The sequence below is a fragment of the Sphingomonas echinoides ATCC 14820 genome (genome assembly GCF_000241465.1).
Taxonomy (GTDB): domain Bacteria; phylum Pseudomonadota; class Alphaproteobacteria; order Sphingomonadales; family Sphingomonadaceae; genus Sphingomonas; species Sphingomonas echinoides.
The window spans coordinates 356,305-468,586 of sequence record NZ_JH584235.1 but is presented as its reverse complement, the minus strand read 5'-3'; the positions used below and the strand labels follow the sequence as shown (position 1 = coordinate 468,586).

General features: G+C 64.8%; 113 protein-coding genes and 4 tRNA genes (1 of these 117 cut by a window edge). 57 read left to right on the top strand and 60 right to left on the bottom strand.

The features are described 5' to 3' along the window. Both argJ and ON00_RS02005 read right to left on the bottom strand, forming a co-directional pair. Positions 1–839, bottom strand: partial view of a bifunctional glutamate N-acetyltransferase/amino-acid acetyltransferase ArgJ gene (gene argJ, locus ON00_RS02010; protein WP_010402845.1) — the 5' portion only. 382 nt of this gene lie to the left of the window's left edge; only the first 839 of its 1,221 coding nucleotides appear in the window; it begins with the start codon at positions 837–839; its stop codon lies beyond the left edge, outside the window. A gap of 43 nt (positions 840–882) precedes the next feature. After that, on the bottom strand, positions 883–1,974 hold the full coding sequence (locus ON00_RS02005) for an extracellular catalytic domain type 1 short-chain-length polyhydroxyalkanoate depolymerase (RefSeq protein ID WP_010402844.1): 1,092 nt from the start codon (positions 1,972–1,974) through the stop codon (positions 883–885). Positions 1,975–2,170: 196 nt separating this feature from the next. On the opposite strand from ON00_RS02005, the gene ON00_RS02000 reads away from it, so the two are divergent. Then, entirely contained in the window at positions 2,171–2,425 is a 255-nt protein-coding gene (locus ON00_RS02000) for a hypothetical protein (protein ID WP_010402843.1), read from the top strand. Positions 2,426–2,527: 102 nt separating this feature from the next. Next, positions 2,528–5,263 carry a preprotein translocase subunit SecA gene (secA, locus tag ON00_RS01995; RefSeq protein WP_010402841.1) on the top strand — a complete coding sequence of 912 codons (2,736 nt, stop codon included), beginning with the start codon at positions 2,528–2,530 and terminating at the stop codon, positions 5,261–5,263. An 81-nt stretch (positions 5,264–5,344) separates the two neighbouring features. On the opposite strand, the gene ON00_RS01990 is transcribed toward secA, so the two are convergent. Then, positions 5,345–5,929: a CC0125/CC1285 family lipoprotein gene (locus ON00_RS01990; protein ID WP_029622346.1), complete on the bottom strand. Its 585-nt coding sequence runs from the start codon at positions 5,927–5,929 to the stop codon at positions 5,345–5,347. 371 nt (positions 5,930–6,300) lie between these two features. Between ON00_RS01990 and ON00_RS01985 the strand changes: the two genes are divergently transcribed. Beyond that, entirely contained in the window at positions 6,301–6,828 is a 528-nt protein-coding gene (locus ON00_RS01985; protein WP_010402839.1) for a DUF2141 domain-containing protein, read from the top strand. 62 nt (positions 6,829–6,890) lie between these two features. Continuing rightward, positions 6,891–6,965, top strand: a tRNA-Asn gene (locus ON00_RS01980). A 91-nt stretch (positions 6,966–7,056) separates the two neighbouring features. Here ON00_RS01980 and ON00_RS01975 read toward each other — a convergent pair. The 3 genes from ON00_RS01975 to moaA form a co-directional block, all read right to left on the bottom strand. After that, complete coding sequence (locus ON00_RS01975) at positions 7,057–7,743, bottom strand: hypothetical protein (protein WP_154651259.1); 687 nt, start codon at positions 7,741–7,743, stop codon at positions 7,057–7,059. A gap of 222 nt (positions 7,744–7,965) precedes the next feature. Beyond that, positions 7,966–8,745, bottom strand: coding sequence for an NAD kinase (locus tag ON00_RS01970; protein ID WP_010402837.1), 780 nt, complete (start codon positions 8,743–8,745; stop codon positions 7,966–7,968). After that, complete coding sequence (gene moaA / locus ON00_RS01965; protein WP_010402836.1) at positions 8,742–9,749, bottom strand: GTP 3',8-cyclase MoaA; 1,008 nt, start codon at positions 9,747–9,749, stop codon at positions 8,742–8,744. Before moaA ends, ON00_RS01970 begins: the two co-directional genes overlap by 4 nt. Before the next feature lie 99 nt (positions 9,750–9,848). Between moaA and ON00_RS01960 the strand changes: the two genes are divergently transcribed. Further along, positions 9,849–11,831, top strand: a complete 1,983-nt coding sequence (locus ON00_RS01960; RefSeq protein ID WP_010402835.1) for a putative bifunctional diguanylate cyclase/phosphodiesterase — start codon at positions 9,849–9,851, stop codon at positions 11,829–11,831. Between the two features lie 12 nt (positions 11,832–11,843). Next, positions 11,844–12,299 (top strand): YybH family protein, encoded by a 456-nt coding sequence (locus tag ON00_RS01955; protein ID WP_010402834.1) that lies wholly within the window; start codon positions 11,844–11,846, stop codon positions 12,297–12,299. Between the two features lie 172 nt (positions 12,300–12,471). Here the strand turns inward: ON00_RS01955 and mfd are convergent, their stop codons facing one another. Together mfd and ON00_RS01945 are read right to left on the bottom strand one after the other, a co-directional pair. Then, positions 12,472–16,044, bottom strand: coding sequence for a transcription-repair coupling factor (gene mfd / locus ON00_RS01950; RefSeq protein ID WP_010402833.1), 3,573 nt, complete (start codon positions 16,042–16,044; stop codon positions 12,472–12,474). Between the two features lie 139 nt (positions 16,045–16,183). Next, positions 16,184–16,450: an FAD assembly factor SdhE gene (locus tag ON00_RS01945; protein WP_010402831.1), complete on the bottom strand. Its 267-nt coding sequence runs from the start codon at positions 16,448–16,450 to the stop codon at positions 16,184–16,186. Between the two features lie 87 nt (positions 16,451–16,537). Between ON00_RS01945 and recG the strand changes: the two genes are divergently transcribed. Then, positions 16,538–18,598 (top strand): ATP-dependent DNA helicase RecG, encoded by a 2,061-nt coding sequence (gene recG, locus ON00_RS01940; protein WP_010402829.1) that lies wholly within the window; start codon positions 16,538–16,540, stop codon positions 18,596–18,598. Between the two features lie 15 nt (positions 18,599–18,613). On the opposite strand, the gene ON00_RS01935 is transcribed toward recG, so the two are convergent. The 5 genes from ON00_RS01935 to serS form a co-directional block, all read right to left on the bottom strand. Further along, entirely contained in the window at positions 18,614–18,946 is a 333-nt protein-coding gene (locus tag ON00_RS01935) for a PilZ domain-containing protein (RefSeq protein WP_010402828.1), read from the bottom strand. Positions 18,947–19,059: 113 nt separating this feature from the next. Next, positions 19,060–20,286, bottom strand: coding sequence for a tyrosine--tRNA ligase (gene tyrS, locus ON00_RS01930; RefSeq protein WP_010402827.1), 1,227 nt, complete (start codon positions 20,284–20,286; stop codon positions 19,060–19,062). Positions 20,287–20,315: 29 nt separating this feature from the next. Then, a complete protein-coding gene (locus ON00_RS01925) occupies positions 20,316–21,440 on the bottom strand; it encodes a M23 family metallopeptidase (protein WP_010402826.1) in 1,125 nt (374 codons plus the stop codon). An 11-nt stretch (positions 21,441–21,451) separates the two neighbouring features. Continuing rightward, complete coding sequence (gene surE / locus ON00_RS01920; RefSeq protein WP_010402825.1) at positions 21,452–22,216, bottom strand: 5'/3'-nucleotidase SurE; 765 nt, start codon at positions 22,214–22,216, stop codon at positions 21,452–21,454. A 126-nt stretch (positions 22,217–22,342) separates the two neighbouring features. Next, entirely contained in the window at positions 22,343–23,623 is a 1,281-nt protein-coding gene (gene serS / locus ON00_RS01915; RefSeq protein ID WP_010402824.1) for a serine--tRNA ligase, read from the bottom strand. 44 nt (positions 23,624–23,667) lie between these two features. Here serS and ON00_RS20470 point away from each other — a divergent pair, with 44 nt between their 5' ends. The 4 genes from ON00_RS20470 (at position 23,668) to ON00_RS01895 (ending at position 26,285) form a co-directional block, all read left to right on the top strand. Beyond that, positions 23,668–23,940, top strand: coding sequence for a hypothetical protein (locus ON00_RS20470; protein WP_040601569.1), 273 nt, complete (start codon positions 23,668–23,670; stop codon positions 23,938–23,940). Between the two features lie 39 nt (positions 23,941–23,979). Then, positions 23,980–24,621 (top strand): hypothetical protein, encoded by a 642-nt coding sequence (locus ON00_RS01905; protein WP_010402822.1) that lies wholly within the window; start codon positions 23,980–23,982, stop codon positions 24,619–24,621. A 737-nt stretch (positions 24,622–25,358) separates the two neighbouring features. Further along, complete coding sequence (gene dksA / locus ON00_RS01900) at positions 25,359–25,823, top strand: RNA polymerase-binding protein DksA (RefSeq protein ID WP_010402820.1); 465 nt, start codon at positions 25,359–25,361, stop codon at positions 25,821–25,823. 81 nt (positions 25,824–25,904) lie between these two features. After that, a complete protein-coding gene (locus tag ON00_RS01895) occupies positions 25,905–26,285 on the top strand; it encodes a PilZ domain-containing protein (RefSeq protein ID WP_010402818.1) in 381 nt (126 codons plus the stop codon). 56 nt (positions 26,286–26,341) lie between these two features. On the opposite strand, the gene ON00_RS20040 is transcribed toward ON00_RS01895, so the two are convergent. Then, positions 26,342–26,497 (bottom strand): YdcH family protein, encoded by a 156-nt coding sequence (locus ON00_RS20040; protein WP_010402817.1) that lies wholly within the window; start codon positions 26,495–26,497, stop codon positions 26,342–26,344. 175 nt (positions 26,498–26,672) lie between these two features. Between ON00_RS20040 and ON00_RS01890 the strand changes: the two genes are divergently transcribed. Next, positions 26,673–26,870: a YdcH family protein gene (locus ON00_RS01890; RefSeq protein WP_010402816.1), complete on the top strand. Its 198-nt coding sequence runs from the start codon at positions 26,673–26,675 to the stop codon at positions 26,868–26,870. Positions 26,871–26,961: 91 nt separating this feature from the next. Beyond that, a complete protein-coding gene (locus tag ON00_RS01885) occupies positions 26,962–27,426 on the top strand; it encodes a DUF1465 family protein (protein WP_010402815.1) in 465 nt (154 codons plus the stop codon). 34 nt (positions 27,427–27,460) lie between these two features. Here ON00_RS01885 and ON00_RS01880 read toward each other — a convergent pair whose 3' ends face one another. After that, entirely contained in the window at positions 27,461–28,420 is a 960-nt protein-coding gene (locus ON00_RS01880; protein WP_010402814.1) for an NAD(P)H-dependent flavin oxidoreductase, read from the bottom strand. Between the two features lie 106 nt (positions 28,421–28,526). Between ON00_RS01880 and ON00_RS01875 the strand changes: the two genes are divergently transcribed. After that, on the top strand, positions 28,527–31,133 hold the full coding sequence (locus ON00_RS01875) for a M1 family metallopeptidase (RefSeq protein ID WP_010402813.1): 2,607 nt from the start codon (positions 28,527–28,529) through the stop codon (positions 31,131–31,133). Here ON00_RS01875 and ON00_RS01870 read toward each other — a convergent pair. Continuing rightward, a complete protein-coding gene (locus tag ON00_RS01870; protein ID WP_010402812.1) occupies positions 31,130–31,654 on the bottom strand; it encodes a gamma carbonic anhydrase family protein in 525 nt (174 codons plus the stop codon). The genes ON00_RS01875 and ON00_RS01870 overlap by 4 nt on opposite strands. 90 nt (positions 31,655–31,744) lie before the next feature. Between ON00_RS01870 and ON00_RS01865 the strand changes: the two genes are divergently transcribed. Further along, positions 31,745–32,194: a YaiI/YqxD family protein gene (locus ON00_RS01865; protein ID WP_010402811.1), complete on the top strand. Its 450-nt coding sequence runs from the start codon at positions 31,745–31,747 to the stop codon at positions 32,192–32,194. Here the strand turns inward: ON00_RS01865 and ON00_RS01860 are convergent. Continuing rightward, entirely contained in the window at positions 32,191–33,042 is an 852-nt protein-coding gene (locus ON00_RS01860; protein ID WP_010402810.1) for a class I SAM-dependent methyltransferase, read from the bottom strand. The genes ON00_RS01865 and ON00_RS01860 overlap by 4 nt on opposite strands. Positions 33,043–33,084: 42 nt before the next feature. Between ON00_RS01860 and ON00_RS01855 the strand changes: the two genes are divergently transcribed. The 5 genes from ON00_RS01855 to ON00_RS01835 all read left to right on the top strand — a co-directional run bounded on the left by ON00_RS01855 (position 33,085) and on the right by ON00_RS01835 (position 35,505). Next, complete coding sequence (locus tag ON00_RS01855; RefSeq protein WP_010402808.1) at positions 33,085–33,810, top strand: ComF family protein; 726 nt, start codon at positions 33,085–33,087, stop codon at positions 33,808–33,810. 46 nt (positions 33,811–33,856) lie between these two features. Beyond that, positions 33,857–34,114: a glutaredoxin 3 gene (grxC, locus tag ON00_RS01850; RefSeq protein ID WP_010402807.1), complete on the top strand. Its 258-nt coding sequence runs from the start codon at positions 33,857–33,859 to the stop codon at positions 34,112–34,114. Next, entirely contained in the window at positions 34,111–34,932 is an 822-nt protein-coding gene (locus ON00_RS01845; RefSeq protein ID WP_010402805.1) for a carbon-nitrogen hydrolase family protein, read from the top strand. The genes grxC and ON00_RS01845 overlap by 4 nt, the downstream gene beginning before the upstream one ends. After that, positions 34,929–35,393: a DUF1178 family protein gene (locus ON00_RS01840; RefSeq protein ID WP_010402804.1), complete on the top strand. Its 465-nt coding sequence runs from the start codon at positions 34,929–34,931 to the stop codon at positions 35,391–35,393. The genes ON00_RS01845 and ON00_RS01840 overlap by 4 nt, the downstream gene beginning before the upstream one ends. A 35-nt stretch (positions 35,394–35,428) precedes the next feature. Continuing rightward, positions 35,429–35,505: transfer RNA gene (locus tag ON00_RS01835), tRNA-Arg, on the top strand. 11 nt (positions 35,506–35,516) lie between these two features. Here the strand turns inward: ON00_RS01835 and ON00_RS01830 are convergent. The 7 genes from ON00_RS01830 to ON00_RS01800 form a co-directional block, all read right to left on the bottom strand. Next, complete coding sequence (locus tag ON00_RS01830) at positions 35,517–36,320, bottom strand: TrmH family RNA methyltransferase (protein WP_010402803.1); 804 nt, start codon at positions 36,318–36,320, stop codon at positions 35,517–35,519. Positions 36,321–36,428: 108 nt separating this feature from the next. Further along, a complete protein-coding gene (locus ON00_RS01825; protein WP_010402802.1) occupies positions 36,429–36,701 on the bottom strand; it encodes an HPr family phosphocarrier protein in 273 nt (90 codons plus the stop codon). Then, positions 36,701–37,108: a PTS sugar transporter subunit IIA gene (locus ON00_RS01820; protein WP_010402800.1), complete on the bottom strand. Its 408-nt coding sequence runs from the start codon at positions 37,106–37,108 to the stop codon at positions 36,701–36,703. Before ON00_RS01820 ends, ON00_RS01825 begins: the two co-directional genes overlap by 1 nt. Before the next feature lie 13 nt (positions 37,109–37,121). Then, complete coding sequence (gene rapZ / locus ON00_RS01815) at positions 37,122–38,060, bottom strand: RNase adapter RapZ (protein ID WP_010402799.1); 939 nt, start codon at positions 38,058–38,060, stop codon at positions 37,122–37,124. Then, positions 38,060–38,485 carry an HPr kinase/phosphorylase gene (locus tag ON00_RS01810; RefSeq protein ID WP_010402798.1) on the bottom strand — a complete coding sequence of 142 codons (426 nt, stop codon included), beginning with the start codon at positions 38,483–38,485 and terminating at the stop codon, positions 38,060–38,062. The genes rapZ and ON00_RS01810 overlap by 1 nt, the downstream gene beginning before the upstream one ends. Then, positions 38,482–40,086: a sensor histidine kinase gene (locus tag ON00_RS01805; protein WP_010402797.1), complete on the bottom strand. Its 1,605-nt coding sequence runs from the start codon at positions 40,084–40,086 to the stop codon at positions 38,482–38,484. The genes ON00_RS01810 and ON00_RS01805 overlap by 4 nt, the downstream gene beginning before the upstream one ends. Next, on the bottom strand, positions 40,055–40,762 hold the full coding sequence (locus ON00_RS01800; protein ID WP_010402796.1) for a response regulator transcription factor: 708 nt from the start codon (positions 40,760–40,762) through the stop codon (positions 40,055–40,057). The genes ON00_RS01805 and ON00_RS01800 overlap by 32 nt, the downstream gene beginning before the upstream one ends. Positions 40,763–40,941: 179 nt before the next feature. On the opposite strand from ON00_RS01800, the gene ON00_RS01795 reads away from it, so the two are divergent. From ON00_RS01795 to ON00_RS01785, 3 genes are read left to right on the top strand one after another with little or no spacing between them, the layout of a single operon-like run. Further along, the gene (locus ON00_RS01795; protein ID WP_010402795.1) at positions 40,942–42,549 is read left to right on the top strand and encodes a phosphoenolpyruvate carboxykinase; all 1,608 of its coding nucleotides are present in this window, start codon (positions 40,942–40,944) and stop codon (positions 42,547–42,549) included. Positions 42,550–42,597: 48 nt separating this feature from the next. After that, positions 42,598–43,053 carry a hypothetical protein gene (locus ON00_RS01790; RefSeq protein ID WP_010402793.1) on the top strand — a complete coding sequence of 152 codons (456 nt, stop codon included), beginning with the start codon at positions 42,598–42,600 and terminating at the stop codon, positions 43,051–43,053. 38 nt (positions 43,054–43,091) lie between these two features. Further along, positions 43,092–43,421 (top strand): hypothetical protein, encoded by a 330-nt coding sequence (locus ON00_RS01785; protein WP_010402791.1) that lies wholly within the window; start codon positions 43,092–43,094, stop codon positions 43,419–43,421. Positions 43,422–43,435: 14 nt separating this feature from the next. Here the strand turns inward: ON00_RS01785 and ON00_RS01780 are convergent, their stop codons facing one another. Both ON00_RS01780 and ON00_RS01775 read right to left on the bottom strand, forming a co-directional pair. Then, positions 43,436–43,885 (bottom strand): NfeD family protein, encoded by a 450-nt coding sequence (locus ON00_RS01780; RefSeq protein WP_010402790.1) that lies wholly within the window; start codon positions 43,883–43,885, stop codon positions 43,436–43,438. Then, complete coding sequence (locus tag ON00_RS01775) at positions 43,882–44,856, bottom strand: SPFH domain-containing protein (RefSeq protein WP_010402789.1); 975 nt, start codon at positions 44,854–44,856, stop codon at positions 43,882–43,884. The genes ON00_RS01780 and ON00_RS01775 overlap by 4 nt, the downstream gene beginning before the upstream one ends. Before the next feature lie 154 nt (positions 44,857–45,010). Between ON00_RS01775 and ON00_RS01770 the strand changes: the two genes are divergently transcribed. Further along, positions 45,011–45,907, top strand: coding sequence for an HpcH/HpaI aldolase/citrate lyase family protein (locus tag ON00_RS01770; RefSeq protein ID WP_010402788.1), 897 nt, complete (start codon positions 45,011–45,013; stop codon positions 45,905–45,907). 69 nt (positions 45,908–45,976) lie between these two features. Here the strand turns inward: ON00_RS01770 and ON00_RS01765 are convergent, their stop codons facing one another. The 5 genes from ON00_RS01765 to ON00_RS20465 all read right to left on the bottom strand — a co-directional run bounded on the left by ON00_RS01765 (position 45,977) and on the right by ON00_RS20465 (position 50,819). Next, positions 45,977–47,167 carry an acetyl-CoA C-acyltransferase gene (locus ON00_RS01765; protein ID WP_010402787.1) on the bottom strand — a complete coding sequence of 397 codons (1,191 nt, stop codon included), beginning with the start codon at positions 47,165–47,167 and terminating at the stop codon, positions 45,977–45,979. Positions 47,168–47,431: 264 nt separating this feature from the next. Further along, positions 47,432–48,685: an ATP-grasp domain-containing protein gene (locus tag ON00_RS01760; protein WP_050810890.1), complete on the bottom strand. Its 1,254-nt coding sequence runs from the start codon at positions 48,683–48,685 to the stop codon at positions 47,432–47,434. Between the two features lie 10 nt (positions 48,686–48,695). After that, positions 48,696–50,219, bottom strand: a complete 1,524-nt coding sequence (locus tag ON00_RS01755) for a pyridoxal phosphate-dependent decarboxylase family protein (RefSeq protein WP_083834046.1) — start codon at positions 50,217–50,219, stop codon at positions 48,696–48,698. Between the two features lie 167 nt (positions 50,220–50,386). Further along, entirely contained in the window at positions 50,387–50,668 is a 282-nt protein-coding gene (locus ON00_RS01750) for a hypothetical protein (RefSeq protein WP_154651258.1), read from the bottom strand. Next, positions 50,643–50,819: a hypothetical protein gene (locus tag ON00_RS20465; RefSeq protein WP_211207099.1), complete on the bottom strand. Its 177-nt coding sequence runs from the start codon at positions 50,817–50,819 to the stop codon at positions 50,643–50,645. Before ON00_RS20465 ends, ON00_RS01750 begins: the two co-directional genes overlap by 26 nt. 257 nt (positions 50,820–51,076) lie before the next feature. Here ON00_RS20465 and ON00_RS01745 point away from each other — a divergent pair, with 257 nt between their 5' ends. Beyond that, complete coding sequence (locus ON00_RS01745; RefSeq protein WP_010402781.1) at positions 51,077–51,958, top strand: protein-L-isoaspartate(D-aspartate) O-methyltransferase; 882 nt, start codon at positions 51,077–51,079, stop codon at positions 51,956–51,958. 171 nt (positions 51,959–52,129) lie between these two features. On the opposite strand, the gene ON00_RS01740 is transcribed toward ON00_RS01745, so the two are convergent. Further along, positions 52,130–52,219 (bottom strand) — tRNA-Ser (locus ON00_RS01740). A gap of 190 nt (positions 52,220–52,409) precedes the next feature. Here ON00_RS01740 and ON00_RS01735 point away from each other — a divergent pair. From ON00_RS01735 to mazG, 10 genes are all read left to right on the top strand, one after another. Beyond that, entirely contained in the window at positions 52,410–53,420 is a 1,011-nt protein-coding gene (locus tag ON00_RS01735; protein WP_010402779.1) for a lytic murein transglycosylase, read from the top strand. Position 53,421: 1 nt separating this feature from the next. Next, complete coding sequence (locus tag ON00_RS01730) at positions 53,422–54,303, top strand: SPOR domain-containing protein (protein WP_010402778.1); 882 nt, start codon at positions 53,422–53,424, stop codon at positions 54,301–54,303. Between the two features lie 18 nt (positions 54,304–54,321). Further along, entirely contained in the window at positions 54,322–55,494 is a 1,173-nt protein-coding gene (locus ON00_RS01725; RefSeq protein ID WP_010402776.1) for a D-alanyl-D-alanine carboxypeptidase family protein, read from the top strand. Between the two features lie 4 nt (positions 55,495–55,498). Further along, positions 55,499–56,131, top strand: coding sequence for a dTMP kinase (gene tmk / locus ON00_RS01720; RefSeq protein WP_010402774.1), 633 nt, complete (start codon positions 55,499–55,501; stop codon positions 56,129–56,131). Next, positions 56,128–57,105, top strand: a complete 978-nt coding sequence (locus tag ON00_RS01715) for a DNA polymerase III subunit delta' (RefSeq protein WP_010402772.1) — start codon at positions 56,128–56,130, stop codon at positions 57,103–57,105. The genes tmk and ON00_RS01715 overlap by 4 nt, the downstream gene beginning before the upstream one ends. A 50-nt stretch (positions 57,106–57,155) precedes the next feature. Then, positions 57,156–58,694, top strand: a complete 1,539-nt coding sequence (gene metG, locus ON00_RS01710; protein ID WP_010402771.1) for a methionine--tRNA ligase — start codon at positions 57,156–57,158, stop codon at positions 58,692–58,694. Beyond that, the gene (locus tag ON00_RS01705) at positions 58,694–59,470 is read left to right on the top strand and encodes a TatD family hydrolase (protein ID WP_010402770.1); all 777 of its coding nucleotides are present in this window, start codon (positions 58,694–58,696) and stop codon (positions 59,468–59,470) included. Before metG ends, ON00_RS01705 begins: the two co-directional genes overlap by 1 nt. Beyond that, positions 59,467–60,231, top strand: a complete 765-nt coding sequence (locus ON00_RS01700; RefSeq protein WP_010402769.1) for an MBL fold metallo-hydrolase — start codon at positions 59,467–59,469, stop codon at positions 60,229–60,231. The genes ON00_RS01705 and ON00_RS01700 overlap by 4 nt, the downstream gene beginning before the upstream one ends. Beyond that, positions 60,228–60,431, top strand: coding sequence for a hypothetical protein (locus ON00_RS01695; RefSeq protein ID WP_010402768.1), 204 nt, complete (start codon positions 60,228–60,230; stop codon positions 60,429–60,431). Before ON00_RS01700 ends, ON00_RS01695 begins: the two co-directional genes overlap by 4 nt. Positions 60,432–60,522: 91 nt before the next feature. Next, positions 60,523–61,281 (top strand): nucleoside triphosphate pyrophosphohydrolase, encoded by a 759-nt coding sequence (gene mazG / locus ON00_RS01690; RefSeq protein ID WP_010402767.1) that lies wholly within the window; start codon positions 60,523–60,525, stop codon positions 61,279–61,281. On the opposite strand, the gene ON00_RS01685 is transcribed toward mazG, so the two are convergent. From ON00_RS01685 to dusB, 8 genes are all read right to left on the bottom strand, one after another. Continuing rightward, positions 61,259–61,918 carry a GNAT family N-acetyltransferase gene (locus ON00_RS01685; protein ID WP_010402766.1) on the bottom strand — a complete coding sequence of 220 codons (660 nt, stop codon included), beginning with the start codon at positions 61,916–61,918 and terminating at the stop codon, positions 61,259–61,261. The two genes, mazG and ON00_RS01685, sit on opposite strands and share 23 nt — an antisense overlap. After that, positions 61,896–63,182 (bottom strand): GTPase HflX, encoded by a 1,287-nt coding sequence (gene hflX / locus ON00_RS01680; RefSeq protein WP_010402765.1) that lies wholly within the window; start codon positions 63,180–63,182, stop codon positions 61,896–61,898. Before hflX ends, ON00_RS01685 begins: the two co-directional genes overlap by 23 nt. Then, the gene (gene hfq, locus ON00_RS01675) at positions 63,179–63,760 is read right to left on the bottom strand and encodes an RNA chaperone Hfq (RefSeq protein ID WP_281048001.1); all 582 of its coding nucleotides are present in this window, start codon (positions 63,758–63,760) and stop codon (positions 63,179–63,181) included. The genes hflX and hfq overlap by 4 nt, the downstream gene beginning before the upstream one ends. 31 nt (positions 63,761–63,791) lie before the next feature. Next, positions 63,792–65,165: a nitrogen assimilation response regulator NtrX gene (gene ntrX, locus ON00_RS01670; protein ID WP_010402761.1), complete on the bottom strand. Its 1,374-nt coding sequence runs from the start codon at positions 65,163–65,165 to the stop codon at positions 63,792–63,794. A gap of 4 nt (positions 65,166–65,169) precedes the next feature. Beyond that, positions 65,170–67,347 carry a sensor histidine kinase gene (locus tag ON00_RS01665; protein WP_010402760.1) on the bottom strand — a complete coding sequence of 726 codons (2,178 nt, stop codon included), beginning with the start codon at positions 67,345–67,347 and terminating at the stop codon, positions 65,170–65,172. A 132-nt stretch (positions 67,348–67,479) separates the two neighbouring features. Next, positions 67,480–68,898: a nitrogen regulation protein NR(I) gene (gene ntrC / locus ON00_RS01660; protein ID WP_010402758.1), complete on the bottom strand. Its 1,419-nt coding sequence runs from the start codon at positions 68,896–68,898 to the stop codon at positions 67,480–67,482. Further along, a complete protein-coding gene (locus ON00_RS01655) occupies positions 68,895–69,977 on the bottom strand; it encodes a two-component system sensor histidine kinase NtrB (protein WP_040601568.1) in 1,083 nt (360 codons plus the stop codon). Before ON00_RS01655 ends, ntrC begins: the two co-directional genes overlap by 4 nt. Continuing rightward, positions 69,953–70,957: a tRNA dihydrouridine synthase DusB gene (gene dusB / locus ON00_RS01650; RefSeq protein ID WP_040601567.1), complete on the bottom strand. Its 1,005-nt coding sequence runs from the start codon at positions 70,955–70,957 to the stop codon at positions 69,953–69,955. The genes ON00_RS01655 and dusB overlap by 25 nt, the downstream gene beginning before the upstream one ends. Before the next feature lie 100 nt (positions 70,958–71,057). Between dusB and ispF the strand changes: the two genes are divergently transcribed. Together ispF and ON00_RS01640 are read left to right on the top strand one after the other, a co-directional pair. Further along, positions 71,058–72,311, top strand: coding sequence for a 2-C-methyl-D-erythritol 2,4-cyclodiphosphate synthase (gene ispF / locus ON00_RS01645; protein WP_010402753.1), 1,254 nt, complete (start codon positions 71,058–71,060; stop codon positions 72,309–72,311). Positions 72,312–72,313: 2 nt separating this feature from the next. Further along, the gene (locus tag ON00_RS01640; RefSeq protein WP_010402752.1) at positions 72,314–72,853 is read left to right on the top strand and encodes a CinA family protein; all 540 of its coding nucleotides are present in this window, start codon (positions 72,314–72,316) and stop codon (positions 72,851–72,853) included. Here ON00_RS01640 and ON00_RS01635 read toward each other — a convergent pair. Next, entirely contained in the window at positions 72,775–73,272 is a 498-nt protein-coding gene (locus tag ON00_RS01635; protein WP_029622336.1) for a type II toxin-antitoxin system RatA family toxin, read from the bottom strand. The genes ON00_RS01640 and ON00_RS01635 overlap by 79 nt on opposite strands. Beyond that, a complete protein-coding gene (lipA, locus tag ON00_RS01630) occupies positions 73,272–74,189 on the bottom strand; it encodes a lipoyl synthase (RefSeq protein ID WP_010402750.1) in 918 nt (305 codons plus the stop codon). The genes ON00_RS01635 and lipA overlap by 1 nt, the downstream gene beginning before the upstream one ends. 66 nt (positions 74,190–74,255) lie before the next feature. Here lipA and ON00_RS01625 point away from each other — a divergent pair, with 66 nt between their 5' ends. Then, positions 74,256–74,885, top strand: coding sequence for a carbonic anhydrase (locus tag ON00_RS01625; RefSeq protein WP_010402749.1), 630 nt, complete (start codon positions 74,256–74,258; stop codon positions 74,883–74,885). Positions 74,886–74,974: 89 nt separating this feature from the next. Then, positions 74,975–75,430: a hypothetical protein gene (locus ON00_RS01620; protein ID WP_010402748.1), complete on the top strand. Its 456-nt coding sequence runs from the start codon at positions 74,975–74,977 to the stop codon at positions 75,428–75,430. A 7-nt stretch (positions 75,431–75,437) separates the two neighbouring features. On the opposite strand, the gene ON00_RS01615 is transcribed toward ON00_RS01620, so the two are convergent. The 3 genes from ON00_RS01615 to aspS are packed head-to-tail and all read right to left on the bottom strand — an operon-like array spanning position 75,438 to position 79,080. Continuing rightward, entirely contained in the window at positions 75,438–76,229 is a 792-nt protein-coding gene (locus tag ON00_RS01615) for a polyphosphate kinase 2 family protein (RefSeq protein ID WP_010402747.1), read from the bottom strand. Next, the gene (locus ON00_RS01610; RefSeq protein WP_010402745.1) at positions 76,226–77,275 is read right to left on the bottom strand and encodes an SMP-30/gluconolactonase/LRE family protein; all 1,050 of its coding nucleotides are present in this window, start codon (positions 77,273–77,275) and stop codon (positions 76,226–76,228) included. The genes ON00_RS01615 and ON00_RS01610 overlap by 4 nt, the downstream gene beginning before the upstream one ends. Positions 77,276–77,277: 2 nt before the next feature. Next, positions 77,278–79,080 carry an aspartate--tRNA ligase gene (gene aspS, locus ON00_RS01605; protein WP_010402744.1) on the bottom strand — a complete coding sequence of 601 codons (1,803 nt, stop codon included), beginning with the start codon at positions 79,078–79,080 and terminating at the stop codon, positions 77,278–77,280. A gap of 174 nt (positions 79,081–79,254) precedes the next feature. On the opposite strand from aspS, the gene rnd reads away from it, so the two are divergent. Both rnd and ON00_RS01595 read left to right on the top strand, forming a co-directional pair. Then, a complete protein-coding gene (rnd, locus tag ON00_RS01600; RefSeq protein ID WP_010402743.1) occupies positions 79,255–80,442 on the top strand; it encodes a ribonuclease D in 1,188 nt (395 codons plus the stop codon). Between the two features lie 108 nt (positions 80,443–80,550). Then, complete coding sequence (locus tag ON00_RS01595; protein ID WP_010402742.1) at positions 80,551–80,889, top strand: RebB family R body protein; 339 nt, start codon at positions 80,551–80,553, stop codon at positions 80,887–80,889. Between the two features lie 21 nt (positions 80,890–80,910). Here the strand turns inward: ON00_RS01595 and ON00_RS01590 are convergent, their stop codons facing one another. Genes ON00_RS01590 through ON00_RS01575 form a run of 4 tightly spaced genes read right to left on the bottom strand, consistent with a single transcriptional unit; the run spans position 80,911 to position 86,497 of the window. Then, positions 80,911–82,410 (bottom strand): Ppx/GppA family phosphatase, encoded by a 1,500-nt coding sequence (locus tag ON00_RS01590; protein ID WP_010402741.1) that lies wholly within the window; start codon positions 82,408–82,410, stop codon positions 80,911–80,913. A 7-nt stretch (positions 82,411–82,417) separates the two neighbouring features. Further along, positions 82,418–84,595 (bottom strand): RNA degradosome polyphosphate kinase, encoded by a 2,178-nt coding sequence (locus tag ON00_RS01585; RefSeq protein WP_010402740.1) that lies wholly within the window; start codon positions 84,593–84,595, stop codon positions 82,418–82,420. Beyond that, positions 84,592–85,215 (bottom strand): HdaA/DnaA family protein, encoded by a 624-nt coding sequence (locus tag ON00_RS01580; RefSeq protein WP_010402739.1) that lies wholly within the window; start codon positions 85,213–85,215, stop codon positions 84,592–84,594. The genes ON00_RS01585 and ON00_RS01580 overlap by 4 nt, the downstream gene beginning before the upstream one ends. 19 nt (positions 85,216–85,234) lie before the next feature. Next, positions 85,235–86,497, bottom strand: a complete 1,263-nt coding sequence (locus ON00_RS01575; protein WP_010402738.1) for a hypothetical protein — start codon at positions 86,495–86,497, stop codon at positions 85,235–85,237. A 62-nt stretch (positions 86,498–86,559) separates the two neighbouring features. Here ON00_RS01575 and purM point away from each other — a divergent pair, with 62 nt between their 5' ends. From purM to ON00_RS01560, 3 genes are read left to right on the top strand one after another with little or no spacing between them, the layout of a single operon-like run. Continuing rightward, entirely contained in the window at positions 86,560–87,669 is a 1,110-nt protein-coding gene (purM, locus tag ON00_RS01570) for a phosphoribosylformylglycinamidine cyclo-ligase (RefSeq protein WP_010402736.1), read from the top strand. Positions 87,670–87,708: 39 nt separating this feature from the next. Next, positions 87,709–88,263, top strand: coding sequence for a phosphoribosylglycinamide formyltransferase (gene purN, locus ON00_RS01565; protein WP_010402735.1), 555 nt, complete (start codon positions 87,709–87,711; stop codon positions 88,261–88,263). Between the two features lie 8 nt (positions 88,264–88,271). Further along, positions 88,272–88,922 carry a hypothetical protein gene (locus ON00_RS01560; protein WP_154651386.1) on the top strand — a complete coding sequence of 217 codons (651 nt, stop codon included), beginning with the start codon at positions 88,272–88,274 and terminating at the stop codon, positions 88,920–88,922. Here ON00_RS01560 and ON00_RS01555 read toward each other — a convergent pair. The 4 genes from ON00_RS01555 to ON00_RS01540 form a co-directional block, all read right to left on the bottom strand. After that, complete coding sequence (locus ON00_RS01555; RefSeq protein WP_245535517.1) at positions 88,900–89,415, bottom strand: GNAT family N-acetyltransferase; 516 nt, start codon at positions 89,413–89,415, stop codon at positions 88,900–88,902. The genes ON00_RS01560 and ON00_RS01555 overlap by 23 nt on opposite strands. A gap of 34 nt (positions 89,416–89,449) precedes the next feature. Next, complete coding sequence (gene ndk / locus ON00_RS01550; RefSeq protein ID WP_010402730.1) at positions 89,450–89,872, bottom strand: nucleoside-diphosphate kinase; 423 nt, start codon at positions 89,870–89,872, stop codon at positions 89,450–89,452. A gap of 78 nt (positions 89,873–89,950) precedes the next feature. After that, positions 89,951–90,391 carry a DNA polymerase III subunit chi gene (locus ON00_RS01545; RefSeq protein ID WP_010402729.1) on the bottom strand — a complete coding sequence of 147 codons (441 nt, stop codon included), beginning with the start codon at positions 90,389–90,391 and terminating at the stop codon, positions 89,951–89,953. Between the two features lie 115 nt (positions 90,392–90,506). After that, a complete protein-coding gene (locus ON00_RS01540) occupies positions 90,507–91,982 on the bottom strand; it encodes a leucyl aminopeptidase (RefSeq protein ID WP_010402728.1) in 1,476 nt (491 codons plus the stop codon). Between the two features lie 196 nt (positions 91,983–92,178). Between ON00_RS01540 and ON00_RS01535 the strand changes: the two genes are divergently transcribed. From ON00_RS01535 to rsmA, 4 genes are all read left to right on the top strand, one after another. Then, entirely contained in the window at positions 92,179–94,416 is a 2,238-nt protein-coding gene (locus ON00_RS01535) for an LPS-assembly protein LptD (protein ID WP_010402727.1), read from the top strand. A gap of 92 nt (positions 94,417–94,508) precedes the next feature. Next, positions 94,509–95,912 carry a peptidylprolyl isomerase gene (locus ON00_RS01530; protein WP_010402726.1) on the top strand — a complete coding sequence of 468 codons (1,404 nt, stop codon included), beginning with the start codon at positions 94,509–94,511 and terminating at the stop codon, positions 95,910–95,912. Positions 95,913–95,928: 16 nt separating this feature from the next. After that, on the top strand, positions 95,929–96,924 hold the full coding sequence (gene pdxA, locus ON00_RS01525; protein ID WP_010402725.1) for a 4-hydroxythreonine-4-phosphate dehydrogenase PdxA: 996 nt from the start codon (positions 95,929–95,931) through the stop codon (positions 96,922–96,924). Beyond that, entirely contained in the window at positions 96,921–97,763 is an 843-nt protein-coding gene (gene rsmA, locus ON00_RS01520; protein ID WP_010402724.1) for a 16S rRNA (adenine(1518)-N(6)/adenine(1519)-N(6))-dimethyltransferase RsmA, read from the top strand. The genes pdxA and rsmA overlap by 4 nt, the downstream gene beginning before the upstream one ends. A 150-nt stretch (positions 97,764–97,913) precedes the next feature. Here rsmA and ON00_RS01515 read toward each other — a convergent pair whose 3' ends face one another. The 3 genes from ON00_RS01515 to guaB all read right to left on the bottom strand — a co-directional run bounded on the left by ON00_RS01515 (position 97,914) and on the right by guaB (position 101,219). Then, on the bottom strand, positions 97,914–98,420 hold the full coding sequence (locus ON00_RS01515) for a tetratricopeptide repeat protein (RefSeq protein WP_010402723.1): 507 nt from the start codon (positions 98,418–98,420) through the stop codon (positions 97,914–97,916). 34 nt (positions 98,421–98,454) lie between these two features. Beyond that, positions 98,455–99,627, bottom strand: a complete 1,173-nt coding sequence (locus ON00_RS01510; protein ID WP_010402721.1) for an RsmB/NOP family class I SAM-dependent RNA methyltransferase — start codon at positions 99,625–99,627, stop codon at positions 98,455–98,457. A 134-nt stretch (positions 99,628–99,761) separates the two neighbouring features. After that, positions 99,762–101,219 (bottom strand): IMP dehydrogenase, encoded by a 1,458-nt coding sequence (guaB, locus tag ON00_RS01505; RefSeq protein ID WP_010402719.1) that lies wholly within the window; start codon positions 101,217–101,219, stop codon positions 99,762–99,764. Between the two features lie 284 nt (positions 101,220–101,503). Here guaB and ON00_RS01500 point away from each other — a divergent pair, with 284 nt between their 5' ends. Continuing rightward, on the top strand, positions 101,504–102,487 hold the full coding sequence (locus ON00_RS01500) for a zinc-dependent alcohol dehydrogenase family protein (protein ID WP_010402717.1): 984 nt from the start codon (positions 101,504–101,506) through the stop codon (positions 102,485–102,487). A gap of 27 nt (positions 102,488–102,514) precedes the next feature. Here the strand turns inward: ON00_RS01500 and ON00_RS01495 are convergent. Next, a tRNA-Ala gene (locus ON00_RS01495) sits at positions 102,515–102,590 on the bottom strand. Positions 102,591–102,717: 127 nt separating this feature from the next. Further along, positions 102,718–103,035, bottom strand: coding sequence for a TIGR02300 family protein (locus ON00_RS01490; protein WP_010402715.1), 318 nt, complete (start codon positions 103,033–103,035; stop codon positions 102,718–102,720). Between the two features lie 108 nt (positions 103,036–103,143). On the opposite strand from ON00_RS01490, the gene aroA reads away from it, so the two are divergent. From aroA to cmk, 3 genes are read left to right on the top strand one after another with little or no spacing between them, the layout of a single operon-like run. Then, the gene (aroA, locus tag ON00_RS01485) at positions 103,144–104,493 is read left to right on the top strand and encodes a 3-phosphoshikimate 1-carboxyvinyltransferase (RefSeq protein WP_010402713.1); all 1,350 of its coding nucleotides are present in this window, start codon (positions 103,144–103,146) and stop codon (positions 104,491–104,493) included. Then, on the top strand, positions 104,490–104,738 hold the full coding sequence (locus tag ON00_RS01480) for a CBU_0592 family membrane protein (protein WP_010402712.1): 249 nt from the start codon (positions 104,490–104,492) through the stop codon (positions 104,736–104,738). The genes aroA and ON00_RS01480 overlap by 4 nt, the downstream gene beginning before the upstream one ends. Next, positions 104,735–105,358, top strand: coding sequence for a (d)CMP kinase (gene cmk, locus ON00_RS01475; protein WP_010402711.1), 624 nt, complete (start codon positions 104,735–104,737; stop codon positions 105,356–105,358). The genes ON00_RS01480 and cmk overlap by 4 nt, the downstream gene beginning before the upstream one ends. 31 nt (positions 105,359–105,389) lie before the next feature. Here the strand turns inward: cmk and ON00_RS01470 are convergent, their stop codons facing one another. Beyond that, positions 105,390–105,980: an MBL fold metallo-hydrolase gene (locus ON00_RS01470; protein ID WP_050810889.1), complete on the bottom strand. Its 591-nt coding sequence runs from the start codon at positions 105,978–105,980 to the stop codon at positions 105,390–105,392. A 328-nt stretch (positions 105,981–106,308) separates the two neighbouring features. Here ON00_RS01470 and rpsA point away from each other — a divergent pair, with 328 nt between their 5' ends. The 5 genes from rpsA (at position 106,309) to ON00_RS20460 (ending at position 111,435) form a co-directional block, all read left to right on the top strand. Further along, positions 106,309–108,036, top strand: coding sequence for a 30S ribosomal protein S1 (rpsA, locus tag ON00_RS01465; RefSeq protein ID WP_010402708.1), 1,728 nt, complete (start codon positions 106,309–106,311; stop codon positions 108,034–108,036). 162 nt (positions 108,037–108,198) lie between these two features. Continuing rightward, on the top strand, positions 108,199–108,477 hold the full coding sequence (locus ON00_RS01460) for an integration host factor subunit beta (protein WP_010402707.1): 279 nt from the start codon (positions 108,199–108,201) through the stop codon (positions 108,475–108,477). Positions 108,478–108,663: 186 nt separating this feature from the next. After that, positions 108,664–109,884, top strand: a complete 1,221-nt coding sequence (locus ON00_RS01455) for a tyrosine-type recombinase/integrase (protein ID WP_010402705.1) — start codon at positions 108,664–108,666, stop codon at positions 109,882–109,884. Between the two features lie 559 nt (positions 109,885–110,443). After that, on the top strand, positions 110,444–111,292 hold the full coding sequence (locus ON00_RS01450) for a hypothetical protein (RefSeq protein WP_154651255.1): 849 nt from the start codon (positions 110,444–110,446) through the stop codon (positions 111,290–111,292). Beyond that, positions 111,289–111,435, top strand: coding sequence for a hypothetical protein (locus tag ON00_RS20460; RefSeq protein WP_154651254.1), 147 nt, complete (start codon positions 111,289–111,291; stop codon positions 111,433–111,435). The genes ON00_RS01450 and ON00_RS20460 overlap by 4 nt, the downstream gene beginning before the upstream one ends. Before the next feature lie 217 nt (positions 111,436–111,652). Here the strand turns inward: ON00_RS20460 and ON00_RS01445 are convergent. After that, positions 111,653–112,282 (bottom strand): Ros/MucR family transcriptional regulator (locus ON00_RS01445; protein ID WP_245535516.1); only part of this gene is annotated, 630 nt, incomplete at its 5' end.

Here is a 112,282-nt window from a genome sequence, read left to right as displayed (position 1 = left end):
GCGCCTTCGCCGTCACGCACCACGAGATGCGCGAGTTGCAGGCAGAGATCGGCGAGCGCGGCGCGGAAGGCGTCGGCCCCGGCGTCTTCGTCGCTGGTCAGCGGCGCATTGCCCGCCGTGCCGGTCGCAAAGGCGAGCACGCTGTCGCTGGTCGAGGTGTCGCTGTCGACGGTGATGCACGAGAAGCTGGCGCGGTTGGCGTCGCTGAGCGCGCGTTGCAGGAAAGCGGGGGAGACGGCGGCATCGGTGAACAGGAAGCCGAGCATCGTCGCCATGTCGGGCGCGATCATGCCCGAACCCTTGATGATGCCGACCAGCGTGACGGTGCGGCCATCGACCACGGCGGTGGTGACGGCCCCTTTGGCGAAGGTATCGGTGGTGCCGATGGTGTTGGCGGCGTCTGCCCAAGTGCAGGGGGCGGCGGCAAAGGCGGCGTCTAGCCCGGCCTCGGCCTTGTCGATCGGCAGCGGCACGCCGATCACCCCGGTCGAGGCGACGAAGATATCGGAGGGTTGGCAACCGAGATGCCCGGCGGCGCGGGCGGCGATCGCCTCGACGGCGGCGCGGCCGCGCTGGCCGGTAAAGGCGTTGGCGTTGCCGGCATTGACCACCACCGCGCGCGCCTGGCCGAGCTGGAGCGCGGCGCGGCACCATTCGACTTCGGGCGAGGGGCATTTGCTCTGGGTCAGCACGCCCGCGACCACGGTGCCGGGATCGAGCGTGATGAAGGTCAGGTCGCAGCGATCCCACGTCTTATAGTGCGCGCGGGCGACGTGCGACGTGACCCCGGCAATCGACGGCAGGTTGGGGAACGGGCGAGCGAGCGGGGAGCGGGTCATGCCGCCGTCATACCCCGCAGCACGGGCGACACAAGCTGCCGAATCAGCGCATCAGACCGGCCGCGCGCAAGGCGTCGCTGATCACTTTCGCGACACCACCCTGCGCGACCGGGCGGGCGGTTGCGCGCGGTGGCGGGGGCGGCGCGGCCCGGCGCGGGCCGGCTTTGGCGCGGGCGGTGTCGGCTATACCCCAGGATCCCGCGATGTGGCGGGTGGAACAGATTTCCGCCGGAAGCATGAACGGCATCGCCGTGCCGCAGGCTCCGTCGCCGACCGGATCGATCGGCGTGCCATGGCCGAGCCCGGCGATGCTATAGGCTTCGATCTGCACCGTTCCGCGCGGCCCGATCCAGCGCCGACGCGCCTGCTGATCCACCCGGTCGTGTTGGGCGGCCTCGACGGAGAGGCCCTGAAGCGCCGCCCATTGCGCGATGATCGCTTCCATATTGTCGGGCGCGACGGTCTGGTCGCTGGTGCCATGCCATACCGAAAGACGCGGCCAGCGCAGCGGGGTCGGGGCGGCGTCGCGCACCAGTTCGGCGAGGGCGGGGGCGTCGGGCAGGCCGCTGCCGCGCATCCGCTGCAACGCCGCACCAACCGAAGTGGCCGTACCATAAGGGAGGCCAGCGATGACCGCGCCACCGGCAAACAGCTCGGGATAGGTGGCCAGCATGACCATCGTCATCGCGCCACCGGCCGACAGCCCGTTCACGAACACCCGCGTTGGATCGATATGATAGTCGGAAATCATGTGCGCGATCATTTGACGGATCGACAGCGCCTCGCCCTGGTCACGCGTGATATCGTCGGCGGCGAACCAGTTGAAACAGCGGTTGGGGTTATTGGCCGGGCGCTGTTCGGGATAGAGCAAGGCAAAGCCGTGGCGGTCAGCCAGCGCCGACCAGCCCGAGCCGTGATCGTAACCCGCCGCATTCTGCGTGCAGCCGTGCAACACCACCACCAGCGGTGCCACGGCCTTGAATCCGGCCGGAATATAATGGCGTGCGCGCAAATTGCCGGGGTCGCTGCCGAAGCTCGCAATGTCCGCCAACCGGTCCGAGTCCGGGATCGGCATTTGGGTGGCGTTGGCGCGCGCGGCGGCGAGCCGGGACAGCGTTTCGGATAAACCAGGCATGCGACGTCTCTATCCGGTCCATGACGCGGGACGCGGTTTCTTTCATGAGGGAGTGTACCGCAGTTTATGCTGCGATGCACAATGAAATGGGGGCTCGCCGCTGTATTGCAACCGTTCGGCTTTTGGCGCGCGGTGCTGGACGCCCGGCGGAAATGGCCTTAAGCGGCTGCGTTCCACCGACGGGTGACGTGCGACCTTGGAACTGCTGCTGATCCTCTCCGCTTTGCTCAGCGCCCTGACCGGGGCGACGGGGACGCGCGTGCCTGGGGTGCAACTGCATCAGGCGGCGGCGGTGGTGCAGGCAGCGGTGCGAGTCGCGCCGACGCGCTCCAGCGTCTTGCGTCCGGCCAATGTGATGACGGCGCTGGTGGCGCTGTGTCGTGCGCCCGATCTGGCGGGGTTTGCGCTGGCACCTGCAAGCCCGCTCTACGCAACGCGGCGTCGCGAATAGCGTTCGGACGCGGTCCGCCGCGTGTGCGGAACCGATTTTTCCATCGACCTTCAGCGTCGCCGCGCACCCTGCGGCAGATGCGTTTCTTATCAGGAATTCTCCATGCTCGGCGGCCTTGCCAAATCCCTGTTCGGATCGTCCAACGACCGGTACGTCAAATCGCTCGGCGCGATCGTCGCCAAGATCAACGGCTTCGAACCCGCTATCTCCGCCATGTCGGACGAACAATTGTCGGGCCAGACCGCCAAATTCCGCGAACGCCTCGCGGCGGGCGAGAAGCTCGACGATTTGCTGCCCGAGGCCTTCGCCACCGTGCGTGAAGCGGCCAAGCGCGCGCTCGGCCAGCGCCATTATGATGTGCAGATGATCGGCGGCATCGTGCTCCACCGTGGCGAAATCGCCGAGATGCGCACGGGCGAGGGCAAGACGCTCGTCGCGACGCTCGCCACCTATCTCAACGCGCTGCCCGGCAAGGGCGTGCATGTCATCACCGTCAACGATTATCTGGCGGCGCGCGACGCCGGCTGGATGGCACAGGTCTATAATTTCCTCGGCATGACGGTGGGCGTAATCGTGCCGAACTTGTCCGATGAACAACGCCGCCAGGCCTATGCCGCCGACATCACCTACGGCACCAATAACGAGTTCGGCTTCGACTATCTGCGCGACAATATGAAGTATGATCGCGAATCGATGGTGCAGCGCCCATTCGCGATGGCGATCGTTGACGAAGTCGATTCGGTGCTGATCGACGAAGCGCGTACCCCGCTGATCATCTCCGGCCCGACCGACGACAAGTCTGACCTGTATCGCTCGGTCGATCTGGTCGTGAAGCAGCTCGCGCCCGAGGATTATGAGAAAGACGAAAAGCAGAAGTCGATCATCCTGACCGAGGACGGCACCGAGAAGGTCGAGCGCATGCTCGAGGATGCCGGGTTGCTCGAGGGCGCGAACCTCTATGATTTCGAGAACACGCAGGTGGTGCACCACACCAACCAGGCGCTGCGCGCGAACATGATGTTCAAGGCCGACACCGATTATATCGTCAAGGACGGCAAGGTCGTCATCATCGACGAATTCACCGGCCGTATGATGGATGGCCGCCGCTGGTCGGACGGTCTGCATCAGGCGATCGAGGCCAAGGAAGGCGTCGAGATCGAGCCCGAGAACCAGACGATGGCGTCGATCACCTTCCAGAACTATTTCCGCATGTACCCCAAGCTCGCCGGTATGACCGGCACGGCAGCGACCGAGGCGGCGGAATTCTACGACATTTACAAGATGAACGTCGTCACCATCCCGACCAACGTGCCGGTCAAGCGGATCGACGAGGAAGACGAATTCTACAAGGACACCGCCGACAAGTTCCGCGCAATTGCCAAGAAGATCAAGCATCACGCCGATCTCGGCCAGCCGGTGCTGGTTGGCACGGTGTCGATCGAAAAGTCGGAATTGCTGAGCGACTTTCTGGTCCAGGAAGGCGTCGCGCATAAGGTGCTCAACGCGCGCTTCCATGAGCAGGAAGCGCATATCGTCGCGCAGGCCGGCCGCAAGAGCGCGGTCACCATCGCGACCAACATGGCCGGGCGCGGCACCGACATTCAGCTGGGCGGCAATCTCGAATTCCGCATCAATGACGAGCTGACAGATCTAGAGGAAGGCCCCGAGCGCGATGCCGCGATCGAGCGGATCAAGGCCGAGATCGAGAATGAAAAGGCCAATGTGCTGGCGGCGGGCGGGCTGTTCGTGCTCGGCACCGAGCGGCATGAGAGCCGCCGTATCGATAACCAGCTGCGTGGTCGCTCGGGCCGCCAGGGTGACCCCGGCCTCAGCCGCTTCTATTTGAGCCTCGACGACGATCTGCTGCGCATCTTCGGGCCGGACACGCTGTTCGCGAAGATGATGCGCTCCAACATCGGCGATGGCGAAGCGATCGGCAGCAAATGGCTGTCCAAGGCGATCGAAACCGCGCAGAAGAAGGTCGAGGCGCGCAACTACGACATCCGCAAGCAAGTCGTCGAATATGACGACGTGATGAACGATCAGCGCAAGGTGATTTACGAGCAGCGCGCCGATATCATGGATGCCGACACGGTGGGCGACGTGGTCGCGGATATGCGCGCCGAAACGGTCAACACGATCGTTGGCGGTGCCTGCCCTCCGGGCACCTATCCCGAGCAGTGGGATATTGTCGGCATGAAGGCCGCCCTGGCCGAGACGCTCAACCTCGAACCGCAGATCGAGGCGTGGCTGGAAGAGGAAGCGATCGACCCCGAGATCATCGAAAGCCGCGTGCAGACGATGGCCGACGAGGCGATTGCGGAGAAAGCCGCCTCGCTCGATCCGGAAACCTGGGTGCGGGTCGAGAAGTCGATCCTGCTGCAGAATCTCGACCATCACTGGAAGGAGCATCTGTCGACGCTGGATGCGTTGCGGCAGGTCGTCCACTTGCGCGCTTATGCGCAGAAGACGCCGATCAACGAATATAAGCAGGAGGCCTTCTCGCTGTTCGAGCGGATGCTCGCCAACATTCGCGAGGATGTGACGCGCACGATCGCCTTTGCGCAATTCCAGATCCAGGAAGCGCCGCAATTGCCGACGCTGCCCGATTTCATCACCTCGCATTTCGACCCGTTCACGGGCGAGGACGACACGATGGACCAGGATGGCGGCACCAGCGGCCACATCACCACCCGCCTGGCACCGCTCTCGATCCCACTGCCCGATGGCAGCGATTTTGGGCAGGATCCCTCGGAATGGGAAGGCAAGGTCAGCCGCAATGCCCCGTGCCCGTGCGGTTCGGGCCGGAAGTACAAGCATTGCCACGGCGCGGTGTGATGTGACCGCCGCACGGCGCTGATCCCAGGCACAAAAAAAGGCCCCCTTCCGCGACCGGAAGGGGGCCTTTTTCGTGGGCGCTTATTTGGGGGTGACGATGCTCGGCCCGAGGTTGTGGATCACGTCGCGGGCATCGAACGCCTTGATGTTGTCGCGCGGCTTGGGGCCCTTGCCGACGATGATTTCGGCATTGGCCTCATATTTGTCGATCGTATCGATATCGACGCCACGATCGAAGAAGGGGTCACCAAAGAACGGGTCCCAGGTGCGCCAGCCAAAGCCGCGACCCCGGTAGCGCCAGCTCGGGCCCCAATAGCCGCCAAAGCCATAACCACCGCCGACGCTGGGCGTGGAATAGACGCGCGAGCGATGATCGACATCGCGATCGGCAAAGATGAAATAGTCATAGCCGCGCTGCACCGTCAGTTCTGCGGCGCGGTACAGCAGATACTTCTCGACGGTGTCACGCGAGGTATAGCTGTTGCCCGAGAAGCTCACCTGGAAGCGGTTATCCTCGATCTGACGGTCGCTATAGCCCGAGCGTTCAAAGCCATGGCCGGTCGCGGGGCGATAGGTCGATTCGGTCGCGCACGCCGACGTCAACAGGGTAACGGCACCGAGCGCTACCGCGAGGGTTTTGCGTAAGGCAGAAGAAGGTAGCGGCATGTCGATCTCCAAAAACGCGACGGCGACCGGCTGATATGCCGACCCTGCCGCGAAGCCAAGGCCATGAAGCGCAGAACGATCCACCCGTGGCAAGGCTCCGGACAATCGCACTGGTCGCGAATCGCATAAACCGTTGTAGCTGAACGGAGACTGACGCACGACGAAAGGAGCGCGTTTCCGTTCGACCTCATAACGGAACGTTCCGTCGCACTGGCCAAGGCGGCTGAGGTGGTTTCCGCCGGTGGACGGCGTCGTTCGAATGATACGACCGTTTTAACCATGCCGCACCAGGCTCGATTCGCCGCAGGTCATGGGTTCGGTGGTGTCGTTTCGTAACGGGCCCGCGTGGCCGAGCGATTTCAGGACCGATCATGAAAGTGATGTTATCGGCATTCTCTCTAACGCTGGTCGCGCTGGCAGCGTGCCCCGGCGCGGCTCTCGCGGGCGGCGTGATGGGGGCGGACGCCAGCCACTGCGCTTCGGGACGCGGACCCGCCATTCAAGTCAACGTTTCGGACTTGAAAGACCGCACTGGCCTGCTCCGGCTGGAGCTCTATCCCGCCAACGACAAGGATTTCATGCGCCCCGACATGGATCTGCTGGCTGAGGGCAAGACGTTCCGGCGCGTGACGATCGATGCGCCGAGTGCAGGGCCGGTGTCGTTGTGCATCCGCGTGCCGCACCCTGGCCGCTACGCAGTGCTGTTCCTGCATTCGCGGCGCGCGCAGGACAAATTCGATTTCTGGAAAGACGGTGTCGGGTTGCGCAGCAACGCCCGGATCGGTCGCGCGCGCCCGCGTGTGGAGGATGCCGCGATCGATGTCGGTAGTGGTGTCGCCGTGGTCGATATCAAGACCCAATATCTCCGTGGCCTCGGTGGTTTTGGCCCATCGCGATAAAAGCTGAAAACGGGCCTTGCGCGTCTGCGAATCTCGCTGCTATAGGCCCGCCTCCGCAGTGTTCCCTGATAGCTCAGCGGTAGAGCTCTCGACTGTTAATCGAGCGGCCGTAGGTTCGAATCCTACTCAGGGAGCCATTTTTTGCGGTATCCGGCAGGAAGTGCACCAAGCGCCACTGAGCCGATTAAGCTGCACCTGGTTATGCCGCCCGCAGGTCGGGCTAGAATATCAGGTTGCGCTAACAGCACCCCGCACGGGTACCATATGCGAGCCTGCTATCGCGGCCTCGATCGCCAGGACTGCGAAGTCTGCAAGTGAGCCAAGCTCTCGGTGGTCGGCCGCGCGAAGGAGCGCGACCCGGGCGGCGTTGGTCAGAATATCTCCAAACTGACCGGGCACTAATCCGCCGCTTCGGAGATACGCCACTACAGCGTCGGCGTTAGCCATCACATCGACGATCGTCGGCCAGCCGAAGCGATCTAAGGGAGGGCTTGGCCGACCATAGTCTTCGCCGCCAACCGTAGCTGCGGATTTTCCGAACCAGGTCGAAAGACGCTGCTCATCGGCGACGAGCTTTCCGTGGAGAGCCATCCAGTCGATGAAACCTGGCTTGTCTCCCTTTCGGAGAAGCGCTGCTGCGACAGAATTGCCAAAGACATAGGTGCGCCCGGCAGACGACGTTACGGGAACGACATCCGGCGCTTGGTGTGCGAGCCCCTGAGCAATCCGTTCCGCCAGTGCAACTTGCTGCATGGCGTGCCCGGCAATCACTGACACGCAATATAGCGCCAAGGGCATCGATTCCGGCGATCCAAGATCGCCCACGGCGGTGCGAAAGATTCCGGCCATCACCGTTTGGGTATGTCGGTCCTCTTCTTGTCGACGATGATTGCCAAAAAACTTTGAGAGCACCATAAATTACTCATCGGCCACGATACTTGTAAGTCCGCCGCTAAACCAATCGCCTTAATAAAGGGCTGCTTACGGGAAAACAAAAACGGAGCTTACCGGGGGTCCCCCTCGAACACTCTGGCCTGGACGCTTTGACGCGCTTGGTGCCTTTGCTACCAAACACGGCATTTCTCGACGCTGTTTGTCGAACGCAATGCTGCTGCCTGGTGGTGGGTCCGCCCCGCTTCAGGAGAGGAACTGTTCCATCGTGATGCGATCGTCGAGGGCGTGTTCGGGATCGAACAGCAATGTCAGTTCGCGCGTGCGATCGATCATGATCTCCACCACCGCGACATCGCGAATCTCGCGCTGGTCGGCGACAGCGCTGACCGGGCGCTTGGCGGGCTCGAGCACGCGCAAGGTGATTCGCGTCTTGTCGGGCAGGATCGCGCCGCGCCAACGCCGCGGCCGGAACGGGCTGATCGGGGTCAGCGCCAGCATGTTGGAACCAAGCGGCAGGATCGGGCCCTGTGCCGAGAGGTTATAGGCCGTCGATCCGGCCGGGGTGGCGACCAAGATGCCGTCACAGGCCAGCTCGGGCATCACGACACGATCGTTGACCGTCACCTCCAGCTTCGCGGTCTGGCGCGTCTCACGCAGCAACGACACTTCGTTGATTGCGGGCAGCGCGTGCGTTTCGCCATCGATGGTGGTCGCGTTCATGGCGAGCGGTACGACCTTGAACGCCTTGGTCCGGTCCAACCGCGTGTCCAGCCCGTGCGGACGCCATTCGTTCATCAGAAAGCCGACCGTGCCAAGGTTCATGCCGAATACCGGCACGACGGGCTTGCGGCGCTCCAGCATTGCATGGAGCGTTTGCAGCATGAAGCCGTCGCCGCCGAGCGCGACGATCAGCTCGGCCTCCTCGGGCGGCACCCAATCGTGCGCGTCGGCAAGGACGGCCGCCGCCTCTTGCGCCTGTGGGGTCGGCGAGGCGACCAGTGCGCGGCGCTGCAGCGAGGTCATCCGCCGGTGACGCTCATATGCCGCGCGACGGCGGGGGAGGCCGCAGCGATATCGAAATCGTGCCGCGCGGGTTTGCTGGCAAGCGCGGCATCGAGCGCGGCGTCGAGGCCATTGATCCCGTCCTGGCGCAGGATGGTCTTGAGATCGACATGATCATCATGGCCGAGGCAGGTGTACAGCACGCCCTCAGTGGTCAGCCGCACGCGGTTGCAGGTATCGCAGAAATTGGCGGTCAGCGGCGAGATCAGCCCGAGCCGCGTGGCCGTATCGCCGACGCGCCAATAGCGCGCGGGGCCACCGCTGCGATGCGGATCGCGCTGGAGCGGGAAGTGCGCGGCGAGATCGTCGAACACGGCGGTTAGCGGTACGAAGCGGTCGGCGCGATCTTCATCGATCTGGCCGAGCGGCATCGTCTCGATCAGGGTCAAGTCCAGCCGTTCGGCGATACACCAGTCGAGCATTGGCGCGATCTGGTCGTCGTTCAGGCCCTTCAGTGCGACCATGTTGACCTTGACCGCAAGCCCGGCGTCGCGCGCGGCGAGGATGCCCGAAATCACGCGTGCAACATCGCCATGGCGGGTGATGTAGCGGAAGGTCTCGGGGTCGAGGCTGTCGAGGCTGACATTGATCCGACGGATGCCAGCCGCAACCATCGTGGCCGCGTGCTGCGCGAGCGCGTTGCCATTAGTGGTCATGGTCAGTTCGTCGAGCCCCGCGCCGATCTGGCGGCCCAGCCGCGTCACCAACTGGCCGACATCGCGGCGCACCAAAGGCTCGCCCCCGGTCAGGCGGATCTTGGTGATGCCACGCGCGATGAAACGCTCGGCAATGACCGCGATTTCCTCGAGGCTGAGGATCGCCGATTTGGGCAGGAAGGTCATTTGCTCCGCCATGCAATAGCGGCATCGCAAATCGCAGCGATCGGTCACCGAAATCCGCAAATAGCTGATCGTGCGACCGTGGCGGTCGACCAGTCGGGGCGCGGGGGCGAGTGCTGCATCCATCTGCTGTGGAGCTAAGCCTTCGCGGGCGCGCGAACAAGGGCATTGCGCGGGGTAAAGGTCGCTCTTCTTTATTCCGCAGCGCTTCACTAGGATCAATGCATGATTGCTGCGTATCAAGCTCCGCTGTTCGTCCTGTCGTTTCGCCAGCGCGATGAGCTTGCTTCCCTGGCGGCGGGGGCGGGATGGCAAGTGGTTGCGGCGCGACGAGCCGGGGGCGCGGAGCGCCGGTTCCTGTCCAGCGGTGCCGCCGTCGCGGTTATCGATGCGCGCGGCGCGACCGAGGACGGCCTCAGCGCCGTTGCCATGCTCAGCGGTGCGATCGAAGCCAATGGCGGGGCCTTGCTGGCGCTGGTCTCGCGCGGTGAGGTCGGGACCATTGCTGCGCTGTTCGAGGCGGGGGCGACGCATTTTCTGGCAAGCCCGTTCAGTGAAGCCGAGTTTCTCCAGGCGCTGCGCTTCGCCGCCCGGCATGCGGAGCGGCTGGCGCGAGAATGGGCGGCGGGCCCGGTATTTGCCACGTTGGGCTGGCGGTATGACTTGGCGGGCAAGGCGCTGGTCTTGACCCCTGGCCTCATGGAATTGCTGGGGCTGGAGCGCGCGGTTGGCGTGCGCGCGCTGCTGCGTCGGCTGGATAAAGGCGATCGGGCGGCGGCGGTCGCTGCGCTGCGGCGCATGTCTCCTGCGCGTCCGGCAACCGCCTTTGCCCACGATGCCGACGGGATCGGCCGAATGGTGCAGCATTTGCAGTGGGACCAAACGACCCAGCGCATCGAGGCTGTGGTCGAGCCGCTTGGTAGTGTGCCCGAGCCGGCCGCCGAAATGCGAGAAGCATTGGCTGGCAACCGCGATGCCAGCAATGCGCGGCGCTGGCTGACGCGGCAGCTGGAGAACTCCCGCGAGGAGCCGCTGCATATGATGCTGGTGGCGCTCAATCGCTTCGAGATGGTCAATACCGCTTATGGCCGTTCCGCCGGAGACGCGCTGTTGCGCAGCGCGCAGAAGCGGATCGACGATGTCGCGCGCGAAATGCTTGGGCGCGATGCGCTGGTCTCGCGCATGGGGGGCGCGACCTTCGCTGTCGCGGCGCGCGCGCCGCGTTTGCGGATCGATCTGGCGGTGGCGCGAATCGCGGCAGAATTGGCACGACCGTTTGTCACCGGGGAGTCGATCGCGGTGCTCGGTTGCCGCATCGGCCTGGCCGAGGCGCGCGAGGAGGATTCCGCCGCGAGCCTGCTGCGCCGGGCGAGCGAAGCGCTGGCCGAAGCGCGCGAGTCCGACAGTGCGACGATGCGGGTCGCCGATGCCGATACCGATGGCGAGCCGATCGACCGGCTCGCGGTCGAGCTGAACCATGCGATGGACCGCGGCGAGATTAGCGTGTTGTTCCAGCCGCAAGTGTCTGTCTCAACCGGCGCGATCGTTGGGGTCGAGGCGCTCGCGCGGTGGGAGCATGGCGTGCTGGGCACCATCGGTGCCGAGACGCTGTTCGCCGCCGCCGCGCGGGCTGATCTCGATATCGGGCTGTCGGACCATATACAGAAGCTGGTGCTGGCCCAGGCGGCGGCCTGGCCGACGTCGCTTGCGGGATTGCGACTGTCGCTCAACCTGACGGCAGGGGACATTGCCCGCCCGGGCTTTGCCGATCTGTTCCTCGACCGGGTCGACAGCAGCGGCTTCCCGCGCTCCCGCCTGACCTTGGAGATTACCGAGAGCGGCTTGATCGAGGATCTGGGGATCGCGTCGAACCTGTTATCGGTGTTGCGCGGGGCGGGTTGCCGAATCGCGATCGATGATTTCGGAACCGGCTATTCGAGCCTCGCTTATTTGAAGGCGTTGCCGCTCGATTATCTCAAGATCGATAAGAAGCTGGCGCAGGACATTACTGGCTCCCCGCGCGACCGGATCGTGGTGCGCGGCGTGATCGATATGGCGCGCTCGCTCGGCCTCACCGTGATCGCGGAGGGGGTGGAGAATGAGGCGCAGCTGGAGGCGCTCGCCAAAGAAGGCTGCCAGATCTACCAGGGCTTCCTGTGTTCGGAGCCGATTACCTTGGCGGCGCTCGTCGCCTTGATGGCACGATAAAGGAGGGCGGTTATGATGCGGTTTGCCTTTGGTTTGCTCCTGATCGCCACGCCGCTTGCGGTTCAGGCGAGGGCACCCGTCCCCGTGACGCAGCCATCGCCGCAAGCCGGCGTGGAGGCCGCGATGGCCGACAGCGCAGCGGGTTGGAATGCGGGCGATCTGGCGCGCTTCATGGCGGTCTATTCGGACGACTCCGACACCAGCTTCGTCACCAAGACCGGGGTGTTGCGCGGCAAGGCGGTGATGGCCGAGCGCTATCGCACCAAATATGATTTCGCCAATGCCGCGAAGCGTGGCGCGCTCAGCTTCGAGACGCTCGACTTCCGGCTGCTCGACCCCGCCCACGCGCTGTATATCGGTCGCTTCACGCTGCGTGGCGGCGATGGCAGCGTGCAATCGGGCATGACCTCGCTGGTGTTCCGCAAGGAACGGGGCGGGTGGCGGATTATTGCCGACCATAGTTCCTAAGCGGAGGCGCTCACCCAAGATTGCGCTGAATCTCGGCTGTTTTTGCCCTTCCCCGGCGAAGGCCGGGGCCCAGGAGTGCCGTCCATGCCAAGCGGACGCAGCGTTGATGCTGCTCTGCTGCGCTTCTGGGCCCCGGCCTTCGCCGGGGAAGGGAACAGGGAGGGCGCGCTCCTTACCCTGCCGCCTTGGCCAGGCCCTTGGACAATTGCAGCGCGCCGTGCAGCCGCGCCTTGGGATCGGCCCAGACGCGGTTGACCACCAATTTGCTGTCGGGGCGTAGCCGCGCCACGCCATCGAGCTTGCCGACCCAGGCGAGCAGGCCGGGCACATTGGGCGGGGTATCGTCAAAGAAGGTAACGAGCGCACCCTTCGGCCCCACGTCCATCTTGGCGACGGCGGCCTTCTTGGCGTTGAGTTTGATCTCGATGATTCGGATCAAATTCTCGGTCGGATCGGGCAATTTGCCGAAACGGTCGATCAGTTCGGCGGCGAAGGCCTCGACCTGGTTCTGGTCCTCGAGATCGTTGAGGCGGCGGTACAGCCCCATGCGCAGATCGAGATCGGGCACATAATCCTCCGGGATGAGGATCGGCGCATCGATGGTGATTTGCGGGCTGAAGTCCTTGGGGCGCAGGCGTTGGCCACCGGCCTTGGCGTCCATGATCGCCTCTTCCAGCATCGACTGGTAGAGTTCGTAGCCGACTTCCTTGATATGGCCCGATTGTTCGTCGCCGAGCAGATTGCCCGCGCCGCGCTGATCGAGATCGTGGCTGGCGAGCTGGAAGCCCGCGCCCAAAGTATCGAGATCGCTCAGCACCTTGAGCCGCTTTTCGGCGGTTTCGCTCAAGATACGGTTTTCGGGGGTGGTGAGATAGGCATAAGCGCGGGTCTTGGCGCGCCCGACGCGCCCGCGCAGCTGATAGAGCTGGGCGAGGCCGAAGCGATCGGCGCGGTGGATGATCATCGTGTTGGCGCTCGGAATATCGAGCCCGCTTTCGACGATGGTGGTCGAGATCAGCACCTCGAATTTCTTGTCGTAAAACGCCGACATCCGCTCTTCGACTTCGGTCGGTGCCATCTGGCCGTGCGCGACGACGTAGCGGACCTCGGGCACGTGATCTCGCATGAACGCTTCGATATCGGGCAGATCGGCGATGCGGGGGGTGACGAAGAAGCTCTGGCCGCCGCGATAATGCTCGCGCAGCAACGCCTCGCGCAGCACCACCGGGTCCCACGGCATGACATAGGTGCGCACCGCGAGGCGATCGACCGGCGGGGTCTGGATCACCGACAGTTCGCGCAGGCCCGACATCGCCATTTGCAGCGTGCGCGGGATCGGCGTGGCGGTGAGGGTGAGGACATGGACGTCGTTCTTGAGGGCCTTCAGCCGTTCCTTGTGGGTGACGCCGAAGCGCTGCTCCTCATCGACCACGACCAGGCCGAGGCGCTTGAACTCGATGCCCTTGGCGAGGATCGCGTGCGTGCCGACGACCACGTCGATCGTGCCGTTGGCGAGGCCTTCCTTGGTTGCCTTGGCCTCGGCGCCGGGCACGAGGCGGCTGAGGCGGCCGACGTTCAAGGGGAAACCCTCGAAACGCGCGGTGAAGTTGTTGAAATGCTGGCGCGCGAGCAGGGTGGTGGGGCACACCACCGCGACCTGCAGCCCGGCCATCGCGGCGGCGAAGGCACCGCGCAGCGCGACTTCGGTCTTGCCGAAACCGACATCGCCGACGACGAGCCGGTCCATCGGCGTGCCCTTGCCGAGATCGCCCATCACATCCTCGATCGCGCGATCCTGATCGTCGGTTTCTTCATAAGGGAAGCGGTCTACAAAGGCGGCGTAGCTGCTGTCGCGATCGATCGTTTCGGCGGGGCGCAGCGCGCGTTCGGCGGCGGTGGCGATGAGTTCGCCCGCGATTTCGCGGATGCGCTCCTTCATCCGGGATTTGCGGCGCTGCCACGCCTCGCCGCCGAGTTTATCGAGGCTCGCGCCTTCGCTGTCCGAGCCGTAGCGGCTCAGCACTTCGAGATTTTCGACGGGCACGAACAATTTGTCGCCGCCGGCATAGGTCAGTGCAACGCAATCGTGCGGGGCCTGACCGACGGGGATCGAGGTCAGCCCCTCATAGCGACCGATGCCGTGATCGGCATGGACGACGAGATCGCCGGGTGTGAGCATCGCCAGTTCGGCGAGGAAGGCATCGGCCGATTTCTTGCGCTTGTTGCGCCGCACGAGGCGGTCGCCGAGCATGTCCTGCTCGGTGAGCAGCGCGACCTGCGGGCTGCTGAAACCGTGGTCGAGGGGGAGGATGAGGAGGGCGACGGTCGCGCCTTGGCCTCCCCTCCCTGACAGGGAGGGGCTGGGGGTGGGTTGGCCCGTAGGGGAGGTGGTGCCCGTTTCAGAGCGACCCACCCCCGACCCCTCCCTTCCAGGGAGGGGAGAAGCAGGAGCAGACGCCCCCAGCGCTTCCTGCCAGGTATCGACCAGCTTGAGGTTGGTCGCGCCATGGTCCCTCAGCAGCCCGGCAAGACGCTCGCGCGCGCCGGTCGAATAGCTTGCCAGCACCGCCTTGCGCCCGTCGCGTGCCAGCCCGCGCAAATGGTGGACGACGGCTTCATAGACGTTCGCGCCATTGGCGCGCTCGGCACCGAAATCGCGCGGGCCGTCCACGCCGAAATCGATCACGGTGGCGGTTTCCGGTTCGTGGAAGGCGGTGATGCGGTGGGCGGGGGCCTGGTCGAGCCGCTCGGCAAAGTCCTTGGCGGTGAGATACAGGCTGTCGACGGGGAGCGGGCGATAGCTGCCGGGATCGCTCGACTGCGCCTTCACGCGATTGGCGTGATAATCGGTGATCGCTTCGAAGCGTTGTTCTGCGGCTGCGACCGATCCGGCATCGCGCAGGATCACCGCACCGTCGCCCAGATGATCGAACAGCGTGGCGAGTTTGTCCTCAAACAGCGGCAGCCAATGCTCCATCCCCGCCAGGCGCCGCCCGTCGCTGATCGCCTGATAGAGCGGGTCGCCGGTCGCGGTCGCGCCGAAACGCTCGCGATAGCGCGCGCGGAAGCGCTTGACGCTGTCCTCGTCGATCAGCGTTTCGGAGGCGGGGAGCAGCACGAAGCCGTCGACGCGCCCGGTGGTGCGCTGGTCAGTAGGGTCGAAGGTGCGGACGCTTTCGATTTCGTCGCCGAAGAAATCGAGCCGCAGTGCGTGTTCCTCGCCGCTCGGGAACAGATCGACCAGGCCGCCGCGCACGGCGAATTCACCCGCATCGGCAACGGTTTCGACGCGGACATAGCCATTGGCTTGCAAGAGCGCGGCAAGCCGGTCGCGGCCGATCCGCTCCTTGGGCGCAAGCCGCGCGACCAATTGGCGGATGCGGAACGGCGTCAGCGTGCGCTGCGCCACCGCATTGACGGTGGTGAGCAGCAATTGCGGCCCCTTGGGCGGCTGTTGCAGGCGGTAGAGCGTCGCCATGCGCTCGGCCATGACGCGCAAGGTCGGTGAGGCGCGGTCATAGGGCAGGCAGTCCCACGCCGGGAAGGTGAGCACTTCGAGATCGGGCGCGAAGGTGGGGGCGGTTGCCGCGATCGCGCGCATCGCCGCTTCGTCCGGCGCGACGAACACCGCGCGCGTCTTGGCGGCGCGGGCGAGATCGGCGAGCAGCCACGGCTCGAACCCGGTGGGCACGCCCGCGAGCGTGAGCGGGGTCTTGGCGGTGAGGATGTGCGACAGGTTGGGCATTCTTGTTTCCCTCTCCCCGCTTGCGGGGAGAGGGCAAGCGAGCGAAGCGAAGCGCGGGAGAGGGGCAGTCATGGAAGGGCGTGCGCGTTACTGCCCCTCTCCCCGGCCCTCTCCCCGCGAGCGGGGAGAGGGAGATTTTTTATTCCGCGATCGGCACGTAGTTCAGCGCTTTCAGCGCATCGACGATCGAGCCTTGATAGCGCGGCGGGCAGGCTTCGGTTCCGATCGCCCAGGCCATGATGTCGACATCCTGTTCCTCCAGCAATTCCTCGAACAGCGTGATCTCCGCGTCGTTCCATCCGTCCGAGCGCGCGTCGAAAAAGCCGCCGATCAGCAGGTCGGCTTCCTTGGTGCCACGGTGCCAGCTGCGGAAGCGCAGGCGTTTGAGGCGGGTTTCGCGGTCCATGGGCGTCCAACGCAGATTGCCCGACGCACGCCGACAGCATGTGCTGGCGGTGGTGGCCGGGTGGGGGTAAGAGCACCCCAGATAGTCATGCGGCCCGATATCCTCAATCCATTGTTCGCCGAAGTCACGGCGCTGAAGGGCATTGGCCCTGGTCTGGCCAAGCCGCTCGACCGGCTGGGGCTGTCGCGTGTGGTGGATGTCGCCTTTCATTTGCCGACCGGTTGGGTCGATCGGCTGGCGCGCGACGAGCTCGACATGGCCGATGCCGGGCGCACGATCGCAATCACACTGACCGCGCAATCCTATCGCTCCAGCGCCGGACGCGGGCCGACGCGAGTGCAGGCGACCGATGCGCGCGGCAATTATGTCAGCCTCGTCTATTTTGGCGGGCATTCGGGCTGGGCCAAGAAGCTCGCACCGATCGGCGAGCCGCGCCGCGTGTCGGGGCGGCTGGAGCAGTACGGCCAGGAATTGCAGATCGTGCATCCCGACTATGTACTGCCGCTGGAGGAAGCCGAGGACACGCCCGAGCGCGAGGCGATCTATCCGCTGTCGGAGGGGATCACGTCCAAGCGGATGGGGCATTTGGCGGCGCAAGCGATCGAGCGCGCGCCCGATTTGGCGGAATGGATCGAACCGGGCTTGCTGGCCAAGCACGATTGGCCCGGCTGGCGTGCGGCGTTGGCGCGCCTTCATGCCGACCCGTCCGACACCGTTGCGCGCACACGGCTGGCCTATGACGAGGTGTTCGCCAACCAGCTTGCGCTGATGCTGGTGCGGCAATCGTCGCGGGCCAGGCGTGGGCGGGCGCTGGTCGGGACGGGCAAGCTGCGCGAGGCGCTGCGCTTGCCCTATGCGCTGACCGGCGCGCAGGCGCGCACGGTGCGCGAGATTGAGGGGGATCTGGCGCAGGCGCAGCCGATGCTGCGGCTGCTGCAAGGCGATGTCGGCGCGGGCAAGACGCTGGTGGCGACGCTGGCGATGCTGACCGCGGTGGAAGCGAGCGCGCAGGCGGCGCTGCTCGCGCCGACCGAGATCCTCGCGCGGCAGCATTATGAGTCGCTGCGGCGGATGCTGGCGGGCTTGCCGGTCGAGGTTGCGGTGCTGACCGGGCGCGACAAGGGGCGCGTGCGCGAAGCGACACTGATGGGGCTGGCGGCGGGCACGATCGACATTCTGATCGGCACGCATGCGATCTTCCAGGAAGCGGTGTCCTATAAGGATCTCGGGCTGGTGGTGGTCGATGAGCAGCACCGCTTTGGCGTTGCGCAGCGGATGATGTTGCAGGCCAAGGCCAAGGCCGCGCCGCATTTGCTGGCGATGACGGCGACGCCGATCCCGCGCACGCTGACGCTGGCCCATTATGGCGAGATGGACGTGAGCCAGCTCGACGAAATGCCGCCGGGGCGCCAGCCGATCGAAACGCGCGTGATTTCCGAAGACCGGCTGAGCGATGTCGTCGATGCGCTCGGGCGGCACCTGTCCGATGACGGCCAGGCCTATTGGGTGTGCCCGTTGGTCGAGGAGAGCGAAAAGAGCGATCTCGCGGCGGCCGAGGCCCGCGCGGAGACGCTGCGCGCGCGCTTTGGCGACCGCGTCGGGCTGGTCCATGGCAAGATGAAGCCTGCCGAAAAGGATGCGGTGATGGCGGCCTTTGCCAGCGGGCACTTGGGCGTGCTGGTGGCGACGACGGTGATAGAGGTCGGGGTCGACGTGCCCAATGCAACGCTGATCGTGATCGAACATGCCGACCGCTTTGGCCTTGCGCAATTGCACCAGTTGCGCGGGCGCGTCGGGCGGGGGTCGGGCAAATCGAACTGCCTGTTGATCCGTGGCGGAGCGCTGAGCGAAACGTCGCGCGCGCGCCTCGCGTTGATGCGCGAGACCAATGACGGGTTCCGTATCGCCGAGGAAGATCTGCGGTTGCGGGGCGCAGGCGAATTGCTCGGCACCAAGCAATCGGGCGAGGCGGGTTTCCGCCTCGCGACGCCCGACATGCTGACCACCTTGCTGCCGATCGCCACCGATGATGCCCGCCTGCTGATCGACCGCGACGGTGGGCTGGACGGCGCACGCGGCCAGGCGGCGCGAACCGCGCTCTATCTGTTCGAGCGCGAAGCGGGCGTTGCCTTGCTGCGATCTGGGTGATGTCGAACGGGAGCCTTATGGGCCCCCGCGATTACCCCGCACCATCACCGCCAGCACCTCATAATAATCCGCAAGGTCGATCGGTTGATCCAGCTCGCATCCGATCCGCCCGCCCAGCGACCAGCGGATTTCCGCGACCACGACGCCGACCACCGGCAACGTCACGCGTAACCGCTCCCCTTCGCCATAGGGAATCTCGGCGCGCGCCATCAGGCCGAGCGCCGACAGATTCACGATCAGCAACGACACCTGTTGTGCGTCCGGACCATAAGCCCGGGCGCGATAATGTACTTCGTCGCGGGCCAGGGCGCGCTTGTCCGCGACCTGTCCTGCCAGTGCCTTCGCCATTGCCAAACCCCTCTAATGGGCTCGGCAAAAATACGACAAAGGATGTAAAACAGGTCGCAACGAAGCCGCTTAACGTCCGCTAACCGTTATATTTTTTGAGGTTCTATCGAGATTTACGCACGGACCAACAGGCCGTGATGCTTCTTACCCGCGGCAATCCGCACCGGCTCGTCGCCCACCTCGATCATCAGCGCCTCATCGCTGACCTTGTCCGCGCCCACGCGCGCGCCGCCGCCTTTGATCAGCCGCTTCGCCTCGCCCTTCGATGCCGCGAAGCCTAAGCCGATCAACGCATCGACAATGCCGATCGGGCCGACGACGGCGAAGGTCGGCAGCGCCCCGCCCGCGCCCCCTTCTTCAAAGGTGCGCCGCGCAGTTTCGGCGGCTTCGGCTGCGGCGGCTTCGCCACGGCACATGGCGGTGGCGGCATTGGCGAGCACGATCTTGGCAGCGTTGATCTCGGCGCCTTCCAGGGCTTCGAGCCGCGCAATCTCCTCCAGCGGCAGATCGGTGAACAGCCGCAGGAAGCGGCCGACATCGCGGTCATCGGTGTTGCGCCAGAATTGCCAGTAATCGTAATGCGGCAACTGGTCCTCGTGCAGCCACACCGCGCCCGACATGGTCTTGCCCATCTTTCCGCCATCGGCGGTGGTGATGAGCGGCGTGGTGATGCCGTAGACCTCGGTCCCGTCCATGCGGCGCGACAATTCGATGCCGTTGACGATATTGCCCCATTGATCCGACCCGCCCATTTGCAGGCGGCACCCGGCGCGGCGCGACAGTTCCAGAAAGTCATAAGCCTGGAGAATCATATAGTTGAATTCGAGGAAGGACAGCGACTGTTCGCGGTCGAGCCGCAGCTTGACCGAATCGAAGCTGAGCATCCGATTGACCGAAAAATGCTGGCCGACATCGCGCAGGAACGGGATGTATTCGAGCTTGTCGAGCCACTCGGCATTGTCGAGCATGATGGCGTCGGTCGGGCCGTCGCCGAACACCAGAAAGCGTTCAAAGATGCGCCGGATCGAGGCGACATTGGTGGCGATGCCATCATGGTCGAGCAGCTTGCGGGCTTCGTCCTTGAAGCTCGGATCGCCGATCTTGCCGGTGCCGCCGCCCATCAGCACGATCGGCTTGTGCCCGCTCTGCTGGAGGCGGCGCAGCAGCATGATCTGCACCAGGCTGCCGACGTGGAGCGACGGCGCGGTCGGATCGAAACCGATATAGCCCGGCACCGTCTGCTTGGCGGCGAGCGCATCGAGCGCGGCGGCATCGGTCGTCTGGTGGATATAGCCACGCTCGGACAGCAGGCGGAGGAGGGCGGAGGTGTGCTCGGTCATTCCGGGCGAATAGCGGATTTTTCTCCGAATTAAATCCCCGGCAATTGCCGCTGCGGATCGACCGGGGTGCGGCCCTTGCGCATCTCGAAATGGAGTTCGGGGCGATCGGCCAACCCCGAATCCCCCGACAGCGCGATCGTTTGCCCGCGCCGCACCGACTGGCCGCGCTGGACGAGCAGCTGGCTGGCATGGCCGTACACCGTCGTCCAGCTATCGCCGTGCTTCACGATGACAAGGCCGCCCAGCGTCGGGATGCCGCTGCCGGCATAGGCCACCACACCATCGGCGGCGGCGAGAATCGGGGTGCCGATCGGCACCGCGATCTTGATGCCGTTATATTTTTCGCCCGACGCGCCGGGGCCGAAATGGGCGACGATGCGCCCCCGCACCGGCCAGGCGAAGCCACCGCTCAGTCGGGTCGGTTCGGCAACCGCTTGCGTGGGTGCCAGCACCCGCCGCGACGAAGGCGACGGGCGGACCGGTCGCTCGTTTGCCGCCAGAGCGGGCTCGCTGCCGGTGACGATATCATCGATGTCGAGCCGGAAGGCGGCGGCGCGTTCGGCCGCGGTGCTCCCGCTTGCCGTGCCGGGGATGAGAATGCGCATCCCGACCCGCAGCGTATAGGGCTCGTTCAACTCGTTCGCGCTGACGATGCGCGACCAATCCACGCCGTAAGCGCGCGCGATCGCAATCCCAGTCTGCCCGGCGCGGACCTGATGATAGCGCCCGCCGGGGATGTCGAGCCGCTGTCCTGGCCGGATGACGAAGGGGGCGGCCAGGCCATTCGCCCGCGCGATCGCCTCGGAACCGGCACCTGTGCGGTCCCCAACGGCGCGCAACGTGTCCCCGGGGCGGACGATATAGCTTGTCGCCGAAACGGTCTCGGCATCCGCGGTTACCGGTCGCGCCTGCCAGGCGGGCGGGGGCGCGGGGAGGGCCGAAACGCCCGCATCGATCCGTTGCGGTTCGTAGCGATCCTGCTCGCGGTCGGGACGATCCCCGCCTTGCGGTTCGTAAGGCCGTTGGTCGTCGCGCGGCTGATAGGGGGGCGGGGCGTCATAACCGCGCTGTGGCCGGTCTGGATTGGGAATGCAGGCGGTGAGCGGTGCCAGGACCAGGATCGCGATACCAAAGGTCTTGCCGCGATGCCCCATTCTCTACCCCCCTAAGCGTACAATGCGCCCAGCATAGCGAGCGAGGGGCGGTGTGTCAGGTCGAGATGCAGCGGCGTCACGGCAATGTACCCATCTTGCACAGCTTCCAGATCGGTGGCGTGGGCCGGTGTTTCCTCGGTCGGGCCGAGCGCGAACCAGTGATAGTCGTATCCGCGCGGATCCCGGTTGGTGACGATCTGCAGGCGTCCGTAATCGCGCAGGCCCTGCTGGACGATCTTGATCCCCTTCACGCGGTCAGCCGGTCCAGCGGGGAAGTTGATGTTGACCAGGCTGCGCGGTTCCAGCGGGGCGTCGATCAACGGGCGCAATACGCGCTCACCCCAGGCGGCGGCGGCTTCGAACGGCACCGCGTCGCCCAGGCCCTCGCGGTCATAGACCTGGCTCAACGCGATCGACCGCACCCCCGCCAGCGCGCCCTCCATCGCGGCGGAAACCGTGCCGGAATAGGTCACGTCCTCGGCCAGATTGGCCCCGCGATTGACGCCTGAAAGGATCAGGTCGGGCTTGGCGTCCCGCATGATCCGGGCGAGCGCCATCATCACCGCATCGGTCGGCGTGCCGGCCACGGCAAAGCGCTTTTCGGCGTGTTGGCGCACGCGGATCGGGCGCGTCAGAGTCAGCGAATGGCCCGCGCCCGATTGTTCGTCGGCGGGCGCAACGATCCAGACATCGTCGGAAAATTTCGCGGCAATCGCTTCCAGGATCTTGAGCCCGGGCGCGTGATAGCCATCGTCATTGGTCAGCAGAATCCGCATCGTGTCGTCCTTTATGCATGACGCGCTTTTCCGTTCGTGCTGAGCCTGTCGAAGCACCGCTCTCCCTTGCGAGCAAGGCGCGGGAGGAGGGCCGCCCTTCGACAGGCTCAGAGCGAACGGGAAAGGTCAGCGTGCCGGTTCCAGGCGGTTGAGGCCCTTGAGATAGGGCTGGAGCACGTCCGGAATCGCCACCGCGCCATCTTCCTGCTGATAGTTTTCCAGAACCGCCACCAACGTCCGTCCGACCGCGAGGCCCGAGCCATTGAGCGTGTGAACGAAGCGAGTCGCTTTTTCGCCCTCGGGCCGGTAGCGCGCATTCATGCGCCGCGCCTGGAAATCGGTGCAGGTCGAGCAACTCGAAATCTCGCGATACTGCCCTTGTCCCGGCAGCCACACTTCGAGATCGTAGGTGCGCGCGGCGGTGAAGCCCATGTCGCCGGTGCACAATTTCATCCGGCGGAACGGCAGGCCAAGCGCGTTGAGCAAGCCTTCCGCGCAGGCCGTCATCCGCTCATGCTCGGCTTCCGAAGCATCGGGCGTCACGATCGACACCATCTCGACCTTTTCGAACTGATGCTGGCGGATGAAACCGCGCGTATCGCGCCCCGCCGCGCCCGCTTCCGAACGGAAGCACGGGGTGAGGGCGGTGAAGCGCAGCGGCAGTTCGGCCTCGCTCAAAATCTGTTCGCGCACGATATTGGTCAGGCTGACTTCGGCGGTCGGGATCAGCCAGCGGCCATCGGTCGTCTTGAACAGATCCTCGGCGAATTTGGGGAGCTGCCCGGTGCCGAACACCGCTTCGTCGCGCACCAGCAGCGGCGGCACCACTTGCTCATAGCCGTGCGTGCCTGACAGCGTATCGAGCATGAATTGGCCAAGCGCGCGGTGCAGCCGCGCCGCCGCACCGCGCAACAGGGTAAAGCGCGCGCCCGACATTGCCGCGCCGGTTTCGAAATCGAGTCCCAGCGCAGGGCCGATCGCGTCATGCTCGCGCGGGGTGAAGGCGAAGGTGCCGGGGGTGCCGTGGCTGGCGACCAGCACATTTCCGGCCTCGTCGGCACCCTCGGGCACGTCAGCAAGCGGCAGATTGGGGATCGCCGCGAGTTGGGCGTTCAACGATTCGCCAAGCGCCTTTTCTTCGGCTTCGATCGCGGGCAGCCGTTCTTTCAGCGTCGCAACCTCGGCCATCAACGTGGCAGCGGTCGCCTCGTCCTTGGCCGCTTTCGCGGCACCAATCGCTTTCGAGGCTTCGTTGCGCCGCGCCTGCGCCACTTGCGCCTCGGTCATCAGCGCGCGTCGCCGTTCATCGAGCGCGACCAGTTCAGAGGCAACGGGGGCAAAGCCACGCCGGGCGAGGCTTGCGTCGAAGGCGGCGGGATCATCCCGGATCAGGCGGATATCGTGCATGACCGGGCTATGGCGTCGCCCCGTGCCCTACGCAACCCGTTCGCGTGGTGAAGCCGCCCGGCGGCCGCTTTTCGTCCGATCAGGCCAGGTTTGCGCTCGGTTTGGCGAAGCGCTTGCGCGCCACCAGCGCGGCTGCGGCCGCCCCGAACAGCAGGACCATGGGCGGTGCCGGGACGGGGGCCGGTGGGCCGCCGCTGGAACCCGTGCTGCCGCTGCTGGCACTGCTTGATGCGCTGCTTCCGCTGCTTCCGTTGCTGCCGCTGCCCGAGGATCCCCATCCGCCATTGGAGCTCCAGCCATGGCTGCTCGAGCCGTAGCTGCTTGAGCTTGCCGACGAACTGCTGCTGCTCGAACCGTTGGACGAGCTGGCCGAGGATACGTTGCCACTGGAGGACGAAGAGCCGCTCGAGGCCGAAGAGACGTTCCCGCTCGAGGCCGACGACACGTTACCGCTGGAGGACGAGGAGACGTTGCCACTCGATGCCGAAGACGAGGAAACGTTCCCGCTCGAACCGCCCGATGCGGACGACACATTCCCACTCGAGCCACCCGAGGCCGACGAGACATTGCCGCTGGAACCGCCCGATGCCGAGGAGACATTCCCGCTCGACGACGATCCGCCGGTTGACGACGTGCTCGACACCGTTGCGCCGCCCGTGCTCGTGGACGAGGATGATCCGCCCGAACCGCCGGACGAGGAGGTGCTGCTGACCGAACCGCTGGACGACGTGCTCGAAACGCTGCCGCTCGACGTCGACGATCCGCCGGTGGACGATCCCCCGGTCGAGGTCGAGCCGCCGCTGGTGGAGGAACTGGTCGAAGATCCGCCGCTCGATGTCGAGCCGCCGGTCGAAGTCGACGAGATGACGATGCTACCGCCGCCGCTGCTGCTCCCGCCCCCGAAGAAGCCGCCTGCGAAAAAGCCGCCGCCGCCGAAACCACCGCTGCCGCCGATCACGGTCAGCCCGCCGCCACCGCCACCGCCAGAGCCCGAATAAGGCGGGTCCACAGGAACGGGGGCACCCTGTGCCGTCAGATACACCACTTGCGGCTGCGTCGTGGTGGTCTGGGTCACCACCTTGCGAACGCGCGCGCCAGCGTGTCCGACCCGCATTTTGCTGGCGGCGACCGTGGTCGTGCGGCGCACGATTCGTTTGGTGACCTTGTGCGTATAGGCGCTGCGTGCCCGCGCGCCGTCGGCTACATGCACGGCTCCACCGCCGACAATAGCCCCCCCACAGGCACATGCACACAGTTTCGCCAAAGCCATCCGGACGGACATGATGCTATTCTCTCACTAACGGCGCACGTATCGCCTGGACGATACATTTCGCTCAGACTTGCATTTGATATTCCCCAAAGTGCCGAACAAAGCGTTAAGTGCAATTGCGTTAACCAACTTTTTCGTGATCATTTGGCAACAAATCGTGACTAAGCAGTGCGCAGCATGGTTAACGTTTCATTATGGATCGCCTTCCACGTTAACATTTGTTTTGCACGCGACCGTCAAGACGTTTTGCCGAGTCTGCGTGTCTGGTCTCCGCGCGTCCGAACGGCGCAGGAATAAGCCTCTGGCAGGATCAATTTTGTCCGATCCCATTTTCCCGTGTCGCGCGGCATCAGGATTGCTTGTGGTGCTTCAATGGCATGGCTATAGGCCCGCATCAGGTGGGTTGACCTTGGCTCGGTCCAGAGGTGCGCAAAGCATCGGGTGATCGTGAGGGGAGAGAGTGGGATGGCGACTGTCTTGAATAGATTGGACGATTCCGAAAAATTCGCGGTACCGCAGGTCGGTAGCGACGACGGCTACAGGCCAAGCGCGGACGAGGAGTTCATGAACCCCCGTCAGCAAGCGTATTTTCGCGCAAAACTGCAGGGCTGGAAGGACTCGATCCTGCGGGAGGCGGCGGGCACGCTTTCACAGCTTCAGGTCGATACCTTGCGCGAGGCGGATCTTACCGACCGAGCGTCCAGCGAAACCGATTGGTCGATCGAACTGCGCACCCGCGACCGGCAGCGCAAGCTTATCTCCAAGATCGAGGCAGCGATGCGCCGGATCGACGAAGGCGAGTACGGCTATTGCGAAGTGACCGGCGAGCCGATCTCGCTCGCACGCCTGGAGGCGCGGCCGATCGCGACGATGACGGTCGAAGCCCAGGAACGTCATGAACGGCATGAAAAGATTTCGCGCGAGGATTGATCGAACGGTCGGTGCTTTAAGGTATTGGATACCATTGCGCGGGTAATCTCGACGGGAACCAAGATCGGCATTTCCCACGCAATGGACCACTTCTCGCAAGATCCGCTCAACCCCTCGATTGAGGACGGGGCGCACAACCGTCAGGACACGCGTGACAGCCTGTTCCTGATGGCGGATTTTCGTGTGGCCGGGCAGTCGGCTACCCAACCAGTGCGGGTGCGCAATCTCTCGGCCGGCGGGCTGATGGCGGAGTTTTCGGACGGGCTCGCGCAGGGGCTGCGAGTCGAGTTCGACGTCAGGGGCGTCGGCTGGGTGCCGGGGCAGGTCGCCTGGTCGGCAGCGGGGCGGATCGGAGTCGCGTTCGACCGCCATATCGACCCGATGCTTGCCCGAAAGCCAGTCGGCCAGGGCGGACAAACCCCGGTTTTCGTAAAGCCGATCTTCCCCCGACAACACCGCTAGCATTGCGAGATTATCAGGGTAGCCCGAGCGCGGTCTGCGCCCGGGCCCGTCTCGCGTCAGATTTGCGCGAGTTCCTGCTTGATTCGAAGCTTTTGTTTCTTTAGCGCAGCCAATGTCGCAGCGTCCGGCAAGGGCCGCTGCGTCTCGGCGGCGATCTGGCGATCGAGGACTGCATGCTTGGCTGAAAGAGCCGATTGATGCGCGGTCTGCATGGGATGCGTACCTCCTTCATGGACTGTTGGGGAAAGCCAATAGAACACGCTACGCAGCGCTTGTCTCTACCCCTTTATGACGATGTACGACGCGCGCACCGTTTCATGCGACCGGTCGATTTTATCCGTGCTGCGCGCCTCTGATTTGCTAAGGCGAGGCATCGAAGGGGGCACGATGGACGAGAGCCTGATCGCAAAGCGGCTGGAGGTATTACGAGTCGAACATCGCGATCTCGATTCGGCGATCGGGGCCTTGATCGGCGCTGGCTCGCTTGATCAATTGCAATTGGCGCGCTTCAAGAAGCGCAAGCTGCGGTTGCGCGATGAGATCGCCTTGCTCGAAGACCAGCTCGTTCCCGATATTATCGCGTGATTCCCTAGCGTTCCCAATGTGGGACAGCTTGCGTGCGGTGCGCGCTGCATGCGGCGCTACCGTTAAGGTTTTGTTTATGTAAGGTGGTTGCATGGGATCCCCAGCCTATGATTCGCGCATGCAGCGCCGCGTTATCGATACGCTGTACATCGATGCCATGGTTTTGGCCGATGAAGCGCGCAGCTATTTTGACGAAGGCGGGCGCGCGGATCGGGAAGCGCTGGATCCGCTTGCGCGCGTATCGTTCAGTTGCGAATCGCTGAAGGTCACGACTCGGCTGATGCACGTCATCGCCTGGTTGCTCACGCAACGCGCGGTCGATGCCGGGGAGATGGCGTTGCGCGAGGCGCTCGACGAATCGCGCCGGTTGGGCACCGCTCCGACCACTGAGGGCGCAGTGATCCACTCGATGCCTGCGGTCGCACAAACTTTGATCTGGGCGAGCATCGACCTCCACCGCCGGGTCGCGCGGCTCGACCAAATTCAGGCGGATGAGATCGAATCCTTCGAAAGCCCGGTGCGCACGATGCAGGATCGCCTGGCGCTCGCCTTCTGACGCTGCCGTCGCGCGAGCGCCTGTCAGGCCGAGCTCAGAGCTTCAAACGTTCGCGCGCGGCATGATATTGGCGCTCCAGCCGGTCCACCATATCGGCGACGGGTTCGACCCGGTCGATCACCCCAATGCCTTGGCCGGATCCCCAAATTTCCTTCCACGCCTTGGGCTTCGCACCGTTACCGGTGCCGAAATCCATGGTCTTAAGGTCGCCCTCGGGAAGATGATCGGGGTCCATCCCCGCGGCGACGATCGACGCGCGCAGGTAATTGCCATGCACGCCGGTAAACAGATTTGAATAGACGATGTCGGCGGCCTTGCCCTCGACGATGCCCTGTTTGTAGGCGGCTTCGGCATTCGCCTCGACGCTCGCGATGAAGGGCGAGCCGATATAGGCGAAGTCCGCCCCCATCGCTTGCGCGGCGAGCACCGCGTCGCCCGTCGCGATCGAGCCCGACAGCGCCAGCGGGCCATCGAACCACTGGCGGATCTCCTGGATGATCGCAAAGGGCGACAAGCGACCGGCATGGCCGCCGGCACCCGCCGCAACCGCGATCAGGCCGTCCGCACCCTTTTCAACCGCTTTGCGCGCGAAGCGATCGTCGATCACGTCGTGCAGCGTGATCCCGCCCCAACCGTGGACGGCGGTGTTCAGATCCTCGCGCGCGCCAAGCGAAGTGATGATGATCGGCACCTGCCACTTGGCGCAGGTCGCCAGATCGGCCTCCAGCCGCTCATTGGAGCGGTGGACGATCTGGTTGACCGCGAAGGGCGCGGCGGGGCGTTCGGGATGCGCGCGATTATGTGCGGCGAGCTCTTCGGTGATGCGATGCAGCCACTCGTCCAGCACCCCCTGCGGGCGGGCGTTGAGCGCCGGGAAGGACCCGACGATCCCCGCCTTGCACTGCGCGATGACCAGCTCCGGCCCGGAAATGATGAACAGCGGCGAACCGATCACGGGAAGCCGCAGCGATGCGAACAAGGGGGGAATGCTCATGTCCGTTTCATAGCGCAACCGAAACGCCTGTCCAGCGGCGTTGATTTGCCACGTCGCGCGAAAGGGGTATGGATCGAAATTCTGCGTTTGTTTCCGGAGCAACCAAGTGAAGCTGTCCCTTGCCGCCGCCTTGTTGATTGGAGTCGCCTCGCCCGCCTTTGCGGTCGGTCAATTGCCGGAGGGCGTTGCCCCGGTTTCGTACGACATCACCATCCGCCCGGACGCCAAGGCGATGAGTTTCTCGGGCGAGGAGACCGTTACGGTCGACGTGGCGCGCGCGACCAAGGCGATCGTGCTCAATGCGGCGGACCTCAAAATTACGACCGCGACCCTCGACGGAGCGGCGATCCCGTTCACGCTCGATCCGGTGAAACAGCAAGTGACACTCACGCTGCCGACACTGGCTGCGATCGGCCAGCACAAGCTGCATTTCGCCTGGACGGGCACGGTCAACAGCTCAGCGTCCGGGTTTTTCGCGATCGACTATACCAATCCGGATGGATCGGCGGCGCGGATGCTGGCCACGCAGTTCGAAGCTCCCGATGCACGCCGCTTCGCGCCGATGTGGGATGAGCCGCAGTATAAGGCGACCTTCACGCTCTCAACCGTCGCCCCCGGGGCGCAGACGGCCTTTTCCAACATGCCAGCGATGAGTGTCACTCCGCAGCAGGATGGAACCAAGCTCTATCGCTTCGCGGAAACGCCGAAAATGTCGAGCTATCTGCTGTTCCTCGGCATGGGCGATGTCGAACGCAAGACGGTGATGGCGGGCAAGACCGAAATCGGCATCATCACCCGGCGCGGGGTGGTGGATCAGGGGGACTATGCGCTCGCCCAGGCCAAGCGCTTGCTGACCTATTATAATGACTATTTCGGGCAGCCTTATCCCTTGCCCAAGCTCGACATGATTGCGGGCCCTGGCTCCAGCCAATTTTTCGGCGCGATGGAAAATTGGGGCGCGATTTTCTATTTCGAACCCGAGTTGCTCTACGACCAGAAGCGCGCGACGCAGAGCGGCAAGCAGCGCATCTTCACCGTCGTCGCGCATGAAATGGCGCACCAGTGGTTCGGCGATCTGGTCACCATGAAATGGTGGGATGATTTGTGGCTCAACGAGGGTTTCGCCTCGTGGATGGAGAACAAGTCGAGCATCGATCTCAACCCCGATTGGAATGCGGCGGCAACCGCAGTGGCGCAGGACCGCGAAAGCGCGCTGCAGGTCGATTCGACATCGGGTACGCACCCGATCATCCGCCATGTCGAAACCGTCGACCAGATTGGCGAGGGCTTTGACGGCATCACCTATGCCAAGGGCCAGGCCGTCATCGGCATGATGGAATCGACGCTGGGTGCGGACACGTTCCGCGACGGTATCCGGCGCTACATGGCGAAATACAAATATTCGAACACCGCGACCGATCAATTGTGGAGCGAATTGTCGGCCGCCGCCGGCACGCCGGTGGCCGATATCGCGCACGATTTCACGCTGCAGCCGGGCGTGCCGCTCGTCACCATGACCAGCGCGCGCTGTGTTGGCACCGAAACCAAGGTCACCATGACGCAGGGTCGCTTCGCTTATGATGGCAGCGCCAAGCAACTGCTGACCTGGCGCGTTCCGCTGACGCTGGGCGTGGTCGGCCAACCGGTGACGCGCGCGATCGTGCGCGGGGCAAAGCCGACCACGGTCACCGTGCAGGGGTGTGGCACCGTCGTGCTCAACCGCGACAAGGGCGGCTATGCGCGAGTGGCCTATGATGCGCCTGCCCATGCTGCGATCGTCCGCGATTTCGCCAGCCTTGCGCTGACCGATCAACTCGGCACGCTGGGCGATGATTTCGCGCTGGCCAAGGGGGGCAATCAGCGGCTCGACCGGTATTTCGCCGATGTCGGCGCGATCGGAGCGGACGCCAATCCCCTCCTGTGGGAAACGCTGGCGGGGCAGCTGTCCGACCTGGGCGGCCGCTTGCCCAAGGGGGCTGCCAAGACCGCGATGCGTGCGCGCATCGTCGCGACGCTGGCACCGGCGCTGGAACGCGTCGGCTTACAGGCCAAGCAGGATGAATCGCCGCTGATCTCCACGCTGCGCGAAACGCTGATTGCGGTGCAGGGCGACAATGGTGACCCGGTCGTGGCGGAGACGGCGCGGCGCTATGTCGCAGCGCTGGCGACCGACACCAACGCCATCCCGGCGGCGATCCGGCAGCCGATCCTTGGCACCTACGCCAATAATGCGACCCCGGCCGAGTGGGACGCGCTGCTGAAGCTGACGCTCGCCGAAAAGAACCCGGTGGTGAAAAACGGCTATGTGCGCTTGCTGGGCTATAGCGATGACGACGCGCTGGCACGGCGCGCGCTCGGCCTGCTGTCGACCGGCGATCTGACCACACCGCAAAAGGCCAGCCTGTTGCAAACGGTCGCCAGCAACCATCCGGACATGGCGTTCGACTTTGCCGTCAGCAACCTCGCGCTGGTCAACACGCTGGTGGAAACCAGCAACCGTGCGGGCTTTGTGGCGGGCCTGGGGGCGGGGTCGGATGATCCCGCGATGCCTGCCAAGATCACAGGCTTCGCGACCGCGAATCTGCCGGTCGCCGCGCGAGGAGCGGCGAAGGCCAAGGTGGCGGCGATGGCAGCGCGCCGCCTGGTCAATGCGCGCATTCGCGGCGACATCGCCGCTTGGGCGACGGGGGGAACCGCCAAAAGCGGGTCTTAATCGACCCGCTTCAATCCGGCGGCATATTTCCGGCCGTTGGCGACATAATGTTCGGCGGAGACGCGCAGCATCGCCTGTGCGTCTTCGTCGAGTGCGCGCACCGCACGGGCGGGGCTGCCGACGATCAGGCTGCCGGGCGGGAACACCTTGCCTTCCGTGACCAGTGCGCCTGCGCCGACAATCGAGCCCGCGCCAATCTCCGCGCGGTTGAGGACGACCGCGCCCATTCCGATCAGCACGCCGTCACCGACGGTGCAGCCGTGCAGGATGGCGTGATGGCCGATCGTGCAATCCTCGCCGATCGTCAGCGGCGCGCCGGGATCGGAATGGCACATTGCGCCTTCCTGGATGTTGCTGCGCGCGCCGACCACAATCGGGGTGTTGTCGCCGCGAATCACCGCGCCGAACCAGATGCTGACATCGGGGCCGAGCTGGACGTCGCCGATCAAATCGGCGCTGGGCGCGACCCAGGCATTGTAGCCAAGCGTGGGGCGAAACCCGTCAATTTCATAGAGCGGCATGTGTTCGGTCTCCTGCGCGCGGTTTCTCCGTCGATGCCAGCGCGACGGGTTCCTGTCGATCCGGCGCGGCTTTTGGCCTAGGCGCGCACCATGAGCCTGCACATCTATGTCGACGCCGATGCCTGTCCGGTGAAGGATGAAATCTACAAGGTCGCGCTGCGCCGGTCGGTGGCGGTGACGATCGTCAGCAACAGCCCGATCCGCATTCCCGCCCATCCGCTGCTATCGCGCATCGTCGTCGGCGACCGCTTCGACGAAGCCGATGACTGGATCGCCGAACGCGCCGATCGCGCGAGCGTGGTGATTACCAACGACATCCTGCTCGCCGACCGGTGCCTGAAAGCAGGCGCGAGCGTGCTGGCCCCCAATGGCAAGCCGTTCACCACGGCCTCGATCGGCAATGCGATCGCGGTGCGCGCGATCATGGCCGATTTGCGCGCGGGCGGCGATGTCGTGGGCGGGCCCGCGCCCTTTGCCAAGGCCGACCGCTCGCGCTTCCTGTCGGCGCTCGATGAAATGCTGGTGCGGCTCTCGCGTTAGGCGTCGCTGCGCGGCGGAAAGCGCCGCAGCGCGCCCTCGAGCGAGGCGGTCGCGCTGCCACGGCGCGCCGGTTTCGGTTGCGTCGGGGCCGGGGACCAGCCGGTCAGATAGATAATGTCGAATCGCTCGGGCGTCTTGCCGTCGGGATCGGCCCGCTCGGCAAACAGGTCGGCCGCGCGCGCGAGCGTATCGCGGCGCAGCGGCGTGCGCTCGCGCAGGATGTTGGTGGCCCCCATGCCACGCAGATCGCGCAGCAATCCGCCAATCCCGCGATAGCGGACGGTCAGCGGCTCGATATCGGCAACGGGTAGCGTGAAGCCTGCGCGCATCAGCAAATCGCCCGCCGAGCGCACATCGACTTGCGGATGGATGCGCGCCGCCGGGCGATCGCGCTCGGCCTCGCGCAGGACGCTGCGCAAGCTCGATAACGTCCCGGCACCGCAGAAGGCGGCGAGGAACAGGCCATCGGGCCGAAGTGCGCGCCGCGCGAGCGTCAGTGCGCCGGGTAGATCATTGACGCTGTCGAGCACACCCGCCGAAACCACCAGATCGAACGATTCGGCGGGGAAGGGCAGGCGGTCCTCATCGGCCTGCACGCCACCGGAGTGCGCGGCAAACCGCGCGCCTGCGTCGCACCGCGTGACGTTCGCGCCCGCTGGGGCGGGCAGGGCCCCGTCGAAGCAGCCCAGGTCGAGCATGTCGGTGAAGCGATGCGTCACGCTGGCGAGGCGCTCCGCAATGCCGTCGAGCATCGCCGCGCGCAGGAAATCGAACTCGGCGAAGGTCGGTGCGGCGCGGTCGCGGTGGAGGCGGCGCGCGGCGCGGTCGAAGATGTCGGGGACGCTCATCGCCCGGCTTGTGCCGCTCTAGGGGGCGGGCGACAAGGGGGCGTGTCGCCCTGGCTTGCCCCCTCGCGCTTGATCGCCGATTTCGCGCTGCCGCCGCGCTGCCCCGGGTGCGGTGCGGTGACGGGGGAGGATCATCGCTTCTGCGCCACCTGTTGGGGCGCGCTGCGCTTTCTCGCGCCGCCGTGGTGCGCAACCTGTCACACCCCATTCGCCTATGATCGCGGGGCAGAGGCGCAGTGCGCGGCCTGTATCGCCGATCCGCCGCGCCACGCCGGGGTGCGGGCGGCGGTGGCCTATGGCGATGTCGCGCGCACGGTGGCGCTTCGCCTGAAATATGGCGGGCGCACCGCCTTTGCCGAGACCGTCGGGCGGCAAATGGCGCGGCTGCTGCCGGAGGATGCCGATATGCTGGTGCCGGTGCCGCTCCACCGCTGGCGTCTGTGGTCGCGCGGCTTCAACCAGGCTGCGCTGATCGCCAATGCGCTTACGCGCGTTAGCGGCATCGCGCACGATCCGCTGCCGTTGCGCCGCGTGAAGGCCACGCCACCCCTGCGCGCGATGGGGGCAAAGGCGCGCGCGCGCACCGTCGCCGGGGTGTTCCGCGTGGTCGATCCGAAGGCGCAGCTGCGCGGCAAGGCGGTGGTGCTGATCGACGACATTTACACCAGCGGAGCGACCACCGATGCGTGCACCGCCGCCTTGCTGCGGGCAGGCGCGGCAAAGGTGACGATCCTGTGCTGGGCGCGGGTCATCGATTCGAAGGATTGATGCGCGCGACATTGACAACCACCCACGCACCCCACATTTCTCCCCGATGCCTAAGATCGAAATCTACACCAAAGCCTTCTGCCCGTATTGCTCGCGCGCGCTGAAGCTGCTCGCCTCCAAGGGCGTCACGCCTGAGGAATATGACATCACCATGGGCGGCCCCAAGCGCGCCGAGATGCTCGAACGCGCCAACGGCGGCACCACCGTTCCGCAGATCTTTATCGATGGTCGCCATGTCGGCGGGTCGGATGATCTGGCCGCATTGGAGCGCGCCGGGGAATTGGACGCTTTGCTCGCGGCATGAAGATCGCGCTCGCCCAGATCACCAGCGGGATCGATCCCGCCGCCAATGCCGAAACGCTCGTTGCGGCGGTGGCGGAGGCGGCGCGGGGCGGCGCGACGATGCTGTTCACCCCCGAAATGTCGGGCTTGCTCGATCGGGACCGGGCGCGCGCTGCGCAGGTTTTGCGCAGCGAAGCCGAGGATGTCGTATTGGCGGCAGTGCGGGCTGCCGCGGCCGAACACGGAATCTGGGTCCATATCGGGTCGCTCGCGGTGCTCGGGGAAGGCGGGCGGCTCGCCAATCGCGCGTTCGTGATCGACGATCACGGAGAAATCCGCGCGCGCTACGACAAATTGCATCTGTTCGACGTGGATTTGCCGACCGGTGAAAGCTGGCGCGAATCCGCAAGCTACGCACCGGGCGATGGCGCGGTGGTGGTGCAGACTCCGATCGGCGCGCTGGGTCTTTCGATTTGCTACGATCTGCGCTTTGCCGATCTGTACCGTGCGCTCAGCAATGCGGGCGCAACGCTGCTCGCGGTGCCGGCCGCCTTTACCCGTCCGACCGGCGCGGCGCACTGGCATATCCTGCTGCGCGCCCGCGCGATCGAGGCCGGGGCCTATGTCATCGCCGCCGCACAAACCGGGGTGCATGCCGATGGCCGGGCAACCTATGGCCATTCGCTGGTGATCGACCCGTGGGGCGAGATTATCCTCGATATGGGCGAGGCGGCTGGTTTGGGCTTTGCCGAGATCGATCCGGCGCGTGTCGTCGATGTCCGCGCGCGTATTCCGGTGTTGGCGCATCGCCGCGCGATCCCGGAGGTCGAATCGGCGTGATCGTGTTCGATCTGCGCTGTCGTCAGGCGCATGTGTTCGAAGCCTGGTTCGGGTCAAGCGCCGCGTTCGAGGATCAGCAAGCGCGGGGCCTGCTCGCCTGCCCGATTTGCGGTGATGACGAGATCGTCAAAGCCGTTATGGCCCCCAATGTGGGCGCAAAGGGCAACAGCCGCAGCGTTCCCACGCCAAACGTCGAGGCGGCGGCTCCTCCAGCCCTGACGCCGGAGACGATGAAGGCCGCGCTCCACGCGCTCGCCCAAGCCCAGGCCCAAGCGCTGGAGAAGTCGGAATGGGTGGGGCGCGCCTTTGCCGATCGCGCACGCGCCATGCATGTCGGGGAAACCGCCGCGACGCCGATCCACGGCGAAACGACCTTGGCCGAGGCGAAGGCGCTGGTCGAGGAAGGTGTGCCGATCGCAGCTTTGCCTTTGCCGGTCGTTCCACCCGATACGGTCAATTGATTTCATCCGCGCCGCACAGTACCACCGCGCCCGGCGCCCCCGTAGCTCAGTCGGATAGAGCGACGGTTTCCTAAACCGCAGGCCGGTGGTTCGAATCCACTCGGGGGCACCAGCCTATGCCGGTCATACACTCCGGCTTTGCGCCAGCACCTCATAGGCCATCACCGCCGTGGCGACGGCCGCATTCAGGCTGTCGGCCTTGCCCAACATCGGGATTTTGACCAGCAGATCGCACTCGGCGGCATAGGTATCGGGCATGCCTTGCGCTTCGTTTCCGGTCAGCAGGAAGGTGGGTGCGGTGTAGCTGGCGGCGCGATAGTCGCTGTCGGTGTCGAGGCTCAACCCCACCAATTGCCCGGGGCCACTGCGCAACCACTGCGTGAACGCCGCCCATTCGCACTGCACGACGGGGACGGTGAACAAAGCCCCCATGCTCGCGCGCACGGCTTCGACCGAAAAGGGATCGACGCATTCGCCGATCAGGATCAGGCCGCCTGCACCAACCGCATCGCCGGTGCGCAGGATCGTGCCGAGATTGCCCGGGTCGCGCAGTCGCTCCGCCACCAGCCAGATCGCCGCGCTCGACCGATCGAGGCTCGCCAGATCGCGCGCAAATTCGGGGAAGACTCCGACCACCGCTTGCGGATTGTCCTTGCCCGACAGTTTGGAGAGGATGTCGGGCACCGTCTCGATCGCTTCACCGCCCGCCGTTTCGACATCGGCGACCAGCGCCTGCACCAGCGGATGCGCCGCACTGTCGCGGGCGAAGAACAAATATTGCGGAATGCGTCCGGCTTCCCGCGCTTCGGTCAGGATGCGCAAGCCTTCCGCCAGGAACAGGCCTTCCTCCCGACGATGCCGCTTTTCGCGCAGCAAGCGCACGCGCTTGATCAGCGGATTGGAATAAGCGGTAATCTCGCGCGGCATTACAGGCGCTCCGATGCGCGGAAGGGAGCTAGGCAGGGGGGATTGATATCCATGCCCGCCACATGCCCTCCGCCAGCGCTGCCCGCAAGCAGGTGAGGCGCAGCGCGGTCAATCCTCGCCGAACTTGGCCTCAACCAAATCGCACAGCGCACTCACCGCAGTCTCGGCATCCTCGCCATCGGCGGAGATGACGATCGTGTCGCCCATCGCCGCGCCCAGCATCATCAGGCCCATGATCGACGTGCCCGTGACCGATCCCGCGCCGTCTTTTTCGACGAGCACTTCGCACGGTTGTGTCGCCGCCAGCGTCACGAACTTGGCGCTCGCTCGGGCATGGAGCCCGCGCTTGTTGGTGATCAGGACGCTGCGGCTGACGGCCATCAGGCCGCCGCCTCGCCCAACACCTCGGACGCAACCGAAATATATTTACGACCAGCCTCGCGCGCGGCGGCAACGGCGTCGACCACCTTCATCGACTTGCGCGCCGATTCGAGCCGGATCAGCATTGGCAAGTTGATGCCCGCAATCACCTCGATCCGCCCGCGTTCCAGCAGCGAAATGGCGAGGTTGGACGGGGTGCCGCCGAACAGATCGGTCAGCAGGATCACGCCGCGTCCAGCATCGACTCGAGCGATCGCAGCCGCAATATCGTCGCGGCGCGCCTCCATATCGTCGTCCGGGCCAATGGCGACGGTGGCAACACGCTCCTGCTTGCCCACGACGTGTTCCATCGCGGTCACAAATTCATCGGCCAATCGGCCATGAGTCACGAGAACAAGCCCGATCATCGCTCCGCCCAGCTCATGCAACACGCGCCCCATTATTTTGCGTCTCGTCCGGCGCGCCTTCCAGCGAGTCCTGGGGCGCAGCGTCAAGATCTCGATGAGTAACCGTGGGCGAAAATCCTTCCGCACGCAACCGGGCACCTACCCGCTCCGTCACATGCACCGAGCGATGCCGCCCACCGGTGCAGCCGAACGCGACCGTGACATAGGATTTTCCTTCGGCTCTGTAGCGTGGCAGCAACAGCAACAGCAACGACTCGATCTGCGTAACCGCCGCTTCATAAGCGGGGTCGTCCGCGACATAGGCTGCGACATCGTCGTCCAGGCCGGTGCCGGGGCGCAGATGGGGCACCCAATGCGGATTGCGTAAGAAACGCATATCGAAAACCAGGTCCGCGTTGCGCGGCAGCCCACGGGCGAAGCCGAACGAAGTGACGGAAAGCGTGGGTTCCCCCAGTCCTTCGCCGGAAAATGTCGTGCGGACCTGCTGCGCCAGTTCATTGGCGGTTAGCGTGGTGGTGTCGATCAGCCGGTTCGCCCATTTCCGAAGGGGGGCGAGCAATTCGCGCTCGCGGGCAATGCCGTCCGCCGCGGGTCGATCCAGGGCCAGCGGGTGGCGCCGTCGTGTTTCCGAATAACGCCGCTCGAGTTCACCGCCAGCGCAATCCAGGAACAGCGTGCCGATATCGTGGCCGTGGACTTCCTGCAGTTGCTTGATTCGCTGGACGACGCGTTCGGGATCGAAATCGCGCGTCCGCGCGCCGATGCCGAGCGCGAGCGGCTGGGTCGATTGGTGAGCTCCTTCCGGGAGCGGGGCACCTAGCAAGCGATCCAGCAACAGGAGCGGAAAATTGTCGACGACCTCCCACCCGAGATCCTCGAGCGTTCGGAGCACCGTCGACTTGCCGGCACCTGACATGCCAGTGACGAGCAAAATGTCCTTCGGGTCACGCATTATAGTTCCTTTGTAGCGCGGTGTAGCGCTAATTCCACCTTGATCGGGGCGGATTGTTCGAAGGCTTCGAGTTTGATTTCGGGCAGGTCGACCCCCGCGATGGTCATCATGGTGCGGCGCAGCGGCATCCGTTCGACCGGACCGCCCAAATGCACGACAAGCGCGGCGGCGACATTGTCGATATGCGGGATCGCCACGATGCCGATCCCGCGGACCTCGATCTTTCCGGCAATCGTATCGGGTGCGGAGGCGAGCAATGCTCCATCCTGAACCTCAAGGATCGTGTAATCGTCACTGATCAGACATGCTCCGCGATCGACCAGCCGCAAGGCGAGGTCGGACTTGCCAGACCCGGACGGCCCCATCAGCAGCACCGCATGATTGCCGATCGCAACAGCGGTGGCATATAGCCGGACCTGCTTCACGTCGCGTTCCTCGCCGGGAGGCGAACGACCAGTCGGGCACCTTCCGCGCCGTCGCTACGGCTCTCGACATTGATCGTCCCCTGGTGGGCCTCGACGATCGTGCGCGCGATGGCGAGCCCCAGACCGGAATGTTTCCCGAACGCCTCCCCCGCCGGGCGCAGCGACTGGAATCGACGAAATACCTGCTCGCGTGCGGTTTCCGGGACGCCGGGACCTTGGTCTTCCACCGACACCGTCAAGACGTCGTGATCGCGCACTGCGGTGATGGTGATGACGCCGCCCTCGGGCGAGAAGGACACGGCATTCTCGATAAGATTCTCCAACACCCGTTCCAGCCGGCCGCCTTCCCCAAGCACGATCAACGGTTCAGCGAGCTTGTTGTCGAACCGGATCCGGATGCCGCGCTCAATCCCGCGCGCGTCCCGGCTGGCGATGAGGGCCGTGATCATTGCGCCCAGATCGACGGGCTCGAACTTCGCGCGGCTCAATTGCGCATCGAGACGGGACGCTTCCGCGATGTCGGTGATCAGGCGATCGAGCCGCTGGACATCGTCGCGGACAATGGCGAGCAGACGCTCCTGCAACTCGGGATCCTTGACCATCGCCATGCCCTCGACGGCGGAGCGCAATGAGGCGAGCGGATTCTTCATCTCATGCGTAACATCGGCGGCAAAGGCCTCGATCGCATCGATCCGCGCGCGCAGCGCAAGGCTCATGTCGGAGAGTGCCCGCGCCAACATGCCGATTTCATCGCGCCGCTCGGGCAGGCGCGGCACCACCACTTCGCGCGCACGCCCAAGCCGCACCCGCACCGCCGCGCGTGCGAGCCGCCGCAATGGTCGCACGATCGTGCGTGCGAGAAACAGGGAGAGCAACACCGACACGATCGCGACGATCAGCAACACGACGCCAAGGCGGAACCGCTCGACCCGAACGGTCTGGGTGATGTCACGCGCGTTGATCGTGCTCATCACCACGCCGCCGCCCGGAAAGGCCGAGGCCGCGGTGATGACGGGCGTGCGATCAGGCGCGCGCCATACCGTCGCGGCGACCTTCGGCTCGGCACGGGCAGTGCGAACGTCAGGCCAGGCCATTCCACTGGTCCGTTCGCGATAGAGCGGCGCGCGCGGGGCCCCGACCACGGTGTCGATCACCGCGTCCAGAAAGCGCGCCGCAGCCTGCTGCCAATCCTGTTTGTCGGGGTCTTGCAGCACGAAATTGCGCAGTCCCATCGCGCGCGTGTCGATGATGAGCGTCGCGTCCTTGTCATAGATCCGCAAGCGTGCGCCCATGTCCTGCGCCAGCTTCAGCGCAAGGTCAGGACGCTGCCTCGGCGGGACCGCGACGATCGCCTCGGCGACCAAACGCGCCTCGCGGATCGATTGGGTGACGCGGCCGTCGACGATGCGGCTGCGGTAGGAATCGAGATAGAAGAACCCGCCAGCGAGCATCGCGAGCGCGAAGACGTTCACGAACAGAATGCGGGGTGTAAGCGAAACGCGCGCCGACCAGCGCAGCGACAGCGCGCGCGCATCCTCTTCGTCACGAGCCAGATCGATACCGACGGCGCTATTCCTCGGAGAATCGATATCCGGCTCCATAAAGCGTCTCTATCGCATCGAAGTCGGCATCGACTTGGCGAAACTTGCGCCGCACCCGCTTGATGTGGCTGTCGATGGTGCGGTCGTCGACATAAATGTCGTCATGATAGGCCGCGTCCATCAACTGGTTGCGGGTTTTGACGATGCCAGGGCGCTGCGCCAGCGTTTCCAGGATCAGAAATTCGGTAACGGTCAGGGTGACGGTATCGCCGTTCCAGGTCACACGGTGCCGCGCGGTGTCCATCGCCAATCGGCCGCGCACCAGCGACGTCTCCGGAGTGGCCTCGCCGTCGCCCGCGCCGCCCTGCGCCACTTCGGTGCGCCGCAAGATCGCCCGAATCCGGGCGATCAGCAGCCGCTGCGAGAACGGCTTGGCGATATAGTCGTCCGCGCCCATCGCCAGGCCAAGCGCCTCGTCGAGCTCGTCATCCTTCGATGTCAGGAAGATCACCGGCAACATGCTCTTCTCGCGCAGGCGGCGGAGCAGTTCCAATCCGTCCATGCGCGGCATCTTGATGTCGAGGATCGCGATGTCGGGCGGGTTGTCGATCAGCGCCTTCAGCGCCGTCTCGCCATCCGAATAGACCCGCGTGACAAAGCCCTCGGCCTGAAGCGCGATCGAGACTGAGGTCAGGATATTGCGGTCGTCATCGACCAAAGCAATCGTTGCCGTCATCGGGCGGGGTAGATCCTTGTCATTCGCGAGTCGGCGTAATCGATTACACCCGCAGCCTCAATGCACGCTGAACAGAGCGCGTTTGACCGCGGGCAAGGCCAACGATATGCGCCGATGTGCAAAAAGCATAAAATGCGAGGTCAATTGGCCCGCATGGGACATTGAGGAGACCCCACGCAATGAGCGATCGCACCCCCACCGCAGGGCTGGAGGCCCAGGGCATCGAGACCCGCGCCAACCTGCACTGGAACCTTGTCACCGCCCGCCTGATCCAGTCCGCCATCGCGCGCGGGGAGGGGAAATTGTCAGCCGACGGGCCGCTGGTGGTCGAAACCGGGGCGCATACCGGGCGGTCGGCGCAGGACAAGTTCATCGTCCGTGATGCCGAAACCGAAAGTACCGTCTGGTGGGGCAAGACCAACAAGGCGATGTCGCCCGAGCATTTCGCTGTCCTAAAGGCCGATTTCCTGTCCGCACTGCGGGACAAAGAGGATCTGTTCGTCCAGGATCTGTTCGGGGGCTCGCAGCCCGAGCACCGCGTCAACGTCCGCGTGATCAACGAGCTTGCCTGGCATAACAGCTTTATCCGCACCATGCTCGTGCGCCCGGAGGAGTCGGAACTGCGCGGCTTCGTGCCCGATTACACGATCATCGATTTGCCGAGTTTCCGCGCCGATCCCGCGCGCCACGGCTGCCGTAGCGAAACGATCATCGCGGTTAACTTTACCGACAAGTTGATCCTGATCGGCGGCACCAAATATGCCGGCGAGATGAAGAAATCGGTGTTCAGCCTGCTCAATTACTTGCTGCCGCCGACTGGCGTGATGCCGATGCATTGCTCGGCCAATATCGGCAAGGATGGCGACACCGCCGTGTTCTTTGGCCTGTCCGGCACGGGCAAGACCACGCTCAGCGCCGACGCCAGCCGCACGCTGATCGGCGATGACGAACATGGCTGGTCCGACACCGCCGTCTTCAATTTCGAGGGCGGCTGCTATGCCAAGATGATCCGCCTGTCGGCCGATGCCGAGCCGGAAATCTTCGCCACCACCAAGCGCTTTGGTACGATCCTCGAAAATGTGGTGATGGACCCGGTCACGCGCGTGCTCGATCTCGACGATGCGAGCCTCGCCGAAAACAGCCGCGGTGCCTATCCGATCGATTTCATTCCCAATGCGTCCGAACACAATATGGGGCCGGTGCCGCGCAATGTCGTGATGCTCACGGCGGACGCTTATGGCATCCTGCCGCCGATCGCGAAGCTGACGCCCGAGCAGGCGATGTATCATTTCCTCTCTGGCTATACCGCGCGCGTCGCGGGCACCGAGATCGGCGTGACCGAGCCCGATGCGACCTTCTCGACCTGCTTTGGCGCGCCGTTCATGGCGCGGCATCCCTCGGTCTACGGCAATTTGCTCAAGGAGCGGATCGCCAAAGGCGGGGTCGATTGCTGGCTGGTCAATACCGGCTGGACCGGTGGAAAATACGGCACCGGCAGCCGCATGCCGATCAAGGCGACGCGCGCTTTGCTCAACGCGGCACTCGATGGCAGCCTGAACGGCGTGGAGTTCCGCACCGATCCCAATTTCGGTTTCAAGGTGCCGGTGGCGGTGCCGGGTGTCGACAGCGCGATTCTCGATCCGCGCGAAACCTGGGCGGACAAGGCGGCCTATGACGCCACGGCGGCAAAGCTGGTCGATCTGTTTGTGGAAAACTTCGCGCAATTCGCCGATCATGTCGATGAAGGGGTCCGACAATCGGCCCCCAAGGTCCACGCTCCAGCTTGAAGGCCCGGTCGTTCGGATCGGGCGCATCCAACCGGAAAGCCCGATCCGATGACGGAACTGCCCTTTCGCCCTTTTCCCGACGATGCTGCCATTCTCCGCGTTGGGCAGGGGCTGCTCGACCATAGCTTGCCGCGCGCGGAGTGGACGCATGAGGCGCATCTTGCCGCGACCACGTGGCTGGTGCGCGATCGACCCGACATTGCCATCGACGCCGAGATTGCCACGATCATCCGCAGCTACAATGTCGCGGTCGGCGGGGTGAATGACGACACGCAAGGCTATCACGACACGATCACCCGCGCTTATCTGAGCGGCGTGCAGGCGCATGTGGCGGCGCGACCATCCGGGGAATCGCTGGTCGCGTGCGTCAATGCCCTGCTCGGGTCACCGGCCGGACGGCGCGATTGGCCGCTGCATTTTTATTCGCGCGATCGATTGTTTTCGGTCGCCGCGCGGCGCGGTTTCATCCCGCCCGATCTCGCCTCGCTGCCGGGCCCATGCTAAACCCGGGGCTCTCGGACCAGCCTGGAAAGGATGCAAATATGGGATTGCTCGACGGACTGCTCGCCCAAGTCACTGAAAATGTCGACGTAAAGAACCTTGCCGCCAAGGTCGGGCTGTCGCCGGAGCAAGTCGAATCGGCGATCACCGCGCTGGGTCAGGCCCATGCCGCGCCGACCGATACCGCCACGACTGCGGCCGAGACGACCGGCCTTCCCGTAGATGTGCTGCAGCAGATCATCGGCCACATCGGTGGCGAAGGGGCGCTTGCTCAGTTCGCGACCCTGTTGGAAGGGCCGATGGGGAGCGCTGGTAAGGGCGCGCTTGGCGAACTCGAGGGACTCGCCGCCAACTTCTTCGGCAAGAAATAAAGCGAAGGGCAGCGTCAGGCGGGCTCGACCCGCAGGACGCTGCCATCCGCGCCGACGATCCGCACCGTCGTGCCCACGGCGGCATCCGGCCCGGTCGCGCTCCACGCGCCATCGCCGACGGTCACGCGACCGTCGCCATCGACGATCGCTTCACACACCACCACGCGCTTGCCGACCAACCGCGCCGCCCGATCGTTGAGGAGCGGGTCCGCCGAAGACCGGTCCGACTGGCGATACCAGCGCCACCCAAGTGCCACCAGCGCCCCGGTCAGCGCCGCGAACATCAGTGCCTCGACGACAAGCGGCAACCCCGGCACGATCAGCGCGATGATGCCGACGCTGGCCGCACCGGCCCCCAGGAAAATCAGGAAAAAGCCAGGTGCCAGCATCTCTGCGATGACCAGCGCGAGTGCAGCCGCAAACCACAGCGCACCATCGCTCCATGCCACGCCGAGCAGCATCATTGCGGCGTGTTCTCAAACGGCCCGCGCGGGCGCGGCGCAGCGGGAGCCGGCGGCGGCGTCGGACTGCCCGAAATCGCCTCGCGCGCGAGTTCGCCAATCCCGCCGAGCGTCCCCATCAACTGGGTGGCTTCGACCGGGAACAGGATCGTCTTGGCGTTGGGCGAGGTCGCGAATTTGCCGATCGCCTCGACATATTTCTGCGCGATGAAATAGTTGATCGCCTGCACGCTGCCATTTTCGATCGCATCGGACACGGCCTTGGTCGCTGCGGCTTCGGCCTGGGCGGCGCGTTCGCGCGCCTCGGCGTCGCGAAACGCGGATTCGCGGCGCCCTTCAGCCTCAAGGATTTGCGACTGCTTCTGCCCTTGTGCGCGGTTGATCGCATTTTGGCGCGCGCCCTCGGATTCGAGGATCGAGGCGCGCTTTTCGCGCTCGGCCTTCATCTGGCGTGTCATTGCGTTGACGATGTCGGCGGGCGGGCGAATGTCCTTCAGCTCGACGCGGGTGATTTTCACGCCCCAGCTCTCGGTCGCATGGTCGACCACGGTCAGCAGCCGCGTGTTGATCTCGTCGCGCTTCGACAGTGTCTCGTCGAGATCCATCGATCCCATCACGGTGCGCAAATTGGTCGTCGCGAGCTGCATGATGGCGAGATACAGGTCGCTCACCTCATAGGCGGCCTTGGCGGCATCGAGCACCTGGAAGAACACGACACCGTCGACCGCGACCATCGCATTGTCCTTGGTGATGATCTCTTGCCCCGGAATATCCAGCACCTGCTCCATCATGTTCACTTTGCGCCCGATCTGGTCGAACAGCGGCACGATGAAGGTGAGCCCGGGTTGCGCGACCGCGGTGAACTTGCCGAAGCGCTCGATCGTATATTGATAGCCTTGGCGCACCACCTTCATGCCGAGCATGAGGTAAAGGAGCACGGCAACAACCAGTAGTCCGGCAATGACGAGTGGCATGAAACTATCCCCGGAACGGCGACCACATGGACGCGGGCGCGACGTGATGCCGTTCTAGCAGATCGCCAGCGCTCGGGTAGGGGAATGTGGCGGTGGCGCGGCACCGCCACAGGCCGTATGCACTTTGCCTGTTTCGAATGCGTGGGAACCCAGAATGATGCGCGACGCGCCGTCCGACATGCCCGATTTGCTGAAGATGCGGTCCTGGCTGTTTGCGCCCGGCGACAGCGCGCGAAAGCTGGCGAAAGCGATTGCCAGCCCGGCGGACATCGTGCTGCTCGACCTGGAAGACGCCGTGGCAACCGAGAACAAGCCGCTCGCCCGGCAGGTGGTGCACGATTGCCTGCAGGCGAACCCGGCGGAAAGGCCGCGCTTGTGGGTCCGCGTGAACCCGCTCGATGGGCCGCATACCCTGCGCGACCTCGCTGCGATCATGCCCGCGCACCCCGGCGGGATCATGCTGCCCAAGGTCTATGGGCGGCAGGATGTCGAGCGGCTCGATCATTATCTCAGCGCGTTCGAAACCGCACATGGCCTTGCCGAGGGATCGACGCCGGTGATCGTCCTGGTCACCGAAACCGCCGAGGCGATGTTCCACACCGGCGACTATAAGGCCGCGCCGCGCGTCGTTGCGCTGACCTGGGGCGCGGAAGACCTGGCGGATTCGATCGGGGCCAGCACCAATCGCAACGCCGATGGCAGCTATGGCTTTACCTATGAACTGGCCCGCTCGCTGTGTCTGCTGGGCGCGGCGGCGGCAGAAGTCGCGGCGATCGAGACGATCCAGGGTGACTATCGCAATATCGACTCGCTCAAGGCACGCGCGGCCAAGGCGCGGCGCGACGGCTTTCGCGGGATGCTGGCAATCCATCCCGCACAGGTCGAGGTGATCAACGCAGCCTTCACGCCGACCGCCGAGGAGATTGCCGAAGCGCAAACGATCGTCGATCTGTTCGCGGCGAACCCCGGTGTCGGCACCATCGGATACCAGGGCGGCATGCTCGATCGCCCGCATCTCTCCCGCGCACAGCAGCTTTTGCGGCAGGTCTGACGGCCGGGTCATCGCTTGCCCGGCAGGGGAGACTGGCCGCTCCTATGCCGGGATTGCGCTTCGGTCCGATTATTTTTGGATCAGCTCGACGGCAATAGCGGTGGCTTCGCCCCCGCCGATGCACAAGGCCGCGACGCCCTTGTTCAGCCCGCGCCGCTTCAACGCCGCGACCAACGTCGCGATGATGCGCGCGCCGCTGGCACCGATCGGATGGCCAAGCGCGGTGGCGCCGCCATTGACGTTCAGCTTCTCGCGCGGAATGGCCAGTTCGCGCATCGCGATCATCGCCACCGTCGCGAAGGCTTCATTGACCTCGAACAGATCGACATCGTCGACCGACCAGCCCGCACGATCGAGTACCTTGCGAATTGCCGCGACTGGCGCGGTGGTGAACAAGGCGGGCGCATGGGCGTGCGCCGCCGTCGCGACGATGCGCGCTTCTTGCGGCAGCCCATGCTTTTCGGCAACGCTTGCCCGCGTCAGCACCAAAGCGGCCGCACCATCGGAAATCGAGGCGGAGGTGGCCGCAGTGATCGTGCCATCCTTGGCGAAGGCGGGGCGCAGGCCCGGGATTTTCTCCGGCTTGGCCTTGGCCGGCTGCTCGTCTTCGCTGACGACAACATCGCCGCCGCGCGCCTTGACCGTGACCGGCACCACTTCATCGGCAAAGCCGCCACCGGTGATCGCCGCATTGGCGCGGCTCAGGCTTTCAATCGCGAAGGCGTCCTGCTCGGCGCGGGTAAATTGATAGGTGCCCGCCGTGTCCTCGGCAAAGGCCCCCATCGGCTTGCCCTTGTCATAGGCATCTTCCAGACCGTCCATCATCATCGAATCAATGACGACGTCATGGCCGATGCGTGCACCCGAGCGGTGCTTGGCGAGCAGGAAGGGCGCATTGGTCATGCTCTCCATGCCGCCTGCCACGACCACATCGACGGTGCCGGCCATCAGCGCTTCGGTCGCCATGATGGTCGCCTGCATGCCCGAACCGCACATCTTGTTGATCGTGGTCGCTTCCACCGACTGAGGCAGGCCAGCGCCGAGCGCCGCCTGGCGCGCGGGTGCCTGGCCCAGGCCTGCGGGCAAGACGCAGCCCATATAGATGCGGTCGATGCTGTTCGGATCGACCTTCGCGCGTTCAACCGCGGCCTGCACTGCCGTCGCGCCGAGTTCGACGGCGGTGACGCCCGAAAGCGCACCCTGAAAGCCGCCCATTGGCGTACGCGCGTAGCTGGCGATGATGACGGGGTCGTTGGACATCGTTCTTCCTCTCAAGCGTCGGAATGCGCGTGCTAGGAGCATTCCTGGATATCGGACATGGCCTCATAGCGTGTGCTTCGACAGACATCGTGCCAAAAATGCGCGAGCGTGTCGGCCTATGCTAAATGCGGGGGTGCCGAGCGCTATCCGATTGAGAAAGCAGGCCGCGTTACGGCTGGTGTGCGGATGCCGATATTCTCCCGCCCATGGAAGAGGCGACCGTATCGTGACCGAGCGCCGCCAGACCGGTTTTACCGGAACGGCTTATGCGGCGTGTTCATATCCCATTCCATGCACCGATCCGGCATGCGCCACGAAGGCATCGAAGAGCCTCTGCATCGCCACTTTCTTATACGGGAAGGTGGTGCCGTCATCCATGTCGTGCACCAGCATCGCGACATCGACTTCGAAGACCAGCAGCCGTCCATCGGGCAACTCGGCACAGTCGATCCCGAAATAGTCAAGGCCGATCCGGCGCTGGAGCGCAGCGAACGCAGCGGCATGGCGGTGGGCGAAATCGCTGTCGAAATGCTCCATCCACGCCGCTTCAATGGCACGCTTGTCCGCGTCCTCGGCCATGCCGGCGCTCAGATAATGCACGATCCAATGGTCTGAGAGCGCCAGATGGCTGGGATAGGCCTTGCCGCCGATGAACACCACGCGCTGCTTGCTGAACAAGCCGTCTTGTCCGCGATAGTCGATGAAGGGCGCGACGAAGAACTCAGCGCTCTCACTGGTGGCGAGATAAGCCAGCGCGGCGTCGGGCGAGTCCAGGCGATCGAGTCCCCCGCCTGCGTGCGTGCCGAGTGGACGCGCAATGATCGGGAAGGCGAGGCCCGCGACATGGTCGGCAAGTTGGCTCGCTCCCAAACCAACCGATTCGAGCACTGCTCGCTCGACCTGAGTGGTTGGCGGCACGCACAGCGATGCTTCTGACGCCAGTAGCGCGCTGACGCCATCGCGCGTCAGCCCAGCGATCGTGCGGGCGGCGGCGTTCATCACCGGGCCCGTGAGGGTCGGCAACAAGGCCGCCATGCGCGCCAACACCGGGCGATGTTCGGTGGCCTCGCCAATGGCGAGGAGCGCGACGTCATATTCGGGCAGATCGTCCAGATCGGTGGTGTCGCCATCGACATAGCGCAGCCAGAGCACGGCATTGGAACCGTTCAGCAGGAAATCGACCGGCGTGTTGGCCATGAAATCGCCCGGCGTCACAAAGGCCAGCACCCTCAGGCCCGAGCCATCACCATGGACGACGCAATAGTCGCGCTGGATCGCCACCGCCTGGTCGAGCAGCGTGCGCGCTTCCTCCGCGCGGAAATGGCAGTAGAGCATCATCGACAAGTCGATCATCGCCGCCGCGTCGCTTGCATCCGCCGTGATCCGCTCGATCGCAGTCTGCCAAAGCGCGGTCATGTCGCGCCGCTCAAACGCGATTGGCAAAAGCCGATGCATGCCCTGCGTCTCGGTGCGTGGGTTCACCACCGGGCGGCGGGGAAGGGGGATGGTGACGGACATTGATAGATCCTCAGCGCCGGGGCGAATGACGGGCACCAAAACGCAACACGCCCTCGACAAGCGCGTCGAGGTCGTCGGCGGTGGTGCGGTGATTGACGAAGGCGGCGCGGATCGCTGGCCGACCCTTGATCAGCGTGAGCGAGGGCGCGACCCGACCGGCCGCGTGCAGATCCTCGACGATCGCGCGGTTGATCACGCCGTCTCCGCCAACGCCGCCGGGCGCGTAGCCGAAGCAAACGATGTTGAGCGCGACGGGCGCAAGGAGTTCGAGGTCGGGCTCAACCGCGATCCGTTCGGCCAACCCTCGTGCGATCCGGCAGTTTTCGGCGATCGAGGCACCCAATGCCTCGGTGCCATAGGTTTTGAGCGTGAACCAGGTCTTGAGCGCGCGGAAGCTGCGCGAGAGATCGGGGCCGATATCGCAGGGCCAGTCCCCGCCCGCTGCCAGGCCGGTCTCGGCGCGGGTTAAATAGGCGGCTGGCGACGCGAAAGTGTCTTTCAGCCATCCGCCTTCGCGGACAAGCAGGAAGCCGGCATCGTACGGGACATGGCCCCATTTGTGGAAATCGAACGCCACGCTATCGGCGCGTTCGATCCCCCGCAGCAGCGGCGCGATTTCTGGCGACAGCATGCCAAGCGCGCCGAGCGCGCCATCGATATGGAAGTGCAGACCTTCTTCGCTGGCAAGGTCCGCCAGCGCATCCAAGTCGTCGATCGCGCCGCTATTCACCGTACCGGCGGTGCCGATCAGCAGGAACGGCGTCAGCCCGGCGGCGCGATCGGCCCGGATGAACGCACGCAGCGCGGCCACATCGATCCGCCCTGCATCATCGGTGGCGACGCGGGTGAGCGCGTCGGAGCCAAGCCCCGCCATTTCCAGCGCGCGGGGAACGCAGCCGTGAACTTCGTTCGAAGCATAAGCGACCAGGCGCGCTGCCTTGGCCACGCCGCTCTGTCGCACCGCCATGCCGCATGTCCGCGTGCGCGCGACCAGCAGCGCGACGAAATTGGCTTGCGACGTTCCGGTCAGGAACAGGCCATCGGCTCCCTCCGGAAAGGCGAAGATCTCGCGCACCCAGTCGCGGATCTGCCGCTCGATCAGGATCGGCATATGGTCGCGTCCGCCCAGATTGGCGTTGAGGCCGCCGCTCAGCATTTCGGCCAGCATGCCAACCGGGGTTCCAGCGCCCTGCACCCATCCCATGAAACCGGAATGCAGATTGCCGCCTGCATAAGGGAGGATCGCCTCCATGAAGGTTGCGTGCACGCTCGAAAGATCGGTGGGGGCTACCGGCAGTGCTTCGCGCGCCACCGCGCGGACGTGCGCGGGGGCCGGTCGCCACACCGGTTCGCCCGAGAGCCCTTCGAGATGATCGATCATGTCATCGAGCATCTGGTGCCCCTGCGCGCGCAGGCTCGACCATTCTGCCGGATCGAGCGATGTCGGCGCGCGGCGTGGCGCGCGCACAGTTTCGAAGCCGGGGCTCGCCGACTCCCCACAATCGGACGCGACCGGAACGGCGGGATCGAACATCACCACAGCGTCGCATCTGCTGCGCCAAGGCGCGCAGCGGCGTAAGGGGACGCGGCGTCCGGGCCCGACCTTCCACAGCCGCGCCGCCAAGGCATGGTGTGCAAGATCAGCACGGCATGGTCCGGATCAGCCCTTTGCCCGTTCGGGAAAGGCGTTTGACCTCGCGATCACGCGAGAACATTGATGTCGGTCTGGCTCGATCCGTAAGCGGCGGCGGGGATGGGCTTTGGCGGTGGCGGCGCATTCGGATCGGCCGAGATGCTGGCCTGGGCGTCACGCGCTTGCTGCAACGCCTCCGCAGCTTTCTGGATTGCCGCCGTGTCGCCATTTTGTAGCGCGGTTCCCAGCGCGGCGAGCGGGCTTTTGGCGGGGGGCGTCCGGTTGGCGGTCATCCGCGCATACGCCGTTTTGGCCGCCGTTACGTCACCCGATTGGGCGGCGGTCATCATTTTCAGATAATCCTGCCTGCGTTGTCGCAATGCCGCCATTTGGTTGCTCGACGCGGTCGACGAGGTCGGCGATGCCGACGATATCGCGCTTACGCCCGTGCAGGTGCCCATGATGCCAGACTTCCCGTTGCCAGTGCTTCGCCTTCCCCATCTCCATTCTAGGAAGCAATTTGGCGGTAACGCGAAACCTGCGGAAATTTTGATCGTTACGCCTGCGCTAACCGAACAAGATACTGAATTTCAGGGATATTTATCCGCCTTCAAGGCCGTGCCGTTGGTTTGGCCGCTGCCCCAGCGTCGGCATGGCGTGCAAGGAGAGGCATGCCGCCACGCAGATCCGCCCCCCGCCGACATCCTTGGCGGATCCCAACTTGCCGAGCACCATAAAACGTGGGACCCGCCCCACAGATGGCCATCCGCCCCTTACCGTGTGTGCGTATCCCTTCGTTCCTGGTCATGCTCGGCGCGCTTCTGGTGGTCGCGTGCGTTCACCGGAAAACGCAGCCTGAGCCGGTCGACATCCTGACTGTGTTGGCTAAGCGGCTGCCGGGCGGAAGCCCATCCGCCCAGCGCAAGGCGATGGTTGATACCATCCGTGCCGAGCTACGCGCCCTTGCTCCAAAGGCGGACACCCCTGCGTTTGAGACGGCTCTAAGCATCGTTAGCGTAATTCCGCGTGAAGAGTTCGTGCGCGAAGACCGTCGCAGCGCCGCCTATGTCGACCTTCCGCAGGACATCGGTTACGGTCAGACGATCTCCGATCCGTATGTCGTCGCGATCATGACGGCAGCGCTAGACTTGCCCACGGGTGCCAACGTGCTGGATGTAGGGACTGGGTCGGGGTATCAGGCGGCGGTTCTGGCACGAATTGCTAAACGTGTCTCATCGATCGAGATCGTTCCGCCTTTGGCGACATCCGCGTCGGAGCGGCTCCGCCGACTTGGCTTTGCCAATGTCGAGGTTCGCACCGGCGACGGTTTTCTTGGCTGGCCGGAGTTCGCACCGTTCGACGGCATCATCGTCGCCGCGAGCGCGTCAGAGGTTCCGGCCCCGTTGCTTGCCCAGCTCAAACCCGGCGGCAAACTTGTAATGCCGATCGGTCTAAGTGATAGCAGCACGCAATTATTACGCTTTACAAAAAATGCCGACGGAAGCGTCGCGCGCTGTTCCTTAGGGGCAGCTCTCTTTGTTCCGCTGACTGGCGCGCGCGCGCGACCGTTCGCGCGTTACGGCCTGTTTGACCGATCGATCCCACTCTGTTTCGGCGCGCCGATCGTGGGGATACTCTGAAGCTACAAATCGCGCGGACGCTGCTTTGGATTGCCTATGCCCCAGATTCTCGCTGCTTTTCGGTACTTAACCCCCGACAGACAGAACTGACTCTTTTTGGAGGTAAGCAAAGCAAGTCCCTGCCAAATGGACAATCAAGAGGATCGAATAAGACAATCCGGCACAACGCCGTGGCGGAAGAGGTGGGATTCGAACCCACGGAGAGCTTGCACCCTCGCCGGTTTTCAAGACCGGTTCCTTAAACCACTCGGACACTCTTCCCATCGGCTCAGCAACATCGGGCAGCCGACTCTAACGCGGCCAGCCGTGCAGCGGTGCCCCGCTTAGCGGCCACGGGACGAGATGTGCAAGGTTTGTGGTCAGCGTCCGGCCTTTTGGGGTTCATGTGGACAAGCCGGTGTGCCAAGGTCGGACGATGCGAGGAACCAGTATTTTAGGGCGTCCCATTGGCATGGCGTTGGCCGTCCTGGCGGCGTGCTTTGCGATGATCGGGCCGGCGGCGGCGCAGGATGAGGCCGGGTTTCAGGCCTATTTACAGACGCTCCGCGCGCAGGCCGCAGCGCGCGGCGTGAGCCGGGCGACGCTGGATGCGGTGATGCCGACGCTGACGCTCAACCAGCGCGTGATCGATCTGGATCGGGCGCAGCCGGGGGCCAATCCGAATGCCGGGGTTCCCAATTTCGCGCCGTATCAGGCGCAGCACCTTACCGCTGCGCTGATCGCCAACGGTCGCAACGCCTATCAAGCCGAGCGGTCGCGCCTGCAACGGATCGAGCAGCAGATCGGCGTTCCCGAATCGATCATGGTCGCGATCTGGGGCCATGAGACGAGCTATGGTCGGGTGATGGGCGGCTTCGATCTCCCACGCGCGCTGGCGACGCTCGCTTATGAGGGGCGGCGGCGCGAGCTGTTCGCAGACGAGTTCATCGCCGCGCTGCAAATGATGGATCGCGGCGTGTCGCGCGCGCAACTCGTCGGCAGTTGGGCGGGGGCAACGGGTGGGCCGCAATTTCTGCCCTCAGTCTATCTGCGGCTCGCCCGCGACGGCGACGGCGACGGCCGGGTGGACATTTGGGCGAGCCGGGCCGACACGCTCGCCTCCATCGGCAATTATTTCGCGAATGCCGGGTGGCGACCCGGCCAACCGTGGGGCCTCGCAGTCTCCGTACCGGCGACGTTCGACCGCAGCCAGGTGACCAACCGCTTGCTGTCGCCGCGCTGTCTCAAGGTGTTCGCGCGGCACAGCGCGTGGAAAACCATGGCCGAATGGCGCAGGCTGGGGCTCGTCCCGCTGACGCGCGACTGGCCGGGCGATTCGGTGCTGGCGACGTTGCTGGAGCCCGATGGCCCCGGACGCACGGCCTATTTGCTGACGGGCAATTACCGCGTGATCCTCGATTATAATTGCTCCAATTTCTATGCCTTGTCGGTCGGCCTGCTCGCCGATGCCGTGGAGCGCTGAGATGAGCCTGCTGGTGGCGCTGGTGCTGGCAAGCGGCGGCGGTCAGGCGATGCCGCCGCGTCAGCAACGCGGTACGCCCAAGATCCACGAGGTCTCCTCGCCTCCCGCGATCGCCGCCGCCAGCGATTTGCCGCCGGGCGACGGGCCGCGCGGCACCTCGGGCGAAGTGCGGGACGATAGCGTCGGTTTTGCGGCGGTTTCATCGCTGTCGCTCGATCCGCAGTGGAGCGCGGTGACGATGACGGTCGCGCATCCGAATGTCCCGCCGGGCACACCGGTCGAGATCACCGCGCTCGACACTGGCCGCACGATCCTGGCGCTAGTGGTCGCGCGCGAGACCAGCGGGGCGGTGGTCTCGCTGTCGCCAGCGACCGCCCAGGCATTGGGGGTTGGCGACCGGGCACCGGTGCGGGTGCGGGCGGTGGTGGCCGGCCCACAGGATCAGACGGCATTGCGCGCGGGGCAGGCGGCCTCTGCGCGGCTGGATGCGCCGCCGGCTTTGCTCACGGCGCTGCGTCGCAAAGTCCCGATGCAGCAAGTGGCCCCAGCGGTGCCGCGTGCGGCCCCCGCCAAAGCACCGATACCCAGAGCACCGATACCCAAAGCGCCAGCGCCCAAGCCGCTCGCCAAGCCAAAGCCGTCACTGGTTCCATCGCCACCGGTTCCGCCGACGGCTGGCGGTTTTGTCGTGCAGGTCGCCGCTTTATCGTCGGCGGAGCGCGCCGCTGCGATGGCGCACGCCCTGGGCGGCCATGTTGTTCCGCTCGGACGCCTTTTTCGCGTGCAATTGGGCCCCTTTGGCGACAAAGCCAGCGCACAGCGCGCGCGTGACGGGGCCGCCCGGCACGGTTATGGTGACGCGCAAATCCTCCACACCGACTAAAAAACGAGACCGGACCTGATGCTTTCCCGCCAAAAACTGATCGCCGCCTCAGCCCTCATCGCCGTCGCCGCGACCTGTCCGGCCGTGGCCGCACCCGAGTTCCAGACGCCGGCGCCGGTCGCCTATTTGCAGGATCTGTCCTCCGGCGCGATCCTGTATTCGAAGGATGCCGACCGCCGAATGCCGCCCGCGTCGATGGCCAAGATGATGACGGTCTATGTCGCGTTTCAGATGATCAAATCGGGCGAGTTGAAGCTCGACACAAAATTCCCGGTGCGCCCCGAAACGTGGCGCGCATGGCATTCGCAAGGCTCGACCATGTTCCTGTCCTCGGGCGAGAATGTCAGCGTCGAGGATCTGCTCAAGGGCATCGTCACGCTGTCGGGCAACGATGCGTGCGTCGTGCTGGCCGAGGGGATTTCGGGCACCGAATCGGCCTTTACCGAGCGGATGAACCGCGCGGCGGCGAAGCTCGGCCTCAGCAACAGCCATTTCGGCACGGCCAATGGCTGGCCCGACAATGGCGTGACGTATGTGACCGCGCGCGATCTCGCCAAGCTGGCGAGCGCGACGATCCAGGATTATCCCGATCTCTACAAGCGCTTCTACTCGCTGCGCAGCTTCACCTGGGGCAAGACGCTCGGTGGGGAAAAGCCAATCGACCAGGCCAATCGCGACCCGTTGCTGGGCCGGGTGAGCGGTGCCGACGGGCTCAAGACCGGGCACACCGATGAAGCCGGTTTCGGCTTCACCGGGTCGGCGCAGCAAAATGGCCGTCGGCTGGTGATGGTGCTGGCGGGTCTTGGCACGTCGGGCCAGCGCGCCGAGGAATCGGTCAAGTTCATGGAATGGGGTTTTCGCGCGTGGCAGGCCAAGCCGATCCTCGCCAAGGGCAAGCAGATCGAAACCGCCGAGGTGCAACTCGGCACCTCCAACAAGGTCGGGCTCGTCGCGCCGAGCGATCTCTCCGCGACCGTACCTGCGGGCACCGCAGGCGAAATGCGCCTGACGGTCAGCTATGACGGCCCGATCAAGGCCCCGATCAAGGCCGGGCAGCATATTGCCGATCTGGTGGTGGTAACGCCGGGGATGCCGGCCGAGCGGCTGCCGCTGGTCGCCGCCAATGATGTGCCGCAGGCTGGCTTTTTCGGGCGTGCCTGGGCTGGCTTGCTGAGCCTGTTCGGCGCGTGAGCCGATGACGGCGATCGGGCGCTTCATCTCGCTGGAAGGGGGCGAGGGGGCGGGCAAATCGACCCAGGCGCGCTTGCTTGCCGATGCGCTGGCGATGCGCGGGATCGAAACACTGGTCACGCGCGAACCCGGTGGCAGTGAGGGTGCGGAGGCGATCCGCGCCTTGCTGATGCAGGGCGAGGTCGCGCGGTGGAGCCCGCATAGCGAAGCCTTGTTGTTCGCCGCCGCCCGCGCTGACCATGTTGAAAAGACGATCCGCCCGGCACTAGGGGCTGGACGCTGGGTGATTTGCGACCGCTTTCTCGACAGCAGCCGTGCCTATCAGGGCGTAGCGGGCGGGATCGACGACGCTGCCGTGCTGGCGCTGCATGCCTTTGGTTCACGCGGGTTGCTGCCGGACCGGACGCTTGTGCTGGAACTATCGCCCGAGCTTGGACGCAGACGCGCGGCGGTCCGTGACGGCGCTGCAGCGGATCGGTTCGCGGCGCGCGGCGATACGTTCCATGCCGATGTCGCGGCCGCTTTTCGCCGGTTTGCGAAGCAGGAACCTGAGCGCTTCCGCCTGGTCGGGGCGACTGCCGGGATCGACGATGTCGCGGACGCGGTGTTTGCCGCAGTGGCCGACCTGCTGCCATGACGCTGCCGCTCGGAAATGATGCCGCGCACCAGGCCTTCGCCGCCGCAATGGCGAGCGGATCGCTGCATCATGCGTGGCTGTTCGCGGGCCCGGAAGGCATCGGCAAGGCGACCTTCGCGCGCGCCGCAGCGCTGCGGATGCTGGCCGAAGGGGCGGGGGGCGACCTGCCGCCGGGCTTCGACGTGCCCGAGAGCAACCCGCAACGCAAATTGATCGCGGCGGGATCGCACCCCGATTACCGGGTGCTCACGCGCCAGCCGAAGGAAGGCGACAAGACCGGACTCGATCTCGCGCGCAGCATCCCGATCGCGCAGGTGCGCGCGCTTGGGCCGATGTTTGCGACGCGCCCGTCGATGTCGAGCAGGCGGGTCGTCATCATCGATGCGGTCGACGATCTGGAACGGCCGGGGGCCTCCAACGCCTTGCTCAAGAATTTGGAGGAGCCGCCCGAGGGCACGATCTTCCTGCTCATCAGCCATGCGCCAGGACGTTTGCTGCCGACGATCCGGTCCCGTTGTCGGCAATTGCGTTTCGATCCGCTCGATGATGCCACCATGACGTCCGTGCTGCGCGAACAGCTTCCTTCTGCGGACCCGGCGGAAGTGGCTGCATTGATCCGCGTCGCGCATGGATCGCCGGGTCGCGCGCTCGGTTTCGCCGGATTGGACCTTGCCGCGATCGACCAGGCGCTGGCGGCGATCGCGCGGGATGGCGATCCCGGCAATGGTCGCCGCGTCCGGCTGGCCAAGTCGCTGGCGCTGAAGGCCGCGCAGGCGCGCTACGAGGCGTTCCTTGACCGTGCCCCCGCCTTTATCGCGGGCGTGGCCCCGGAGCGGCAGGGCGAACGCCTGCGCATCGCGCTCGACGGGTATGACGCCGCGCGCACGCTCGCTGCGACCGCGCGCGCGCTGACGCTCGATGCGCAGGCGACCGTGTATGAGATGGCGGGGATCGTCGCGCGGCTTGCGCGCTGAAAGCGGCGCCAAGGCTTCAATTGCGGCGACCGATGCTCTAGGAGGCGGCCATGGCCGACCCTTATTATATCACCACCGCAATCAGCTATCCCAATGGACGCCCGCATATCGGGCATGCCTATGAGGCGATCGCGACCGATGCGATCGCGCGCTATCAACGCCAATTGGGCCGCGAAGTCCGCTTCCAGACCGGGACCGACGAACATGGCCTGAAAATGGTCCAGGAAGCGCGCAAGCGCGACTTGACCCCGCGCGCGCTGGCCGATGAAATGAGCGGCTATTTCAAGGCAATGGCCGAGAAACTGGAGATTTCGTGCGATCGCTTCATTCGCACCAGCGACGCCGATCATTACCGCGCCAGCCAGGCGATCTGGCAAGCGATGGAAGCCGCGGGCGACCTGTATCTCGATCGCTATGAAGGCTGGTATTCGGTTCGCGACGAAGCCTTTTACGACGAAAAGGAGCTGGTCGAAGGCGAGGGCGGTGCCAAGCTTTCGCCGCAGGGCACGCCGGTCGAATGGACCGCCGAGGAGACCTGGTTCTTCCGCCTCTCCAAATATCAGCAGCCCTTGCTCGACCTGTACGCCGCGCAACCCGATTTCATCCTGCCCGAGGCGCGCCGCAATGAGATTTTGCGCTTCGTCGAGGGCGGCCTGTCCGACCTCTCGGTGTCGCGCACCAGCTTTGACTGGGGCGTGCCGGTACCAGGCAGCCCGGGCCATGTCATGTATGTGTGGGTCGATGCGCTGACCAATTATCTGACCGGCGTCGGCTATCCCGACGATGTCGAACTGTACGAAACCTTCTGGCCTGCGCATCTGCATGTGATCGGCAAGGATATCGTTCGTTTTCATGCGGTTTACTGGCCAGCCTTCCTGATGAGTGCGAACATTCCGCTGCCGCGCGCCGTGTTCGGCCATGGCTTTTTGCTCAACCGCGGTGAGAAGATGTCGAAGTCGGTGGGCAACGTCACCGACCCGATGGAACTGGCCGATCGCTTCGGTGTCGATGCGCTGCGCTATTTCCTGCTGCGCGAAGTCAGCTTCGGGCAGGATGGGAGTTACTCGGAAGAAGCGATCGTAACACGTTGTAATGCAGACCTTGCCAACAACCTCGGCAATCTCGCTCAACGCTGCCTGTCGATCATCGCCAAGGCATGCGGTGGCGTAGTGCCGGAGGCCGGGGACCGCACCGAGGCCGAAGACGCGCTGCTCGCCAGCGTCGCTGCGGCCGAGGCCGGAATGCACGATGCGATGGGCGATCTCGCGTTGCACACCGCGCTCGACGCGATCTGGTCGGCAGCGCGCGATGCCAACCAATATTTCGCCGATCAGGCCCCATGGAGCGTGCGCAAGACCGATCCCGCACGCGCCGACACCATCCTCTATCATGCCGCCGATGCGGTGCGGCGGATCGCGATTCTGGCGCGCTGGGCGATCCCCAATGGGGCGGACAAACTGCTCGATCTGCTGGGGCAGCACGGCGATGCGCGCTGCTTCGAAGCGCTGGGCCACCCGCTGGCACCGGGCCTGACGCTGCCGGCACCGGTCGGCGTGTTCCCACGGCTCGAAGCGCCGGTCGAAGCCTGATGTTCGCCGACAGCCATTGCCACCTCAATTATAAGGGGCTGGGCGAGCAGCAGGACGCGGTTCTCGCCCGTGCCCGCGCGCGCGGCGTCCATGCCATGCTCAACATCGCGACGCGCGAAAGCGAGTGGGATGCTGTGCTCGCCACCGCTGAGCGCGAGCCCGATGTCTGGGCGACCGTCGGCATCCACCCCAATGAAGCCGATGAGCATCCCGATATCGGCACCGCGCGGCTGGTGGAACGCGCGCAGCATCCGCGCGTCGTCGGAATCGGCGAAAGTGGGCTCGATTATTTCTACGAACATAGCGACCGTGAGCGCCAGCGCGCGAGCTTTCGCGCGCACATTGCCGCCGCGCGCGAAACGCAACTGCCGATCGTGGTGCACACGCGCGATGCCGAGGACGATACCGCCGCGATCCTGCGCGAGGAAATGGGGAAGGGGGCCTATCCCGGCGTCATCCATTGCTTCACCGCGAGCGGGGCGTTTGCCGATATCGCGCTGGAGCTTGGTTTCTATATCTCGATCTCGGGCATCGTGACCTTCAAGAACGCCAAGGATCTGCAGGACACCGCCGCGCGGCTGCCGCTCGACCGGCTGCTGATCGAAACCGATGCACCGTTCCTGGCACCGGTGCCGCATCGCGGGAAAACGGGTGAGCCGGCCTTCGTGGCCGATACCGCCGCGTTCCTGGCGAAGCTCCGCGGCGAGCCGCTGGAAACGCTGGCAGCGGCGACGGCGGAGAACTTTCACGCACTGTTTACCAAGACGCGCGCATGAAGGTGCGGATCCTGGGATCGGGCACCTCGTCCGGTGTGCCGCGGATCGGCAATGATTGGGGCGCGTGCGACCCGAGCAACCCGCGCAATCGGCGGATGCGCGCGTCGATCCTGGTCGAGACGCAGACGACGCGCATTCTGGTCGATACCGGCCCGGATATGCGTGAGCAGTTGCTGGCGGCGGGTGTGTCGACGCTGGATGCGGTGATCTGGACGCATGATCATGCCGATCACACGCATGGCATCGATGATTTGCGCCAGGTGTTTCATGCGATGGGGCGGCCGGTGCGCGGGCTGGCGCGGCCCGATCTGATGGAGACGTTGAAGCGGCGTTTCGGCTATGTTTTCCATGGCTGGGATGATTATCCGCCGACCGTCGCGATCGAGGCGCTGCCCGACAGCGTCGTCATCGGCGACATCACGGTTGGCGTGGTCGATCAGCCGCACGGGCCGTTCCAATCGGCCGGCTTGCGCTTTGACAGCATCGCTGGATCGATTGGATATGCGACCGATCTCAGTGCGATGACGCCGGATATGGCGAGCCTATATGAAGGTCTCGACCTGTGGATCGTCGATGCGCTGCGCCGCAAGCCGCATCCGTCGCACCCGACGTTGAACATGGCGCTGGGCTGGATCGAGATGCTGAAGCCGCGTCATGCGGTGCTGGCGCATATGGACCAGTCGATGGATTATGCGAGCCTGCTGGCCGAACTGCCGCCGGGCGTCGAGCCGGCCTATGACGGGCTGGAACTGCACGTATGACCGACACCAGCATGGATCTGGTGTTTTACGCGCTGGTCCTGATCCTGCCGGTCAGCGCGCTCGCGGCGCGCCGTTTGCCGCTGGGCGATACGATCAAGATGGCGCTGGCCTGGGTGGCGATCTTCGGCGTGCTGTTCGTGCTGGTGGTGCTGTGGCAGGGCGCTTTCGGGGCTGGATCGGTGTTGGGGGGCTTGCTCTGATGAAATGGCTCCCATTTAACATAATGTATATTATCGGATTGATGGCGATGGGCAGCGGGAGCCAGATCCCCGCCCTAAACGGAGCGTGTCGATGATCGAACGGCTGGTCGCGATCATGGCGCGGTTGCGCGATCCGGTGTCGGGTTGCGAATGGGATGTCTCGCAGGATTTCGCCAGCATCGCGCCCTATACGATCGAGGAAGCCTATGAAGTCGCAGACGCGATCGCGCGCGACGACATGGTCGAGCTCAAGGACGAGCTTGGCGATCTTCTGCTCCAGGTCGTGTTCCATGCGCGCATGGCCGAGGAAGCCGGTCATTTCGCGCTGCCTGACGTCGTGGCGGCGATCAGCGACAAGATGGAGCGCCGCCATCCGCATATCTTCGGCGATGTCGCTGAGGGCGGCCATCATCTGTGGGAACAGATCAAGGCCGCCGAACGCGCCGCCAAGGGCCAGGCCGATATCCCGCCGGGCGCGCTGGACGGCGTAGCATTGGGCCTGCCCGCTTTGCTCCGCGCCGAAAAGCTCCAGAATCGCGCGGCGCGCGTGGGGTTCGACTGGCCGGACCAGGAAGGACCGCGCGCCAAAATTGACGAGGAAATCGCCGAGATCGAAGCGGCCACTACTCCGGCCGAGACCGAGGACGAGATCGGCGATCTGCTCTTCTCGGTGGTCAATTGGGCGCGCAAGCTGGGCGTCGACCCGGAGGCGGCGCTACGCGGTGCCAATGCCAAATTCGAGCGCCGTTTCAAGGCGATGGAAGCCGAAGCTGGCGATGCCTTTCCCGGCCTGCCGCTCGCCAACAAGGAAGCCTTGTGGCAAGCAATCAAGGCACCGCGTCAGGAATGACCGCGGTCGCATAGGGGCAATGCACCGACCAGCCGAGGCTGGTATAAAGCGCGCGGCCTTGCGCGGTCGCGACCAGCACTTCGCGCGACGCGCTTGAGCGGCGCTGCGCTTGCAACAGGCCCATCACCGCCCGGCCCAACCCGCGCCGCTGATGATCTGGGTTGGCGACGATGCGATCATAGACGAATACGCCCGACGCTTCCGCCGCATAGCCGCTGGCCGCGAGCGCGCCGTCCGGGGAGGTGATCGCAACGCGAACGACCCCGCCGATGCTTTCCACCTTCGGGAGATAGCCGTCGGGCAGCCGCGTTTCTGCAAGGGGTGTAGCCACCGCTGTCATCATCCAGGAAGGCGCACAGATTTGCCAACGCGACGGCAAAAGCGCTCTTAAAACAGCATCATCCTGGCAAAGTTTTATATAGAGTCTAGGCTGCGTGATGCCCTGCGCCAGCTCGGCAATCGCCGGGGTCGGATCGGCGAAGACATAGCGGCACCATTCCTGCTCCGACCGCGTGTCCACCCGCCAGCCACCATGCTCGGCCACTGGCATCGGCAAAGCCCGCGCGATCGAGCGGGCATGGAGCCAGCCTGCGATCAGCGCGCGATCGACGGCGTCAGCGCTGGCAGAACCGTTCATAATCGCGCTCGGCCATGCGGACTTCATAGATGGCTTGTTCGCCCTCGACCGATTGTTCCAGCACCTCGCCATGCGCGTGGAGCCAGGCGGCACCGGCACCATCACCGGCATCGAGCAAAATGGTGTAGCGGCGATGGCTCGACGTCAGCAGCGCGGCGACGGTGTCGAGCAAGGCGGACACCCCTTCCCCGCTCAGCGCCGAAATCGCCGCGACATCGTCGCGCCGCGCGGCTTCGCCCAGCAATTCGGCGCGATCATCGGCATCGAGCATGTCGAGCTTGTTCCACGCCTCGATCCGCGGAACCGAGAGGTCGACACCGATATCGCGCAGCACCGCCTCGACATCGTCCTTCTGCGCAATCGTATCCGGGTGCGCGATGTCGCGGACATGGATCAGCAAATCGGCCGACACCACTTCCTCGAGCGTCGCCTTGAACGCCGCGACGAGCTGGGTCGGCAGTTCGGAGACGAACCCGACGGTGTCCGACAGGATCGCCTTATCGATCCCCGGCAGCGCGATCTGCCGCAGCGTCGGATCGAGCGTGGCGAACAGCAGATCCTCCGCCATGACGTCAGCACCGGTCATGCGGTTGAACAGCGTGGATTTTCCGGCGTTGGTATAGCCGACCAGCGCAATTACCGGCCACGGCGCGCGCTGGCGCCGGTCGCGGTGCAGCCCGCGCGTGCGCGAAACCTGCTCCAATTCCTTCTTCAACCGCGCCATGCGATCGCGGATCAAGCGCCGATCGGCCTCGATCTGCGTTTCCCCCGGGCCGCCGAGGAAGCCGAAGCCGCCGCGCTGGCGCTCCAAATGGGTCCAGCTCCGCACGAGCCGTCCCGCCTGATAATCGAGATGCGCCAGTTCGACTTGCAAGCGCCCCTCGGCGGTCGCCGCACGTTCGCCGAAGATTTCGAGGATCAGCCCGGTACGGTCGATCACCTTGGCCGACAGCGCCTTTTCGAGGTTGCGCTGCTGCACCGGCGTCAGACTGGCGTCGAACACGACCAACTCGGCCTCGGCCATCCGGACGGTGGCAGCCAGCGCCTCGAGCTGCCCTTTGCCGATCAGCGTCGAAGGCTGGAGCGCGCGCACCTTGATCGCGACGCGATCGACCACTTCGACATGGATCGCCATGGCCAGCCCGGCGGTTTCGGCCAGCCGGGCATCGGCATCCCGCGACGAAATGCCGGTGTCGGGATAGACGACAACGGCCTTGGCACCCCGCGCGACATCGTCGCGGTCCCGTTCAAAACCTGTGGTCAATCGTTGTCCGAACCTGCTGTTTCATCAGCCAAATTAAGGGGATGTGCGGGCTGAATGGTGGAGACCGCATGCTTGTAGACGAGCTGCGCCATGCCGTCGCGCTGGAGCAACATGCAGAACAGATCGAACGCCGCAATCTGCCCCTGCAGCATCACGCCATTGACCAGGAACATGGTGACATTGTCTTCGGACTTGCGCACCGCGTTGAGGAAGATTTCCTGCAGCAACGGCTGCTTCTTCTGCGCTTCACCGATCGCGTTGACGATCGCGTCGATATCGACCGTATTGGCCGGCATGATCGTCGAAATGGCGTGCTTGTAGATCAGCTGCGACTGGCCATCCCGGCGCAGCAGCACCGAGAAATTGTCGAACCAGGTGACGATCCCCTGGAGCTTGACGCCCTTCACGAGGAACATCGTGATCGGGGTCTTGGTGCGGCGCAGGGCGTTGAGGAACAGGTCTTGGAGAGAGGTGTGCTTGTCGGCCATCGGTCGATCCTTTGTTCTTGGCGGGGGGTGCCCGCGGCGCGCCGGTTCCGGCGTCGAGTTAGGTGATGTACCCGTCCCTAATCTAGGGATGCGCGATCGTTTCGTCCACCGATCCAGTCGATTAATCCTCGCGCACCTCGGTAATGCCGAGCAACTTCAGCTTCCGGTGTAGCGCAGACCGCTCCATCCCGATGAAATTGGCGGTGCGCGAGATGTTGCCCGAGAAGCGGCGGATCTGCACCCGCAGATATTCGCGCTCGAAGGTTTCACGCGCTTCGCGCAGCGGCGCGCCCATGATCGCGGTCGCCCCGCCGCCCAGTTCACCCGGATCGCCAAGCACATCGGGCGGCAGCATATCGAGATCAATCTGCCCGATCCGGTCGCCCGGTGCCATGATGATCGTGCGCTCCACGATATTGCGGAGCTGGCGCACATTGCCGGGCCATTCGTAGGATTGCAGCGCCACCATGGCGTCAGCAGCCACGGCGGGCGTAGGAACGCGCCGCTCAGACGCGTAATGCGCCATGAAATGATCGACCAGCGCGGGAATATCCTCGCGCCGCTCGGCCAGCCCCGGAATGGTCACCGGCACGACGTTGAGCCGGTAATAGAGGTCTTCGCGGAAGCGCCCTTCCGCGATTTCATGCGTCAGATCGCGCGCGGTGGCGGATACCACGCGCACGTCGACCTTGACCACGCGCTGCCCGCCGACGCGGCTGAAGCTCTGGTCGGTCAGCACGCGCAGGATGCGGCCTTGCGTCGCCAGCGGCATGTCGGCGATTTCGTCGAGGAACAACGTGCCGCCATGCGCCTGTTCGAGCAGGCCGGAGCGGACGAGCTGCCCCCCCTCCTCAATGCCAAACAGTTCCTCCTCGACCCGCTCCGGCGTCATCCGCGCCGCACTGACAACGACGAAGGGCGCATCCGCCCGCTGGCTCCAGCCGTGCAGCAGCCGGGCGGCCACTTCCTTGCCGACGCCCGCCGCGCCCATGATCAGCACGCGGCTGCCCGTCGCGGCGACGCGTTTCAGCGTGGCGCGCACGCCATTGATCGCGCCGGAATTGCCGGTCAGATCGGTGTCGCGGCCGACCACCGCGCGCAGGCTGGCAATTTCGCGGCGCAGGCTCTCGGTCTCGGTCGCGCGCGCGACCATCAGCAACAGCCGCTCCGCTTCGAACGGTTTTTCGATGAAATCGGCGGCACCGCGCCGGATCGCGGCGACGGCGGTATCGAGATTGCCGTGCCCGGAAATCATCAGCACCGGAATCGACGGGTCCCGCCGCTTGATCTCGTCGAGCAGTTCCAGCCCATCGAGCCGCGAGCCGTGCAGCCACACGTCGAGCAGCACCAGGGAGGGCCGCCGCACCGAAATCGCTTCCAGCGCCGAATCGCTATCGGCCGCGACGCGCGCACCATAGCCCTCGTCTTCGAGCACACCGGCGACCAGGTCGCGAATATCGCGTTCGTCATCAACGACAAGAATGTCCAGGGGCATGGGTTCAGGTCCGGTTCTGCAAAAGTTGCTGGGGTGGCGTTTCGGCGATGCCCCCATCGCCTCCATCGCCGGCGTCGAGATTGGCGAGCATCGCGGTGTCGAAGCTGACGGTTACGATGGTGCCGCCGCCGGGGCGATCGGCAAAGGTCATCGTGCCGAAATGCTCCTCGACGATCTTCTTGACGATCGCCAGGCCAAGGCCGGTGCCGCGCGCGCGGGTCGTGACATAGGGCTCGACGATGCGATCGCGCGCGGCGGGCAGGCCAATGCCGGTGTCAGCGACGGTAATCGTGGTGCGTTCGGGGGTTTCGTCGAGCGACATCGTGACGCTCGCCTCCGCCGCACCCGGATTGGCCTCGACCGCCTCGACCGCGTTCTTGACGATGTTGGTCAGCGCCTGGCCGATCTGGCGGCGGTCGCACACCAGCATCGGGCCGGGGGCTTCGTGGGTGAGGCTGAAAACCACGCCCGGATGCGCAACCTCGTGCAGGAACAGCGTCTGGCGTGCGAGATCGACGAGCGATTCCTCGCGGAAGACGGGCTTGGGCATTCGCGCGAAGGAGGAAAATTCATCGACCATGCGGCGCAGGTCGCCGACCTGGCGGACGATCGTGTCGGTCAGCCGCGCGAATGTGGTGTCCTCTGGGTCGATCTGCTTGCCATAGCGCCGCTGGAGCCGTTCCGCCGCGAGCTGGATCGGGGTCAGCGGATTCTTGATTTCGTGCGCGATGCGGCGCGCGACATCGGACCAGGCGGCACGGCGTTGATCCAGCAATTGGCCGGTAATGTCGTCGAAGGTCAGGATCGGCCCCTCGACGGCGCGCGTGACCTTTACCGCCAGCGTACGCGCGTCGTTGCCGGTGCCGGTTTCGATGATCGCCTCGCGATCCTGACCATCGAGCAGCGCCGCCAATTCGGGTGCGATCAGCTTCAGCGGTTTGCCGACCGGCATATCGTCAGCGCCGTCCAGCAGCGTGATCGCCGAGCGATTGATCAGGCGGATCGTGCCATCGGGCGCGACCGAAATGACCCCTGCCGTCACCCCCGACATCACCGCCTCGATCAACGCGCGACGGCTTTCCAGCGCACCGGTCTGCGCCTGCAGGCGCTCGGTCATCTGGTTGAAGGCGCTGGTCAGCGTGCCGATTTCGTCGTCGGTCTTTGGTGCGGGCACGCGCGCGGTAAAGTCCCCGGTCGAGACACGGTCGGCGGCTGCCACCAGATCCCCCAGCGGGCGCACAATGCGATCTGCTACTTCCAGCGCGATCCACACCGCAATCGCAATGATAAGCAGTGAGATCCCGAGCAGCGCTGCATTGAATTTCAACTGCAGAGATCGAGAGCGCGCCAGAAAGTCGCGATAGCTCGACAAGACTGCGGCGCTCCGTTGGGATTGTACCTCCATCACCCGCACATCCGATCTGGCAACGGTCAGGAGATACACGTTCGTCGTGCCGGGGATCGGGGCCAGGGTCTTGATCCGATCGCCTTTGACAGTCGTGATACTGGGGACCTTTGTCTGGACGTCGGAAAGGTCGGCGGGCGAAACCTCCCGCGCAAGCTCCAGCTTGTCGGGATTTAAATTGATGATCTCATGAAATTTTCCATCGGGAGACGCAATAAAAAGGAAACCATCCGAAAAGCTTCGATAAAATATCTGATATTTCCCAAAATATTCTGGAAAACTCGGTGACCGGATCTTATCGGAAAAGTTCTCTCCAATATCGGACGCGGCCGTAACGGTTGCTTCTTGCCAGCGTTGAAGCATTTGTTGGTACGAGGTCTTCGCAACCCCGGTCGCATTTTCGATCATGCTACGAGCTTGGTCGGAATACCAAAATTGCACGCCGTATTGGAACAAGAGCGAGGCGAAGATCACCACCAACAGCGTCGGGACTGCGGCGATGATCGAAAATAGGGCGACCAGCTGCACGTGCAAACGGCCGCGTCCCCCGATCGGAAGGAGTGCGGCGCGGCGCATTGCGATGCGCCGTCCCAGCAACACCAGCAGCGCGATCCAAGGCAACAGATTGGCCAGCAGCAACGATGCGACCAGCGCCGGGCTGAGCAAAGCATCCACCTTGTCGCGGGCTATGAACCAATAGCTTACCCCGGCAACGATAAGGGCAACCGCGAGAACAGCGAGTTCCAGAAAGCGCGCGATACGGAAACGCGGCGGCATGCCGCCAGATCCCGGTACCGAAAGCAAAGACTCACTCATCGTGACATTCCTACAACGCCTGCGTTGCAAGGAAAACACACAAAAATGGGTTGGTCCCAAACCCGGCCCGGATGATCGTGTGCGGTGCCTCGATCAGGGATCGATGCCCAGCATATCCAGGCGCTTGCGCAGCGTATTGCGGTTGATTCCCAGGGCGCGTGCCGCGCGCAACTGGTTCTGGCCATGGCGGGCCAGCAGCGCCTCGATCAGCGGTCGCTCCACCTCGGCGATGATCCGATCGTACAGCGTGCCATCGTCGAGCGCGGCGGGTTCCTCGATCGCCAGCCGATCGATTCGCGCGCGAATCGCGGCCTCGATCCCGGCGTCGCCGATCATCGGCGTCGATGGCAACGCGCCACCCAGCATCGCGCGCATCTCGTCGGCATCGATCCGCTCATCGCGCGCCAGCACCGCGATGCGGCGCATCATATTTTCCAGCTCGCGGACATTGCCCGGCCAGTCATAGGCCTCGATCACCGCAATCGCGTCGGGATCGAGTTGCTTGCGCGGCAAACCGTCTTCGGCGGCGCGGTCAAGAAAGTGGCGGGCGAGCAATGGGATGTCCTGCCGCCGCGCGCGCAGCGCGGGCAGCAGCACCGGCACGACATTCAGGCGATAAAACAGATCCTCGCGAAACTGGCCGACCGCCACCAGCTGCGCCAGATCGCGATTGGTCGCGGCGACGATGCGCACATCGGCGCGGATTGTGCGCGCGCCGCCAACGGTGGTGAACTCGCCCGATTGCAGCACGCGCAGCAGCCGCGTCTGCGCCTCCATCGGCATGTCGCCGATTTCGTCGAGGAACAGCGTGCCCCCCGCCGCTTGTTCGAACCGCCCGGCTGAGCGCGCCTGCGCGCCGGTAAAGGCACCGCGTTCATGGCCGAACAATTCCGCCTCAATCAGTTCGCGCGGGATCGCGGCCATGTTGAGCGCAAGGAAGGGCGAACGGCGGCGCGGCCCCAAATCATGGATCGCGCGCGCGACCAGTTCCTTGCCGGTACCCGATTCGCCCGAGATCAGCACCGTGAGGTCATTCGAAACGACGCGCGCGATGATGCGATAGACATCCTGCATCGCGGGCGAGCGGCCGATCAGCGGCAGAGCGCGATCTTCGGCCTCGATCGGATCGGCGACAGCCCCTGCCCCTCGCGCGAGCGCGCTCTGGACGGTGCGCGACAGCACGTCGAGATCGAACGGCTTGGGGAGATAATCGAACGCGCCGACCTCGGTTGAGCGTACCGCCGTCGTCAGCGTGTTCTGCGCCGACAACACGATCACCGGCAAACCCGGATGCGCCCGGACGACGCGCTCGACCAGATCCAGTCCGTTACCGTCGGGCAGCACCACATCGGTAACCAGCACGTCGGGGGCGGTCGCGGCAAGCTGCATTTCGGCCTCGGCGATCGTCGCCACGACGATCACGCGGTGGCCATCGCGCTTCAGCGCTTGCCCGACCACGGTGCGGATGGCGGCATCGTCGTCGACGACCAGGATTCGTCCGGTGCGAGTCATGCGCCCCCACGCGGCAGCATGATGCGAAACACGGTCATTGGCGGGGTTCCTTCCCGGGCAAATTGGATGATCCCGCCCATGTCGCGCACCAATTTGTCGACCAGCGCGAGACCAAGCCCCTGCCCCTCGGGTTTGCCCGAAATGAACGGGTCGAACAGGTGCTCGGCAATATCGGCGGGCGGCCCGGGGCCATTGTCGATCACGCAAATCTCGATTGGCAGTGGACGGCGTGGTTTGCCGGGACCCGGCGCGATCGCCATGCCGTGGCGATAGGCAGTGGCGAGCGTGATCCGCGCATCGGCCTGATCGCGCACCGCTTCGCTGGCATTTTTGAGCAGGTTGAGCACCACTTGCAGCGTCGCATCACGGTCGATCTGCACCGGCGGCAGCGAGGGGTCGAAGCGTTCCTCGATCACGACGTGCCGCCCGAAACCGGCCAGCGCGACACGGCGGGCATGATCCAGCAGGGGATAGATATTCTCGGGCGCGAGCTGCAACGGCCGCGTGTCGGTGAAGTCCTGCATCCGGTCGATCAACGCCGCGATCCGGTCGACTTCGGTGGTGATCAGCGTGGTCAGTTCTGCCGCGCCCTTGCCCTTGGACAGCAATTGCGCCGCGCCGCGAATGCCCGATAGTGGGTTCTTAATTTCATGTGCCAGCATCGCCGCCGCGCCGATCGCCGCGCGCGCGGCCGAGGCACGATCGGCATTGTGGCCCATCCGGCGCGAGGCGGCGGCATGATGCAGCGTGATGGTCTGCCAGCCGGGATGATCGGCGACCCGCGATTCGACATAATCGACGCGCACCTTGCCGCCGCGGCGCAGCTCGATTTCGATATCGAACGCCGCGAAACCGTGATTGTCGCGCGGGTTCTCGTCTTCGGGGGCTTTCAGGATTGAGGCCAAGGGCTGGCCGAGCATTGCCCGCTCGGACAGATTGAGCAGCGCCTCGCACTCGGCATTAGCGTGGGCAACGCGCGACTCGGGGTCGACAACCAGCACCGCCACCGGCAGCGCGGCGAACAGTTCTGCGAAATCGGGACCCTCTGGCGCGTTCACGCGGCGGCGCGACTGCACCAGGGCGCATAAAATTCGGCGAGCATCGCCTTGACGACCTTGGGGTCGGCAATCTGGTTCACACGGTTACGGAACTCGGCCGATCCATGCAGGCCACGCGTGTACCAACCGATATGCTTGCGCGCCATATTGACGCCGGTCTCATTACCATAATGACTAAGCATTGCATCATAATGCTCTGCGATCACGGTATATTGTTCCTCGATCGAGGGATCGGCAACGCGGCGGCCGCTGGCGAACCACTCCATCACCTGGCCGAGCAGCCATGGGCGACCATAGGAACCGCGCCCGATCATCACGCCGTCCGCGCCCGACTGGTCGAGTGCCGCCTCGGCATCCTCGATCGAGCAGATGTCGCCATTGGCGATCACCGGGATCGTCACCGCATCCTTTACCGAGCGGATGAACGCCCAATCGGCATTGCCCTTATACATCTGGTTGCGCGTGCGGCCGTGGACGGTGACGAGCTTCACGCCCAGATCCTGTGCGATCTTCGCCAGTTGCGGCGCGTTGAGGCTGCTATGATCCCAACCCATCCGCATCTTCAGCGTCACCGGCACGCTGACCGCCTCGACCACGCCCTTGATGATCGCACCGGCAGTGTCGAGATCGCGCATCAGCGCCGAACCGGCATCGCCATTGGTGACCTTGCGCACCGGGCAGCCCATGTTGATGTCGATGATCGCCGCGCCGCGATCCTCGCTCAATTTGGCCGCTTCGCCCATTTCATAAGGCGTGCAGCCAACGAGCTGCATCGAGACCGGATCCTCGATCGGGTGCCACGCCGCCTTTTGCAGCGACTGGCGCGTTTCGCGAATCGCCGCCTGGCTCGCCACCATCTCGGTCACGTTGAGGCCCGAGCCATAGCGCCGCACCAAAGTGCGGAACGGCATGTCGGTGACGCCGGTCATTGGCGCGAGGATCACGGGACTCGCGATCGTCACGGGGCCGACGTGCAGGGGGGCAAGAGTACGCGAAGTCACGGGATGGAATCTGCCTGAAAAACGGGCAGCCTATAAGCGAAAGCCCGTCTTGCAGCAAGGCGGGCTGGCGGGCGGCCACGGCTTGGGCTAGGCGCGCCGCATGACTTCGACCAAGACCGCCGCCATCATCGTCGCCGCCGGCACCGGCGTCCGCTCGGGCAGCGCCGTTCCAAAGCAATATGCCCGCCTTGGCGGCAAGGCGGTGCTCGCCCACAGCTATGCCGCACTGCGCGCGCATCCGGCGATCGACCGCGTGATCGTGGTGATCGGTGCCGGACAGGAAGCGTCCTTGCACGAAGCCCTTGGCGAGGTCGAATATGTGATCGGCGGCGCTACTCGGCGGCTTTCGGTGCTGGCTGGGCTTGAAGCACTGACGACCTCCAATCGTCACCCCGGGCTCGTCCCGGGGTCTACCGTTCCGCGCGACCAGCGGCCTGAAAGCGCGGATACCAGTGGGCCCCGGGACGAGCCCGGGGAGACGATTGGGGTCGAGCGGGTCCTTATCCACGACGCCGCGCGCCCGTTCCTGAGCGCCGCCGTGATCGACCGGTTGCTCGCGGCGCTCGATACGCAGGACGGCGCAGTCCCTGCCCTGCCTGTCGCCGATACGCTGGCGCGCGGGGAAGCGGAGCTGGGCGAGACCGTCGCGCGCGACGCCCTGCACCGCATCCAGACGCCGCAAGCCTTTCACTTTGCCACAGCACTCGCCGCGCATCGCGGCTGGACCGGTGCCGAACCCACCGACGACGCGCAAATGCTGCGCGCGGTCGGTGGCCGGGTCGCACTGGTCGAAGGAGACCCCATGCTCGAAAAGATCACCCATCCCACCGATTTCGCCGCCGCCGAGTCGCGCCTTGCCGCCACGATGCGCTCGCGCACAGCGACCGGCTTCGACGTCCACCGTCTCGAAGCAGGCGAGGAATTGTGGCTTGGCGGCGTGCTGATCCCGCATGACAAGGGCTTATCCGGCCATAGCGATGCCGATGTCGCGCTGCACGCCATTACGGACGCCTTGCTCGGCACGATCGCGGCGGGCGATATCGGCACGCATTTCCCGCCGAGTGACCCGCAATGGCGCGGCGCGGACTCGGCGCAGTTCCTGCAACATGCTGCCTCGCTGATCGAGGCGCGCGGCGGGATCATCGATTTCATCGATCTGACGCTGATCTGCGAGGCCCCCAAGATCGGCCCGCACCGCATCGCGATGCGCGACCGTATCGCAGAGCTCTTGCGGCTCGACGCCGATCAGGTCAGCATCAAGGCGACGACGACCGAGCGTTTGGGCTTTACCGGGCGTGGCGAGGGGATTGCGGCGCAGGCCGCCGCCACCGTCCGGGTTCCAGGGGAGCGATAACGATGGATACCATCCTGCCCGCCCAATTGGTGGAGGCCGCCCGCAAGGTGGTTGCCGCCAATCTCGCCGCTGGTCGGCGCGTGGCGCTGGCCGAGAGCTGCACCGGTGGCCTGGTCGCCGCCGCGATCACCGAAATCGCCGGTTCGTCCGAAATGTTTGAAAGCGGTTTCGTGACCTATTCCAACGACGCCAAGCTGGAGATGCTCGGCGTCAGTGCCGATGTGCTGGAAACCTTCGGTGCGGTTTCGGTCGCGACCGCGTGGAGCATGGCGCAGGGCGCACTGGAGGCGAGCGGGGCCGATGTCGCCGTGGCGATCACCGGCGTCGCCGGCCCCGGCGGCGGCACCGAGAAGAAGCCGGTCGGCACGGTCGTGTTTGCGCGCGCCGAACGCGGTGCCGATCCCGGCCATGTTGTCGCCGATCGCAAGGATTTCGGCGATTTGGGGCGTGGCGGCGTGCGGCTTCAGGCCGCGTTGTGCGCGCTGGAACTGCTGCTGCCATCCGAAGACGATACCGCGCCTGAGGCCGAGGAAGCCCCATAAAGCACGGCGGCGCGGTCCTCGAACGCGCCGATCATCTTGCGCAGCGCAGTGCCGAACACCTGGCCTGCCAGCATCTCGAACACGCGGTTCTTGAAGGCGAAGTCGACCGTAAAGTCGACCGCGCACCCAGTGCCATCGGGCCGGAACACCCATTCGTTGCGCAGATATTTGAGCGGCCCGTCGAGATATTCGACCTCGATCCGATCGGGCCGGTGTTTCTCCACCTTCGACGTGAAGGTCTCGCGCAGGCCCTTAAAGCCGACGATCATGTCGGCGACCATCTGCGTTTCGCTGTTCGAGCGCACGCGGATTGCCGATACCCACGGCAGGAACTCGGCATAACGGGCAACGTCGGCGACCAGATCGAACATCTGCTCCGGCGTATAGGGCAGCCGCCGCGTTTCGGAATGGCGTGGCATTAGCGCTGGGCGAGCTTTGCCTCCCGCGCGGCGCGCAGGCGGGCGAAATCGTCACCGGCATGATAGCTCGACCGCGTCAGCGGCGAACTGGCGACCAGCAGGAAGCCCTTGGCGCGCGCGATCGCGGCATAGGCATCGAACACGGCGGGGGTGACGAAATCCATCACCTTGGCATGGCGCGGGGTCGGCTGCAGATATTGCCCCATAGTCAGGAAATCGATCTCGGCCGAGCGCATGTCGTCCATCACCTGATGCACTTCGAGCCGCTCTTCGCCCAGCCCCAGCATCACGCCCGATTTGGTGAAGATCGACGGATCATGCCGCTTCACGCTCTCCAGCAGCCGGAGCGACGCGTAATACCGCGCGCCGGGGCGGATCGTCGGGTAGAGGCGCGGGACGGTTTCAAGATTGTGATTGTACACGTCGGGCCGCGCCGCGACGATCGATTCGACGGCAGCCTGCGTCTTGTTGCGGAAGTCCGGTGTCAAAATTTCGATCGTCGTGTTGGGCGTGGTGCGGCGTAACGCCTCGATCACCTTCACGAATTGCGACGCGCCGCCATCGGGCAGATCATCGCGGTCGACCGAGGTGATGACGATATGTTCGAGGCCCAGCTCGGCGGCGGCATCGGCGGTGTGCTGCGGCTCCAGCGGATCGACCGCGCGCGGCATGCCGGTCTTCACATTGCAGAAGGCGCAGGCGCGCGTGCACGTGTCGCCCAGGATCATCACCGTCGCGTGTTTCTTGGTCCAGCACTCGCCGATATTGGGGCAAGCCGCTTCCTCGCACACGGTGTTGAGGTTGAGGCGGCGCATCATCGCCTTGGTTTCACCAAAGGCAGCGCCACCGGGTGCCTTGACGCGGATCCAGTCGGGCTTGCGTTGACGCTGCCGGGCGAGCGGGGACATCTCGTTCATGGCGGAGCAGATAGCGACTGGTGCGCCCGCTTGCCACCCCCTGTTGTCCGCTGATAAGAGCCACTCATGAGTGATTTTACCGATATGCTCGGCGGCTATCGCCGATTTCGCGACACGGATTGGCCGCGCCAGCGCGATCGGTGGTCCACTTTGTCCAAGGGCCAAAGCCCCAAGGTAATGGTGATCGCGTGTTCGGACAGTCGAGTCGATCCCGCGCAGATCTTCGATACCTCGCCCGGCGAAATCTTCGTGGTGCGCAACGTTGCTAACCTTGTACCCCCGTTCGAACTCGACGGTCGACGCCACGGCGTGTCGGCTGCGCTCGAATTCGCGGTGACGCAGCTCGAAGTGTCCGAAATCGTGGTGATGGGGCACGGCCAATGCGGCGGCGTTCACGCCGCGATGACCCAGGCGTTCGCGGGCAAGGCACCCGGCGAAGGCGGCTTCATCGATCACTGGGTCGACATGCTCGATGAAGCGCGCGACCGGATCGTGGCGCAGCACGGGTCGGGGCCTGACGCGATCCATGAACTGGAGCTCGAAACCGTCCGCGTCAGCATCGCCAATTTGCGGACGTTCCCCTGCATTCCCGAGCGTGAGGCCGCAGGTAAGCTGAAGCTTCGCGGCGCGTATTTCGCAATCGCCGACGGCGTACTGCACGTGATGGACGATAACGGCGTATTCGCCGCCGCATAAGCGGTCCGTTGGGAAAACATATAGGTCGCCATAGCTTCGGCGTGCCGGTTGCGGTTGCTCCCGTCGCGCCGGTCCGCTAGCCGTTCGGCATGAGACCCAACACGCTTCGGCTGCTTCGCCGCTATCACCATTATCTCGGGCTGTTCTTTGCCCCGATGATCCTGCTGTTCGCGATCAGCGGCGCACTGCAGACTTTCCGGCTGCAGGAAGCCAAGGGGTATGGCGGCACGCCGCCCAACTGGATCGTGTGGCTGGCCAGCGTCCATAAGGACCAGGGCCCGCCGCGCGAACGCAAGGTGGAGAAGCCCAAGCCCGCAGGCGACGCTGCCGAAGCGCAGAAGCCACGTGCCGAAGCCAGCGCGGGGTCGGCCAAACGCCCCTCGCCGCTGCCGCTCAAGATCTTCGTCGTGTTGCTGTCGATCGCGCTCAGCCTGTCGACCATCACCGGCATCGTGATCGCCCTTGCCAGCCGCGCCATGCGGCGGATTTCGATCATCCTGCTGGCACTCGGCACTGTGGTGCCGATCGTTTTGCTCTGGATCTAAGCTACGGTCAGGGAGCGGGCGTCGGCGGAAGTCCCAGCGCCGCCCGCGCCACCTTTTCGATTTCGGGATCGAGCACCGGTGGCGTCATATCGACTTGCGCCTCAAGCTGCTCGGCGATGGCGGTAAGCGCCGCGATCCGCGCGGCCTTCTTGTCATTGCCGTCGATGATCGTCCAACGGCCCCAGCGCGTATCGGTGCGCTTGAACATATCGCGCATCGCCTCTTGATAGGCCGCGCGCTTTTCCCGGTTGCGATAGTCCTCCAGCCCGGTTTTCCAGCGCTTCCACGGATGATCGAGCCGGTCCTTCAGCCGTTTGTCCTGTTCAGCCTGCGTTACATGCAGGAACAGCTTGACGATCGTCGTGCCCGAATCCGCCTGCTGCGCTTCGAACTCGTTGATCTCGTCATAGCCGCGCTTCCACTCGGCCTCGCTGGCATAGCCCTCGACCCGCTCGACCAGCACGCGCCCGTACCAGCTGCGATCGAACACCGCGATGTCGCCCTTGGCAGGCAGCTTTTGCCAGAAGCGCCAGAGGAAATGCCGGTCTAACTCTTCCTCGGTCGGTGCCTTGATCGGCCACACCTCGAAATTGCGTGGGTCCCAATCGGCGCACATGCGCTGGATGATCCCGCCCTTCCCCGCCGCATCCCAGCCTTCGAACAGCACGATCGCACGCTTGCGGTGGACGATATGCGCGACCTGGATATGCGCGAGCCGGGTCTGCAGCGCGAGCAGATCGGCTTCGTAATCGCCGACATACGGTTTGCCGGCCTCATAATCGGACAGAGAGATCGTCACAGCGCGGAAACCTTCAGCCGCAGCCGCAGCACGCGGTCGTTCGCGGTCAGGAACAGCGTGCGCCCGTCTTCGCCAAAGGCGCAATTGGGGATCGGCGCGCCGGTGGCGATCAGGCCGAGCGGCTCGGCCTCGGGGGTGAGCAGCATCATCCCGCCCGGCACACTGTTGAAATGCGTGCCATCGCGCGCGATCTTCATACCATCGGGCAGGCCGGGCGCGGCCTTGGCGAGCATCGGCTTGGCATCCAGCCACAGCGTGCGCGCGGTCGGCAGTCCGTGCGCGTCGAGCGCATAGGCCATGATGCGCGGCTCCTGCTCGTCCGAAACCGAGACGAACAGCGTCTTGCCATCGCCCGACAGCGCAATGCCGTTGGGCCGGGAGAGCGTGCCGTCGACCAACTCCACCGCGCCACCGGGCGTCCAGCGATAGACGCCGTTATGCGGCTGTTCCTTCAGCGCCGATTGGTCGCCCCCGACCAGCCCATAAGGCGGATCGGTGAAATAGATCGCGCCGTCTGCCGCCACGCACAGATCGTTGACGCTGTTGAAGCGCTTGCCCTGATAGCGATCGACCAGCACCGTGCGGCGCTTGGTCTTGAGATCGAGCCGCACCACCGCGCGCGACCCGCTGCCGGCGATCAGCAGGTTCCCGGAATGATCGAGCGTCAGGCCGTTCGATCCACCCTCGCGCACCGTCGCGGGGTCAGGCGCGACCGCATCGGAAGGCGAGAGGAAAAGCTCGGTCCCCTTCGCGCGCGACCAGCGCCGGATAACATTGGCGGGCGGGTCCGAGAACAGCAGATAGTCCCCATGCGGCACCCACACCGGCCCTTCGGCCCAGCGGATGCCGGTGGCGATCGTTTCGATCGGCGTGTCGACGCTCAGATAGCGGTCGAGCCCCGGCGCCAGCCGCACGATCTGCGGCGTCACCGTGGCCTCCGCCGCCGAAGCCACCCCCGCGCCGATCACCGGTGCGGCCAGCAAGCCAAGCCCCGCGCCGATCACGCTGCGGCGGTTCCACTGGGGCATGGGCTCGCGTGCGGGCATGCTCAGCCCTCTTGTGCCCGCGCGCCGTCACCGGTCACGCGGATGTTGAGTTCCTTCAACTGCTTGGGGCTGGCGAAATTGGGCGCGCCCATCATCAGATCCTCGGCCTTTTGCGTCATCGGGAAGGTGATGACCTCGCGGATGTTGGGTTCATCGGCCAGCAGCATGACGATACGGTCGACACCCGGTGCCGAGCCGCCATGCGGCGGCGCGCCGAACTTGAAGGCGTTGATCATGCCCGCGAAATTGGTGTCGACATCGGCCTGGGTATAGCCCGCAATCTCGAACGCCTTGTACATGATCTCGGGGCGATGGTTGCGGATCGCGCCCGACGACAATTCGATGCCGTTGCAGACGATGTCATATTGGTACGCCAGGATGTCGAGCGGGTCCTTCGTCTCCAGCGCTTCCATCTCGCCCTGCGGCATCGAGAAGGGGTTGTGGCTGAAATCGACCTTCTTGGCGTCCTCATCATATTCGAACATCGGGAAATCGACGATCCAGCAGAATTCGAAGCGCTTCTGGTCGATCAACTCGAGCTGCTCGGCAACGCGCGTGCGCGCCAGCCCCGCCAGCTTGGCCGCCTGCGCTGCCTTGCCCGCCGAGAAGAAGATGCCGTCATTCGGCCCGATGCCGAGCGCAGCGGCAATCGCCTGCATGCCCTCTTGCCCATGGTTGTTGGCGATCGGCCCGCCGAACACGCCGTCCTTCTGCGTCGCATAGCCCAGACCCGGGAAGCCCTCGGACTGCGCCCAACTGTTCATATCGTCGAAGAATTTGCGACTCTTCTCGGCGGTACCGGGCGCCGGGATCGCGCGGACGACATCGCCTGCCTCGACCATCGACGCGAAGCGGCCGAAGCCCGAACCCTTGAAATGCTCGGACACGTCGCTGATCACGATCGGGTTGCGCAGATCGGGCTTGTCATTGCCGTATTTCAGCATCGATTCGCGGTAGGGAATGCGCTTGAATGGCAGCGGGGAGACGGTGCGGCCCTTGCCCTGCCAGTTTGCAAATTCCTCAAACACGCCGTGCAGCACCGGCTCGATCGCGGCGAACACGTCGTCCTGGGTGACATAGCTCATCTCGAAATCGAGCTGGTAGAATTCACCTGGCGAACGGTCGGCACGCGCATCTTCGTCGCGGAAGCACGGCGCGATCTGGAAATAACGGTCGAAGCCCGCCACCATCAGCAGCTGCTTGAACATCTGCGGGGCCTGCGGCAGCGCATAGAATTTGCCCGGATGCACGCGGCTCGGCACCAGATAATCGCGCGCGCCTTCGGGCGACGAAGCGGTCAGGATCGGCGTCTGGAATTCGGTGAAGCCCTGGCCGATCATGCGCTGGCGCAGCGACGAAATGACGTTGGAGCGCAGCAGCACGTTGGCGTGCAGCCGCTCGCGCCGCAAATCGAGATAGCGATATTTAAGGCGGATTTCCTCGGGATATTCATTCTCGCCGAACACCGGCATCGGCAATTCCTGCGCTGCCGACTGCACCACGACATCGCGCGCGCGCAGCTCGATCTCGCCCGAGGGCAGCGCTGCGTTCAGCGTCTCGGGCGAGCGCGCGACCACGTCGCCGGTGATGGTAACGACCGACTCGGGCCGCAATTTGTCGAGCACCGCATGCGTCGGGCTGTCGCTGTCGGTGACGATCTGGGTGATGCCATAATGATCACGCAGATCGACGAACAGCAGGTTTCCGTGGTCGCGCTTGCGGTGGATCCAGCCGGAAAGCTTGACCGAGGCCCCGACATCGGCGGCGCGAAGCTGGGCGCAGGTATGAGTGCGATAGGCGTGCATAAATCTTCTCATGTTCGTCGCCCCGGCGAAGGCCGGGGCCGCTGTGTATCGAAGCGCAACGCCTGACAACGCAGCGGCCCCGGCCTCCGCCGGGGTGACGGCGAATATAGCCGCTGCGCTTCCCTCCCTCACCCACCTTTGTCAACCCGCCCGGCGCTCGCTATGGGGGGCTGTATGCATATCCATCCGCTCATCACCGATAGTGCCACCCTCGCCAATCTCTGCACCCGACTGGCCGAAGCCGACTTCGTCTGCGTCGATACCGAGTTCATGCGCGAGAACACCTTCTGGCCCGAACTCTGCCTGATCCAGATCGCCGACGTGAACGAGGCCGCCGCGATCGATCCGCTCGCCCCCGGCCTCGACATGACGCCGCTACTGCAATTGCTGGTCAACAATGAGGACGTGCTGAAGGTCTTCCACGCCGGCGGGCAGGATCTCGAAATCGTCTACAACCTCACCGGCACCACCCCGCACCCGCTGTTCGACACACAGGTCGCCGCGATGGCGCTGGGGCAAGGCGAGCAGGTCGGCTATTCCAATCTGGTCGATGCCTATCTCGGCATCACCGTCGACAAGGGCGCGCGCTTCACCGACTGGAGCCGTCGTCCGCTTGATGCGCGGCAGATCGAATATGCGATTGGCGACGTGACCCATCTCGCCAAGATCTTCCCCAAGATGCTCGAACGGCTCCGCCGCACCGGGCGTGGCGCGTGGCTCGACCAGGAAATGGAGCGCCTCGGCGACCCCAAAAATTACGCCAACGACCCCGAGGAAGCCTGGCGCCGGATCAAGGTGCCAAGCCGCAAGCCCGAAGTGCTCGGCCGCCTGAAGGCGCTCGCACGCTGGCGTGAGATCGAGGCGCGTAGCAAGGATTTGCCGCGCGGCCGCATCGTCAAGGATGAGACGATCGCCGACTTGGCGGGCCACGCCCCGCGCAAACAGGCCGATCTCGCCAAGGTCCGCGGGCTTTCCGCCACCTGGGCGCAGAACGATATCGGCGCGCGCCTGATGGCGGCACTCGAACATGCGCAGCCGATGTCGCCTGAGGAACTGCCCTCGCGCGACGACCGCAAGCCCGGCATGGGCAAGGATGGCGCGCTGGTCGCCGATTTGCTCAAGCTGCTGCTCAAGATCCGCTCCAAGGAAATCGACGTGGCGGCGCGTTTGCTCGCCCGCACCGACGATCTCGACGCGCTCGCCGCCGGGCAGCGCAGCGGCCTGTCGATCCTGGAGGGCTGGCGCTTTGACCAGTTCGGCCGCGATGCGCTCGATCTGGTCGAGGGGCGCCTGGCCTTTGCGGTCGTGAAGGGCAAGTTGAAGATGACCCGCACCGAGGATGTCCCCGTCTATCCCGAGTAAACCGACAGAAAATCCGCCGCGTTTCTTGGCGTTTATCCGATCGTTGACGGCCAAGGTTGCGCGTGCAAAGTTTCGACAAAGAAACGTGCTCGCAGACGGAGAACGCTCATGGCCTTTCCAACCGCTATCAACGACCAGATCACCGATGCTGTGACGCAAGCCAACGTCAAGGTTCTGACGGGCGCTCCGGCGATGGCCAGAAACCTGTATCAGGCGAGCGCTCAGGCGCTGGCGAATGCCGCGCACAATGTGAACGAGGCGCAGCAGCAGCATTATGCCGCAATGGAGGCGGCCCAGGCGGCCGCAAACACCACGATGCAAAAGTCGCTAGAGCAGGCCCAAAGCGCGGTCCAGGCCGCGATGGCAGCGGCCGATGCCGCGATCAAAACCGCGATGCAGGCCGCCGAAACCGCGCTCCAATCGAGCACGGGCGTCACGCCGGACTGAAATGTCCGCAAACGCTATGCGCTAGCGCCCAAGGATCAGGGCCTTGCGCCCCAAGGCGGTCGCCAGCGCGTTGTGGCGGCGTTCCACCGTTTCGCTGTACAGAGCGAGATCGCTCGCCGCGACGCTCAGCGTGAGCGTCGTGCCATCATCGGCAATCGACGAGCGCTGCAGCGGCCCAGCCAGGCCACCGCTCATGCGCTGCCCGAGCCGCATCGCCAGCCCCCACAACACCGCATGGCGCAGCTCGGACGGGCTCGCCAGCACGCCCAGCGGCTCGGGTGTTTCGATGCCACCCCCCAGGCTGGTGTAAAGCGCCTGCGCCACCAGCGCGCGGCCCCGCGCGTCGATCGCGACCCAATTGCCGTGCAGCGCGATCTCGACCCCGCGTTCGGCGCGAAATTCGGGGTTCGCCCGCCAGCCGACATCGGCGAGCAAGCATGCGGCGAGGCGTAGCCGCGCCAGGTCCGGCGCGTCGCGCGTGAACAACGGCGCGATCCAGCCGTCGAGCAAATCGCCATGTTCGGCAAAGCGGCCATGCCGCCGCCCCTCGTCACGCGTCGCGACGATCAGCGGATCCTGCGCGCGCACGCTCTCATCCAGCGCGCCGTACAGTAGCCCTTCACGCAAGCCGAACGCCGAAACGATGGTGGTCTCGATCTGCAAATGCTTCAGCAGCACCACCAGCAACGCCGTCGCATCGCCCAGCGTCGCCGCGCGCCCCGCCGACAGGCCCGGGATCGCGCGGAGCCACGCCTTGTTCACATGGCTGATCGTGCGCCCCATGCGCGCGACCGCTTCGGCCGACATCGCATATTCGTGGATGACGGGCAGCGGATAACTGCCCAGATGCATGTCCAGTCGCGCCAGCGCGCGCCATGATCCGCCGACGAGATACAGCGGCAATCCCGCGCCTTTGCCCGTCCACCCGGCGGCATCAAGCAAGCGCGCTACCTGCCGTTGCAGCGCGCCCTGCCCTTTATCCCGCAGCGCGCCAAGCCGCAGCACGCCGAGCGGGAAAGAGACGCGTTCGCCCACCTTGCCGCCGCTGATGCGGATCAGCTCGAGGCTGCCCCCGCCAAGATCGCCGACGATCCCATCGGCTGCGGGGATCGCCGACAAGACACCGTGTCCGGCCGCCGTCGCTTCCTGTTCGCCCGACAAGAGTTCGACCTCGAGCCCAAGGTCGCGCGCGGTGTCGAGCAGCACCTTGCCATTGGTCGCATCGCGCACGGCAGCGGTGGCGACGGTGCGCAGTCGCGTCACCTCCATCTCGCGGGCGACCGCGGCGAAGCGCGCCAGCGCATCGCTCGCCACCGCGAGCCCCGATTCGGCGATCGTCCCGGTTTCGGCAAGGCCACGACCGAGGCCAGCCATGACCTTTTCGTTGAACAGGATCGCGGGCAAGCGTTCCGGGCCCTGATACACGACCAGGCGGATCGAGTTGGACCCGATATCGATGATGCCGGTGCGCGGTTCTCCCGTGACTTCGGGTTTCGCCTTACGGAACAGAAGCGTCGCCATCGGGCGACTAACGCCGGTTTCGCAGCGACAGCTTCGGCACCGACCCGCTGGCGGCGAGCGAGGCACCGCGACCCGACAGCGATGGATTGGTCATGAAATAGCGGTGCAGGTTGAACGGCCGCTCGCCCGGCTGGACGCGAACGTAGCTGCCATCGGACTGCAAATCCCAGCTCTGTTCATTGTCGATCAGATTGGCGACCATCACCTGGTCGAGGATCTGCTTGTGGACGGTGCGGTTCTCGATCGGCAGCATATATTCGATCCGCCGATCGAAATTGCGCTGCATCCAGTCGGCCGAGGACATGAACAGCTTCGCGCCATCATTGGGCAAGGCCTTGCCATTGCCGAACGCCCAGATCCGGCTATGCTCAAGGAAGCGCCCGATCACCGATTTGACTCGGATATTCTCGGACATGCCGGGAACGCCGGGTTTCAGGCAGCAAATGCCGCGGATGATCAAATCGATCTCGACCCCGGCATTGGAGGCTTCGTACAATTTCTCGATCACGGCGGGATCGACCACCGAATTCATCTTGGCCCAAATCGCGGCGGGCTTGCCCTCCCGCGCATTGGCGATTTCGGCGTCGATCAACCGCATCAGGCGCGGGCGCAAATCGCGCGGCGAAAGGCTGATCAGCGCCATATTCTCGGGTTCGACATAGCCGGTGATGTAGTTGAACATCTGCGCGGCATCGCGCCCAAGGCGGGGATCGGCGGTGAAGAAGCTGAGGTCGGTATACACCTTGGCGGTGATCGGATGGTAGTTGCCGGTGCCGAAATGGCAGTAGGTGCGATACTGGCCGTTTTCGCGGCGGACGACCATCGACACCTTGGCGTGGGTCTTCCAATCGATAAAGCCATAGACGACTTGCACCCCGGCGCGCTCCAGCGCGGAGGCCCAGAGCAGATTCTGCTCCTCGTCGAAGCGTGCCTTCAACTCGACGACGGCAGTCACCGATTTGCCGGCTTCGGCGGCGGCGATCAGTGCGTTGATGACGGCGGGCTGCTTGCCGGCGCGGTACAGCGTCTGCTTGATCGCGACCACATCGGGGTCGGCGGCGGCCTGTTTCAGGAAGGCCAGCACCACGTCGAACGTTTCATACGGGTGGTGGACGACAATGTCCTTGGCGCTGATCGCGGCAAAGCAATCCCCGCCAAATTCGCGGATGCGCTCGGGGAAACGCGGCGAGAAGGGCGTGAATTTCAGGTCCGGGCGGTCCTCATCGACGATCGCCTCCAAATCGCCGACGCCAAGGAAGGCACCGCTTTCGGTGACGAACGCGTCCGATCCGCCAAGCTCGTCGCGCAGCACCGCGCCCAGCCCCTCGGGCATCCCGCTTTCCAGCTCGAGCCGGATCACGCGGCCACGGCGGCGGCGCTTGATGGCATTGGCGAAATAGCGGACGAGATCCTCCGCCTCTTCCTCGATCTCGATATCGCTGTCGCGCAGCACGCGGAATTCCGCACCGCCGATCACGCGGTAGCCAGGGAACACCAAGGGCGCGAAGCGCTTCACCAGCGATTCGACCGCGACATAGCGCGCCTTTTCACCCGGCAAGCGCAGGAAGCGCGGCATTGGTGCCGGAATCATCACCAATTCTCGGATCGGCTGGTCATCCGAAATCCGCACCAGATCGAACATCACCGCCAGCCCCTTATTGGGCATGAACGGGAAGGGATGCGCCGGATCGAGCGCCTGCGGCGTCAGGATCGGGAACAGTTGCTCGCGAAACTGCGTCTCCAGCCAGTGCAGATCCTCGGCCGACAGCGCTTCATCGATCGTGCGCGAGCTGAGCACGGCAATGCCCGTCTCGGCGAGCTGACGGCGCAGGTCGCGCCACACATCACGCTGGCTGGTCACCAGCGCATCGGCCTCGGCCACGATCGCCGCCAATTGCTGTCCCGAGGTGAGCCCATCGCTCGACAGGCGGGCGACGTCCTGCAGCTGTTGCCCCTTCAGGCCGGCGACGCGCACCATGAAGAATTCGTCGAGGTTCGATCCTGAGATCGACAGAAACCGCAGCCGCTCCAGCAACGGGTGCGCCGTGTTGCATGCTTCCTCCAGCACGCGCCGGTTGAAGGCGAGCCACGACAGCTCGCGATTGAAATAGCGATCGCTCCCCTCGCTTCCTGCGAAGGGGTCGTCATCGTGGTCCAGGCTCGCGATATGGGCGGGTCGGGTCATGGGTTTTCCATCGATTCGGGTGGGCGACCGGGGATCAACCCCGCTTCTTCCAATGTGGCCCGTGCGAGCGGAATCGACAAGCGTTTGTGGCTTTCCAGCACAACTTGATCGAGCAAATCGACCGCGCGCAGCAGGGCTACGTGCGTGCGTTCGACCCGGACCACGAGCCATTGGATCAGCTCGGGCCGCGCGTCGAGCCCGCGCCGCAGGAACTGGCGTTCAAACAGCGCCCGCATCAGCGTTTCGTCGGGATCGCCGATCCGGATCGTCGGGCTTGCGGCCAGACGCGAGCGCAAATCGGGGAGTTTGATCGACCATTCCGGGGGCGGTGCATCGGCGACGATCACCACCGGGCGGCGCTCTTCCTGCGCGCGGTTCCAGGCGTGGAAAATCGCGGTTTCGTTCTGGCGTTCGGCATCGTCGATCAAACCGCCACCGGTCTTCGCGGCGAAGATCCGGGCGAGCAGGCTGCGGCCCGATTTGCGCGGGCCGGTGACGACGACGGCCATCACCGGCCAGGTGCTCCAGCGTTCAAGCTGCTGCACCGCGCGGGCGTTGGAAGGGCCAATCAGGAATTCGTCATCGCGGGGATCGGCGGGCCAGTCGAACGGCAGCGCCATTTGGGCCGGCTGCATCGCGTCAGCCCGTCGCGTTATCGGCCGGAGGCGCGGCCTGCCCGCCCGCAGAGGGCTGTCCCGACCGCCGGATGCGCAGCGTCGCGCCGCTGGCGACGACCGTCCAGCCGCGCGCCTCCAGTGCCGCGCGCAACACCGCCGGATCGGCATCGAAGCCGACGCGCATCACCGACACCCCGCCAATGGCCAGGCTGGTGGTGACCGCCGAGCGGACCCCCGGCACCGCTTGCAACGCCGATTCGGTCGCGGTGACCGATCCTGCGCTGGGCGTGTCGACCTGAATGGTGACGACACTGCCGCTCACCCCCGTTTGCGCACCCAGCGCAGCGTCGGTGGCACCAATATCGCTTGGCGTGTCGGTTGGCGTCGGCGTGGCGGTCGGCGCAACGAAGGCGAGGCCGGGATCGGTCCCGAGCAGTCCGGCCTGCAGCGCCGCCTGATAGGTATCGTCGATCCGCTTGACCCCGGCATCGAGCAGCACGGGTAGCGCGTCGCCGCGATCGACGCGCAGCGAAAATTGCGTGAGCAACCGGTTATCCGGGCCGTGCCGTGCCTCGAACATGCCGATGATCGGCCCGCCCGGCCACTCGCGGCGCAGCGTGACCTTAGGGACGAGCACGTCGTTCGCGCCATATTGATCGAGCACCACGCGCCACCAGCCGCGACCGGGCCGTTCGACCTGGCCAAGCGTCAGCAATAGCGCATCGCCGCCAGTACCGCTTGGGCGAACATAATCGACCGAACTGTTGCCGGTGCGATAGCGCCGCCAGGCGTCCTGCCACGCCGTCTTCTGTTCGAAACCGGTGGCGACGCCGCCGCTGATCTCGATCGGAATCGTCAGCATCGGGGCCGATCGCGCCGCTTCGGGGGCTATCCCCAGGATCGCCCCGGCCTTGGCGCGGCTGAACAGCACGCCGAGCCGCGCCACATAGCGATTGGGGCCGATCTGCTCGTCCTCGACGACGATGCCCGACACCATCCCGTCGAGCGCACCGTCGGACAGCGCCGTGGCGCTCTGCCCCATACGCTGCGCCAGCATAGCCCAGCCCTTGCGCTGCGCGATCCGCCAGCCCGCATAGCGCGCGGCCTCGGCGGTCTTGCCCGTGACGTCGACCGCGATGCCGCTGACCTCATAGCTGCCCGAACTGTCGGCAGACGCGAGGCCCTGATCGGGATCATCGACTTGCGCGAGCACAAGCCCGCCGGTCGCCGCAAGGGCAAGCGCAGCGGCGAACTGCAGGGGGCGGGAAAAGCGGCGGATCGACATGTCGGCGCCCTTTTGGCGAAGGAGGCGTGGAAATCCAAGCAGGATATGGCTAGGCGGGCATCATGAGCGATACGAACCCGGACGCGACGTCCTATACCTATGCCCAAGCGGGCGTCTCGATTGCAGCGGGCAATGCCCTGGTCCGGGCGATTGCGCCGCTCGCCAAGTCCACCCGACGATCGGGCGCGGATGCAGAACTCGGCGGCTTTGGCGGCTTTTTTGATCTGAAGGCGGCGGGATTTGTCGATCCCCTGCTGGTCGCCGCCAATGACGGCGTCGGCACCAAGCTGAAACTCGCGATCGATCATAATGCGCATGACGGAGTCGGAATCGATCTCGTCGCGATGTGCGCCAACGATCTGATCGTGCAGGGGGCCGAACCGCTCTTCTTCCTCGATTATTATGCCACCGCAAAAATCGACCCGGCCGTGGCCGAGCGCGTCATCGCCTCGATCGCCGAAGGCTGCCGTCAGGCGGGCTGCGCGCTGATCGGTGGCGAGACCGCCGAAATGCCCGGCATGTACGCCGCCGACGATTATGATCTCGCGGGCTTCTGCGTCGGCGCGGTCGAGCGCGACCGTGTTCTGACCGGGCAAGACATTGCACCGGGCGACGTGCTGCTCGGCCTCGCCTCGTCGGGCGTGCATTCCAACGGCTTCTCGCTGGTCCGCCGCCTTGCTGCCGACAAAGGCTGGAAGCTCGATCGCCCGGCCTTGTTCGATGCCGATGTGCTGCTGATCGACGCGCTGATGGCGCCGACGCGCATTTACGTGAAATCGCTGCTGCCCTTGCTGGCCGAGCGCCGCATCAAGGGCCTCGCCCACATCACCGGTGGCGGCCTGCTCGAAAACGTGCCGCGCGTCCTCCCCGCAGGTGTGCACGCGCGGATCGACGCCGATGCCTGGCCGCAGCCGCGGCTGATGGCGTTCCTGCAAGCGCAGGGCAATATCGAGCCCGAGGAAATGGCGCGCACCTTCAATTGCGGCATCGGCATGGTCGCAGCGGTCGCGCCCGATCAGGTCGCGGCGGTCACCGCCGCGCTGACCGCAGCGGGCGAGACCGTGTTCACCATCGGCACGGTCGAAGCCGGCGTGCGCGGTTGCACCGTGACCGGCTCGCTCGAAACCTGGGGCGGCCGCAGCGCCTGGACCGCGACGCACAATCATGGGTGACACGTGCCTGCTCCCCCTCCCGCAGGCGGGAGGGGAGTCGTGACCCGCAAAGTCGGCATCCTGCTCTCGGGCCGTGGCTCCAACATGATGGCGCTGGTCGAGCATGCACGCGGCTATGACGTCACTTTGGTCGCCTCCGATAAGCCCGATGCCGCCGGCATCGCCTGGGCGCGCGAGCGCGGTCTCGCCACCTTCACCCAATCGCCCAAGGGCATGCCCAAGGCCGATTATGAAGCCGCGATCGAAGCTGCACTGCGCGCCGCCGGGGTCGAAGTGATCGCGCTCGCTGGCTATATGCGCTTGCTGTCGGACGCTTTCGTCGCGCGCTGGCGCGGGCGGATCATCAACATCCACCCCTCGCTGCTGCCCAAATATAAGGGCCTCGACACCCATGCCCGCGCGATCGCGGCGGGCGATGCGGTGGCGGGCTGCTCGGTTCATGTCGTCACCGAGGAACTCGATGGCGGCGACGTGCTCGGCCAAGCCGAAGTGCCGATCCTCCCCGGCGACACCGCCGATACGCTCGCCGCGCGCGTCCTGAAGGCGGAGCATCGTCTTTACCCCATAATGTTAGCGGAGTTCGTAACGCGATGAGCGACGACATGCCAAAGACCCCGCCCCAGCACGACCCCGCAATCCAGGTCGCGGCGACCGAAGCCGTCGCCAAGGCGGAAGCCGCAGCAACGCGGCGGCGCTGGATCAACCTTGGCGAATTCATCGCCGTCGCCGGATTGCTGATCGCGGGTGGCAGCCTGTATCTCAATTGGTCCGATCACCGCGCCGACCAAGCCGACAAGCAGGTCGCCGCTGTCAAGGCGCAGCGCGACTCCTCGCGCTTCGATATCCGCGCGGTGCCGACGTCCAACGGCGCGGCGTTGCTGCTCCAGCATGACGACCGTCACCCCATTCGCGACGCGAGTGTCACCTTTCCGAGCGAGCTCGGCATCGGCAGCAAGGACACCGTCGGTGACACGATCGAGCGCGGCTGGTTCGAACATGAAATGCTCAAAGCGACCGATGGCGCTGCGGAAAAGAGGACCGGCCGCCTGCCCGTCCTGATCACGCTCACTTATTGGGACGGCGATACCCCACGCAAGACGCGCGGCATATACGATATTGGCTGGAAGGCGGAGGGCGGTTTCCCGTTCGGCCGTTCGCTCAAGCTGGAAAGTTTGCACCTGCACGAACTCGGCGGCGCGCAAGCCCGTCTCGATGCCGTATGGGCCAGCGTCAAGCCGAAGCCGAAACCCTAACCGGAAGGTCGAGCGCGTAGATCGGGTCGATATGCACTTCGCTGCCGACCTGGAATTCGCGCGTGCCGATCACGCGGAAGCCGTGGCGTTCGTAGAAAGCACGCGCCCGCACATTGTGCTCCCACACGCCGAGCAACAGTCGGTGCGCGCCGATCCGGGTCGCGTCTTCGATCGCGCGCGCCATCAGCGCAGGCCCAAGGCCGGTCCCATGCGCCTGGCGTAGCGCATAGATGCGGCGGAGTTCGACATCGGTCGGCTCCAGCGCGATCGGAAAATGGGGGGTGGTAAGAACCGCATAGCCAAGCGGGGCATGGCCCGGCTCGATCTCGGCAACGGTCACGATGGTCGCGGGGTCGGCGAGCCACGTCGCAAAAGCCTCAGCGCGATTGTTCTTGAGACAATGCGCAAGCAAATCGGCACCCTCCAAAGACGGCGCATAGGTATCCAGAAAGGTCGCATTGGCGACGAGCGACAGCAGGTCGGCATCCGCCATCCCTGCCTGTCGCACGCGCCATTGCATCAGCTGATCAGCCGACGATTTCTTCGGGCTTGAAGAAATAGGCGATTTCGATCGCCGCATTCTCGTCCGAATCCGAACCATGCACGGTGTTGGCTTCGATCGATTCGGCCAGTTCCTTGCGGATCGTGCCCGGCTCGGCATTGGCGGGGTTGGTCGCGCCCATGATGTCGCGGTTGCGCTGCATCGCATTCTTGCCTTCGAGCACCTGCACGACGACCGGGCCCGAGATCATGAACTCGACCAGTTCGCCGAAGAACGGGCGTTCCTTGTGCACCGCGTAGAAGCCCTCGGCCTGCTCGCGGGTCATGTGGATGCGCTTGGAGGCGACGACGCGCAGGCCGGCTTCCTCGAGCATCTTGGTGACGGCACCCGTCAGGTTGCGGCGCGTGGCGTCGGGCTTGATGATCGAAAACGTGCGGTTCGCGGCCATGACCGTGAAGCTCCTGTGTTGAATGATGGGATGTGGAAAGTCGCGTGTCCCTAGTCTTCGCGCGATCGCGATGCAAGTCTAGGCGGCTTGCTCCCAGCGGCCATTGTCATTCTGCTTCCAGTAGCGGCGTTCGATCCCGGGACGGTCGGCCAGCGCCTTCCACGCCACCCGCGCTGCGCCGATGCGGTCTTCGTCGAAAAAATGAAAGGCGCGGTCGAACTCCAGCGCTTCCTCGCGCCACAGGCCATCGGCAATCGCGATGTTGCGCGCGGTGTTCGCCGCCACCGGCTGCTCGGCAATCAGGATCGGTTGCGCCGCATCGCCCTCACCCTCGGCCTGCGCATGCGGCAGGAAACTGTCAGGGGTATAGGTCCACAACAAGCGATCGAGCGCGGCGCGCTGGTCCAGGCTCTCCGCCACCACCAGCAACCGCCCGCCCCCCTCGACCACGCGCTCGGCAATCCGCGGCAGCACGCGGTCGAGCGGCTGGAGCGTAAGGTGATAGAAATCGACTTGCACTCACTCCCCTCCCGCTTGCGGAGGGGTTGGGGGAGGGAAATCCATTGCTGGCACCCGCTCGCCCCGAAACACCCCTCCCCTAACCCCTCCCGCACAGCGGGAGGGGAACACGCGCTTAGCCCTCGAACGTGTCCGCCACGAACCGGTCGAGCAAGCGCACGCCATAGCCCGTAGCGCCCTTGTCATAGGTCGCACCCGGCTTATCGGCCCACACCATGCCGGCAATGTCGAGATGCGCCCATTTCACGCCGGGTTCCACGAAGCGCTGGATGAACTGCGCCGCGGTGATCGACCCTGCCCCGCGCGGCCCCACATTCTTCATGTCGGCGATCGGGCTGTCGATCAGCTTGTTATAGGCATCCGACAGCGGGAAGCGCCACAACAGGTCGCCCGAGGCCTTGCCCGCTGCCAGCAATTGATCGGCCAGCGCATCGTCATTGGCGAAGCAGCCGGCATGTTCATTGCCCAGGCTGATGATCATCGCGCCGGTCAGCGTGGCGAGATCGACGATCGTCTTGGGGCGGTGCGTGCGCTGCACCCAGGTGATGACGTCGCACAAGACCAGCCGCCCTTCGGCATCGGTGTTGAGCACTTCGATCGTCTGGCCCGACATGGAGGTGAGCACGTCGCCCGGGCGGATCGCATCGCCATCGGGCATGTTCTCGACCAGGCCGCACACGCCGATGACGTTCGCCTTGGCCTTGCGCCCGGCCAGCGCCTTCATCGCGCCGACCACCGCGCCCGCGCCGCCCATGTCCCACTTCATGTCTTCCATGCCGGGCCCGGGCTTCAGCGAAATGCCGCCGGTGTCGAAAGTCACGCCCTTGCCGACCAGCGCCAGCGCGGGATCGCCCTCGCCTGCTCCATTCCATTTGAGCGCCAGCAACTGCGCCTGCTTGGCCGAACCCTGCGACACGCCGAGCAGCGAGCCCATGCCCAGTTCGCGCATCTCGGCTTCCCCCAGCACGGTGATCTCCAGGCCCAGCCCCTCGACCTCGGCGCGCACCTTGGCGACGAAGGTTTCGGGATAGATCACGTTTGGCGGCTCGGCCACCAGCGTGCGCGTCAGCTCCAGCCCCTCGGTCAGCGCCTTCTGCTTGCTCCACGCCGCATCGGTGCCCTCGGGCACGCCATGCAGCACGATCGTGCTGAGCGTCGGCTTGGATTTCTCGGGCAGCTTGGTGCGATAGACGTCATGCCGCCAGCCGCGCTGCGCGGCCGCCGCTGCGAAACGCGCAGCCGCCTTGGGCGTGGTGCCTGCGCTGGCGAAATCGACGCTCGCGGTCTTAACGCCCGAAGTGAGCAAGCGCGCGGTCAATGCGCCGCCTGCCCGTTCATACTCGGCCTCGCCGGCCGCGCCGGTGCCCAGCAGCAGGACGCGGCGCACGCCACCGGCCCCATCCGCCACGAAGGTTTCCACCACAGCGGCCGCTTCGCCCTCAAACCGGCTTGCCTGCGCCGCCGCCTTCACCAGATCCAGCGCAGCGGCGTCGATCAGTGTGGTCGCGAGACGCGCGAGCCCGTCTTTTTCGACAAGAAGGGCAATGGCGGCGGCCGACGCGGGCGCGGCGCTGGAAAATTCGATCTGCATTACGGGGAGGCCTCGGTTACGAAAAATGCGATGAGTCGCGTGTTCTTAGGACAGCGACGCGTCGCTGGCAAAGCGGCCACGCCGAATTCACCGCAGCACGATTGCAGCAAAGCGGCGTCGATGCGATAGGGCGGGATCGACCAGCGGCAACCGGGGTTCAACCGGGGCCTTCTCGCAACAGGGTGCTTGTTCCGACGTGAAGCGTGCCGTTCTCCTTGTCACTTGTGTGTTCCCCGCTGTGCTGCTCGCCAATCCGGCGTTGGCGCAGGATCTGCAGACACGCCCAGTAACCCCGCCACCGCCCTCCGCCACGCCGAGCGCGCCCGATGACCAGGTCCAGTTCACCGCGACCAACCTGGAATATGACAGCAAGGAGGATATCGTCACCGCAACGGGCGATGTCCGCATGTATCGCTCGGGCGACCGCTTGCGCGCCGACACGGTCGTGTGGAACCGCAAGACCGGGAAAGTCCATGCGAGCGGCAATATCGCGGTGGTCAACCCTGGCGGCGACACCGCTTATGGCGATTCGATCGAACTGACCGATGCGCTGAAGGATGGCGTCGTCGACAATATGCTGCTGGTGCTCGAAAAGGGCGGGCGTCTGGCGGCGCGCAAGGGCACGCGCTCGCTTGATGAAGTCGTCGTGCTCGAGGATGCCGCCTACACGCCGTGCGCCGTGACCGCGTCGAGCAACTGCCCGAAAGAACCGTCGTGGAAGATCACGGCGGTGCGCGTGCTGTATCGCCCCGATCGCGAACGCATTTATTATACCGGCGCGCGCATCAATCTGTTTGGCTTGCCGACGCTGCCCCTGCCCGCCTTTTCCAACCCGGTTGGGGGCGGCAATAACAGCGGCTTGCTCACCCCGGACTTCCGCTATGGCCGGGTGAACGGTTTCGAATTCGCGCAGCCTTATCACTTTGCTTTGGCCCCCAATCGCGGGCTGACGATCACGCCGCGCTTCTTCACGGCCGTGCTGCCGATGCTGAAGGCGGAGTATCAGGAGCTCAATACGCTCGGGGCCTATACGATCACCGGCTATGCCACGGCGAGCCCGCGCAGCGTCGATTTGCTCACCCCCACCCCGCCCGGCACGCCCGATTCGTTTCGTGGCTATCTGGATGGCGTCGGCCGGTTTCAGCTCAGCCCCAATTGGAGCCTCAGCGGATCGCTGCGGCTGACCACCGATCGCACCTTCCTACGCCGCTACGACATTTCGCGCGACGACCGCCTGCGCACCACCGCCAGCTTGCAGCGCATCGACACCGACAGCTATTTCGCGATCACCGGTTGGTACGTGCAAACATTGCGCGTCGCCGATCGGCAGGGCCTCCAACCGATTGCGCTGCCCGAAATCGATTATCGGCACCGTTTCACCGACAGTTTGCTGGGCGGTACCTTCGAATTGCAGGCCAACAGCCTCGCCATTTCGCGTCCCGCTGGTCAGGATACGCAGCGCGCCTTTGCCAGCGCGCGCTGGGATCTGCGCAAATTGACGCCATGGGGCCAGGAGGTGACGTTCACCGCCTTCGGTCGCGGCGATGTGTACAATGCCAAGGACACGCTGGCCACGACGGTGGCGAGCTATCGCGGCAATGAAGGGATCAGCGCGCGCGCGATCGGCGCGTTTGCGATCGACGTGAAGTGGCCGTTTATCGGCACCTTCCTGGGCGGTACGCAGCGGCTCACGCCACGCTTCCAAGTGGTCGCGTCGCCGCAAACGACCAATCTTGCCGTGCCCAATGAAGATGCGCGCGCCGTCGATCTTGAAGATTCGAACCTGTTCGCCCTGAACCGCTTCCCGGGCTATGACCGGTTCGAGGATTCGACGCGTTTCACCTATGGCGTCGATTGGGCAGCCGACCTGCCCGGCTTTTCGATTTCGACAAATGTCGGCCAAAGCTACCGCCTGAACAATCGCGAAACGCTGTTCCCGGATGGGACAGGGCTTTCGGGGCGTGTCTCCGACATCGTCGGGCGTACCGAAATCCGCTATCATGATTTCGTTTCGATCACGCATCGCTACCGGCTCGACAAGAGCAACCTGGCGATTCGCCGTAACGAAGTGGATGCGAGCGTTGGCTCGCGCAGCACCTACATTCTCGTCGGCTATCTAAGGCTCAACCGCAACATCGACCCGACGCTTGAGGATCTGCGCGATCGCGAGGAGGTGCGCCTGGGCGCGCGCGTGCAGGTCACCAAATTCTGGTCGGTCTTCGGCTCGACCGTGATCGATCTCACCGACCGCAACGAAGATCCGCTGTCGCTCGCCAACGGGTTCGACCCCGTGCGGCACCGCCTGGGCTTCCAATATGAGGATGATTGTCTCCGCCTCGGGGGCACCTGGAAACGCGATTATCAGGACACTGGTGACGCGCGCGCGGGCAACAGCTTCCTGTTGACGCTGGCATTCAAAAATCTTGGCCGCTAAGCACTGGTTCAGGCGGTCTGTTGCACGGACCTTTCCAAGGGCTCGTTGGGCTGAGCAGAAACGCAGACCGCGCGGGATGGGATTTTAACTACGTGAAGACTGACATCACCAAGAAGACCGGCGCAACCACCACCGGCCTGGCTTCGCTCGGCCGCCGTCTGGCGCTCGGTGCCGCGCTCGTCGCGCTTGTTTCGACCAGCGGCGGTTCGATCGCGCAGACCGTTCCCGACGATGCGACGCCCGCCGTGGGGCTCGACATTCCGAAGAACCTGCAGATTTTCGGCAAGGTCGATCCCAACATCCGCAAGCCAACCGCGATCGTCAACGGCGCGGTGATCACCGGCACCGACATCGACCAACGCGTCGCCTTGCTGGTGGCAGCGCGCGACCTGAAGCTGTCGCCCGAGGAAATGGCGCAGTACAAGCTGCTGATCGCGCGGCAGCTGATCGACGAAACGCTGCAGATCCAGCAGGCCAAGACCGCCGAGGTCAAGCTGGCACCCGACGAGATCAACAAGAGCTATGAGACCGTCGCGCGCAACTTCGGCAAGTCGGTCGCCGAGATGCGGGTCTATTTGCGCGGGATCGGCTCGTCCGAGCGGTCGCTGAAGCGCCAGATCGAGGCCGAGCTGTCGTGGAACCGCTATTTGCGGCGCAAGGTCGACATCAATGTCGGCGACGAAGAGGTCAATGCGATCATCGAGAAGCTGAAGAAGCAGCAAGGCACGACCGAGTATCACGTCCGCGAAATCTATCTGAAGGCCGACCCCGATCGCGCGCAGGAAGTGTTCAACCAGGCGCAACAGATCATCGGATCGATCCAGAAGCGCGAAAAGGGCGAGGACACGTTCGGCTATTATGCCCGCCTGTCCGACGCCACCACCCGCGCGACCGACGGCGATCTCGACTGGCTGAGCGAAACGCAATTGTCGCAATTGCCGCCGACGCTGGTCGAGGCGATCAAATCGATGACGCCCGAGCATCTGGCTGGCCCGATCGAGGTGCCGGGCGGTTTCTCGATCATCTATCTGGTCGACACGCGCAAGGTCGGCGTCGCCGATCCGATGGATGCCAAGCTCACGCTCAAGCAGCTCAGCGTGCGCTTTGCCGAAGGCACCACGCAGGCCCAGGCCGATGCGCGCGTGACCGAATTCGCCAAATTGAGCCAGACGATCCATGGTTGCGGTGAAGTCGCCAAGGTCGCGACCGCGCTCGGTGCCGATGTGGTCGACAATGATTCGGTGCGGATCAAGGATCTGCCGGGGCCGCTGCGCGAGATCATGCTGAAACTGCAGGTCGGCGAATCGACCCCGCCATTCGGCTCGGCCAAGGATGGCATTCGCTCGCTGGTGCTGTGCGGTCGCGACGAAGCGACGGGCCCGCGCATTCCGGGCGTCGAGCAAGTGCGAACGTCGATGGAAAATTCGCGCGTGAACCTGCGTGCGAACCAGTTGCTCCGCGATTTGCGACGCGACGCGATCATCGAATATCGCTGACCAGGGGATCAACGCCATGCTCGCGCCGCTCGCCATATCGATGGGGGATCCGGCCGGGATCGGCCCCGAGATCATCGCCAAAGCCTGGGCGCAACGCGTCGCGGAAGGGTTGCCGCCGTTTTTCACGACGGGCGACGCTCGCGCGATCGCGGCGGTGTGGGATGGCCCGGTCGAGCCCATTTCGCACCCCGAAGACACCAACCGTGTGTTCGAGACCGCGTTGCCGGTACTGACGGTGGAGGATGGCGGCGAGATCATGCCTGGCGTGCCCGATGTCGAGGGCGCGCGCTGTGCGCTGCGTGCGCTCGAGCTTGCCGCCGGGCTGGTCCGCTCGGGCGCGGCGCGCGCGTTGGTCACGGGGCCGGTGTCGAAGGCACAACTCTACAAGATCGGCTTCAACCATCCGGGGCAGACCGAGTTCGTGGCCGAACGCTGTGGCATTGCCGGCGAAAACGCGGTGATGATGCTGGCCGGCCCCGATTTGCGCGTGGTTCCAATTACCACCCACGTTCCGCTCGCTGCGGTCAGCGGGCTACTGTCGATCGATTTGCTCGTTTCGAAAGCGCGGGCGACGGCGCGCGGGCTGATGCGCAATTTCGGAATTCTCAAGCCCCGCATCGCCTTTGCCGGTTTCAACCCCCATGCGGGCGAGAGCGGCGCGATCGGTCGCGAGGAAATCGACCTGATCGCCCCTGCAATCGAGATCCTGCAAAGCGAGGGGATCGACGCGACCGGGCCGTTTGCTGCGGACACGATGTTCCATGCCCGTGCCCGCGCAACCTATGACGCGGCGATGTGCTGCTATCACGATCAGGCGCTCATCCCGATCAAGACGCTGTATTTCGACTCCGGCGTGAATATTACGCTCGGGCTGCCGATCGTGCGCACGTCGCCCGATCACGGGACTGCGTTCAACATCGCGGGCCAGAACATTGCCGAGCCCGGCGCGACGATCGCCGCGATCCGGCTGGCGGGCGAGGCCGCCGATCGCCGCGCCGCCGCCGACGCGTGAGCCAGCCCATTTTGGTACCACCACGCCCCGACCTGCCCCCGCTGCGCGACGTCATCGCGCGTTATGGCCTGAATGCGAGCAAGGCGCTGGGGCAAAATTTCCTGCTCGACGCGCAATTGCTGGCGCGGATCGCGCGCATTCCCGGCGACTTGAACGACGCCGAGGTGCTGGAGATTGGCCCCGGCCCCGGCGGCTTGACCCGCGCCTTGCTGGCGGCGGGCGCACGCGTCACCGCGATCGAGCGCGACCATCGCTGTATCCCTGCGCTCGCTGAACTGGGCGAGGCGTTTCCGGGCAAGCTGCGCGTGATCGAAGGCGACGCCTTGGAAATCGACGCTGCGTCGCTGTTCGACGGCAAGCCGCATATCGCCTCGAACCTGCCGTACAATATCGGCACGGCGTTGCTGGTGCGCTGGCTGTCGGCGGAATGGGCACCGTGGTGGCAGAGCCTGACCTTGATGTTCCAGCGGGAGGTCGCCGATCGCATCGTCGCGCCGACCGATGGCGAGGCCTATGGGCGGCTTGCGGTGCTGGCGCAGTGGCGGTCGCGCGCCACGCTGGCGATGCCGGTGCATCGCTCGGCCTTCACCCCTCCGCCCAAGGTGATGTCGGCGGTCGTGCATATCGTGCCCGCTGATGCGCCCGAAGGCGTGCGTTTTGCAACGCTGGAGCGGCTGACCGCAGCGGCGTTCGGGCAACGGCGCAAGATGTTACGGCAAAGCCTGAAGGGTGTGGCAGGCGCGCTTGATGCACTTGAGCGCGTGGGCATAGACCCGACCCGCCGTGCCGAGACCGTCAGCGTTACCGAGTTCGTCGCCCTGGCGCACGCGCTGTCCTGATCCTCCCCGGCACGGGGAGGGGGACCATGAGCATTCAGCGAATGGTGGAGGGGGCGCGCCTCAAGCGTAATGCCTGACAGATAGCCCTCTCCACCCCTTTGCCGAATAGGCAAAAGGGTCCCTCCCCGTTCCGGTGAGGATAAACCGCTCTCAGTCCTTCTTTACGGTCGCCCCGGCAACCGTCGTAGAGGCAGTGACCACTGGCGGCCCCTTGGCGATCGACGCGGAAAGCGCCGCGATTTCCGGGCAGGCGCGCTTGGCGCACACCGTCTTGATCCGCGCCAGATTGTCGCGCGCGCGCGCAACCGCGCCCTTCGCGACCAGCGCCTCGCCCTGCCCGCTGAGCGCCGCCACGTCATTGGGATCGAGCGACAGCGCTTCCCGATACAGGCGGATCGCCTTGCCCGGCAATCCACGGGTTTGGGCAACTTCGGCCAGCGTCACGAATGCACCGCGATTGCGCGGGTCGACCGCCAGCGCGCTTTCCAGCGTATCGGTCGCGGCATCAAGATTGCCCGCCGCCTGCAGCGCACGGCCACGCGCGAGCAGCGCCATCGAGCGGCCATCGATCGTATCCTCACCGCGCTGCCCCTGCACCGCAGTCGCAACGGTGAGCAGCGTCAGCGCAGCGGCGACGGCGACAGACGTATAGCGCATGAGATACTCCAGCTTTGGCACGGCGACAGAGCTATCACGCGTGTTGCAATCGCGCGACAAAAAACCCGTCGGTTGCATCATGCGCTGGTGTCAGCCGCGTGCCCGCACCCTGCGCGCGTCCTGCGCCCAGATCGAGCGGCTGCGCCCGCCACCCCGGATTGGCCGCGAGGAACGTCGCAACTTGCCCCGCCCCCTCTTCATCGAGCAGCGAACAGACGATGTAGACAAGGGCACCGCCGGGCTTGACCAGTGTCGCGCCGACTTCGAGGAGATGGCGCTGCGTCTCGACCAGCCGTTCGATCCGGTCGGGGGTCAGCCGCCAGCGCGCCTCGGGATTGCGCCGCCAGGTGCCGGTGCCCGAACAGGGGGCATCGATCAGCACGCAATCTGCGCTGCCGACCCAGTCGTCGAGCATCTCGACTTCGCGCCCCGGATTGAGCAACCGCGTCTCGATGATCCCTGCGCGCGCGCGTTCGGCGCGCGGCGCCAGACGGGACAACCGCGCACGGTCGGTATCGGTGGCGAGCACCACGCCCTGCCCGCCCATCGCCGCCGCCAGCGCCAGCGTCTTGCCGCCCGCCCCCGCGCACAGATCGACGATGCGCTGCCCGGCTTGCGCGCGCGCGGCAAGCGTGACGAACTGGCTGCCCGCATCCTGCACCTCGATCGCGCCATGATTATAGGCGGGGAGTTGCTCGACTTGCGTGCCCGAAGGCAGGCGCAACCCGTCGGCCAGCCCGGCAATCGGTTCCGCGCCCTCAATCTCGATCGCTTCGTGGATCGCGCGGTTGATCCGCGCATCAAGCGGCGCGCGGTCGATCAAGGCCGGGAATTCGGCGTCGTCGAGCCCCGATTGCCGCAAGCGATCGAGGATCCAGTTGGGCGCGATACCGGTCTTGGCCGGGGTCTCGCTCGGTCCGATCACCGCCGGGCCGTGGCCGACGCCGTCAAAGGTCGCGGCCAGTTCCGGGTCCGCCTTGGCCAGCGCCAGCACCGCCGCGCGGCCCGAGGCCGGACGTTCACCGAGTGCCCGGATCGCGGCATAGACCAATTCGCGCACCGCGCGCCGGTCCTTGGATCCGGCATACCGCCGCGTCGCAAAGTAGCGCGCGACGATCGTATCCGCCGCCGCCCCCGAATCGCGTGCGCCCGCGATGATCTGGTCGAGCAGTTCGATCGCGGCTTGGGTGCGGGCAGATGGGGTCATTCTTTTTATCCCTCTCCCCGCTTGCGGGGAGAGGGCAAGCGAGCGAAGCGAAGCGCGGGAGAGGGGTAGTAACGAAGGGCGCGCAACACTGCCCCTCTCCCCGACCCTCTCCCCTGAAGGGGAGAGGGAGAAAATCAGCGCGTCGGGTAATTCGGCGCTTCGCGCGTAATATCAACGTCGTGAACGTGGCTTTCCTTCAAGCCAGCACCCGTAATCTGCACGAAGCGCGCGCGCGCCTGCAAATCTTCGAGCGTGGCCGAGCCGGTATAGCCCATCGCCGCGCGAATCCCGCCGACGAGCTGATGGATCACGTCCTTGGCCGGGCCCTTGAACGCCACCTGGCCTTCAATACCCTCGGGCACCAGCTTCATCTGGTCCTTGATGTCGCCCTGGAAATAACGATCGGCCGAACCGCGGCCCATCGCGCCGACCGAGCCCATGCCGCGATACGATTTGTACGCGCGGCCCTGATACAGGAAGGTCTCGCCCGGCGCTTCCTCGGTGCCCGCCAGCAGCGATCCGATCATGCACGCCGACGCCCCCGCCGCCAGCGCCTTGGCGAGGTCGCCCGAGGTGCGTAAGCCCCCATCGGCGATCACCGGCACGCCCGCCTTCAGCCCGATTTCGGCGCAATCCATCACCGCCGTCAATTGCGGCACGCCGACACCTGCGACGACGCGCGTGGTGCAGATCGAGCCCGGCCCGATGCCGACCTTGATGCCATCCGCACCGGCATCGATCAGCGCGCGCGTTGCCTCGGCGGTGGCCACGTTGCCCGCGATCACCTGCACCGAATTGCTGAGCTTCTTCACCCGCTCAACCGCGCGCGCCACGTCACGATTATGGCCGTGCGCGGTGTCGATCACCACCAGATCGAGCTCGGCATCGACCAGCGCCTCGGTCCGCGCAAAGCCCTTGTCGCCAACCGTGGTCGCAGCGGCGACGCGCAACCGTCCGGCAGCATCCTTGGTCGCATTGGGATAGGTGACGGCTTTCTCGATATCCTTGACCGTGATCAGCCCGACGCAGCGATATTGCTCGTCGACCACCAGCAATTTCTCGATCCGGCGTTGATGCAGCAAGCGCCGCGCCTCTTCCTTGCCGACGCCCGTCGAAACGGTGGCAAGGTTCTCGTGCGTCATCAGCTCGGACACAGGCTGCAGCGGGTTTTCCGCAAAACGCACATCGCGGTTGGTGAGAATGCCGACCAATTTGCCATCGGCCTCGACCACCGGGATGCCGCTGATGCGGTTGCGCAGCATCAGGGCCTGCGCTTCGGCCAGCGTCGCCGAGGGCGTGATCGTGATCGGGTTGACCACCATACCGCTCTCGAAGCGCTTCACCGCGCGCACCGCAGCGACTTGCTCTTCGACTTCCATGTTGCGGTGCAGCACGCCGATGCCGCCCAATTGCGCCATCACGATCGCCATGTCGGCTTCGGTGACGGTGTCCATCGCCGAGGACAGGATCGGAATGTCGAGCGAAATGCCGCGCGTCACGCGCGTCGCGGTGTTGGTCTGGCTGGGGACGATGTCCGATTCGGCGGGCACCAACAGGACATCGTCGAAAGTTAAGCCGAGTCGAATGTCCATGAGATGCCGTGTCCTGCGCGTAGTGGGGAGCGAGTCGTGGCGGTCCATGTAAACGCCGACCCGCCGATACGCTAGGGGTGTGGAGGGATGTGATGCGACAGACTGGGGCTGCGCACCCCATCGCAACCGGTCGCCGCACGCCCCGGACGGGCGAAAGGCGTGCGTAATATCCGACCCTCCCGACGGGCTCCTAGCCCGTTATCGTCGAGCTTCTCGTTTGAACGATCGCGAACCTGCGCCCGTCCAGGACAGACCCAAAACACCCGTGCAAGGAGTATGCGACCATGAAGGCAATGGTACTGAACCGCCCGGGAACGCCGCTCGAATGGACCGAACTGCCCGATCGGGCGCCCGGCCCCGGCGAGGTCCGGGTGAAGGTGCTCGCCTGCGGGGTTTGCCGCACAGATTTGCACGTTGTCGATGGCGAATTGCCCAATCCGAAATCGCCGATCATTCCCGGTCATGAGATCGTCGGCCGCATCGACGCGATCGGCGCGGGCGTTGCTGGCTTGCAGATCGGGGAACGTGTCGGCATTCCTTGGCTCGGCCACACCTGCGGCGTGTGCCCCTATTGCCAGGAGCAGCGCGAAAACCTGTGCGATGCACCGCAATTTACCGGATATACCCGCGATGGCGGGTTTGCGACGTCGGTGGTCGCCGATGCGCGTTTTGCCTTCCCGCTTGGAGAAACAGGTAGCGACGTGTCCTTGGCACCGCTCCTGTGCGCTGGGCTGATCGGCTGGCGGTCGCTCAAGATCGCGGGCGACGGCAAGCGCCTCGGGATCTATGGTTTTGGTGCCGCTGGCCATATCGTCGCGCAAGTCGCCAAATGGCAGGGACGCGCGGTCTACGCCTTCACCCGGCCAGGCGACACCCGAACGCAGGACTTTGCGCGAAGCCTAGGGGTAGTGTGGGCGGGCGGGTCGGATGAAAGCCCGCCGGAGAGGCTGGACGCCGCGATCATTTACGCGACGGCCGGGGACCTTGTACCGATGGCGCTAAAGGCGGTCCGCAAAGGTGGCCGCGTGGTGTGCGCCGGGATCCATATGAGCGATATCCCGAGCTTCCCCTACGACATTCTCTGGGAAGAACGGCAACTCGTCTCGGTCGCCAATCTCACGCGGCAGGATGGAATCGAGTTCCTCGGCCTCGTCCCCAAAATCGGGATCGCCGTAAAGACCACGGTCTACCCGCTCCAAAACGCCAATACGGCATTGGACGATTTGCGGCATGGCCGGTTCGACGGTGCCGCGGTTCTAGTCCCGTGACACACCATTCAGGATTTATATGGAAAATGGTGGAGCCGAGGGGGATCGAACCCCTGACCTTTCGCATGCCATGCGAACGCTCTCCCAGCTGAGCTACGGCCCCATCTCGTTTTTGAAGGTCCGTAAAACCGGCCCTTCAGCGGGAAGGCGTCGCCCCTACCGAGGCGGCGCGCCCTTGGCAAGCGGCCAATGCGCCGCTTGCCAAAAAAATCATCGATTACACGTGAAAATCAATGATCGTCGTCATTGGTCGGCGCTTCCACGCCGAGATCGTCATCACCGCCGAGATCGACCTCGTCGTCGGGCGAGGGCTCTTCGTCTTCACCGGTGTCCAGATCCTCGTCGTCACCGGCGAGATCGTCGTCCTTCTTGATCAATTCGGGCTTGGCCTGCTCGAACGGCAGCGGCTGCTTCGACTTCAGGATCGGCTCCGGCTCCCAATGCGCACCGCAATTGATGCACGTGACGGGATCGTCCTTGCCCAGGTCATAAAAACGGGTGGCGCATTTCGGGCACGTACGCTTCGTGCCCCATTCCGGCTGGATCATATGCCGAGTTGACCTTCTTCAAGATGATAATGAGATCTTGCGACCGCGACGCCGCAAAGTGGGGCGCGCCTTGCCATAGCGCAAGCGCACTGTCAAAGCGCGGGGCCGATGGCACATCCTACACCCGCTCCGCTTGAAATCCAACCTTCCGGTCCGCTCACCGGCCGCGTCCGCGTGCCGGGCGACAAATCGATCAGCCACCGCTCGCTGATGTTTTCGGCGCTCGCGGTCGGCACCAGCCGGGTCACCGGCCTGCTGGAGGGCGAGGACGTCCTCGCCACCGCCGCCGCCTTGCGCGCAATGGGCGCGAGCATCGTCCGGGGTGATGACGGCGTGTGGACGATCGACGGCGTCGGAGTGGGCGGCTTGCTGCAACCGGCGAACGCGCTCGACATGGGCAATTCCGGAACTTCGACGCGGCTGCTGATGGGGCTGGTCGCCAGCCATCCGATTATCGCCACCTTTATTGGCGATGCCTCCTTGTCGAAGCGTCCGATGGGCCGCGTGATCACGCCGCTGTCGCAAATGGGCGCGGAGTTCACGTCGAGCCCCGGCGGACGGTTGCCGCTGATGCTGCGCGGGATCTGCCCCGCCATTCCAATCACCTACACCCTGCCCGTCGCCTCGGCGCAAGTGAAGTCGGCGGTGTTGCTGGCCGGGCTCAACACGCCGGGGATCACCCGCGTGATCGAACCGGTGGCGACCCGCGACCATAGCGAGCGGATGCTGCGCGGCTTCGGCGCGAAGGTGACGGTCGAGCCATCACCGCAAGGTCGGATCATCGCGATCACTGGGGAGGCTGAACTGCTTCCTCAGGAGATCGTCGTGCCCGGGGACCCCTCCTCCGCCGCCTTCCTGGTGGTGGCGGCGACGATCGTGCCAGGGTCGGACATCGTCGTCGAAAATGTCGGCCTCAACCCCACCCGCGCGGGTCTCTTCACGGCGCTCCGCATGATGGGTGCCAGCATCGAGGAACTCGACCGGCGCGAGGTTGGTGGCGAGCCCGTCGCCGATTTGCGCGTGCGTCATGCCGCACTCACCGGCATCGAAATCCCGCCCGATCTCGCCCCGAGCATGATCGATGAATATCCTGTGCTGTTCGTCGCCGCCGCCTACGCCTCCGGTCGGACGATCGCACGCGGGGCTGACGAATTGCGTGTCAAGGAATCGGACCGGATCGCGGCGATGGCCGCCGCGCTCGGCGTGATCGGCGCGCGCGTCGAAGAGGTCGAGGACGGCATGATCATCGACGGCAGCGGCGGCGATCCGCTTCCCGGCGGGGGCACGGTGGCGACCTTGCTCGATCACCGTATTGCGATGAGCATGGCGGTGGCGGCGCTCCATTGCCGCAAAACCAATGCCGGTGCCGCGCTGACGCTCGACGATGCGAGCCCGGTCGCGACCAGTTACCCCGCGTTCTTCTCGCAGATCCGGCAATTGCAGGGCGACGCCCGGTGATCGATTCGCATGCGGCCGATATCATCGGCTTTGTGGGTGCCCTGACCATTCTCGCCGGCTTCGCGTATCAAACGCTGCGAAATGCCGCGCCCAACCTTTTGTCGAACGGTCTGAATTTTCTTGGCGCATCGCTGCTGGCGATATCGTTGATGGTCAACTACAACCTCCCCGCGCTCGCCCTCGAATTGGCCTGGGCGGTGATCGCGCTCCTTGGATTGGTACGTACTTTGAGTGTTCGCCGATGATTATTGCTGTCGATGGTCCCGCCGCCTCCGGCAAGGGCACGATCGCGCGGGCGCTCGCCCAGCATTATGGCCTGCCGCATCTTGACACGGGGCTGCTGTATCGCGCCGTCGCCGCGAACGTTGCGCGGCTCGAACTGGACGGCGCGATCGAGGCAGACGCGGTCGCCGCATGCGATTTTGACGAGGCGCTGCTCGACGACCCGATCCTGCGCAGCGACGCGATCGGTTCGCTCGCCTCGGTGGTGTCGGCGCATCCGCTGGTGCGTGCGGCGTTGTTTCACCGGCAGAAACGCTTCGCCTATCAACCCGGTGGTGCAGTGCTCGATGGCCGCGACATCGGCACGGTGATTGCACCTGATGCCGACGCGAAGCTGTTCATCCGTGCAACGCCCAATATCCGCGCGAAGCGCCGCCATGCCGAGCTGCGCGCGCACGGCTCGACGATCAGCCTCGACAAGGTGCTGGCCGACATTCGCGCGCGCGACTTACGCGATTCCACCCGCTCCAACGCCCCGCTGGTTCCCGCCAACGATGCGGCGTTGCTCGACACCAGCTTCCTCTCGATCGAAGCCAGCGTGCAGCGCGCGATCGCGATTGTGGAGGCTAGGCTCCAGGCGTAATCGGCCCAGGCGGAAGGGTGGTCGCTCGTGCTCATTGAACGACGGCAGGCTGCGCTTCCTTGGCCAGCCGGGCGTCGACGATCCCCGTATAGCTGACACTCAGTTTTCGACAGGCGGCCGGATCGATAAACGGATTGGGCGTCGGGTACTGCTCGAACCGCGCAAACGTCACGTCGCCGCCGGAATTGTCGGGATGCGCCGTAAACAGGATGTCGCACGGCAATGCCCCGACCCGCGCAATCGTGTGCCGGAAGGTGGCGACGATCGCGCGGTGCGCCGGATCGGAAAAGCGGTAGCCGTCGACCGAGACCGGGTTGATGCTGGAGGCGAACACCATGTTCAAACAGCGTCCGGCCTCGCACGAGCGCCACCGCCAGCTCGTGCTTCCGGCGGTATGGCCGGGCGTGGCCACCGCAATGACGCCGACTTTGCCCAGCCGGATGGTATCGATCAGCGCGACGTTCATCTTGCGGAAGCCGACCAGATAGGTGTTGCCATAGATCCGCTTGGGCGGCTGTGGGGCCAGCCAGCGCGCGGCATAATCGGTGGCGATCGGGCGGGTCAGCGGGTCGTCGACGGCTTGCGCGGCGGCGCTGCCGCCGATCATCAATACCGCGCTCATTCCCATCGCCGATCGGTACTTCCGCATATCGCCCCCCTATGATCTTTCCTTATCTGGTATAGCCACCGGCACCGTGGCTTCAACGCCCTCCTACGGCTTGCCCGCTGCCGCATATCCCGCTATAGGGCTGCGGTCCGGTGAGCGGTGTTCACGGAGGCTGGCGCGACAGGCATGTCCTCTCGCGCCCTTTTCGCATTCGCGCGACTTGCCCCTCCATCCACTCCGATCGACGGATGTCGGGTTGCGCATACGGCCAGCCCGACACCATAGGCCAAGACCGCCGGAGACAACCGGCTGGCCGGAACATGATTTAGGAATACAAGACTTTATGGCCACTCAGGCAAACCCAACCCGCGACGATTTCGCCGCCCTTCTCGAAATGACTCTCGGCGGTGCCGACAGCTTCGAAGGCCGCGTCGTCAAGGGCACCGTCACCGCGATTGAAAACGACCTCGCCGTCATCGACGTCGGCTTGAAGTCGGAAGGCCGCGTTCCGCTGCGCGAATTCGCGATGCCGGGCCAGAAGGCAGACCTGAAGGTCGGTGACGAAGTTGAAGTGTTCGTCGACCGCGTCGAGAACGTGCACGGCGAAGCGATGCTGTCGCGCGACCGCGCCCGCCGCGAAGCCGCATGGGACACGCTCGAAACCGAATTCGCCAAGACTGCCCGCGTCGAGGGCGTCATCTTCGGCCGCGTCAAGGGTGGCTTCACGGTCGACCTCAACGGTGCCGTCGCCTTCCTGCCGGGTTCGCAGGTCGACATCCGCCCCGTGCGCGACGTCACCCCGCTGATGGACATCCCGCAGCCGTTCCAGATCCTCAAGATGGACCGCAAGCGCGGCAACATCGTCGTGTCGCGTCGTGCGATCCTCGAAGAAACCCGCGCCGAGCAGCGTTCCGGCCTGATCCTCAGCCTCGCTGAAGGCCAGATCATCGACGGCGTCGTCAAGAACATCACCGATTACGGTGCGTTCGTCGACCTGGGCGGCATTGACGGCCTGCTGCACGTCACCGACCTCAGCTACAAGCGCGTCGGTCATCCGTCGGAAGTGCTGAACATCGGCGATACCGTCCGCGTCCAGATCATCCGCATCAATAAGGACACGCAGCGCATTTCGCTCGGCATGAAGCAGCTCGAGAGCGATCCGTGGGAAGGTGCCGCCGCCAAGTATCCGGTCGGCGCGAAGCTGTCGGGCCGCGTCACGAACATCACCGAATATGGTGCGTTCGTCGAGCTCGAGCCGGGCATCGAAGGCCTGGTCCACGTGTCCGAAATGTCGTGGACCAAGAAGAACGTCCATCCCGGCAAGATCGTGTCGACGAGCCAAGAAGTCGACGTCGTGGTCATCGAGGTCGATCCCGACAAGCGCCGCATCTCGCTCGGCCTCAAGCAGGCGATCAGCAACCCGTGGGAAGCCTTCGCCGAAGCGCATCCGATCGGGTCGACCGTTGAAGGCGAAGTCAAGAACGCGACCGAATTCGGTCTGTTCATCGGCCTCGACAACGATGTCGACGGCATGGTCCACATGTCGGACATCGCCTGGGGCGTGTCGGGCGAGGATGCGCTCAACCTGCATCGCAAGGGCGAGGTCGTTCAGGCGATCGTGCTCGACATCGATGCCGAGAAGGAGCGCATTTCGCTGGGCATGAAGCAGCTTGAGCGTGGTGCTCCGGCAGCCGGTGCGGCAGCGGCAGGCGGCAACGCTTCGTCGGGCCTCAACAAGAATGCCATCGTCACGGTCACCGTGCTCGAAGTCCGCGATGCGGGTCTCGAAGTGCAGGTCGGCGACGACGGCGCGACCGGCTTCATCAAGCGCACCGACCTCGGCCGCGATCGCGACGAGCAGCGTCCGGAGCGGTTCCAGACCGGTCAGAAGTTCGACGCCATGGTCACCGGTTTCGACCGTTCGAAGAAGCCGACCTTCTCGATCAAGGCGATGCAGATCTCCGAAGAGAAGCAGGCCGTTGCACAATATGGCTCGTCCGACTCGGGCGCGTCGCTGGGCGACATCCTCGGTGCAGCGCTCAAGGCGCAGGGTGCCGACAGCAAGAAGTAAGCGTAAAGGGCGGGGTTATTCATCCAAATGGAGTAGCCCTGCCCTGTCTTTCCCCGTCGTTTCGTGGCTATCGTAAATGACAGAATTGCGATAAAAAACATGACCGAAGCGGCCTTTTTGTACCGCAAGGGCATGGCCACGACGGCAGGGGGAAACGACACGATGATCCGATCAGAACTGGTACAGACACTGGCTGCCGAAAATCCCGATCTGTCGATGCGCGACATCGAGGCGCTGGTGACCACCTTTTTCGACGAGATCACGAAGCGACTGGCACTGGGCGGACGTGTTGAGCTCCGCGGCTTCGGGGCCTTTTCGACCCGCGCGCGCGATGCGCGCACTGGACGCAATCCCCGCACTGGCGAATTGGTCGATGTCGGCGCGAAGCGCGTCCCGTATTTCAAGCCTGGCAAGGAAATGCGCGCGCGTCTCAACGTCTAAGCGACTTGACGCAACCCGCGCGGTACGCTTGGAATTTCCGCACATGCGGACGTGGCGAAATTGGTAGACGCACGGGACTTAAAAGCATAAAATAGGCTTGATTTTTCTTGTGTTTATAGTACTTTAAGGCCCATGGAGCGCTAGCACATCCCTAGCGCATTTTAGCGCAGTGAGAGGGCGCTACCCATGGCTGAGGCAGTCCACGAGATTCTTGGCGGCAAGGTGCAGCTCTTTCGTCGCCCGCGCAGCAGCTACTGGCAGTGCCGCGCAAGCATCGGAAAAAAGCAGTTCCGGCACAGCACCAAGCAGGAAAGTTTGGCACTCGCGAAAGACGTGGCCGAGGACTGGTTCCTCACTCTGAAGGGCAAGGCCGCTCGTGGTGAGATAAAAGCAGGCAAGACCTTCAAGCAGGTAGCCGAACGCTTCATCAATGAATTCGAGATCGTGACGCAGGGCGAGCGCAGCAAGGTCTACGTTGACGGGCACCGCCGTCGACTCAACCTCTACCTGATCCCCTTCTTTGGCGACAAAGTGATAAGCGAGATCACTTCCGGCATGATTCAGGACTACCGAATCGACCGAATCAAAAATGGTGGTTTCGACAAGCCAAAGCCTGGCGAACCCAAAAAGCCCAAAGAACGAAATGGCAAGACGCCGTCTCGGAGCACCCTTCACCAGGAACTGGTCTGCCTTCGTCAGACGCTAAAGTTTGCCAATCGACATGGTTGGCTTCCCTTTATGCCAGACATGTCGGCCCCGTATCGGGGCTCCAGCAAAATCTCTCATCGCGCATGGTTCTCACTCGCCGAGTACAAGAAACTTTACAAGGCGACGAGCGCGCGGGCGAAGAACCCGAAAAAAGAGCGCTGGCGCACCGCGTGCGAAGATCTGCACGACTATGTTCTCTTTCAGGTGAACACGGGCCTTCGGCCCGACGAGACACGGCGGCTAGAAGTGCGTGACATCGAGATCGTCTCCGATGGCCCGGCCAAGGAACGCATCCTGCACATCGCGGTACGCGGCAAGCGTGGAACGGGTTGGGCAAAATCCATGCCGGGCGCTGTCATGCCTTTCACCCGCATGAAGAAACGCCACAATCTCGGCCCGACCGACCTGCTTTTCCCAACGATCCAACGCGAGCTTTTCAATGCGATCCTTGATGAGCTTGGCTTGAAAAAGGATCGCGAGGGCAACGCCCGCACGACCTACAGCTTGAGACACACCTACATTTCGCTCCGCCTCCTTGAGGGGGCCGACATCTACCAGATCGCGAAAAACTGCCGCACCAGCGTCGAAATGATCGAAAAATTCTACGCCTCCCACATCAAAAACATGCTCGATGCAGAGGCGATCAACGTTCGGCGGCCCCTGACCGCCTCTCAAAAGCGTGACAAACCGGCGAATTGATCGAAGCCTGCGGACAGATCGCATATCTTCCTTGGCGCAGAATTTTTGCCCGACTATAGCTACGCTCGGCTGTGCGGGCGTGGCGAAATTGGTAGACGCACCGGACTTAGACAAATGACTTGAGTGCTCGTGGGGAAACCCACGCTGTAGAACTGCTCAAATTCGGGGAACCCTGTGAAATGGCAATCCCGAGCCAAGCCCGGCGGCACCTCGCTACCGGGAAGGTGTAGAGACTAGACGGGCAGCACCTACCCCTCGCCCCGACGAGGTACGGTGAAGGGATAGTCCAGACCACAAACGCCCATCGGGCGGCGGCGAAAGCCGTAGCTGGTAAGAAAATCCGTAGGGCCGCAAGGCCTGTGGGGGTTCGAGTCCCCCCGCCCGCACCAGCCATGAAGTGAACACGTTTGGCGCAAGGGCAGCGCGCTGCGGGAACCTGCTAGCGCTCTTCCCGCGAAATGCTGCCAGCACCGGCAGCATGGTGGCCGTCAGCGAACTGAACAGGGCGCGGCCATCGCCGATAACCCATCCGCGTCGCACGGCGCGCAATAGGTCGTCCATGAAATCGAACAATCCAGCCTGGGAAGCATACGAGAAATCCCATCCAATCGTTGTCCCAATGGAGTTGGATGAGCCCCATCCAATCACCCAATGCACTGCAGCGGCAATCGGCTGGCCGCTAAAGCAAGCATCCAATACGATGCCATCGCTGTTTCCGCCTGTCGGCCGCTTCAGCGTTCACGTGAGTGAACGGAACAAAGCACGCGCCTTGCGTCTCGTGGATGCGCTGGTCAAAGCGTGCGAGGCGCGAGGTTTCGAATTGCGAAGCAATTCCGACGACTCCGTCGGGGTCATTTCCGTTTTCGTGAACAAGGAATCTCTTCCGCTACGCCTTGTTGAGCGCGGAACGCGCGTCACCTATCTGTTGCTGGAAAGCGATGCAGATTATGGGCGGAAGTCGTGGAGGGACAGTCCGCTTAGGCCGCTCGAAAAGCGCCTTAATAAGATTATGATCGACCTGCGCACCAAAGCCGCCACGCGCATTGCCACTCGGGCCGCTTGGGAAGAGAGTGATCGCAAAACCGCTGAGTTCGCACGGATGCGTTCAGAACTTCGCGATGCGATCGCATATGAACGCGAGGCCGTAAACGAGTTGGTCGGAGAGGCCGAAGGCTGGCAGAAGGCCAGAGTCATCCGCGCGTATTTGGCGGCATTCACAGCATCGGCTACCCGTGCGAGCACACTGGATGACAACGCCGAGTGGATCGCTTGGGCCTACGATCAAGCTGATCGCCTGGACCCGCTTCGCCCGTCGCCGCCTTCGGTGTTAGACACACCTCCCGACCATTACCGGGAACCCGGCTTGAACGAATATCTCGACGAAGACGGCACAATTAAACCAGCATGACGATCACCGAAATTTCTGCGGCGTTCGCATCGGCGGATGGGATGCCATGCACACCCGAGATCGACAAGCAGGAAGCGACGGCAAAAGCCGTACAGTCGATCAAGGCGAAGCAGCCCGTGAAGCCGTCCCGTACCAAACGCTAGCGGCGCATCGGGTCAGCCGTCGAGTTCGATGGCCGATGCATTGACGCTGGCGTTGCCGAAATCACAAAGCGCCGCTGGCGCTCCTCGTTTGTGAATTCGGCCCAAAGCGGGCGTGGGAATCAGGTGCGCCCGGCCCGTAGCACCCCCATGATCGCGTCTTCCGGCAGGTTGGTCGCTTTGCCGCTGGCAATCTTGAGCGATCAGCAGGCCGGTCTTCCTATCCCTTCGACTCCGGGGACACCTTTGCCGCTGTGGCTTTACTGCTGAGGGCGCGCGGCTTGCGCGGTGCTTTCGTCACGGGCGAAGCTGCGTCGCTGTGAGGCGTCACCACGCCGAGCTTGGGCCGTGCAGTGCTTTTCCGGCCCAAACCAAGATTCAACGCCATCGCCTTGCGCGCTTGCGAATACGCAGGCGCGGTCATCGGATAGTCGGCAGGCAGATGATAGCGCGTGCGATATTCCGCAGGGGTTAGCCCGTGCGTCGTCAGATGGCGCTTGAGCACACTGTAGGGCTTGCCGTCGATCATTGAGATGATCTTGGCCGGGTCCGCAAGGCTTTTGCGGATCGACACCGCAGGCGTGAAAGCCTCCGTTACCGGCTGCTCGGCCGAAGCGACACTCAGCCTGGCAAGTGCGCTGTGGATCGCTGCAATCGCTTCGCCGATCTCACTCGCGCCAACGTGATTATTCGCGACGAAATTTGCGGCGATTTCCGCTGTGAGTGCCACCAGCGTGTTGGGTTGTTCCATGCAGCGGCACTCCGTAAGCCTTCGTGATGGCATTCCGTGCCAGAAGCAGTCGCATTCTTCAATGCAGGCGACCCGCGCGGCGGTGCTTTGGGGCAGATG

Coding starts and splice junctions, on each gene's coding strand:
- ON00_RS01575 (WP_010402738.1), bottom strand. CDS start 86,497: ATGTCGATCCGCCGCTTTTCCCGCCCCCTGCAGTTCGCCGCTGCGCTT.
- ON00_RS01770 (WP_010402788.1), top strand. CDS start 45,011: ATGATGCGCGACGCGCCGTCCGACATGCCCGATTTGCTGAAGATGCGG.
- ON00_RS01760 (WP_050810890.1), bottom strand. CDS start 48,685: ATGTCCGTCACCATCCCCCTTCCCCGCCGCCCGGTGGTGAACCCACGC.
- mfd (WP_010402833.1), bottom strand. CDS start 16,044: ATGCCCAACCTGTCGCACATCCTCACCGCCAAGACCCCGCTCACGCTC.
- rpsA (WP_010402708.1), top strand. CDS start 106,309: ATGGCCACTCAGGCAAACCCAACCCGCGACGATTTCGCCGCCCTTCTC.
- ON00_RS01985 (WP_010402839.1), top strand. CDS start 6,301: ATGAAAGTGATGTTATCGGCATTCTCTCTAACGCTGGTCGCGCTGGCA.
- ON00_RS01695 (WP_010402768.1), top strand. CDS start 60,228: ATGACCGACACCAGCATGGATCTGGTGTTTTACGCGCTGGTCCTGATC.
- purM (WP_010402736.1), top strand. CDS start 86,560: ATGAGCGATACGAACCCGGACGCGACGTCCTATACCTATGCCCAAGCG.
- ON00_RS01610 (WP_010402745.1), bottom strand. CDS start 77,275: ATGCCCGCACGCGAGCCCATGCCCCAGTGGAACCGCCGCAGCGTGATC.
- pdxA (WP_010402725.1), top strand. CDS start 95,929: ATGCTCGCGCCGCTCGCCATATCGATGGGGGATCCGGCCGGGATCGGC.
- ON00_RS01860 (WP_010402810.1), bottom strand. CDS start 33,042: ATGAGCGTCCCCGACATCTTCGACCGCGCCGCGCGCCGCCTCCACCGC.
- ON00_RS01830 (WP_010402803.1), bottom strand. CDS start 36,320: ATGCCGCGCGAGATTACCGCTTATTCCAATCCGCTGATCAAGCGCGTG.
- recG (WP_010402829.1), top strand. CDS start 16,538: ATGCGGCCCGATATCCTCAATCCATTGTTCGCCGAAGTCACGGCGCTG.
- ON00_RS01460 (WP_010402707.1), top strand. CDS start 108,199: ATGATCCGATCAGAACTGGTACAGACACTGGCTGCCGAAAATCCCGAT.
- ON00_RS01470 (WP_050810889.1), bottom strand. CDS start 105,980: ATGAGCGCGGTATTGATGATCGGCGGCAGCGCCGCCGCGCAAGCCGTC.
- ON00_RS01765 (WP_010402787.1), bottom strand. CDS start 47,167: ATGTCCAACGACCCCGTCATCATCGCCAGCTACGCGCGTACGCCAATG.
- ON00_RS01800 (WP_010402796.1), bottom strand. CDS start 40,762: ATGACGGCAACGATTGCTTTGGTCGATGACGACCGCAATATCCTGACC.
- ON00_RS01635 (WP_029622336.1), bottom strand. CDS start 73,272: ATGCCACGCCATTCCGAAACGCGGCGGCTGCCCTATACGCCGGAGCAG.
- ON00_RS01780 (WP_010402790.1), bottom strand. CDS start 43,885: ATGATGCTGCTCGGCGTGGCATGGAGCGATGGTGCGCTGTGGTTTGCG.
- ON00_RS01745 (WP_010402781.1), top strand. CDS start 51,077: ATGGCCATCCGCCCCTTACCGTGTGTGCGTATCCCTTCGTTCCTGGTC.
- ON00_RS01925 (WP_010402826.1), bottom strand. CDS start 21,440: ATGGGGCATCGCGGCAAGACCTTTGGTATCGCGATCCTGGTCCTGGCA.
- ON00_RS02005 (WP_010402844.1), bottom strand. CDS start 1,974: ATGCCTGGTTTATCCGAAACGCTGTCCCGGCTCGCCGCCGCGCGCGCC.
- ON00_RS01510 (WP_010402721.1), bottom strand. CDS start 99,627: ATGACCCCATCTGCCCGCACCCAAGCCGCGATCGAACTGCTCGACCAG.
- ON00_RS01955 (WP_010402834.1), top strand. CDS start 11,844: ATGATGCGGTTTGCCTTTGGTTTGCTCCTGATCGCCACGCCGCTTGCG.
- ON00_RS01450 (WP_154651255.1), top strand. CDS start 110,444: ATGAAATCGAACAATCCAGCCTGGGAAGCATACGAGAAATCCCATCCA.
- grxC (WP_010402807.1), top strand. CDS start 33,857: ATGCCTAAGATCGAAATCTACACCAAAGCCTTCTGCCCGTATTGCTCG.
- lipA (WP_010402750.1), bottom strand. CDS start 74,189: ATGAACGAGATGTCCCCGCTCGCCCGGCAGCGTCAACGCAAGCCCGAC.
- secA (WP_010402841.1), top strand. CDS start 2,528: ATGCTCGGCGGCCTTGCCAAATCCCTGTTCGGATCGTCCAACGACCGG.
- ON00_RS01730 (WP_010402778.1), top strand. CDS start 53,422: ATGAGCCTGCTGGTGGCGCTGGTGCTGGCAAGCGGCGGCGGTCAGGCG.
- ON00_RS01825 (WP_010402802.1), bottom strand. CDS start 36,701: ATGGCCGTCAGCCGCAGCGTCCTGATCACCAACAAGCGCGGGCTCCAT.
- ON00_RS01725 (WP_010402776.1), top strand. CDS start 54,322: ATGCTTTCCCGCCAAAAACTGATCGCCGCCTCAGCCCTCATCGCCGTC.
- ON00_RS01685 (WP_010402766.1), bottom strand. CDS start 61,918: ATGAACGGTTCTGCCAGCGCTGACGCCGTCGATCGCGCGCTGATCGCA.
- serS (WP_010402824.1), bottom strand. CDS start 23,623: ATGCACGATATCCGCCTGATCCGGGATGATCCCGCCGCCTTCGACGCA.
- ON00_RS01865 (WP_010402811.1), top strand. CDS start 31,745: ATGAGCCTGCACATCTATGTCGACGCCGATGCCTGTCCGGTGAAGGAT.
- ON00_RS01515 (WP_010402723.1), bottom strand. CDS start 98,420: ATGCGCTATACGTCTGTCGCCGTCGCCGCTGCGCTGACGCTGCTCACC.
- tyrS (WP_010402827.1), bottom strand. CDS start 20,286: ATGACCGAGCACACCTCCGCCCTCCTCCGCCTGCTGTCCGAGCGTGGC.
- ON00_RS01755 (WP_083834046.1), bottom strand. CDS start 50,219: ATGTTCGATCCCGCCGTTCCGGTCGCGTCCGATTGTGGGGAGTCGGCG.
- guaB (WP_010402719.1), bottom strand. CDS start 101,219: ATGGACATTCGACTCGGCTTAACTTTCGACGATGTCCTGTTGGTGCCC.
- ON00_RS01640 (WP_010402752.1), top strand. CDS start 72,314: ATGGATACCATCCTGCCCGCCCAATTGGTGGAGGCCGCCCGCAAGGTG.
- ON00_RS01935 (WP_010402828.1), bottom strand. CDS start 18,946: ATGGCGAAGGCACTGGCAGGACAGGTCGCGGACAAGCGCGCCCTGGCC.
- ON00_RS01870 (WP_010402812.1), bottom strand. CDS start 31,654: ATGCCGCTCTATGAAATTGACGGGTTTCGCCCCACGCTTGGCTACAAT.
- ON00_RS01880 (WP_010402814.1), bottom strand. CDS start 28,420: ATGAGCATTCCCCCCTTGTTCGCATCGCTGCGGCTTCCCGTGATCGGT.
- surE (WP_010402825.1), bottom strand. CDS start 22,216: ATGCGGATTCTGCTGACCAATGACGATGGCTATCACGCGCCCGGGCTC.
- ON00_RS01590 (WP_010402741.1), bottom strand. CDS start 82,410: ATGGCGACGCTTCTGTTCCGTAAGGCGAAACCCGAAGTCACGGGAGAA.
- aspS (WP_010402744.1), bottom strand. CDS start 79,080: ATGCACGCCTATCGCACTCATACCTGCGCCCAGCTTCGCGCCGCCGAT.
- ispF (WP_010402753.1), top strand. CDS start 71,058: ATGACTTCGACCAAGACCGCCGCCATCATCGTCGCCGCCGGCACCGGC.
- aroA (WP_010402713.1), top strand. CDS start 103,144: ATGGCACATCCTACACCCGCTCCGCTTGAAATCCAACCTTCCGGTCCG.
- ON00_RS01620 (WP_010402748.1), top strand. CDS start 74,975: ATGAGACCCAACACGCTTCGGCTGCTTCGCCGCTATCACCATTATCTC.
- ON00_RS01750 (WP_154651258.1), bottom strand. CDS start 50,668: ATGATGACCGCCGCCCAATCGGGTGACGTAACGGCGGCCAAAACGGCG.
- ntrC (WP_010402758.1), bottom strand. CDS start 68,898: ATGACTCGCACCGGACGAATCCTGGTCGTCGACGACGATGCCGCCATC.
- ON00_RS01580 (WP_010402739.1), bottom strand. CDS start 85,215: ATGGCGCTGCCGTTCGACTGGCCCGCCGATCCCCGCGATGACGAATTC.
- ON00_RS01790 (WP_010402793.1), top strand. CDS start 42,598: ATGACGGAACTGCCCTTTCGCCCTTTTCCCGACGATGCTGCCATTCTC.
- ON00_RS01895 (WP_010402818.1), top strand. CDS start 25,905: ATGGACCACTTCTCGCAAGATCCGCTCAACCCCTCGATTGAGGACGGG.
- ON00_RS01805 (WP_010402797.1), bottom strand. CDS start 40,086: ATGGAGCCGGATATCGATTCTCCGAGGAATAGCGCCGTCGGTATCGAT.
- ON00_RS01890 (WP_010402816.1), top strand. CDS start 26,673: ATGGACGAGAGCCTGATCGCAAAGCGGCTGGAGGTATTACGAGTCGAA.
- ON00_RS01775 (WP_010402789.1), bottom strand. CDS start 44,856: ATGCCACTCGTCATTGCCGGACTACTGGTTGTTGCCGTGCTCCTTTAC.
- ON00_RS01700 (WP_010402769.1), top strand. CDS start 59,467: ATGAAGGTGCGGATCCTGGGATCGGGCACCTCGTCCGGTGTGCCGCGG.
- ON00_RS01945 (WP_010402831.1), bottom strand. CDS start 16,450: ATGGACCGCGAAACCCGCCTCAAACGCCTGCGCTTCCGCAGCTGGCAC.
- ntrX (WP_010402761.1), bottom strand. CDS start 65,165: ATGCCCCTGGACATTCTTGTCGTTGATGACGAACGCGATATTCGCGAC.
- ON00_RS20040 (WP_010402817.1), bottom strand. CDS start 26,497: ATGCAGACCGCGCATCAATCGGCTCTTTCAGCCAAGCATGCAGTCCTC.
- ON00_RS01585 (WP_010402740.1), bottom strand. CDS start 84,595: ATGACCCGACCCGCCCATATCGCGAGCCTGGACCACGATGACGACCCC.
- ON00_RS01665 (WP_010402760.1), bottom strand. CDS start 67,347: ATGCCGCCGCGTTTCCGTATCGCGCGCTTTCTGGAACTCGCTGTTCTC.
- ON00_RS01885 (WP_010402815.1), top strand. CDS start 26,962: ATGGGATCCCCAGCCTATGATTCGCGCATGCAGCGCCGCGTTATCGAT.
- ON00_RS01795 (WP_010402795.1), top strand. CDS start 40,942: ATGAGCGATCGCACCCCCACCGCAGGGCTGGAGGCCCAGGGCATCGAG.
- ON00_RS01560 (WP_154651386.1), top strand. CDS start 88,272: ATGCCAAAGACCCCGCCCCAGCACGACCCCGCAATCCAGGTCGCGGCG.
- ON00_RS01845 (WP_010402805.1), top strand. CDS start 34,111: ATGAAGATCGCGCTCGCCCAGATCACCAGCGGGATCGATCCCGCCGCC.
- ON00_RS01715 (WP_010402772.1), top strand. CDS start 56,128: ATGACGCTGCCGCTCGGAAATGATGCCGCGCACCAGGCCTTCGCCGCC.
- ON00_RS20460 (WP_154651254.1), top strand. CDS start 111,289: ATGACGATCACCGAAATTTCTGCGGCGTTCGCATCGGCGGATGGGATG.
- ON00_RS01705 (WP_010402770.1), top strand. CDS start 58,694: ATGTTCGCCGACAGCCATTGCCACCTCAATTATAAGGGGCTGGGCGAG.
- ON00_RS01625 (WP_010402749.1), top strand. CDS start 74,256: ATGAGTGATTTTACCGATATGCTCGGCGGCTATCGCCGATTTCGCGAC.
- mazG (WP_010402767.1), top strand. CDS start 60,523: ATGATCGAACGGCTGGTCGCGATCATGGCGCGGTTGCGCGATCCGGTG.
- ON00_RS01970 (WP_010402837.1), bottom strand. CDS start 8,745: ATGACCTCGCTGCAGCGCCGCGCACTGGTCGCCTCGCCGACCCCACAG.
- ON00_RS01785 (WP_010402791.1), top strand. CDS start 43,092: ATGGGATTGCTCGACGGACTGCTCGCCCAAGTCACTGAAAATGTCGAC.
- ON00_RS01555 (WP_245535517.1), bottom strand. CDS start 89,415: ATGGCGGATGCCGACCTGCTGTCGCTCGTCGCCAATGCGACCTTTCTG.
- cmk (WP_010402711.1), top strand. CDS start 104,735: ATGATTATTGCTGTCGATGGTCCCGCCGCCTCCGGCAAGGGCACGATC.
- ON00_RS01595 (WP_010402742.1), top strand. CDS start 80,551: ATGGCCTTTCCAACCGCTATCAACGACCAGATCACCGATGCTGTGACG.
- ON00_RS01490 (WP_010402715.1), bottom strand. CDS start 103,035: ATGATCCAGCCGGAATGGGGCACGAAGCGTACGTGCCCGAAATGCGCC.
- rapZ (WP_010402799.1), bottom strand. CDS start 38,060: ATGCGTGACCCGAAGGACATTTTGCTCGTCACTGGCATGTCAGGTGCC.
- ON00_RS01735 (WP_010402779.1), top strand. CDS start 52,410: ATGGCGTTGGCCGTCCTGGCGGCGTGCTTTGCGATGATCGGGCCGGCG.
- ON00_RS20465 (WP_211207099.1), bottom strand. CDS start 50,819: ATGGGGAAGGCGAAGCACTGGCAACGGGAAGTCTGGCATCATGGGCAC.
- tmk (WP_010402774.1), top strand. CDS start 55,499: ATGACGGCGATCGGGCGCTTCATCTCGCTGGAAGGGGGCGAGGGGGCG.
- ON00_RS01455 (WP_010402705.1), top strand. CDS start 108,664: ATGGCTGAGGCAGTCCACGAGATTCTTGGCGGCAAGGTGCAGCTCTTT.
- moaA (WP_010402836.1), bottom strand. CDS start 9,749: ATGGATGCAGCACTCGCCCCCGCGCCCCGACTGGTCGACCGCCACGGT.
- ON00_RS01540 (WP_010402728.1), bottom strand. CDS start 91,982: ATGCAGATCGAATTTTCCAGCGCCGCGCCCGCGTCGGCCGCCGCCATT.
- metG (WP_010402771.1), top strand. CDS start 57,156: ATGGCCGACCCTTATTATATCACCACCGCAATCAGCTATCCCAATGGA.
- ON00_RS01500 (WP_010402717.1), top strand. CDS start 101,504: ATGAAGGCAATGGTACTGAACCGCCCGGGAACGCCGCTCGAATGGACC.
- ndk (WP_010402730.1), bottom strand. CDS start 89,872: ATGGCCGCGAACCGCACGTTTTCGATCATCAAGCCCGACGCCACGCGC.
- rnd (WP_010402743.1), top strand. CDS start 79,255: ATGCATATCCATCCGCTCATCACCGATAGTGCCACCCTCGCCAATCTC.
- ON00_RS01820 (WP_010402800.1), bottom strand. CDS start 37,108: ATGATCGGGCTTGTTCTCGTGACTCATGGCCGATTGGCCGATGAATTT.
- dksA (WP_010402820.1), top strand. CDS start 25,359: ATGGCGACTGTCTTGAATAGATTGGACGATTCCGAAAAATTCGCGGTA.
- ON00_RS01990 (WP_029622346.1), bottom strand. CDS start 5,929: ATGCCGCTACCTTCTTCTGCCTTACGCAAAACCCTCGCGGTAGCGCTC.
- ON00_RS01960 (WP_010402835.1), top strand. CDS start 9,849: ATGATTGCTGCGTATCAAGCTCCGCTGTTCGTCCTGTCGTTTCGCCAG.
- ON00_RS01975 (WP_154651259.1), bottom strand. CDS start 7,743: ATGGTGCTCTCAAAGTTTTTTGGCAATCATCGTCGACAAGAAGAGGAC.